General features: G+C 65.1%; 90 protein-coding genes and 2 pseudogenes (1 of these 92 running past the window's edge). 45 read left to right on the top strand and 47 right to left on the bottom strand.

The features are described from left to right. The 7 genes from ACIA48_RS23370 to rpmF all read right to left on the bottom strand — a co-directional run. Positions 1-478, bottom strand: partial view of an MspA family porin gene (locus tag ACIA48_RS23370; protein ID WP_396737124.1) — the 5' portion only. It extends 170 nt beyond the left edge of the window; 478 of the gene's 648 nt are visible here — the first part of the coding sequence; the start codon lies at positions 476-478; the stop codon falls past the left edge of the window. A 373-nt stretch (positions 479-851) separates the two neighbouring features. Next, entirely contained in the window at positions 852-1037 is a 186-nt protein-coding gene (locus tag ACIA48_RS23365; protein WP_396737121.1) for a hypothetical protein, read from the bottom strand. 28 nt (positions 1038-1065) lie between these two features. Then, a complete protein-coding gene (locus ACIA48_RS23360) occupies positions 1066-1611 on the bottom strand; it encodes a molybdenum cofactor biosynthesis protein B (protein WP_216713050.1) in 546 nt (181 codons plus the stop codon). A gap of 29 nt (positions 1612-1640) precedes the next feature. Then, complete coding sequence (locus tag ACIA48_RS23355) at positions 1641-3017, bottom strand: S1C family serine protease (protein WP_396737118.1); 1377 nt, start codon at positions 3015-3017, stop codon at positions 1641-1643. A gap of 143 nt (positions 3018-3160) precedes the next feature. Next, complete coding sequence (locus tag ACIA48_RS23350; protein WP_396737115.1) at positions 3161-4648, bottom strand: ATP-binding protein; 1488 nt, start codon at positions 4646-4648, stop codon at positions 3161-3163. After that, a complete protein-coding gene (locus ACIA48_RS23345; protein WP_396737112.1) occupies positions 4648-5334 on the bottom strand; it encodes a response regulator transcription factor in 687 nt (228 codons plus the stop codon). Before ACIA48_RS23345 ends, ACIA48_RS23350 begins: the two co-directional genes overlap by 1 nt. A 200-nt stretch (positions 5335-5534) precedes the next feature. Next, positions 5535-5708 carry a 50S ribosomal protein L32 gene (rpmF, locus tag ACIA48_RS23340; protein WP_396737109.1) on the bottom strand — a complete coding sequence of 58 codons (174 nt, stop codon included), beginning with the start codon at positions 5706-5708 and terminating at the stop codon, positions 5535-5537. A gap of 186 nt (positions 5709-5894) precedes the next feature. Between rpmF and ACIA48_RS23335 the strand changes: the two genes are divergently transcribed. The 8 genes from ACIA48_RS23335 (at position 5895) to ACIA48_RS23300 (ending at position 15748) form a co-directional block, all read left to right on the top strand. Beyond that, positions 5895-7601: an acyclic terpene utilization AtuA family protein gene (locus ACIA48_RS23335; RefSeq protein WP_396737107.1), complete on the top strand. Its 1707-nt coding sequence runs from the start codon at positions 5895-5897 to the stop codon at positions 7599-7601. Beyond that, entirely contained in the window at positions 7598-8746 is a 1149-nt protein-coding gene (locus ACIA48_RS23330; RefSeq protein WP_396737104.1) for an acyl-CoA dehydrogenase family protein, read from the top strand. Before ACIA48_RS23335 ends, ACIA48_RS23330 begins: the two co-directional genes overlap by 4 nt. Continuing rightward, positions 8743-10338 (top strand): acyl-CoA carboxylase subunit beta, encoded by a 1596-nt coding sequence (locus ACIA48_RS23325; RefSeq protein ID WP_396737101.1) that lies wholly within the window; start codon positions 8743-8745, stop codon positions 10336-10338. The genes ACIA48_RS23330 and ACIA48_RS23325 overlap by 4 nt, the downstream gene beginning before the upstream one ends. 40 nt (positions 10339-10378) lie before the next feature. After that, on the top strand, positions 10379-12301 hold the full coding sequence (locus ACIA48_RS23320; protein WP_396738436.1) for an acetyl/propionyl/methylcrotonyl-CoA carboxylase subunit alpha: 1923 nt from the start codon (positions 10379-10381) through the stop codon (positions 12299-12301). A gap of 8 nt (positions 12302-12309) precedes the next feature. Continuing rightward, a complete protein-coding gene (locus tag ACIA48_RS23315) occupies positions 12310-13479 on the top strand; it encodes an acyl-CoA dehydrogenase family protein (RefSeq protein ID WP_396737098.1) in 1170 nt (389 codons plus the stop codon). Further along, positions 13479-14246, top strand: coding sequence for an enoyl-CoA hydratase family protein (locus ACIA48_RS23310; RefSeq protein ID WP_396737095.1), 768 nt, complete (start codon positions 13479-13481; stop codon positions 14244-14246). Before ACIA48_RS23315 ends, ACIA48_RS23310 begins: the two co-directional genes overlap by 1 nt. Beyond that, positions 14247-15008, top strand: coding sequence for an SDR family oxidoreductase (locus ACIA48_RS23305; RefSeq protein ID WP_396737092.1), 762 nt, complete (start codon positions 14247-14249; stop codon positions 15006-15008). A gap of 158 nt (positions 15009-15166) precedes the next feature. Next, a complete protein-coding gene (locus ACIA48_RS23300; RefSeq protein WP_396737089.1) occupies positions 15167-15748 on the top strand; it encodes a DUF1707 domain-containing protein in 582 nt (193 codons plus the stop codon). On the opposite strand, the gene ACIA48_RS23295 is transcribed toward ACIA48_RS23300, so the two are convergent. Genes ACIA48_RS23295 through ACIA48_RS23285 form a run of 3 tightly spaced genes read right to left on the bottom strand, consistent with a single transcriptional unit; the run spans position 15749 to position 19616 of the window. After that, positions 15749-16228 carry a hypothetical protein gene (locus ACIA48_RS23295; RefSeq protein ID WP_396737086.1) on the bottom strand — a complete coding sequence of 160 codons (480 nt, stop codon included), beginning with the start codon at positions 16226-16228 and terminating at the stop codon, positions 15749-15751. Positions 16229-16270: 42 nt separating this feature from the next. Then, positions 16271-18241: a VWA domain-containing protein gene (locus ACIA48_RS23290; protein ID WP_396737084.1), complete on the bottom strand. Its 1971-nt coding sequence runs from the start codon at positions 18239-18241 to the stop codon at positions 16271-16273. After that, positions 18234-19616: a sigma 54-interacting transcriptional regulator gene (locus tag ACIA48_RS23285; RefSeq protein WP_396737081.1), complete on the bottom strand. Its 1383-nt coding sequence runs from the start codon at positions 19614-19616 to the stop codon at positions 18234-18236. Before ACIA48_RS23285 ends, ACIA48_RS23290 begins: the two co-directional genes overlap by 8 nt. A gap of 147 nt (positions 19617-19763) precedes the next feature. Between ACIA48_RS23285 and ACIA48_RS23280 the strand changes: the two genes are divergently transcribed. Then, the gene (locus tag ACIA48_RS23280; RefSeq protein ID WP_396737079.1) at positions 19764-20021 is read left to right on the top strand and encodes a Rho termination factor; all 258 of its coding nucleotides are present in this window, start codon (positions 19764-19766) and stop codon (positions 20019-20021) included. A gap of 72 nt (positions 20022-20093) precedes the next feature. Here ACIA48_RS23280 and purH read toward each other — a convergent pair whose 3' ends face one another. The 5 genes from purH to sfnG all read right to left on the bottom strand — a co-directional run bounded on the left by purH (position 20094) and on the right by sfnG (position 25953). Then, a complete protein-coding gene (purH, locus tag ACIA48_RS23275; protein ID WP_396737076.1) occupies positions 20094-21662 on the bottom strand; it encodes a bifunctional phosphoribosylaminoimidazolecarboxamide formyltransferase/IMP cyclohydrolase in 1569 nt (522 codons plus the stop codon). Next, on the bottom strand, positions 21659-22288 hold the full coding sequence (gene purN, locus ACIA48_RS23270) for a phosphoribosylglycinamide formyltransferase (RefSeq protein WP_396737073.1): 630 nt from the start codon (positions 22286-22288) through the stop codon (positions 21659-21661). Before purN ends, purH begins: the two co-directional genes overlap by 4 nt. Positions 22289-22298: 10 nt before the next feature. Next, positions 22299-23840, bottom strand: coding sequence for a DUF6350 family protein (locus ACIA48_RS23265; protein WP_396737070.1), 1542 nt, complete (start codon positions 23838-23840; stop codon positions 22299-22301). Between the two features lie 66 nt (positions 23841-23906). Next, complete coding sequence (locus ACIA48_RS23260) at positions 23907-24761, bottom strand: DUF5336 domain-containing protein (RefSeq protein ID WP_396737068.1); 855 nt, start codon at positions 24759-24761, stop codon at positions 23907-23909. A gap of 49 nt (positions 24762-24810) precedes the next feature. Further along, on the bottom strand, positions 24811-25953 hold the full coding sequence (gene sfnG, locus ACIA48_RS23255; RefSeq protein WP_396737065.1) for a dimethylsulfone monooxygenase SfnG: 1143 nt from the start codon (positions 25951-25953) through the stop codon (positions 24811-24813). A gap of 119 nt (positions 25954-26072) precedes the next feature. Between sfnG and ACIA48_RS23250 the strand changes: the two genes are divergently transcribed. Next, positions 26073-26921 (top strand): LLM class F420-dependent oxidoreductase, encoded by an 849-nt coding sequence (locus tag ACIA48_RS23250; RefSeq protein ID WP_396737063.1) that lies wholly within the window; start codon positions 26073-26075, stop codon positions 26919-26921. 80 nt (positions 26922-27001) lie between these two features. On the opposite strand, the gene ACIA48_RS23245 is transcribed toward ACIA48_RS23250, so the two are convergent. The 3 genes from ACIA48_RS23245 to sucC all read right to left on the bottom strand — a co-directional run bounded on the left by ACIA48_RS23245 (position 27002) and on the right by sucC (position 30766). Then, positions 27002-28534: an acetyl-CoA acetyltransferase gene (locus tag ACIA48_RS23245; protein WP_396737060.1), complete on the bottom strand. Its 1533-nt coding sequence runs from the start codon at positions 28532-28534 to the stop codon at positions 27002-27004. A 153-nt stretch (positions 28535-28687) separates the two neighbouring features. Then, a complete protein-coding gene (sucD, locus tag ACIA48_RS23240) occupies positions 28688-29590 on the bottom strand; it encodes a succinate--CoA ligase subunit alpha (RefSeq protein WP_396737057.1) in 903 nt (300 codons plus the stop codon). 12 nt (positions 29591-29602) lie between these two features. Beyond that, the gene (sucC, locus tag ACIA48_RS23235; RefSeq protein ID WP_396737054.1) at positions 29603-30766 is read right to left on the bottom strand and encodes an ADP-forming succinate--CoA ligase subunit beta; all 1164 of its coding nucleotides are present in this window, start codon (positions 30764-30766) and stop codon (positions 29603-29605) included. A 276-nt stretch (positions 30767-31042) separates the two neighbouring features. On the opposite strand from sucC, the gene ACIA48_RS23230 reads away from it, so the two are divergent. Next, positions 31043-32116, top strand: a complete 1074-nt coding sequence (locus tag ACIA48_RS23230; RefSeq protein WP_396737051.1) for a M23 family metallopeptidase — start codon at positions 31043-31045, stop codon at positions 32114-32116. Between the two features lie 75 nt (positions 32117-32191). Then, on the top strand, positions 32192-32743 hold the full coding sequence (locus ACIA48_RS23225) for a hypothetical protein (RefSeq protein WP_396738434.1): 552 nt from the start codon (positions 32192-32194) through the stop codon (positions 32741-32743). On the opposite strand, the gene pcrA is transcribed toward ACIA48_RS23225, so the two are convergent. After that, a complete protein-coding gene (gene pcrA / locus ACIA48_RS23220; protein WP_396737048.1) occupies positions 32740-35061 on the bottom strand; it encodes a DNA helicase PcrA in 2322 nt (773 codons plus the stop codon). The genes ACIA48_RS23225 and pcrA overlap by 4 nt on opposite strands. A gap of 179 nt (positions 35062-35240) precedes the next feature. Here pcrA and ACIA48_RS23215 point away from each other — a divergent pair, with 179 nt between their 5' ends. Continuing rightward, the gene (locus ACIA48_RS23215) at positions 35241-35576 is read left to right on the top strand and encodes a chorismate mutase (protein WP_396737045.1); all 336 of its coding nucleotides are present in this window, start codon (positions 35241-35243) and stop codon (positions 35574-35576) included. 10 nt (positions 35577-35586) lie between these two features. On the opposite strand, the gene ACIA48_RS23210 is transcribed toward ACIA48_RS23215, so the two are convergent. Then, entirely contained in the window at positions 35587-37563 is a 1977-nt protein-coding gene (locus ACIA48_RS23210; protein ID WP_396737042.1) for an acyltransferase family protein, read from the bottom strand. Positions 37564-37602: 39 nt separating this feature from the next. Beyond that, positions 37603-39051, bottom strand: coding sequence for an NAD-dependent succinate-semialdehyde dehydrogenase (locus tag ACIA48_RS23205; RefSeq protein WP_396737040.1), 1449 nt, complete (start codon positions 39049-39051; stop codon positions 37603-37605). Between the two features lie 48 nt (positions 39052-39099). Here ACIA48_RS23205 and pgi point away from each other — a divergent pair, with 48 nt between their 5' ends. Next, entirely contained in the window at positions 39100-40767 is a 1668-nt protein-coding gene (gene pgi / locus ACIA48_RS23200; protein ID WP_396737038.1) for a glucose-6-phosphate isomerase, read from the top strand. 144 nt (positions 40768-40911) lie between these two features. Here pgi and ACIA48_RS23195 read toward each other — a convergent pair whose 3' ends face one another. Then, positions 40912-41328, bottom strand: coding sequence for a hypothetical protein (locus ACIA48_RS23195; RefSeq protein WP_396737035.1), 417 nt, complete (start codon positions 41326-41328; stop codon positions 40912-40914). Positions 41329-41374: 46 nt separating this feature from the next. Then, positions 41375-42124: an SDR family oxidoreductase gene (locus ACIA48_RS23190; protein WP_396737033.1), complete on the bottom strand. Its 750-nt coding sequence runs from the start codon at positions 42122-42124 to the stop codon at positions 41375-41377. Positions 42125-42135: 11 nt separating this feature from the next. Here ACIA48_RS23190 and ACIA48_RS23185 point away from each other — a divergent pair, with 11 nt between their 5' ends. Then, positions 42136-42723: a chorismate mutase gene (locus ACIA48_RS23185; protein WP_396737030.1), complete on the top strand. Its 588-nt coding sequence runs from the start codon at positions 42136-42138 to the stop codon at positions 42721-42723. Here ACIA48_RS23185 and ACIA48_RS23180 read toward each other — a convergent pair. The 4 genes and pseudogenes from ACIA48_RS23180 to cobF all read right to left on the bottom strand — a co-directional run bounded on the left by ACIA48_RS23180 (position 42716) and on the right by cobF (position 44765). Next, on the bottom strand, positions 42716-43183 hold the full coding sequence (locus tag ACIA48_RS23180) for a zinc finger domain-containing protein (RefSeq protein ID WP_396738432.1): 468 nt from the start codon (positions 43181-43183) through the stop codon (positions 42716-42718). The two genes, ACIA48_RS23185 and ACIA48_RS23180, sit on opposite strands and share 8 nt — an antisense overlap. A 153-nt stretch (positions 43184-43336) precedes the next feature. Further along, positions 43337-43579, bottom strand: a pseudogene (locus ACIA48_RS23175) (DNA-formamidopyrimidine glycosylase family protein); the annotation flags it as partial. 15 nt (positions 43580-43594) lie between these two features. Further along, complete coding sequence (locus ACIA48_RS23170; protein ID WP_396737027.1) at positions 43595-43996, bottom strand: phage holin family protein; 402 nt, start codon at positions 43994-43996, stop codon at positions 43595-43597. A gap of 25 nt (positions 43997-44021) precedes the next feature. Beyond that, positions 44022-44765 (bottom strand): precorrin-6A synthase (deacetylating), encoded by a 744-nt coding sequence (cobF, locus tag ACIA48_RS23165; RefSeq protein WP_396737025.1) that lies wholly within the window; start codon positions 44763-44765, stop codon positions 44022-44024. Between the two features lie 127 nt (positions 44766-44892). Between cobF and ACIA48_RS23160 the strand changes: the two genes are divergently transcribed. Together ACIA48_RS23160 and ACIA48_RS23155 are read left to right on the top strand one after the other, a co-directional pair. Then, positions 44893-45783 (top strand): diiron oxygenase, encoded by an 891-nt coding sequence (locus ACIA48_RS23160; protein ID WP_396737023.1) that lies wholly within the window; start codon positions 44893-44895, stop codon positions 45781-45783. Continuing rightward, a complete protein-coding gene (locus tag ACIA48_RS23155) occupies positions 45780-46067 on the top strand; it encodes a DUF4873 domain-containing protein (protein WP_396737020.1) in 288 nt (95 codons plus the stop codon). Before ACIA48_RS23160 ends, ACIA48_RS23155 begins: the two co-directional genes overlap by 4 nt. Here the strand turns inward: ACIA48_RS23155 and ACIA48_RS23150 are convergent. Together ACIA48_RS23150 and ACIA48_RS23145 are read right to left on the bottom strand one after the other, a co-directional pair. Next, positions 46007-47221, bottom strand: a complete 1215-nt coding sequence (locus ACIA48_RS23150) for an MFS transporter (RefSeq protein WP_396737017.1) — start codon at positions 47219-47221, stop codon at positions 46007-46009. The two genes, ACIA48_RS23155 and ACIA48_RS23150, sit on opposite strands and share 61 nt — an antisense overlap. A 27-nt stretch (positions 47222-47248) precedes the next feature. Continuing rightward, positions 47249-47515: a DUF4235 domain-containing protein gene (locus ACIA48_RS23145; protein WP_396737014.1), complete on the bottom strand. Its 267-nt coding sequence runs from the start codon at positions 47513-47515 to the stop codon at positions 47249-47251. A gap of 65 nt (positions 47516-47580) precedes the next feature. On the opposite strand from ACIA48_RS23145, the gene ACIA48_RS23140 reads away from it, so the two are divergent. After that, complete coding sequence (locus ACIA48_RS23140) at positions 47581-48456, top strand: TIGR03619 family F420-dependent LLM class oxidoreductase (RefSeq protein ID WP_396737011.1); 876 nt, start codon at positions 47581-47583, stop codon at positions 48454-48456. On the opposite strand, the gene ACIA48_RS23135 is transcribed toward ACIA48_RS23140, so the two are convergent. Then, entirely contained in the window at positions 48453-49418 is a 966-nt protein-coding gene (locus tag ACIA48_RS23135) for a linear amide C-N hydrolase (RefSeq protein WP_396737008.1), read from the bottom strand. The two genes, ACIA48_RS23140 and ACIA48_RS23135, sit on opposite strands and share 4 nt — an antisense overlap. A 223-nt stretch (positions 49419-49641) precedes the next feature. On the opposite strand from ACIA48_RS23135, the gene ACIA48_RS23130 reads away from it, so the two are divergent. Together ACIA48_RS23130 and ACIA48_RS23125 are read left to right on the top strand one after the other, a co-directional pair. Next, positions 49642-50655 (top strand): hypothetical protein, encoded by a 1014-nt coding sequence (locus ACIA48_RS23130; protein ID WP_396737005.1) that lies wholly within the window; start codon positions 49642-49644, stop codon positions 50653-50655. A gap of 105 nt (positions 50656-50760) precedes the next feature. Further along, entirely contained in the window at positions 50761-51375 is a 615-nt protein-coding gene (locus ACIA48_RS23125; protein ID WP_396737002.1) for an FHA domain-containing protein, read from the top strand. Here the strand turns inward: ACIA48_RS23125 and ACIA48_RS23120 are convergent. After that, the gene (locus ACIA48_RS23120) at positions 51372-54416 is read right to left on the bottom strand and encodes a kelch repeat-containing protein (RefSeq protein ID WP_396736999.1); all 3045 of its coding nucleotides are present in this window, start codon (positions 54414-54416) and stop codon (positions 51372-51374) included. The two genes, ACIA48_RS23125 and ACIA48_RS23120, sit on opposite strands and share 4 nt — an antisense overlap. Before the next feature lie 182 nt (positions 54417-54598). Between ACIA48_RS23120 and ACIA48_RS23115 the strand changes: the two genes are divergently transcribed. Genes ACIA48_RS23115 through ACIA48_RS23105 form a run of 3 tightly spaced genes read left to right on the top strand, consistent with a single transcriptional unit; the run spans position 54599 to position 58260 of the window. Next, positions 54599-55627 (top strand): chemotaxis protein CheB, encoded by a 1029-nt coding sequence (locus ACIA48_RS23115; RefSeq protein ID WP_396736997.1) that lies wholly within the window; start codon positions 54599-54601, stop codon positions 55625-55627. Between the two features lie 4 nt (positions 55628-55631). Continuing rightward, the gene (locus ACIA48_RS23110) at positions 55632-56372 is read left to right on the top strand and encodes an STAS domain-containing protein (RefSeq protein WP_396736994.1); all 741 of its coding nucleotides are present in this window, start codon (positions 55632-55634) and stop codon (positions 56370-56372) included. Positions 56373-56421: 49 nt separating this feature from the next. Then, positions 56422-58260, top strand: a complete 1839-nt coding sequence (locus tag ACIA48_RS23105) for a CheR family methyltransferase (protein ID WP_396736991.1) — start codon at positions 56422-56424, stop codon at positions 58258-58260. On the opposite strand, the gene ACIA48_RS23100 is transcribed toward ACIA48_RS23105, so the two are convergent. The 3 genes from ACIA48_RS23100 to ACIA48_RS23090 form a co-directional block, all read right to left on the bottom strand. Beyond that, positions 58251-58628, bottom strand: coding sequence for a hypothetical protein (locus ACIA48_RS23100; RefSeq protein ID WP_396736989.1), 378 nt, complete (start codon positions 58626-58628; stop codon positions 58251-58253). The genes ACIA48_RS23105 and ACIA48_RS23100 overlap by 10 nt on opposite strands. Continuing rightward, positions 58603-59331: a GAF and ANTAR domain-containing protein gene (locus tag ACIA48_RS23095; protein WP_396738429.1), complete on the bottom strand. Its 729-nt coding sequence runs from the start codon at positions 59329-59331 to the stop codon at positions 58603-58605. Before ACIA48_RS23095 ends, ACIA48_RS23100 begins: the two co-directional genes overlap by 26 nt. 98 nt (positions 59332-59429) lie before the next feature. Next, positions 59430-61727: an ATP-dependent DNA ligase gene (locus tag ACIA48_RS23090; RefSeq protein ID WP_396736986.1), complete on the bottom strand. Its 2298-nt coding sequence runs from the start codon at positions 61725-61727 to the stop codon at positions 59430-59432. A 31-nt stretch (positions 61728-61758) separates the two neighbouring features. Here ACIA48_RS23090 and ACIA48_RS23085 point away from each other — a divergent pair, with 31 nt between their 5' ends. Beyond that, entirely contained in the window at positions 61759-61989 is a 231-nt protein-coding gene (locus ACIA48_RS23085) for a hypothetical protein (RefSeq protein ID WP_396736983.1), read from the top strand. Between the two features lie 126 nt (positions 61990-62115). Here ACIA48_RS23085 and ACIA48_RS23080 read toward each other — a convergent pair whose 3' ends face one another. Genes ACIA48_RS23080 through ACIA48_RS23055 form a run of 6 tightly spaced genes read right to left on the bottom strand, consistent with a single transcriptional unit; the run spans position 62116 to position 68672 of the window. Further along, the gene (locus tag ACIA48_RS23080) at positions 62116-63375 is read right to left on the bottom strand and encodes a DUF4032 domain-containing protein (protein WP_396736980.1); all 1260 of its coding nucleotides are present in this window, start codon (positions 63373-63375) and stop codon (positions 62116-62118) included. A gap of 2 nt (positions 63376-63377) precedes the next feature. After that, positions 63378-64460: an ABC transporter ATP-binding protein gene (locus tag ACIA48_RS23075; RefSeq protein ID WP_396736978.1), complete on the bottom strand. Its 1083-nt coding sequence runs from the start codon at positions 64458-64460 to the stop codon at positions 63378-63380. A 9-nt stretch (positions 64461-64469) separates the two neighbouring features. Further along, positions 64470-65339 carry a carbohydrate ABC transporter permease gene (locus tag ACIA48_RS23070; RefSeq protein ID WP_396736975.1) on the bottom strand — a complete coding sequence of 290 codons (870 nt, stop codon included), beginning with the start codon at positions 65337-65339 and terminating at the stop codon, positions 64470-64472. Continuing rightward, the gene (locus ACIA48_RS23065) at positions 65339-66313 is read right to left on the bottom strand and encodes a carbohydrate ABC transporter permease (RefSeq protein ID WP_396736972.1); all 975 of its coding nucleotides are present in this window, start codon (positions 66311-66313) and stop codon (positions 65339-65341) included. The genes ACIA48_RS23070 and ACIA48_RS23065 overlap by 1 nt, the downstream gene beginning before the upstream one ends. Next, positions 66313-67677: an ABC transporter substrate-binding protein gene (locus ACIA48_RS23060; protein ID WP_396736970.1), complete on the bottom strand. Its 1365-nt coding sequence runs from the start codon at positions 67675-67677 to the stop codon at positions 66313-66315. Before ACIA48_RS23060 ends, ACIA48_RS23065 begins: the two co-directional genes overlap by 1 nt. Before the next feature lie 11 nt (positions 67678-67688). After that, on the bottom strand, positions 67689-68672 hold the full coding sequence (locus ACIA48_RS23055; protein ID WP_396738426.1) for a sugar-binding transcriptional regulator: 984 nt from the start codon (positions 68670-68672) through the stop codon (positions 67689-67691). A 151-nt stretch (positions 68673-68823) separates the two neighbouring features. Here ACIA48_RS23055 and ACIA48_RS23050 point away from each other — a divergent pair, with 151 nt between their 5' ends. The 19 genes and pseudogenes from ACIA48_RS23050 (at position 68824) to ACIA48_RS22960 (ending at position 91705) form a co-directional block, all read left to right on the top strand. Next, positions 68824-69825, top strand: coding sequence for an NAD(P)-dependent alcohol dehydrogenase (locus ACIA48_RS23050; RefSeq protein ID WP_396738424.1), 1002 nt, complete (start codon positions 68824-68826; stop codon positions 69823-69825). Further along, a complete protein-coding gene (locus tag ACIA48_RS23045; protein WP_396736968.1) occupies positions 69822-71210 on the top strand; it encodes a mannitol dehydrogenase family protein in 1389 nt (462 codons plus the stop codon). The genes ACIA48_RS23050 and ACIA48_RS23045 overlap by 4 nt, the downstream gene beginning before the upstream one ends. Further along, on the top strand, positions 71207-72154 hold the full coding sequence (locus tag ACIA48_RS23040) for a carbohydrate kinase (RefSeq protein WP_396736965.1): 948 nt from the start codon (positions 71207-71209) through the stop codon (positions 72152-72154). The genes ACIA48_RS23045 and ACIA48_RS23040 overlap by 4 nt, the downstream gene beginning before the upstream one ends. A 9-nt stretch (positions 72155-72163) precedes the next feature. Then, positions 72164-73084 carry a Ku protein gene (locus ACIA48_RS23035; RefSeq protein ID WP_396736962.1) on the top strand — a complete coding sequence of 307 codons (921 nt, stop codon included), beginning with the start codon at positions 72164-72166 and terminating at the stop codon, positions 73082-73084. A gap of 409 nt (positions 73085-73493) precedes the next feature. Further along, positions 73494-74300, top strand: coding sequence for an SDR family NAD(P)-dependent oxidoreductase (locus ACIA48_RS23030; protein ID WP_396736959.1), 807 nt, complete (start codon positions 73494-73496; stop codon positions 74298-74300). Positions 74301-75128: 828 nt separating this feature from the next. Next, positions 75129-81416: a sulfolipid-1 biosynthesis phthioceranic/hydroxyphthioceranic acid synthase gene (pks2, locus tag ACIA48_RS23025; protein WP_396736957.1), complete on the top strand. Its 6288-nt coding sequence runs from the start codon at positions 75129-75131 to the stop codon at positions 81414-81416. Between the two features lie 483 nt (positions 81417-81899). Beyond that, positions 81900-82691 (top strand): SDR family oxidoreductase, encoded by a 792-nt coding sequence (locus ACIA48_RS23020; RefSeq protein ID WP_396736954.1) that lies wholly within the window; start codon positions 81900-81902, stop codon positions 82689-82691. Positions 82692-82852: 161 nt separating this feature from the next. Beyond that, positions 82853-82975, top strand: a pseudogene (locus ACIA48_RS23015) (diacylglycerol kinase); the annotation flags it as partial. A 31-nt stretch (positions 82976-83006) separates the two neighbouring features. After that, a complete protein-coding gene (locus tag ACIA48_RS23010) occupies positions 83007-83321 on the top strand; it encodes a hypothetical protein (protein ID WP_396736951.1) in 315 nt (104 codons plus the stop codon). 32 nt (positions 83322-83353) lie between these two features. Then, complete coding sequence (locus ACIA48_RS23005) at positions 83354-83656, top strand: hypothetical protein (RefSeq protein WP_396736948.1); 303 nt, start codon at positions 83354-83356, stop codon at positions 83654-83656. Positions 83657-83772: 116 nt separating this feature from the next. Continuing rightward, entirely contained in the window at positions 83773-83928 is a 156-nt protein-coding gene (locus ACIA48_RS23000; protein WP_396736945.1) for a hypothetical protein, read from the top strand. A 76-nt stretch (positions 83929-84004) separates the two neighbouring features. Next, entirely contained in the window at positions 84005-85231 is a 1227-nt protein-coding gene (locus ACIA48_RS22995; protein WP_396736943.1) for an Nramp family divalent metal transporter, read from the top strand. Beyond that, positions 85231-86295 (top strand): poly-gamma-glutamate hydrolase family protein, encoded by a 1065-nt coding sequence (locus ACIA48_RS22990; RefSeq protein ID WP_396736940.1) that lies wholly within the window; start codon positions 85231-85233, stop codon positions 86293-86295. Before ACIA48_RS22995 ends, ACIA48_RS22990 begins: the two co-directional genes overlap by 1 nt. Before the next feature lie 45 nt (positions 86296-86340). Next, a complete protein-coding gene (locus ACIA48_RS22985; protein ID WP_396736937.1) occupies positions 86341-87633 on the top strand; it encodes an NAD(P)/FAD-dependent oxidoreductase in 1293 nt (430 codons plus the stop codon). Next, the gene (locus ACIA48_RS22980; protein WP_396736934.1) at positions 87627-88367 is read left to right on the top strand and encodes a DUF1365 domain-containing protein; all 741 of its coding nucleotides are present in this window, start codon (positions 87627-87629) and stop codon (positions 88365-88367) included. The genes ACIA48_RS22985 and ACIA48_RS22980 overlap by 7 nt, the downstream gene beginning before the upstream one ends. Then, complete coding sequence (locus ACIA48_RS22975) at positions 88364-89638, top strand: class I SAM-dependent methyltransferase (protein ID WP_396736931.1); 1275 nt, start codon at positions 88364-88366, stop codon at positions 89636-89638. The genes ACIA48_RS22980 and ACIA48_RS22975 overlap by 4 nt, the downstream gene beginning before the upstream one ends. Continuing rightward, positions 89635-90420 (top strand): DUF1295 domain-containing protein, encoded by a 786-nt coding sequence (locus ACIA48_RS22970; RefSeq protein ID WP_396738421.1) that lies wholly within the window; start codon positions 89635-89637, stop codon positions 90418-90420. Before ACIA48_RS22975 ends, ACIA48_RS22970 begins: the two co-directional genes overlap by 4 nt. Continuing rightward, complete coding sequence (locus ACIA48_RS22965) at positions 90417-90998, top strand: sigma-70 family RNA polymerase sigma factor (RefSeq protein WP_396736928.1); 582 nt, start codon at positions 90417-90419, stop codon at positions 90996-90998. Before ACIA48_RS22970 ends, ACIA48_RS22965 begins: the two co-directional genes overlap by 4 nt. Further along, positions 90995-91705 (top strand): anti-sigma factor domain-containing protein, encoded by a 711-nt coding sequence (locus ACIA48_RS22960; protein WP_396736925.1) that lies wholly within the window; start codon positions 90995-90997, stop codon positions 91703-91705. The genes ACIA48_RS22965 and ACIA48_RS22960 overlap by 4 nt, the downstream gene beginning before the upstream one ends. Here the strand turns inward: ACIA48_RS22960 and ACIA48_RS22955 are convergent. After that, positions 91702-92802: a glutamate--cysteine ligase gene (locus tag ACIA48_RS22955; RefSeq protein WP_396736922.1), complete on the bottom strand. Its 1101-nt coding sequence runs from the start codon at positions 92800-92802 to the stop codon at positions 91702-91704. The genes ACIA48_RS22960 and ACIA48_RS22955 overlap by 4 nt on opposite strands. A 179-nt stretch (positions 92803-92981) precedes the next feature. Between ACIA48_RS22955 and ACIA48_RS22950 the strand changes: the two genes are divergently transcribed. After that, positions 92982-93803 carry a TIGR03621 family F420-dependent LLM class oxidoreductase gene (locus tag ACIA48_RS22950; RefSeq protein WP_396736919.1) on the top strand — a complete coding sequence of 274 codons (822 nt, stop codon included), beginning with the start codon at positions 92982-92984 and terminating at the stop codon, positions 93801-93803. A 6-nt stretch (positions 93804-93809) separates the two neighbouring features. Here ACIA48_RS22950 and ACIA48_RS22945 read toward each other — a convergent pair whose 3' ends face one another. From ACIA48_RS22945 to htpG, 4 genes are all read right to left on the bottom strand, one after another. Beyond that, positions 93810-95546, bottom strand: a complete 1737-nt coding sequence (locus tag ACIA48_RS22945) for an AMP-binding protein (protein WP_396736916.1) — start codon at positions 95544-95546, stop codon at positions 93810-93812. Between the two features lie 6 nt (positions 95547-95552). Further along, positions 95553-96419 carry a class I SAM-dependent methyltransferase gene (locus ACIA48_RS22940; protein WP_396736913.1) on the bottom strand — a complete coding sequence of 289 codons (867 nt, stop codon included), beginning with the start codon at positions 96417-96419 and terminating at the stop codon, positions 95553-95555. Positions 96420-96444: 25 nt separating this feature from the next. After that, positions 96445-98190, bottom strand: coding sequence for an AMP-binding protein (locus tag ACIA48_RS22935; RefSeq protein ID WP_396736910.1), 1746 nt, complete (start codon positions 98188-98190; stop codon positions 96445-96447). A gap of 239 nt (positions 98191-98429) precedes the next feature. Next, positions 98430-100373 (bottom strand): molecular chaperone HtpG, encoded by a 1944-nt coding sequence (gene htpG / locus ACIA48_RS22930; protein WP_396736908.1) that lies wholly within the window; start codon positions 100371-100373, stop codon positions 98430-98432. A gap of 455 nt (positions 100374-100828) precedes the next feature. Here htpG and pks2 (ACIA48_RS22925) point away from each other — a divergent pair, with 455 nt between their 5' ends. Then, positions 100829-107203, top strand: coding sequence for a sulfolipid-1 biosynthesis phthioceranic/hydroxyphthioceranic acid synthase (gene pks2 / locus ACIA48_RS22925; RefSeq protein WP_396736906.1), 6375 nt, complete (start codon positions 100829-100831; stop codon positions 107201-107203). Between the two features lie 51 nt (positions 107204-107254). Here the strand turns inward: pks2 (ACIA48_RS22925) and ACIA48_RS22920 are convergent, their stop codons facing one another. Continuing rightward, entirely contained in the window at positions 107255-108829 is a 1575-nt protein-coding gene (locus tag ACIA48_RS22920) for an MFS transporter (RefSeq protein WP_396736903.1), read from the bottom strand. A 46-nt stretch (positions 108830-108875) separates the two neighbouring features. Then, positions 108876-115343: amino acid adenylation domain-containing protein (locus tag ACIA48_RS22915; RefSeq protein WP_396736900.1), on the bottom strand; the 6468-nt coding region annotated here is incomplete at its 5' end.

Below are 115343 nucleotides of genomic sequence, written 5' to 3'. Positions count from 1 at the left end.
CGACTTCCTGAATACCCGGACCATTGCCGAGGTCAGCGCTGATCGACACACCGGGGAACAGGTTCGGCGTGGTGATGAAGTTGGTGTTGCCGGGGTCGAACGCCAAGAGAGGGTTCGCTGGCGCCTGGTCGAACAGGATGTTGGGGGTGGTGTAGCTGAAATTGATGCCCACACCCAGCGACCACGGGAAGCCGATTTGATACCCCAGCTCCAGGGTGCCCTCGAACTCTTCGGCTCCAGGGCCCGCGACGATGTACTTCGCGCGACCGCTGTGGAACCACTCGCGGGTCAGCCGGTTGCGGTCCAACGGGAACACACCATTGAGGAACGTGTCCCATTGCTGAATCGTCAGGGTCCGGTCCTGGCCGTCAACGAGGCTCAGCTCGTTGTCCAGCCCTGCGTGAGAGGTGCCAGTGCTCACAAACAGCGACGCGATGGCGGCAACCATCGCAATCAGCACCCGACTGAATACCTTCATGTTCTCCCTAGCTGTAGACAGTGAGCCGAGGGGACTCACTGTTTCTTTGTTCGTGCCTGGCGCTACCGGTAGGCCACACGACGCGGGAGCTTTATGTGATGGAAATGAGAACCCTCACATGTTGCTCTTACGCCTTGCTCATCGTTGACACGAGGAACATAACGGTCGGGATTCACCCCGGCAACGCGAGAATCGCAATCGATGAAGCCGGCGTTACCCAACCCGCCACTTTGCTCACTTCCATAACACTGCTGACGCCCCCACAGACGCGCGGACACGGTGCACTACAGGGTCCGCAGAAATTTGCTAAAAGTGACAGATCCGTCAAAAATGCGCGAGGTGCGAAACCCCGCCCTTCAACCGAAAGCACAGGTCATTGATGGTGCGGCGGCATATTTTCCCGCAGCCAGCGGTCGTGTTCGGACTCATCAATAGATGAACTATCGCGGTCGTCCGGCGACTGCGGGCGCAGCGCGTCACCAAAGATCTTGTTAACTGCATCGCGCGAACGTTCGGGGCGAGCCGCCATCGCCGCAACCTCCACTGTGACGAAGATCACATTTTCGTTTGAAGCACTCAGCTTGCTCTTAAATCTCGAGACTCGACAGCTGCCCGATGATCTGAGTCGCGAGCGGAGTAAGGGTCGCCATGCCGTCGCGCACCGCGGCGCGCGATCCCGCCAGGTTCACGACCAGCGTGCTCCCAGAGATTCCTGCCAGGCCACGCGAGAGTCCGGCATCGGAGACACCTGCAGACAACCCCGACGCGCGCAGAGCTTCGGCGATACCGAGCAGCTCACGATCGAGCAGATCGACCGTCGCCTCCGGCGTGACGTCGCGAGGGGTGACACCCGTGCCGCCAACCGACACCACCAGGTCGACTCCACCGATCACCGCCGTGTTCAGCGCATTGCGGATCTCGACCTCATCGGCGGACACCACGACCACGCCGTCGACGACGAAGCCCGTTTCACCTAGCAGTTCGGTGACCAACGGACCGCTGTGGTCCTCCTCGTCACCATGCGCAGTGCGGTCATCTACGACGACGACCAGTGCCCGGCCCACCAACTCCCCTGGCTGTTCCATGACGCCAACCGTATATCCGGGGAGCGACAGCGGCGCAGCCACTCTCAGGGTGGTGGCTCCGGAGGTCACCGTGGGCCTCACTGCTGGGCCTTGCCGAGGGTGACCTCCACGGTCTGCGGCTTGCCTGCGTTATCGAGATACGTCAACGTCAGCTTGTCGCCCGGCGCCCTGGACCGGACCGCAGCGACCAGCGCGTCAGCACTGTTGATCACCCGGTCGTCGACCTTGGTGACAACCACACCGCTGGGCAGTCCCGCCGCGGCAGCGGCCCCGCCGCCCGTCACCTCGACGATGCGGGCGCCGTCGACCGTGGCGTCGTTACCGACCTGGACGCCGAGCGACGCGTGCGACGCTGTGCCGTTCTCGATCAGTTCGTCGGCGATGCGCTTGGCCTGGTCGACCGGGATGGCGAAGCCCAACCCGATCGAACCGCCCTGCGCCGCGCCGTCAGCGTCGCCACCCAATGTGGCAATCGCCGAATTGACGCCGACCAGCTCGCCGTTCATGTTGACCAGCGCTCCGCCGGAGTTACCGGGATTGATGGCCGCGTCGGTCTGCACGGCATCCAGGACGGTGTTCTGGTTGCGGATGTCGCCGCCGGCGGCGACGGGCCGATTCAGTGCGCTGATGATGCCGGTGGTGACAGTGCCCTCGAGGCCGAGTGGCGAACCGACCGCTACGACGTCCTGCCCCACCCTCAGGTTCGCCGACGAGCCGATGGTGATTGGTGTCAGGCCCGACACCCCTTGGGCGCGGACCACGGCTATATCGCTACTTGGGTCGGTTCCGACCACGGTGAACGGTGCGCTGCGGCCATCGGCGAAGGTCACCTTGGTCTGCGCGGCGCCCGCACCACTGGGTGCCGCCGGCCCACCTGGACCGCCAGGTTCACCGGCACCGTCCTTGGCAGCGGTGACGACGTGGTTGTTCGTCAAGATGAGGCCGTCCGAGGACAGGATGATCCCGGAGCCCTCCTCGGATTGCCTGCCGAGGTCCACCTCGAGCTTCACCACACTCGGCACGACCTTCGCCGCGACCTGCTCGACCGAGCCGGCGGGCAGACTGGCGACGGGCTGGCCGGGGGCAGCGCCGTTGATGGTCGACGTGGCCGCGGGCCGGTCGGGCTGCGCGAGCAGCGCCACTCCCCCACCTACGCCCGCGGACACAACCGCCACTGCGAGGGCACCAGCGATCAAAGAGCCTGTGCGAGAACGCTTCTGCGGCTGTTGCGACGGAAAAGGAGCCTGCGGGTACCGCGCCGTCGCTGGCTGCGGAGCGCCGCGATACGGGTCGTAGGGGGCGCGAAAAGGCTGCTGCTGCTGTTGAGTCTGATATCGCCAGTCGTACTGCTGCTGCTGGTACGGATCGGGCTGCGCACCGGGGTATCCGGTTGCCGCAGGCTCGGGGCGACGACCCGGCGGGGGTGGCGGCGAATACCTCGGATGGTTGGTCATCTCGCTGCGGTGCTCTTTCCTCTTGTGGGTCCGACATCCAGAACAACGGCGTTCGCACTCTCAAAGTTGCCTAAGCGGGCTGAGAATCCACTTAGAGAACGTTCGAAACATGCACAGACTTGCTTCCCCAAAGCGCGCCCAGGCTAATCATTGTCGGCGCTGACCACGGGCAAGTCCACGCCTGCGACCGCGTGTCGCGCGGACTCCCCGGGCATCGTTCTCCCGGGCAACACTATATGAATCGCCGTGCCCGGCGGCTGTCCTCCGGGCACCGCGTACTCGACACGCAAGGCGCCGCCGTGTTTGAGGACAACCTGTTTCACAATTGCCAGGCCCAGCCCAGAACCGGGCATCGCGCGTGCGGAGGCCGAACGGAAGAACCGCTCGAACACGAACCGTCGTTCCTGCGGCGGGATGCCAGGGCCTTGATCGGTGACCACCAGCTCGGCGTTCTTCGAGTCGACCTGTGACAACCGCACGCCAACCCGACCGCCGGGCGGACTCCATTTCGCGGCGTTGTCGAGCACGTTGAGCACCGCGCGGCCCAAGCCGCTGCCGTCACCGTAGACCTGCCATGGCACCAGGTTCACGTCGAACTCAATGTCGTTGCGGCGACGGCGAACTCGTTCCAGGGAGCGATCAACGATCTCGGTCATGTCGACGGGTTCGTGAATGACGACGCCGGCCTCGTCGCGGGTCAGGTCGACCAGATCGCCGACGAGTGTGGACAGCTCTTCGATCTGAGCGATCACGTCCTCGCGCAGACCCTCCATCTCCTCCTCGGGCAGACGTGGTGCGCCGGGGGCCATCGATGCCATCAGCAGCTCGACGTTGGTGCGCAACGACGTCAGCGGCGTGCGCAGCTCGTGGCCGGCATCTGTGACGAGTCGCGTTTGCCGCTCGCGCGATTCGGCCAATGCGCGCAGCATCATGTTGAAAGCTTCGGTGAGACGGGCGAGTTCGTCGCTGCCGTAGACCGGAATCGGTCTCAGATCGTCGGTACGCGCGACCCGCTCGGCCGCCGACGTGAGCCGAGCCACCGGCCGCAGGCCCGCACGGGCGACGGCACCACCAGCCATCGCGGCGACCACCACGCCGACCCCGCCGACGATGAGCAGCACAGTGCCCAATCGTTTGAGCAGTTGATCGGTCGGCACCAGGCTTTTGGAGATCAGCAATGTGCTCCCGTTGGACAGATGCAGGGCCAGCACCCGCTGTTGATCGACCGACCGCTTCGACATCCACAGTTCGCCACGGATGACCGCCTTCTCAGGGTCACCGAGCGGAAGCGTCTGCCCCTGCTGATTTGCGGTGTAGATCGACCGGCCGGGGTTAACCAACATAGCGTTCACATCGGAGTAGGCGGTGCCCTCGATGGCCTTACCGGGATCGGTGGTCAGCGAGCCACTTTCGATCAGAAGGCTGGCACGGCTGTGTAGCTGATTGTCCATGTCGTCGTAGAGCGCACGCGAGACGACGGCGTACACGGCGACGGCCATCAAGACCACCACCATTGCCACCATCGACATCGCGAGCAGCATCACCCGCCAGCGCAGCGACAACGAACTGGCCGTCGACTGCGCCGTCAGTGCATACGGCCCGGGCCGAGGCGAGAAATTCTGGGTTGACATCAGGGAGGGGTCTCGCGCAGCACATAACCCACCCCGCGCACGGTGTGGATCAGTCGCGGCTCTCCTTGCGCCTCGGTCTTACGGCGGAGGTAGCCCACGTACACCTCGAGGGCATTGCCAGAGGTCGGGAAGTCGAAGCCCCACACCTCTTCGAGGATGCGGCTGCGGGTGAGCACCCGCCGCGGGTTCGCGATGAGCATCTCCAGGAGGGCGAACTCGGTGCGTGTCAGGCTGATCGAACGCTGACCCCGAGTGACCTCCCGAGTGACCGGGTCCAGCGACAGGTCCGAGAACGTCATTGCGGGCGTTTCCATGCCGTCATCGGGCGACGTGCGCCGCAACAGCGCGCGCATCCGGGCCAGCAGCTCTTCGAGCGCGAACGGCTTCGGCAGGTAATCGTCGGCCCCCGCGTCCAGGCCCGCGACACGTTCGGAAACCGAGTCGCGTGCGGTCAGCACGAGTATCGGCAGGTCGTCGCCAGTGCTGCGGAGCTGACGGCACACCTCGAGTCCATCCAGCCGCGGCATCATCACATCGAGCACCACGGCGTCCGGACGGTCGCTGGCGATCAGCTCGAGAGCTTCGAGACCGTCCTGCGCCAGGTCGACTGAATAACCGTTGAAGGAGAGCGATCGACGCAGCGATTCGCGCACAGCGCGGTCATCGTCGACGACAAGTATTCGCACAGCCACAGTGTCAACCCGCTATCTGAGAGCGGCCTGAGAGGCGCGCCGATCTTGTTCGAAGAGAAGGCCCCGCTGCGGCTGTTCTGAATCCGGCAGCCGTCCGGCAAGGCGGATCGCTCGCCGCTGGTGTAACCACAGGGCGGAGATTCGGCCCGAATCGCGCCACGCCGTTACAACGGACGGAATGGCGCGCCAGTCGTTTAGCGGCGGTCGAGATCGATCAGGCCGAGGCGCGCAGCCTTGAGCAGACGGCGCGGCACCTTGTGCTGCTGGCCCGCCACCGTCACGCCGACGAGCTCGGTGCGCGTGGCCTTCCACTGCGAACGCCGGCTACGGGTATTCGCGCGCGACATCCTCCGCTTGGGCACAGCCATGATCGAAAATCTCCTAGTCGAGGGTCTATCGGTAATGAAGTATGTGCCGCGCAACGTCTCAGGCATCGGCAATTGCTCTTCAGGATAGCCGGTGACCTGCGTAGCCTCCAAAACAGCGAAGTGGCTTGGCGCGATACCACCGGTACCGCTAACCTACCGGTTGGTTGATACGTCGCAAGGAGGCGCGTGGCTACTACTTCAGCAGCGGTCCGCATTGGCAACTACTCGGGCTTCTACGGTGACCGGCTCGCGGCCATGCGGGAGATGCTCACCGGCGGCGATTTGGACTACCTGACCGGCGATTACCTCGCCGAACTCACGATGCTGATCCTGGCGCGCGATCGCGCCAAGTCGCCTGACCGCGGCTATGCCAAGACCTTTCTGATCCAGCTCGAGGAGTGCCTCGGCACCGCGCTGGACCGCGGGGTGCGGATCGTTGCGAACGCGGGCGGACTGAACCCCGCCGGTTTGGCGCAGGCCGTGCGGAGCCTGGCGGACCGCCTCGGGCTGAGCGTCCGGGTGGCCCACGTCGAGGGCGACGATCTGCTGCCGAGGGCCGAGGAGCTGGGTTTGGACGCGCCACTGGCGGCCAACGCCTACCTCGGAGCGTGGGGCATCGTCGACTGCCTGAACTCGGGCGCGGACGTCGTCGTCACCGGGCGCGTCACCGACGCGTCGGTAATCGTCGGACCCGCGGCCGCGCATCACGGATGGGGACGCACCGACTATGACCAGCTCGCCGGCGCAATCGCAGCGGGCCACGTCATCGAATGCGGTGCGCAGGCCACCGGCGGCAACTACTCCTTCTTCACCGAGATCGCCGACCTCACGTATCCGGGCTTTCCGCTGGCGGAGATCCATTCCGACGGTTCGTCGGTGATCACCAAACATCCGGGCACCGGCGGCGCCGTCACCGTCGACACCGTCACCGCGCAACTGCTCTACGAGATCACCGGAGCTCGGTACGCCAATCCCGATGCGACGCTTCGGGTCGACACCATCGAACTCTCCGACGACGGCGACGACCGCGTCCGGATCAGCGGGGTGACGGGCGAAGCGCCGCCCCCGACGTTGAAGGTCTCGCTCAACAGCGTCGGCGGATTCCGCAACGAGATGACGTTGGTGCTCACGGGATTGGACATCGAGGCCAAGGCCGCGCTGGTGCGCAAACAACTCGACAGCACCCTGACGGTCAAGCCCGCCGAGATGCAGTGGACGCTCGCGCGCACCGACCACGCCGACGCCGACACCGAGGAGGCGGCCAGCGCGCTCCTGCGCTGCGTGGTGCGCGATCCCGATCCCGCCAATGTCGGCCGCCGATTCTCCTCGGCGGCAGTCGAACTCGCATTGGCCAGCTATCCGGGTTTCACCAGCACGGCGCCGCCGGGCGACGGCCAGATCTACGGCGTGTTCCGGCCCGCCTTCGTGCCCGCCACCGAGGTCGCCCACGTCGCGGTGCACGCCGACGGCAGCCGGGTGGAGGTCGCACCCGCGTCGGAGACCAAGGAACTAGTCGACGTGCCGTCGCCCGCATTACCCGAACCACTTCCCGCCGGTGACACCCGACGGGTCCCACTGGGACGGATCGCGGGTGCGCGCAGCGGCGACAAGGGTGGCGGCGCCAACGTCGGGTTGTGGGTGCGCCGCGACGATCACTGGCAGTGGCTGGCGCACACCATGACCGTCGACAAGCTTCGCGAGTTGCTTCCTGAGACAGCGGATCTGGTCGTCACGCGGCATCTGCTGCCGCACCTGCGGGCGGTGAACTTCGTGATCGAGGGCATCCTCGGCGAAGGGGTTGCCTATCAAGCCCGCTTCGATCCGCAGGCCAAAGGTCTTGGTGAATGGCTGCGCAGCCGCCATGTCGACATCCCTGAGGAGTTGTTGTTTTGAGCATCTGGCATACCCCTGAGCGGGAACAACTGCGAAAGACGGTGCGGGCGTTCGCGGAACGCGAGATCCTGCCCAACGTCGATGAGTGGGAGCGCACCGGCGACCTACCGCGCGAACTGCACCGCAAGGCAGGCGACGCGGGCTTGTTGGGCGCGGGCATGCCCGAAGCGGTCGGCGGCGGCGGTGGTGACGGGGCGGACGCCGTCGTCATCTGCGAGGAGATGCACTACTCCGGCGCACCCGGCGGCGTGTTCGCCTCGCTGTTCACGTGCGGAATCTCCGTGCCGCACATGATCGCGTCGGGCGACCAGCGGTTGATCGACACCTACGTGCGGCCGACACTGCGCGGCGACGTGATCGGCAGTCTCGCCATCACCGAACCGGGCGGCGGTTCAGACGTCGGGCACCTGACCACGCGCGCCGTCCGCGATGGCGACGACTACGTCATCAACGGCGCGAAAACCTACATCACCTCCGGTGTGCGGGCCGACTACGTGGTGACCGCCGCACGCACGGGAGGACCTGGCGCGGCCGGTGTTTCGCTGATCGTCGTCGATAAGGACACCGCCGGTTTCGAAGTGACCCGAAAGCTGGACAAGATGGGCTGGCGGTCCAGCGACACCGCTGAGCTCTCCTATACCGATGTGCGGGTACCCGCCGCCAACCTCATCGGCGGCGAGAACACCGGATTCATCCAGATCGCAGGTGCATTCGTCGCCGAGCGCGTCGGTCTCGCCGCGCAGGCGTACGCGAGCGCGCAGCGGTGCCTCGACCTGACGGTCGAGTGGTGCCGCAACCGCGAGACGTTCGGCAAGCCGCTGATCACGCGGCAATCCGTCCAGAACACGCTCGCTGAGATGGCGCGACGGGTCGACGTGGCGCGTGTGTACACCCACACCATCGTTGAACGGCAACTCGCGGGCGAGACCAACCTCATCACCGAGGTGTGCTTCGCCAAGAACACCGCCGTCGAAGCCGGCGAGTGGGTGGCCAACCAGGCGGTGCAGTTGTTCGGCGGGATGGGATACATGAGCGAATCCGAAGTGGAGCGGCAGTACCGCGATATGCGCATCCTCGGCATCGGCGGTGGTACGACGGAGATTCTCACCAGCCTCGCCGCGAAAACGCTTGGCTACCAGTCATGACCACGCTGAAGTCGACGATCGACAAGAGGTCGAAGGCGTTCTCCGACGCCGCGGACGTGATGACCGGCAAGCTCGCCGAACTCGATGCCGAACACGCCAAGGCGTTGGCGGGCGGCGGTGAGAAGTACGTCAAACGCCACCACGACCGCGGCAAGATGACCGCGCGCGAGCGCATCGAGATGCTGCTCGACCCCGATTCGCCGTTCCTGGAACTCAGTCCACTCGCCGCCTGGGGCACCGACTTCACCGTCGGCGCCAGCGTCGTGACGGGTATCGGCGCGATCGAGGGCGTCGAGTGCCTCATCGTGTCGAACGACCCAACGGTCAAGGGCGGCACCAGCAATCCGTGGACATTGAAGAAGATCCTGCGTGCCAACCAGATCGCGCTGCAGAACCGGCTGCCGGTGGTGTCGCTGGTGGAGTCCGGCGGTGCCGACCTGCCGACGCAGAAAGAGATCTTCATCCCCGGCGGGCAGATGTTCCGGGACCTCACCCGGCTTTCGGCAGCGGGGATCCCGACCATCGCGCTGGTCTTCGGCAATTCGACGGCGGGCGGCGCCTACATCCCCGGCATGTCCGACCACGTGGTGATGATCAAAGAACGCTCCAAGGTCTTCTTGGCCGGGCCGCCGCTGGTGAAGATGGCGACCGGCGAGGAATCCGACGACGAGTCGCTCGGTGGCGCCGAGATGCATGCGCGCACTTCAGGACTCGGTGATTACTTCGCGGTCGACGAGCTCGACGCGATCCGCATCGGCCGTCGCATCGTGGCCAGGCTGAACTGGCACAAGCAGGGACCGCCGCCGGGTCCGGTCACCGAGCCACTGTTCGACCCCGACGAGCTGGTTGGCATCGTCCCCGCCGACCTGCGCATCCCGTTCGATCCGCGTGACGTCATCGCCCGCATCGTCGACGGCTCGGACTTCGACGAGTTCAAGCCGCTCTACGGTGGCTCGTTGGTGACCGGCTGGGCCACCTTGTACGGCTATCCGATCGGCATCCTGGCCAACCACCGCGGGGTGTTGTTCTCCGAGGAGTCGCAGAAGGCCACCCAGTTCATCCAGCTGGCCAACCGCGCCGACACGCCACTGTTGTTCCTGCACAACACGACCGGCTACATGGTCGGCAAGAAATACGAGGAAGGCGGGATGATCAAGCACGGCTCGATGATGATCAACGCCGTCTCGAACTCGACCGTGCCCCACATTTCCCTGCTGATCGGCGCCTCGTACGGTGCGGGCCACTACGGCATGTGCGGCCGCGCCTACGATCCCCGCTTCCTCTTCGCCTGGCCCAGTTCCAAGTCCGCGGTCATGGGCGGCACCCAGTTGGCGGGCGTGCTGTCGATCGTCAGTCGCGCCGCCGCCGAGGCCCGCGGCCAACAGGTCGACGAGGACGCCGATGCCGCGCTACGTGCCGCAGTGGAAGCGCAGATCGAGGCGGAGTCGCTGCCGATGTTCCTGTCCGGCCGGCTCTACGACGACGGCGTGATCGACCCGCGGGACACCCGCACCGTACTGGGAATGTGTCTGTCCGCCATCGCGAATGGCCCGATCAAGGGGACGTCGAACTTCGGCGTCTTCAGGATGTAGGGGGCCGGCCGATGAGCGCTTGCGCGAAGAGGAGAAAACACTGATCACTCGAGTGCTGGTTGCCAATCGCGGCGAGATCGCCCGCCGCGTCTTCGCCACGTGCCGCAAGCTCGGCATCGGCACGGTGGCCGTATACACCGATCCCGACGCCGCGTCTCCGCACGTCGCGGAGGCTGACGCCCGGGTGCGCCTGGAAGGCACCAGGGGCTACCTTGATGCGGCGCAGCTCATCGCCGCCGCGACAGCCGCCGATGCCGATGCGATCCACCCCGGATACGGATTCCTCTCCGAGAACGCTGAATTCGCCGACGCGGTGGCCGATGCCGGGCTGACGTGGATCGGTCCGCCGGTGGCCGCGGTCGCCGCGATGGGCTCCAAGATCGAGGCGAAGAAGATGATGTCGGCCGCGGGCGTCCCGGTGCTCGAGGAACTCGACCCCGACACCGTCACCGCCGACCAGCTGCCTGTGCTGATCAAAGCCTCGGCGGGCGGCGGCGGCCGCGGTATGCGCGTGGTCGACGAATTGTCCGCGCTGTCCGGGCAAGTGGAGGCCGCACGCCGTGAAGCGCAGTCGGCCTTCGGCGATCCGACGGTCTTCTGCGAGCGCTACCTCGCCACCGGTCATCACGTCGAGGTCCAGGTGATGGCCGATCAGCACGGCACCGTCTGGGCGGTCGGCGAACGCGAATGCTCGATCCAGCGACGCCACCAGAAGATCATCGAGGAAGCACCCTCGCCGCTGGTCGAACGCACAGAAGGCATGCGCGCCAAGCTGTTCGACGCTGCGCGGCTGGCGGCCGAAGCCATCGGCTACGCCGGCGCGGGCACCGTCGAGTTCATGGCCGATGACGAGGGAGATTTCTTCTTCCTCGAGATGAACACCCGCCTGCAGGTCGAACATCCCGTCACCGAGGCCACCACCGGTCTGGACCTCGTGGAGTTGCAGTTGCTCGTGGCCGACGGCGGACGGCTCGACCCCGAACCCCCGCCGTCGCGCGGGTCCTCCATCGAGGCACGGCTCTACGCCGAAGATCCGGCGAAGAACTGGCAGCCGCAGGCAGGCACCGTGCATCACTTCGAGGTGCCCCAGACGGTGCGCGTCGACACGGGCGTGGAGGACGGCTCGGAGGTGTCGATCTTCTATGACCCCATGCTGGCCAAGGTCATCTCCTACGCCCCGACGCGGCGTCAGGCGGCTGCCGTCCTCGCCGATGCGTTGACGCGCACCCGGCTGCACGGGATCAGGACCAACCGCGATCTGCTGGTCAACGTGCTGCGGCACCCGGCGTTTCTCGACGGCGCCACGGATACGGCGTTCTTCGACACCCATGGCCTCGACCGGCTGTCCGCCCCACTGGGCGACGAGCGCGCCGTCGCGCAGTCAGCGGTCGCGGCGGCGCTCGCCGACGCCGCGCAGAACCGTGACAGCGCAACGGTGTTCGCCGCTGCACCAAGCGGCTGGCGCAACCTGGGCTCGGGATTCCAGACCAAGTCCTACGGCGACGCCGCGGGCGGCGAGCATCCGGTGCGCTACCGCCACACCCGCACCGGTGTGCGCCTCCCCGACCACGACGACGTCGCCCTGGTGTCGGCCACCGCGAATCGCGTCGTGCTGTCCATCGGCGGCGTGGAGCGTGCGTTCGATATCGCGAGGTACGCCGCCGACGTGTACGTCGACTCGCCCCTTGGGCCCGTGCATCTGATTGCGTTGCCGCGCTTCGGTGATCCGGACGCCGCCGTCGCGCAAGGGTCGCTATTGGCGCCCATGCCAGGTTCGGTGCTGCGCATCGGCGCCGCGGTGGGCGACTCGGTGACCGCCGGACAGCCGCTGGTGTGGCTGGAGGCCATGAAGATGGAGCACACCGTGACCTCACCGGGCGACGGCGTGCTCGCAGAACTCAACGTCGAGGTCGGCCAGCAGGTCGACGTCGGTGCCGTACTCGCCCGAGTCGACAACCCCTAAGGAATCACATGAGCAGCTTTGTCGAAACCGAAGAACAGCAGGCGCTGCGCAAAGCCGTCGCCGCGATGGCCGCCAACTACGGTGAGAAGTACTACCTGGAGAAGTCCCGCAAAGGTGAGCACACCACCGAGTTATGGAGCGAGGCAGGCAAACTCGGATTCATTGGGGTGAACTTGCCCGAGGAGTACGGCGGCGGCGGTGCGGGGATGTACGAACTGTCGTTGGTCATGGAGGAAATGGCCGCCGCCGGCTCGGCGCTGCTGCTGATGGTCGTTTCCCCCGCCATCAACGGCACCATCATTTCCAAGTTCGGCACCGAGGAACAAAAGAAGCGCTGGATCCCCGGTATCGCCGACGGTTCGATCACGATGGCATTCGCGATCACCGAACCTGACGCCGGTTCGAACAGCCACCGGATCACCACCACCGCCCGCCGCGATGGCAGCGACTGGATCCTGTCCGGCCAGAAGGTGTACATCTCCGGCGTCGACCAGGCACAGGCGGTGCTCGTCGTCGGTCGCGCCTACAAAGAAGGGGCCCACAAGTCCGAATCTCTTCGTCCGGCGCTGTTCGTGGTGCCCACCGACACACCCGGCATGACGTGGACCAAGATCGACATGGAGATCGTCAGCCCCGAGAACCAGTTCCAGCTGTTCCTCGACGAGGTGCGACTGCCCGCCGATGCACTCGTCGGCTCCGAAGACGCTGCGATCGCGCAGCTGTTCGCCGGGCTCAACCCCGAACGCATCATGGGTGCCGCCAGCGCGGTGGGCATGGGCCGCTTCGCGATCAACAAGGCCACCGATTACGTCAAGACCCGGCAGGTCTGGAAGACGCCGATCGGTGCGCACCAGGGGATCGCACATCCGTTGGCGCAGAACCACATCGAGATCGAGCTGGCGAAGCTGATGATGCAGAAGGCCGCGTCGCTGTACGACCTCGGTGACGATGTCGGCGCCGCCGAGGCTGCCAACATGGCCAAATACGCCGCCGGTGAGGCATCGGTGCGGGCCGTCGACCAGGCCGTGCAGAGCCTCGGCGGAAACGGTCTGACGAAGGAGTACGGCATCGCATCGGTTCTTACGGCATCGAGGTTGGCGCGCATCGCGCCCGTGAGCCGGGAGATGATCCTCAACTTCGTCGCGCAGACGTCGTTGGGTCTGCCCAGGTCGTACTGATGAGTGCGCTCGTCCGCTATAGCGTCGACGGTAGCGTCGCGCGGCTGACGCTGGACTCGCCGGAGAACCGCAACGCACTGTCAACCGCGCTGGTCGATCAGTTGCACCAGGGGCTCACCGACGCGACGGAGAACCCCGGGGTCCGTGCCGTGGTACTTGGCCATACCGGCGGAACCTTCTGCGCGGGAGCCGATCTCGCGCAGGCCTCCGGTGGCGACCCCGCCGATATCGCGGCCGACCGCGCGCGCGAACTGACCCGGCTGCTGCGCCGGATTCTCGAACTGCCGATGCCCGTGATCGGCGCGATCGACGGGCACGTCCGGGCCGGCGGGCTGGGTTTGGTCGGCGCGTGCGACATCGCGGTGGCGGGCCAGGCAAGCACGTTCGCGCTGACCGAAGCCCGCATTGGTGTTGCGCCGTCGATCATTTCGCTGACCCTGCTGCCGAAGATGACCACCCGTGCCGCGGGCCGGTACTTCGTGACGGGTGAGAAGTTCGGCGCCGCCGAGGCCGCCGACATCGGCTTGATCACCATGGCCGCCGACGACGTCGAAGCAACTGTGGCGACTCTGGCCGACGCGATCGGCAAGGCCTCCCCGCAGGGCCTGGCCGCCTCCAAGGCGCTGACGACCGCAGCGCTGCTGGCGGCGTTCGACCGCGACGCCGAGGGGTTGACCCGACAGTCGGCCGAGTTGTTCGTCTCCGAGGAGGCCAGGGAAGGCATGCTGGCGTTCCTGCAGAAGCGCCCGCCGAATTGGGGCCGTTAGATGCCACGCGAAATTCTTGTCACCGGAGCAACGGGCACGCTCGGCAGCCAGGTGATGGCTGCCGCGCTCGCGGACGGGCATCGGGTGCGCGCCCTGAGCCGACGCGATCGCAACGACGGCTCGCCAGTGCACTGGCTCCGCGGCGATCTGCTCGCAGACGAGGCCATAGATGCCGCGGTCGACGGTGTGGACGTGATCGTCAACTGCGCCACACAGCCGACCCGCGACCAAGACGTCACCTCGATGCAGAACCTCGCGTCCGCGGTGCGGCGAGCCGGTGTCGGCCACCTCGTACACGTGTCGATCGTCGGCATTGATCGAATCCCGCTGCCGTACTACCGAACCAAGCTTCGCGTCGAACAGGTGCTGGAAGCCTCCGGCGTGGGCTACACAGTGCTGCGCGCCACCCAGTTCCACGACCTGATCACCACCTCTTTCGCGATCCAGCGGTACTCCCCCGTGATGTGGGCCCTGCGCGGCGTGCGGTTTCAGCCGATCGACACGCGAGACGTCGCAGGCCGCCTCGTCGAGCTGGTCGACTCTGAGCCGTCGGGCCGGGTGCCCGACATCGGCGGGCCGCGCGTGCACACGCACTCGGAGTTGGGGCGGATATACCTAACGGTGCGCGGGGGCCGCCGCAAGGTGGTGGCCGTCCCGGTGCCCGGACGCATCATCGCCGCCTACCGCTCGGGCGCGAACCTCGTGCCCGAGAACCCGGCCGGCTCTATCGAGTTTGCCGACTACGTGGCCACCTTGAAATGAAGTTTGCTCATCTATCTGATTCGCCGGCGTCGATGAGTGCACAGTTTGGCCAACGGCCTTGCATGTGCCAGCGTTCGTCGTAGGCTCGTCGGTGATGAGCGGTTCCGCGAAGAACAGATGGTAGTGATGAGCGCCTGCGCAAAGAACAGATGGCCGGGATGAGCACTCCAGCGTCGCGGAACGGCTCGATGCGCGCTGGAGACACCGATCGTATCCATATGGCGCAGCTGCTCACCGATGCCGCCGCTCAGGGCCGACTGCCGCTGAACGAATACGAAGCGCGTCTGACCAGGGCCTACGCCGCGCAGACGTACGACGAACTCGACCGGCTGTCCGCCGATCTGCCCGGTGCGTTCACGCGCGGCCCCAGCGGCGGTCCCGTGCGACCCGCGCCGTCGACGATGCTGCTGGCAATCATGAGCGGCTTCGAGCGTCGCGGCCGCTGGAACGTACCGAAGCGACTGACCACGTTTGCTCTGTTCGGTGGCGGCGTCGTGGATTTGCGGTACGCCGACTTCACGTCGCCGGACGTCGAGATCCACTCGTACTCGATCTTCGGCGGCCAGACCATACTGGTCCCGCCCGAGGTGAATGTGGACCTGCGCGGTGTCGGGGTGATGGGGTCCTTCGACCACAGCGTGAGCGGCGACGGCTCGCCGGGCGCGCCGTGTGTGCGCATCCGCGGCTTCTCGTTGTGGGGCAGTGTCGGCGTCAAGCGTAAGAAGCGCAAGAGCGCTTAGCTACGCGCCGAAGACGAAACTTCCCGCCGGGCTTAGAACGAAACCGGTCTGATCGGCACTGTTCGTACACGTGGTCGTGACTCCGTCCGTACCGCAGCTCACCGTGCGGAAGGACAACCGGGTGTTGGGCGGAAGCGGCTTGGCAGCGTCGGTCACGCCGTACAACGGGCGGTCGGAATTCGCGAAGCCCGGCCCGCCGACGGGGCCCGCACTCACCATGTTGGCTCCGCCAGGCGCCGCGGGTATCGGCCCGCTGCACCCGTACCCACCCGACTGACGGTCCAGCACGCAGGTCAAACCGTTGGGGACGCTGAAGGCGTACCACGCACCGTCGTTCACCGAATACTCGGACGGCTTGGCCGGCGCGTACCCGTTAACGTTGGGAGGGCCGGGGGCGGGCTCAGCCGACGCGATCCCCGGGACACCAATTGTCGTGATGACGCCCGCTGTCCCGAGGGTCGTCAGCAGTCTGCTCAGCACCCCGAAACCCTACACGGGCCGACCTGGGGGCGCCGAGCCTGCTCAGCGGCGACGCCGTGAACGCAGGTAATCGCCGACGACGGCGGCGCCCAACCCGTCGAGATCGGGTACCACCACGCGACCCTCGACGCGGCGCGCGACCTGATCGATGAACTTGGCCAGTCCGGGATCGCTGCCCAGCCGGAAGATCGTCACCTGTGCACCCAGGCCCGCCATGTCGTCAAATCCCTTGACCGTGTGGGCGATCGTGCGAGGGTGGGGCGGGTAGTCGAAGAAGACTGACGAGCCCTCGCCGTCGAAGTCCTCCAAGTGTGCGGTGGGTTCACCGTCGGTTACCACCAGCAGCACCGGTTGGGCGTTGGGATGGCGCCGCAGATGCCTGCCTGCCAGCGCCAGCGCATGGTGCAGGTTGGTGCCTTGCTCGTAGACACCTTCCAGACCGGTCAGCTCGGCGGTGGTCACGGTGCGCGCATAACGGCCGAAAGCAATGATCTGCAACGCATCCGAGCGAAACCGCGTACTGACGAGGTGGCTCAGCGCCAGCGCCGTGCGCTTCATCGGCAGCCACCGGTTCTCCATCACCATCGAGAAGGAGGTATCGACCAGCAGCGCCACCGCGGCCTGCGTGCGCGTCTCCGTCTCGGAGATCTCCACGTCTTCGACGGTGAACTTCAACGGCATGTCGACGCCGCCGGTGCCGGCCTGACGCAGCACTGTGTTCGTCAAGGTGCGGGTGACGTTCCAGGGTTCGGTGTCGCCGAACGCCCATGGCCGCGTCGCGCCGGTCAGCTCACCGGCCGCACCTGCCCGACGGGTGTCGCGTTCGCCGTGTCGTCCTGAAAGCTGTTGCGCCACATCACGTAGCGCGGCCTGACCAAGCTGGCGCATCGCTTTGGGCGACAGCCGCCACTGCCCGTCGGAACCGCGGTCCAGGAACCCCTGGTCCATCAGCGCCTTCTCGAGCTCGGCCAACGTCTTGGCGTCCACAGCGGCTTCGTCACCCAATTGGCGGGCGAGCATGTCCAGGTCGACGTCCTCCATGGTGGCGCCTGCGTAGCTCTGCGAGAGCGCCTCGGCCAGCTCCTCAAGTTCGGCGATGTCGGCCATCGCCTGGGTGCCTTCGCCCATGCCCATCGGGTTGTCACCGGAGAACCGCGACGAACCGTCCCAGTCCTCACCGGGCCGCGCAGCCTGTAGGTGGCTGTCGAGCCGGTTGAGCGCGTTCATCAGCGACGGTGAGCCGAATGCCTGCTGTGCCAACGCATCCAGCTCGGCACGCTGATCAGGGGACAGGCTGTTGCGGAAGCGCTGCGCGGCGGCGGCGCGCTTGGCCAGAGAATCCAGCAACTCCTCGACATTACGCGGGTTCTCGGGGAAGAACTCGCCGTGTTTGTCCATGAAGTTCTGGAAGTCTTCTTGCGAATCCTCACCCTTGGCGTGCTTGTCGAGCAGGTCGTTGAGATCGTCGAGCATCTCGTTGACACGTTGGCGGTCTTCATCGGTGGCGTTCTCCATCGCCTGCTTCATGCCGGCGAATCGCTGGTCGAGCATCTCGCGTCCGAGGAGATCCTTGATCTGGTCGTATTTTTCGCGCGCCTCTTCACTGCGCCAGTCGTAGTCGGAGAGTTCTTGCACGGCCTTGGCCGGTGAGGGCGGCAACGACTCGATACGCATCTCGTTGAACCGTGCGTCGTCGTCGAGCGCTCTGGCCAGCTCCTTGCGCTCGGCGAGCACCGCTTCGTCGAGCAGTTTCTTTACTTCTTGCAGCGTGCCGTCGAGGTTGTTGCGCTGCAACAGTTCCCGGCGACGACGGTTGGCTTCGGCGGCGAGCTTGTCGGCGCCCCGCATGTTCTGCGTGCCACGCCGCATCAGCTCCGACAGTGCGCGCCGCGGCGAACTGCCCTCCATCACGTCTTGCCCGATCTGTTCGAGCGCCTCGCGCAGGTCGACCGGCGGCGCCAGCGGGTCGGGCCCGCCGGTGTATCGCGAATACCGCGAAGTGCGTTTAGCCATAGACGGTTTCGCCTTCTGAAGACACCTTGTCGATCCGCTTCGCCAGATACAGCGCCTCGAGCGCCAGTTCGACCGCAGCCGCGCGCTGCCCGTCCGTCGTCGCGTCGAGCCGCTTCTGGATCTCCGCGATCGCCGGAACCTCGGGCACCGCGGCCAGCACGTCACGGGAGGACACGCGCTCACCGGTGGTAACCGCAGAACCGTTCTCGATCGCGACCACCAGCGGACCGACGTCGATGCCGCCGAGCAGCTTCTGCGCGGTGTCCGCGGTGGCGCGGCGCAGTAGGTGTTCGAGCACCGCTTGCTCGCGGCCCTCCTCACCGGATTCGAATTCCAGCTTGCCGCGCAGCACGTCGATCACCGTCGACAGGTCAACAACCCGTGCGACCGGGTCCGCCTCGCCGAGGATCGCCGAGCGGTGACGCGCCGACGCGGCGACTGTTTCGGCGGCCGCGATCGCGAAGCGCGCCGACACACCGGAACGCTGGTCGATGGACCGCGACTCGCGCAGGTAGCGGGCAAACCGCGCGAGCGCCTGCACCAGATACTCGGGCACCTCCGCCGCCAGATGCGCTTCCTGCCGGATGACACCGACCTCAGCGTCGAGCTCATACGGGTAGTGGGTGCGGATCTCGGCGCCGAAGCGGTCCTTCAGCGGCGTGATGATGCGGCCACGGTTGGTGTAGTCCTCGGGGTTGGCGCTGGCGACGACGACCACGTCCAGCGGCAGCCGCAGCGTGTAGCCGCGCACCTGGATGTCGCGCTCCTCCATCACGTTCAGCATCGACACCTGTATGCGCTCGGCGAGGTCGGGCAGCTCGTTGATCGCGACGATGCCTCGGTGCGCTCGAGGGATGAGGCCGTAGGCGATGGTCTCCGGGTCACCGAGGCTGCGGCCCTCGGCCACCTTGATCGGGTCGATGTCGCCGACGAGGTCGGCCACGCTGGTGTCCGGGGTTGCGAGCTTCTCGGTGTAGCGCTCGCTGCGGTGCCGCCACTCGATAGGCAGGTCATCGCCGGAGTCCGCGGCCCGGCGGATCGACTCGGGGGTGATCGGCGAGTACGGATGCTCATTGAGTTCGGAGCCGGCGATCACAGGCGTCCACTCGTCGAGCAGGCCGGTCAGCGCGCGCAGCAGCCGCGTCTTACCCTGGCCGCGTTCACCCAGCAGGACCACGTCGTGCCCGGCGATCAGGGCACGCTCGAGCTGCGGAATCACGGTGTCCTCGAAGCCCAGGATCCCTGGCCAAGCGTCGCGTCCCTCGGCCAGTGCGGCCAGCAGGTTCTCGCGGATTTCGGCCTTGACGCCCCGCTCGACGTGACCGGAGGCCCTCAGCTCTCCGACGGTTCGAGGCAAATCGTTAGGTGATGTCACCACTCCACGCTACGACGTGTCCTGCGAGCGTGCGTGTCCCCGGTCGACACGCCGCCAAAACGTCAGATTTCGCGCACGCTCAGGACGTGCATAGATGCGTTGACAGTGGGCACTCTCCGATGAGTAGTCCGAAGAGGAGATACCGCGATGCCAAACCCGTCGATCAAGAACGAGAAGCTGTACGAGGACCTGCGCGACCAAGGCAACTCGAGGCAGAAATCCGCCAGGATCGCCAATGCGGCCGCGGCCCGCGGCACGTCCGCCGTCGGTCGCAAGGGCGGGAAGTCCGGCTCGTACGACGACTGGACGGTTACGGACTTGAAGAAACGCGCAAAGGAAATCGGCTTGTCGGGCTACTCCTCGCTGACCAAGTCCAAGCTGATCGACAAGATTCGCAACTCCTAGCGCGAACGTGGGTTACCCACGCACGCTTTCGCCCCAGCGGCGTGCGGGTAACCCACGTTCGGCGGTGACGACTCAGTGCGCGAAGTGGCGTGCTCCGGTGAGGTAGAGCGTGATGCCCGCCTTGGCGGCTGCCGCGGTGACCTCGTCATCACGCACGGAACCTCCCGGGTGCACGATCGCCTTCACACCGGCAACCGTGAGCACCTCAAGACCGTCGGGGAACGGGAAGAAGGCATCTGACGCCGCGACGGCACCCTGCACGCGATCGCCTGCCCGCTGTACGGCCAGCTTGGCCGCGTCGACCCGGTTGACCTGACCCATGCCGACCCCGACGGTGGCGCCGTCCGCGGCGACGACGATCGCGTTCGATTTCACCGCACGGCACGCCAGCCACGCGAACTTCAGGTCGGCCAGCGTCGCCGGGTCGGCGGGTGAGCCGGTGGCCAGTTCCCAGTTCGCGGAATCGTCGCCCGGCGCGGTGAACTCGTCGCGCTGCTGGATCAGCAGGCCGCCGCTGATCTGGCGGAACTCGGTGCCGCCCTGCTGCGGTTCGGACGCCAGGAGCACCCGGATGTTCCTCTTGCGCGCAAGCACTTCCACGGCACCCGACTCGTAGGCGGGCGCGATGATCACCTCGGTGAAGATGTCGGCCACCGTCTCGGCCATCTCGACGGTCACTTCGGTGTTGGCCGCGATCACTCCACCGAACGCCGACAGCGGATCGCATTCGTGGGCCTTGCGGTGCGCATCGGCCACCGACACCGACGAGATCGCGATTCCGCACGGGTTGGCGTGCTTGATGATCGCCACGCAGATCTCTTCGTGGTCGAAGGCGGCGCGCCAGGCGGCATCGGCATCGGTGTAGTTGTTGTAGGACATCTCTTTTCCGTGCAGCTGCTGCGCCTGGGCCAAACCCGGCCAACCCGAGTCGTAGCGATACAGCGCGGCCTGCTGGTGCGGATTCTCGCCGTACCTCAGCACGGCTTCGCGGCGATACGTCGCACCGGTCCACAAGGCTAGCGACGGCGGGGCCGCATCACCTTCGGACGCGAGCACCGACGACATCCACGCCGCGACCGCGACGTCGTACTCGGCGGTGTGCCGAAATGCCAAAGAGGCCAGCTTCTTCCGCTCCTCCAGCGTGAATCCACCGGAGCGGACTGCGGCGAGCACACCGTCGTAGCCCAGCGGATCGACGACCACGGCGACGCTGGGGTGGTTCTTGGCGGCGGCGCGCACCATCGACGGACCGCCGATGTCGATCTGCTCGACGCATTCGTCCTCGCCCGCGCCGGAGTCGACAGTCTGGGTGAAGGGATAGAGGTTGACGACGACCAGCTCGAACGGCGCGACACCGAGTCCGGCGAGCGCTGAAACATGTTCGGGCTTGCGCTGATCGGCGAGCAGCCCGGCGTGCACGTGCGGGTGCAGAGTCTTGACCCTGCCGTCGAGCACCTCGGGAAACCCGGTGACCTGTTCGACGGATGTGACCGGAACACCGGCGCCGGCAATAGTTTTCGCTGTCGAGCCAGTAGAGACGAGTTCGACGCCCGCCTCGTGCAGGCCGCGCGCGAGATCGGCGAGACCGGTCTTGTCGTACACGCTGATCAATGCGCGCCGGATAGCCCTACGGTCAGTCATCCTATGGTCGCCTTTCGTCCGTTCCAGGTCACGCCACGGGTTGCCACCGCGGCCAGCACGTCCACCAGCAGTCGCCGTTCGACGACCTTGATCCGCTCGTGCAGGGAGGCTTCGTCGTCGTCGTCGAGCACCGTTACGGCCTCTTGGGCCAGCAACGGACCGGTGTCGGTGCCCGCGTCGACGAGGTGCACGCTGCACCCCGTCACCTTTACTCCGTACTCCAATGCGTCGGGTACTGCGTGCGCCCCCGGAAACGAGGGCAATAGCGCCGGATGGGTGTTGATGATCCGGCCCATGAAGCGCGAAAGAAAATGAGGCCCAAGAATTTTCATGAATCCGGCGGCGACGATCAGGTCGGGCTCCTGGGCCGCCGTCGCCTCGGTGATCGCGGCGTCCCAGGCCTCGCGGTCAGGGTGGTCGCGCAGCCGCACGCTATAGCTGGGCACCGAGGCCGCGGCGGCGATGTCGACGGCCGGGCAGTCGCGGTCCACACCGACGGCGACGATGTCGGCCGGATAGTCGCCGCCGGTCGCGTCGAGCAGAGATCGCAACAGCGAACCGGTGCCCGAAGCCAGCACCACAACACGTGCCGGCACCTTCGGGGGCACACGAAGCGGTTGCTGCACGCCTGGCAGCCTAATCGTCGCGGTTGGGCGCTCGGTCCGTGGTCGTGCCCGGCGTGCCTTGATCGTCTGGAAAGTCGTCGACAACGAAGTGGTCCTCGGGGTCTCCGAAGTCCTCCCTGGGCTCGCGCCGGGTCAGCGGAGCGGCGTCCGCGGGCTCGTCATAGGGGTCATCGTCGGCGTGCGGTTCGATGTCGTCGACGGCCGGCTCGGGCGCGAAAGCGGGCTCGAACTCGCTATCTGGCTCGGCGTCGAAAGCGGGCTCGAACTCGGGCTCACCCTCGGTTTCGGCCTCGTCCTCGATTTCAGACTCACCCTCGGTTTCGAGCTCGCCCTCGGTCTCGAGCTCAGCCTCGGTTTCCGACTCACCCTCGGTCTCGAGCTCAGCCTCGGTCTCAGGTTCCGGTTTGGGTTTCGGCACCCGGACCCGCCGCGCGATGCCACCCGTCATCGCCACGGTCAGCGCCCCGATGCCGACGAACCACAGGAACACCGCGGGCCCGAACGTGGCCTGGTCGACGCCGACGTCGCCGAAGTTGCCGAGCCGGCCGCTACCGGCGTAGCCGAGCACCACCATGATCAGCGCCGCGATCGCGGCCGCGACGACGAGCTTCGCGATCGCCGGCAACAATGGCAGCGGCCGTCGCGCCGCCTGTTGGCCCAGCGCCACCCCAGACACCGCGCCGACGATCAGCAGCGCCACCCATATCGGGCCCAGCGGTGGGGTTGGCACAGCGGCCAGCACCGGCAGCGCAGGGATGTCGCCACCGAACACGGTGAACGAGCTGAACGTCGCCAGCCCGATGTGTGCGCTGGACCCGACGGCGACCGCAGCCGTCCCGACCAGCACGTTGGGGATGTACAGCACGGACAGCAGCGTTAGGCTGAACTGCCCGAACACGGAGTCGGTGATCCCATACAGATCGTGCATCGTCGCCCAGTGCACGATCATCGAGCCGGTCATCACGACACCGGAGAGCCCCAGCAGCGCCAGCACCCCTGCGCTGGCGGCGCGAAATGCGTCGGGCAACCACGCGGGCAGGGGCGAGTCAGCCAGGACTCGCCGTCCGACGCGCGATCCGACCCCGATTGCCGCGCCGGCCGCGTGCACCGCCGCCACGCTGCCGAATGCGCGCAGGGCGTCCGGCGTCTGAAGCTGGGAGAGCACCGAAGCCGCATCGTGCACGATCGCCAGCGAGATTGCCGCGATCAGCAGCGGGCCGCCGAGAGCCGATGCGACGACCCATCGCGTCACGAACCAGGAACCCTGCGGCGACGTGGCGCCTGCAGTCGTACGTGCGGTTCCCCACACCATCGCGAGCATGGGCAGCAACGGCATCACGCCGAGCTCGCTGCCACCGATCGAGATCGGCACCATGTGCACGGCGAGCCACATGCTGGTGATCGCGCCGAGGGCGCCGGTCATGTCGCTGTTGGCGATCAGAAGCTGCAGCAGGACCACTGCGGCGATGACGCCCAGCGCCACGATGGACGGCCCGAACGCGACCCGAAGCAGCTCACGCGCCTGGCGTGTGCCGACTGGCCGGTTTTCCACTAAGGCCGCTCCTCGCAGACGCCCACCACCTCACGCGCGCGAAGTTTGACGCACGCGCGGCTCAGACTACGACGGTGGGGGGCCCGACTGCGTGGAAGACGCTCCCGATTGCGGAGGCATCTGTGCCTGAGTGGTCGGTGCCGAGCCTGACGGCGGCTGCCCGAAGGTCGGGAATCCGGTCGGAGGGGTCGGCGGCCCGCTCTGCTGGCCACCGGGTTGGCCGCTGGAGTATCCCCCGGTCGCCGGGCCGCCACCGGAGTAGCCGCCGTATTGCGACGGATAACCGGGACGCTGCGACAGACCCTGCTGGTGCTGCTGCGGCGGGCCTCCGTGCTGTTGCTGCTGTCCGTAGTACGGCGCGCTCGGGCCGCCGTACTGGCCGTACTGCTGGTCATACCGGGGTGCCTGCGGCGCAGGCGGGGTGATGATGCCGGCATCGAACAACAGCACCGCCACGGCCACAATCGCCTGGAACATGCTGAACGCGATGATTAGGTAGAGGCCCCAATCAATGGACACCCCTTCTGGCGCAGTCAGCACGATCGCTATCACCAGGAGGAACGCCAGCACCGACAGCACCGCGATCGCTGCGGGCAGCAACTTCTGCTTCGGCAGCAGCGAGACACCCGCGATCAGCGCGGCCGCGATGGCCGCGACGACACCGAGATCCAGCAGCGTCGGCGTGAAGTAGTCCGCGCCTGCCGTGAACAACGGTCCGAAGCTCGACAGGTACACGCCCAGGCCGAGGACCGCGACGGCGATGGTCAAGTACATCGGCAGCTGGCTCGGACCCGCGGGGCCGGCAGCTGGACCGGGCTCGGGCGCCCTGCCGAACTGTTGCGTCGGCGCCGCAAATTGCGTAGTCGGTTGCTGGGCGGGCGGGTATCCGGGATTGCCGGACGGACCTTGGGGGTACGACATGACCTCTCCTGTGCTGGACGGCTTCGGACCCACGCTAGCGCACTCCCGGTCACAGCGACGCCAGCAAGGGTTCCGCTGCCGGGCCCTCCCCTGCATGCCTTTCTGTCAGCTCGATTTCACGAACCAACGGCAGGACGTGCGAACCGAAGTATTCGATCTCCTCCTGGAAGTGCAGGAAGCCACCGAGAATCAAGTCGACGCCGCGTTTGCGGTATGCCGCAATACGTTCCGCGATCTGTTCCGGTGTGCCGATCAACTGCGTGCGGAATCCGTCGTTGTACTGGACCAAGTCCTCGAACGTCGAGTCTGCCCACATGCCGCGACGGTCGGACGTCGAGTTGCCCGCCTGCTGCACGGCGGCGTGGAATCCCTCCACCGCCGGACGATTCGCCTTCGCGATGATTTCCTTCAGCGTCTCTTTTGCTTCTTTCTCGGTGTCCCGCGCGATGATGAAGCCGTTGAGTCCTACGCGGACCTCGCGGCCCACGTCGCGGGCGTGGTCGCGCACCTCGACGACCTGCTCGGTCAACCCGTCGAAGTCCTTGCCGTTCGAGAAGTACCAGTCGGAGTAGCGGCCGCCGTTGCGTCGTGCGGCCGTCGAATTGCCGCCCTGGAAGATCTCGGGATTCGGTCGCTCCGCGGTGTTGACGGGTTTGGGCTTCAGGGTGAAGTCGTGAATGCGGTAGAAGTCGCCGCGGAAGTCAACGTCGTCTTCGGTCCAGATCTTGCGCAGTACCTGCAGGAACTCCGCGCTGCGACGGTAGCGTTCGTCGTGTTCGAGCCACGGCTCGCCCAAGTGGGTGAACTCGTCCTTGAACCAGCCCGACACCACGTTGACGGCGAAGCGGCCGCCGGAGAGCTGGTCGGCGGTCGCCCCGAGTTTGGCCAGCACACCGGGCTGCCACAGACCGGGATGGACGGCGGCGATGACCTTGAGTCGCTGCGTGGCCAACAGCAACGCGAGCGAGAAGCTGGTTGATTCGTGCTGATACTCCGCGCCGTAGCTAGCTTCATAGCGGACCTGGGACAGCGCGTACTCGAAGCCGTTGTTCTCGGCGGTCTGCGCGAGCTTCGCGTTGTACTCGTAGTTCCAGTCGGTGCGCTGCTCGATATCGCTGGTGACCAGGCCACCGCTGACGTTGGGCACCCAATAGGCGAACTTGATCTGATCGGCGATGCGTTCTGTCGTCATGCTGACCCATCCCATCGCCGAGTCGACGTGAGGTCATCGGTATGGATCGTGATGAAGGAAAGGAAGGGGTTTTCGACCCCGGCGTTGCCCTTCGCACTAGAACACGTTCTAATTCTGGTATGGACTACGGGCTCGTACTTTTCACCAGCGACCGGGGCATCGACCCCGCATCGGCCGCCAAACTCGCCGACGAACACGGCTTCACCACGTTCTACGTGCCCGAACACACGCACATCCCGATCAAGCGCGAGGCCGCCCATCCCACCACAGGTGACGAGTCACTGCCCGACGATCGCTACATGCGCACCCTCGATCCGTGGGTGTCGCTGGGCGCTGCCTGCGCGGTCACCTCTCGCGTGCGGCTGTCGACGGCTGTCGCGTTGCCGGTCGAACACGACCCGATCACGCTGGCGAAGTCGATCGCCACGCTGGACCATCTCTCCGGCGGCCGCGTGTCACTCGGTGTCGGATTCGGCTGGAACACAGACGAATTGGCCGACCACAACGTTCCCCCGGGCCGGCGCCGGACCATGTTGCGCGAATACCTGGAGGCCATGCGCAGCCTGTGGACCGAGGAGGAAGCGTCCTACGAGGGCGAGTTCGTGAACTTCGGCCCCAGCTGGGCCTGGCCGAAGCCCGTGCAGTCGCATATCCCGGTGCTGGTCGGCGCGGCGGGCACCGAGAAGAACTTCAAGTGGATCGCGCGCTCGGCCGACGGCTGGATCACGACTCCGCGTGACTTCGACATCGACGCCCCGGTCAAGCTGCTGCAGGACACCTGGGCGGCGGCCGGACGTGACGGGGCGCCCCAAATCGTGGCGCTGGACTTCAAGCCCGACCCCGACAAGCTGGCCCGCTGGGCCGACCTCGGGGTCACCGAGGTGCTGTTCGGCCTGCCGGACAAAGGCGAGGCCGAGGTGGCGGCGTACGTCGAGCGTCTCGCGGGAAAGCTCGCAGCACTCGTCTAGGGGTCGCATCCAACGTGCGTCCATTGCGAAAACTCACCGACACTTTCGCAGTGAGCGCACGTTCGGTGCACGCCTAAGGGCTAGGCCGGCGTGGCGGTGTTCTTCTTGCCGTCCGACGTCACCGAAATGGCCGTGCCGATCGGATCGCCGTCGGTCATCAACGCCACCAGTGCCTCGTCCTCGGTCAGCGCCATGAACCGGCTGCCGTCGGCGTCGAGGCGTCCGATGATGACACCGGTCGTGACAGGCCAGTCGTAGCGCACCGAGTAGGTCTCGATCGTGCCGCGCCCCTCGGCGTTGCGGGTGACCGCGACCGTGGGCAGCGCGGCGATGTCCTCCTGAAGTGCCTTGCTGCGGTCGGCGACCCAGTCGGCGGGCTCGGTGGAGTAAACGCCGACCGAGTACTTGCTCATCACTCCGCCGTTGGCCCCGACGAGACCGAATGCACCTGGCTTGGCACGCATTTCAGCAACCGTCTCGGCGATACCGTGCAGCGAGTAGCTGTTCCCCGGACCGCCGAAGTACGGCAGGCCGCCGGTGAGCGTGAAGCCACGCGGATCGTCGGGCGCGAGGCCGAAGTCATCGAGCACCGTGAAGACGGGAAAGGGGAAGCAACTGTAGAGGTCGAAGGTCGCCACGTCGTCGATGCCGATTCCGGCCACCCGAAGCGCTTCTGCCACAGCCTGTTTCGCCGAGTAGCTCACGCTGACGTCGACACGGTCGAGCAGATCCTGCTCGGTCTGGTCGGCGTGGCCGCGCACGTACACCCACTTGTTCTCGGCCACACCGAGGCGACGGGCGGCGTCCACCGACATCAGCACTGCGGCTGCACCCTGGTTCACCTGATCACGGGCGACCATCAGGCGAGGGTAGGGATCGCAGATCATCCGGTTGTCGTCAGTGACGGTGATCAACTCGTCGACGGTGCGTTCGGTCGGCGAGGACGAAAACGGATTCTTGGCAGCAACTTTGGAGAACGGTGAGAACAGTTCCGCCATCTTGCGGCGGTAGTCGTCGACACTGATGCCCAGCCGGGCGCGGCGAGCGTTGTCCAGCAGACCGTACTGAACGGGTGCGCCGGTCAACCCGTGCGTCGCGGTGTATTCGCTCATGTACTGCTCGAAGCCGTACCCGCGGTCCTCGAGCTGACCGCCGACGGTCTCACTGTGGTTCGGCTTGTCGTCGCGACGCGCGAACGTCCGCAACGTGGATCCGTTCTCCGAGCCGACGATGAGCGCTGTCTCGATCTCGCCCGCGGCGATCGCTGCGGCGAACTCGTTCACCAGCTTCTGCGGGCCGTTGCCGCCGATAGGCTCGAGCACCGCGCGAGCGGGGTCGGCGCCGATGCGCTGCGCCACCGAGCGCAGGTAATTGTCGGAACAGCCGAGCGGCGGCTTCTCGAACGGCGTGCAGATCTCGAACTGCCGCAGTCCGACGAACACCTCGATGGCCTTGGCCACGGCGTCGGCGTCAACACCCGTGTCAGCCAGGGCGGCCTGCGCCGCCTCCGTCGCCAGCTCCACCGCCGACATGCCGCGGTAGGAGGGGTCGTCGATGCGCTCGGTGAACTGGCCGACGCCGACCAAGACCGGCGTGCGCGGATCCACGGTCATTACAGACCTCCTGACGAGTGTTAATTCGTCAGGCTAATCGACTTCTAGAACGTGTTCCAAATTTTGCGGCGCACGTCACCCGCCGAAAACGAAACTGCGGACAGGTCGCGGATTCGAGCCGAATCGCGATCTGTCCGCAGTTTCGTTTGAAAACTAGAGGCTTTGCAGGATCTCCCTGGCCAGGCGTGCGGTCTCCGAGGGAGTCTTGCCCACCTTCACGCCTGCGGCCTCGAGGGCCTCCTTCTTGGCCTGCGCGGTGCCCGACGAACCCGACACGATGGCGCCGGCGTGGCCCATGGTCTTGCCTTCGGGTGCCGTGAAGCCCGCGACGTAGCCGACGACCGGCTTGGAGACGTTGGCCTTGATGTAGTCGGCGGCGCGCTCCTCAGCGTCGCCGCCGATCTCACCGATCATCACGATGACCTTGGTGGCGGGGTCCTTCTCGAACGCCTCGATCGCGTCGATGTGGGTGGTGCCGATGACGGGGTCGCCGCCGATACCGATGGCGGTCGAGAAGCCGAAGTCACGCAGCTCGAACATCATCTGGTAGGTCAGCGTGCCGGACTTCGACACGAGACCGACCGGACCGGTGCCGGTGATGTTGGCGGGCGTGATGCCTGCCAGTGCCTCACCCGGCGTGATGATGCCCGGGCAGTTGGGGCCGATGATGCGGGTCTTCTGACCCTTCTCGACGTTGTAGGCCCACGCATAAGCGCTGTCCTGCACCGGAATTCCCTCGGTGATGACGACCAACAGCGGGATCTCGGCGTCGATGGCCTCGATGATCGCGTCCTTCGCGAACTTCGGCGGCACGAAGACGACGGACACGTCGGCGCCCGTCTCCTTCATCGCATCGGCGACCGTGCCGAACACCGGCAGCTCGACGTCGTTGCCGTCTTTGTCCTTGTGCGACACCGTCGTTCCGGCCTTGCGTGCGTTGACGCCGCCGACCAGCTGGGTGCCCGCCTTGAGCATCAGCGCGGTGTGCTTGGTGCCCTCGCCACCGGTGATGCCCTGGACGATGACCTTGGAGTCCTTGTTCAGAAAAATCGACATTTCAAGCGTCCCTTACTTGTTCGCCAGCTCGGCGGCTTTGTCAGCGCCGGCGTCCATGGTGTCGGCCTGGATGACCAGCGGGTGATTGGCCTCGGCGAGGATGCGGCGGCCCTCTTCGACATTGTTTCCGTCGAGACGGACGACCAGCGGCTTGTTGGCCTCGTCACCGAGAATCTTCAGCGCGTTGACGATGCCGTTGGCCACGGCGTCGCAGGAGGTGATGCCACCAAACACGTTCACGAAGACGCTCTTGACCTGAGAGTCGTTGAGAATGACGTCCAGACCCGCGGCCATCACCTCAGCCGACGCGCCGCCACCGATGTCGAGGAAGTTGGCCGGCTTGACGCCGCCGTGCTTCTCCCCCGCGTAGGCGGTGACGTCCAGCGTCGACATGACGAGCCCGGCGCCGTTACCGATGATGCCGACCGAACCGTCGAGCTTGACGTAGTTGAGATCGTGCTCCTTGGCCTTGAGCTCCAGCGGGTCGGTCGCGTCCTTGTCTTCGAACTCCACGTGACCGGGCTGCCGGAAGTCGGCGTTCGCGTCGAGGGTGACCTTGCCGTCGAGGGCGAGGATCTGGTCGTCGGGGGTACGCACGAGCGGGTTGACCTCGACCAGGGTGGCGTCCTCGGCGACGAACACCTCCCACAGCTTCTGGATGGTGACTGCGGCCGCGTCGAGCACCTCGGCGGGCAGATGGCCCTGCTCGGCGATCGAACGGGCGGTGGCGAGGTCGACACCCTTGACGGCATCAACGGGCACCTTGGCGAGCCGCTCAGGCTTGGTCGCCGCGACCTCTTCGATCTCCATGCCGCCCTCGACCGAGCACATCGCCAGGTAGGTGCGGTTGGCGCGGTCGAGCAGGAAGGAGATGTAGTACTCCTCGGCGATGTCGCTGGCCTCGGCGACCAGCAGCTTCTTGACGACGTGGCCCTTGATGTCGAGCCCGAGGATGTTCTGCGCGTGCGTGAACGCGTCCTCGGCAGTGGCGGCGTACTTCACGCCGCCGGCTTTACCGCGTCCGCCGACCTTCACCTGCGCCTTGACCATGACCGGCTTGCCGATTTCCTCGGCGATCGCCTTGGCGTCCTCGGCGGACGTGGTCACCCGGCCTGGCGTGGTGGGCACGTTGTGTTTCGCGAACAACTCTTTGGCTTGGTATTCGAAAAGATCCATGGGCTCTGAAACATCCCTTGTCTGTGAAGCGTGTCTGTTTGAGCATTGAAGTCGAAGGTTTGGGCCTCACGGGCTCGGGGGAACTTTATCCACACGAGGTTGAGACCTCAGAACCGCCCACCTGTCATGTGGTGGATCTCACCGCCGTGCACTAGTGAGACATGTCACATTCCGCGGCGGAATACCTCCTCGGGTTGCCACCAACATTGGGATTTGGTTAACGTGCCTTTGGTCCGCGTTGGTAACGAATAGATCACAGGCAAAGGGACTTTCAGGTTGGCTCAGCACCGTTCGTCACGATCTCCGGCAGGAGTGTCGACGAATCGGCAAATCATCGGGCGAGCCCACGAACGACCCGCAGAAGTCACGGACATCATTCCGTTCAACGAATTCGGCGACTTACCTGATCTCGGGGCTGAGCTGGACTTCAATCAAAACAGCGCCTTCGATCGCGAAGCACAGATCATTCACGCTCCCGAGCTCGACGATCTGCACGACACCGACGATCAGCTACCACAACGACTGGCCGTTCCTTCCGAATTCCGCCGCAATCCGCGCGACGAACGGCGTTCATCTCACGCTTACCGCGACAGCCACACCGACGTCAGCGACGGCGCCGCCGCGACCGACATCATCGCGATCGCCCGTGGCGGCGCACACCGCAAGCAGGAAGTACCCGTCAGGGGCCGCTTGATGGTCGCAGCGATGGCGGTCGGCGCCACCGCTGCCGGCGCGTACACGATGGCCAACGCATCCGATGCCACGTCCGCCACCGTCCTGGCGGCAGACCAGGATGTCCTCGCCGGCGGCACGATCACCGGTTCGACCGACGGCATGCAGATCGTGTCCGTCTCCTCGACGTTCGATTCGGCCGTGCATGCCGAGGAGGTCACCAAGGCCTCTGCATTCGCGCAGGAGCGCGCCGAGCGCGAGGCCCGCCTGCAGCGCCCGATGTTCGTGATGCCCACCAAGGGCGCGTGGACGTCCGGCTTCGGTTACCGCTGGGGCGTGCTGCATGGCGGCATCGATATCGCCAATTCCATCGGCACTCCCATCCTCGCGGCCTCCGACGGCGTCGTCATCGATGCCGGGCCCACGGGCGGCTACGGAAACTGGGTCAAGCTGCGGCACTCCGATGGCACCGTGACGCTCTACGGTCACCTCAGCGCGTGGAACGTCGAGATCGGGCAGCGCGTCTGGGCAGGTGACCAGATCGCCAAGATGGGCAACACCGGCAATTCGACCGGGCCGCACCTGCACTTCGAGGTTCTTCTCAATGGGACCGACCGCGTCGACCCCGTCGGCTGGCTGTCGAAGCGCGGACTCTCCCCGTCCGCTTACTCTGGCTAAGTGGCCAGTGGCAGTGAAAGTGACAGTGACGCACCAAGCTCTGCAGGCATAATCCGTCGCCATCCCACCGGCGAAATGCCCGTCAGTGCGGATCCGCAGACATCCATCATTCGTCGCCACCCCACCGGGGAGTTTCCCGCCGCACCTGCCGGCTCCGACCCGCAGACGACCCACATCCAGCCCGACGGCGCAGATCCGCAGACCAGTCTTATCCCGCGCGCCAGGCCCTCGGCGGTGACGCCGAAGAACCCGTGGCCCGATCCGCGGCCCGCGATCGCGACGGCCATCTTCGCCATCGTCAGCGGCTGGGCGACGGCAGTCATCGCCACCGACCTGATCACCGGGTGGTGGGAAACCGACCTGCTGTTCTGCGTTGCCATCGCGTTTCTGACAGCCATCTCCGCAGCGGCCCTCATCGCGGGGCTGATCGGACTGCTGCTACGCCGACGGGCGAGCCGCCTGCTGATCATCGTCGGCGCCGTCGTCGCGCTGCTGATCTTCTCGAGCCTGTTCGTCGCAGGCGCCCGACTACCGACGATCGTCTACGCAATTCCGGCGCTGCCGCTGGCCACGATCGCGTTCGCGTTGCTACCGGCGACGGCGCGGTGGGGGCGCAGCAGCGGTTAGAGCTTCGACACCGGCGCGTGGTTGTGCATCAGCTTCACCCGGCCCGAACTGCCGAAGTCGATCAGCGACATCGCCGATTCGCCGACGCCGGACACCTCCTCCACGCGACCGAGGCCGTACTTGTCGTGGTTGACCCGATCGCCGGGCTCGAGCACGAGCAGCGGCCGCTTGCCCGCGCCGGACCGCGTGGGCGACGGCCTTCTCATTTCGGGTGTCCCGAACCGACCCGCCCCACTGACCGGTGCGGGCATCGACGGGCCCGGGTCAGTACGCCGCCAGTCGATCAGGTGCTGCGGAATCTCTTTCAGGAAGCGGGATTCCGGGTTGAGCATCGGCTGACCCCACGACGACCGGATCTTGGCCCGGCTGAGGTAGAGCCGCTGACGGGCGCGGGTGATGCCGACATAGGCCAGCCGTCGCTCCTCGGACAGCTCGGTCGGATCGCCCAGCGCCCGCATGTGCGGGAACATGCCGTCCTCCCAACCCGTCACGAATACCACGGGAAATTCCAGGCCCTTGGCGGTGTGCAGCGTCATCATCGTCACCACACCCGCACCGTGCTCGGGTAGCTCGTCGGCGTCGGCGACCAGCGACACCCTTTCCAGGAATTTGGCGAGCACCCCGGTGTCGGGAATATCCTCGTCCTCGGGCTCGTCGAGCGCCTCGGCGTTGGCCAGGTCAGTACTGAATTCGTGTGCGACGCTGACCAATTCGTTGAGATTGTCGAGCCTGGCGAGGTCCTGCGGGTCACTCGACGATTCGAGCTCGGTGCGGTAGCCGGTGCGATCGAGCACGGCCTCGACGAGCTCGCCGAGTTCACCGTCGAGGCGTCCACGCAATTCATCCATCATCTCGACGAAGCTCGCGATGCACTTCTCCGAGCGGGTGTTCAGCATCGGAACCCTGCCCTCGGCGGCGGCCTGCAGCGCGTCGTTGAAGCTGCCTCCGGTGTTCTCTGCGTACACCGCGACGCACGCTTCGGCACGGTCACCGATACCGCGCCGCGGCGTGTTCAGAATGCGCCGCATGCTGACCGAGTCGCCGGGGTTGTCCAGCACCCGCAGGTACGCGACGATGTCACGGATCTCCCTGCGTTCGTAAAAGCGAACGCCGCCAACGACTTTGTAGGGAATACCGGCCCGGATGAACACTTCTTCCAGGGCGCGCGAGGAGTTGTTGGTGCGGTAGAACACCGCGACATCGTTGTAGGAGATGTCGCCGCGATCGGCCAGCGCGTCGATCTCCCCGGCGACAAACCGCGCCTCGTCGTGCTCGTTGTCGGCGACGTAACCGACGATCAGCTCGCCCTCGCCGGAGTCGGTCCAGAGTCGCTTCTCCCGGCGACCGGCATTACGCGAGATGACAGAGTTGGCCGCGGACAGGATGTTCTGCGTCGAGCGGTAGTTCTGCTCCAGCAAAATCGTTGTCGCGTTGGGGAAGTCGCGTTCGAAGTCCTCGATGTTTCGAATGGTGGCGCCGCGGAAGGCGTAGATGGACTGGTCGGCGTCGCCGACGACGCACAGTTCGGCGGGTGCGACGCCGTCTTCGGTTTCTCGGCCGACCAGCTCACGCACCAGGACGTACTGGGCGTGGTTGGTGTCCTGGTACTCGTCGACCAGGATGTGCCGGAACCGCCGCCGGTAGTACTGCGCGATCTGCGGAAAGGCTTGCAGCACAGCGACTGTCTCGCCGATGAGGTCGTCGAAGTCGAGTGCGTTGGCGGCCCGCAGGCGCCGTTGGTACTCGCCGAAGACCTCGGCGATGATGCGTGGCAGCTCCTCGCCGGCCTCCGACGCCTCGGCCGCCGCCTGTTCGGGGCCGATCAGCTCGTTCTTGTGGTTGGAGATGCCGTTGGCCAGCAGCCGCGGCGAGTACCGCTTGGTGTCCAGCCCCATGTCCTTACCGATCATCATCAGCAGCCGACGCGAGTCGTCGGAGTCGTAGATCGAGAAGTTCGAGTTGAGCCCGGGCAGCAGCGAGGCCTGGTTGCGCAGGATCCGCACACACGAGGAATGGAAGGTGGAAATCCACATGTTTCTGGCCCGGGGACCCACCAACGACACCACCCGCTCACGCATCTCGGCGGCTGCCTTGTTGGTGAACGTGATGGCCAGCACCTGCCCGACGCCGACTTCACGCGCGGCGAGCAGGTAGGCGATGCGGCGGGTCAGCACGGCGGTCTTACCGGACCCGGCACCAGCGACGATCAGCAGAGGCGTGCCCTCGTGGAGCACCGCCTGACGCTGCTGGGGGTTGAGCCCGTCGAGGAGTTCGTCGGCCTCGGAGGCTATCGAGGAGGGGCTAGAAGATGGAGACATATCACCCCCGAACTTACCGCTGTCCAGCGACATCTTTGCGTCGGCGCGGCCCTAGATGGCACACTCCATACGTGCTCATGCAGCAAGGACGATTTTTCTACGGGTACCGCCCTGAGGTGCCCGTGGTCTAGCTGCTTCATAGAGCCCCGCGGTCCGCTTCTGGATCCGGGGCTCGTCTCTTGTGTGAGGCCCGAAACCGGACGGATCAGTCCCCACACCAAAGAGAATGCGGAGAACACCCCATGACAATTCAGCCGATCGAAGTCGAACAGTTGCCAGACATAGACGACCTGCGTCAGGAAATCGACCAGTTGGACGCAACCATCCTGGAAGCGGTGAAACGCCGCACCGAGGTGTCCAAGCTCATCGGTAAGGCCCGGATGGCCTCAGGCGGCACCCGCCTGGTGCACAGTCGCGAGATGAAGGTCATCGAGCGCTACAGCGAACTCGGACCCGACGGCAAGGACCTGGCGATGCTGCTGCTGCGCTTGGGCCGCGGCCGCCTCGGCCACTAGTCCATCCGGGCTACCGCAACGCGTCGGTCAGCCACGGCGTCAACCACTTCACCGCTTGCGGTGTCGGGTGCACTCCGTCGCTGCGCATCCGGATGCCGTCGACCCAGTTGGTGTAGTAGCCGTTGGGTCCGAGCTTGTCATTCAGATCGAGCAATTCGACGTTCTTGCGTGTCTTGACGACGCTGCGCACCAACGCGTTCCACTCGTCGACGCGATCCGGATCGTCCTCGGGATACAAGCTGCCGTCCGGCTTCTCGGCGCGACGGTTGTACGGCTCGGTGGTGACGACCACGCGCGCACCGGTCGAACCCAGAATGTCGAGCGCACGGTTGAGCTCACCGCGCAGATAGTCCTCGTATCCCTCTTCACCGATGTTGGTCCAGACGCCCTCGTTCATCCGGTCGACGACCTCCCAGCGGCCGACCATCAACAGCACCACATCGGGGCGGTCGTGGTTGATGCGCTGTGACCACCGGCTGGGCCAGGCATCGCATTCGGGCTTCTGGTTCAGCGTCTGGCCGACGTACCGGTAGGGGCCGCCGCGGGCGATACCGCACCCGATCGTCGTGTAGTTGGTGAACGCAAGCCCAGGCGTCGGTGGCAGATACCGCATCATCGTCCACGCGATCGAGTCGCCGAACACCGCAACGGTGCGCGTCCCGGGATCGTGTGCGGTCGGTTTACGGACCTCGACGGGCACTTCCGGCCCGACCAACGCCAGCGCGGCGGAATCGATCGCCGGGCCCAGCGGCGACTCCTCGGTTTTCACACCGACCGGCAGCACCGTCATCGTCACCACCGCGGCGGTCGCGGCCGTCGCACCCGCCAGCGGCAGCATCGGCACGAACATCGGACGCCACCGCCGGATCGGCTGTTCCAGGAGCCACCACGACGCCGCGGCAAGCGCGACCGTCACCGCGCAGCGCAGTGCGAACAGCGGCCAGCCCGAAAGGCCCGTGCGTTCGCCGTTGAGCGCCAGAAAGATCGGCCAGTGCCACAGGTAGACGCCGTAGGAGATCGCACCCAGCGCTACCAGCGGACGCCACGCCAACGCGCGGGCGACGGGCCCCTCCTGCTCTAGCGCCACCGGTGCGACGACGAGTACAGACGCGATCGCCACGACGATCAACAGGCCGCTGCGGAAATCGCTGACGCTGCCGGTCGCATAGTGCGCCGCCGCGGCCAGCACCGCCAGACCGATGAACGGCAGAATTCGCGCGACGATGTGGCCCCAGCGCGTCCGGATCAGCGTGCCGCCGTCGTTGAGCACCGACCAGTCCCGCACGAGCAGCGCGGCCGCGGCGGCGCCGACCAACAACGCCTGCGCGCGGCTGTCGGTGCCGAAATAGATCCGGTTCAGAGTCGAGTCGGTGGTGAGCACCATCGCCGCAGTCGCTGATGCGATGACGCCGACGGTCGAGAGCACGAAGACCGCCAGCCGCAGGCGCGCCCAGAACAGCGCGGCAACCGCAATGAGCAGCAGTGGCCACAGCAGGTAGTACTGCTCCTCGACCCCGAGCGACCACGTGTGCTGCAGCGGCGACGGCGGTGCGCCCTGCGAGAAGTAGTCGGCGCGCTGCGCGACGAAGGCCCAGTTGGACACCCAGAAAAACGAGGCCACGGCGTCGTCGCGCAGCGATGCCGTGGATTCGGGCGAGAACAAATCGCGAAACGCCACGACCGCGAGCACCATCACCAGCAGCGCGGGCAGCAGCCGGCGGGCACGCCGGATCCAGAAGTCACCGAGGCGGATCTGCGCGGTGCGCCGGTGTTCGTCGAGTAGCAGCGACGTGATCAGAAATCCACTGAGCACGAAGAACACGTCGACACCGAGGAAGCCGCCCGACAGCCCTGGAATGCCGCCGTGGTCGGCCAGCACGAGCGCGACCGCCACCGCACGAATGCCGTCCAACGCGGGAATTCCGCGATGGCGTTGGACGGCTTTCACTGCCGCGATTTTTCCTGCGCGAGCAGACGCGAAAGTCACCGACACGCCGTGGCGTTGGGACCTATTGCGTGGCTTGAGTTACTTCGTTAAAGCGATGTACTTGACGTCGAGGTATTCGTCGATTCCTTCAGACCCGCCCTCGCGTCCGAATCCGGATTCTTTGACGCCGCCGAACGGCGCGGCCGGGTCCGAGATCACGCCACGGTTGATACCGACCATGCCGGCCTGGATGCCTTCGGAGACACGCAGCGCGCGGTCGAGCGACTGGGTGTAGATGTAGGCCGCAAGCCCGTACTCGGTGTCGTTGGCGGCGGCGATGCCCTCCTCTTCGGTGTCGAAGCCGGTGATCGGCGCGACGGGCCCGAACACCTCCTCCTTGAGGATGCGCGCATCGGCGGGAACGTCGGCCAGCACGGTCGCCGGGTAGAAGTTGCCCGGCCCGCCGGGGGCCACCCCGCCGACCGCGACGGTCGCGCCGCGCGACACCGCGTCGGACACCAGGTCCTCGACGGTGGCGACCTGCTTGGCGTTGATCAGCGGGCCGAGCGTCGACGACTCGTCGGTGCCCTTGCCGAGCGTGAACTCGCTCATCCGCTTGACCAGTTTGTCGGTGAACTCGTCGCGGACCGAGTTCGCGACGTGGAAGCGGTTGGCCGCAGTGCACGCCTCGCCGCCGTTGCGCATCTTGGCCAGGATCGCGCCGTCGACGGCCGCGTCCACATCGGCGTCGTCGAACACGATGAACGGCGCATTGCCACCCAATTCCATCGAGGTGCGCAGCAGCTTGTCAGCCGACTGCTTCACCAGTGCCTTCCCGACGCCCGTCGATCCCGTGAACGTCAGCTTGCGCAGGCGGCCGTCGTTGATCAGGGCCTCGGTGACCGGGCCGGGACTACTGGTCGGCAGCACCGACAGGACGCCCTTCGGTAGGCCCGCCTCGTCCATCAGCTTGGCGAGCAGCAGCATCGTCAGCGGCGTCTCCTGGGCAGGCTTGACGATCATGGTGCAGCCGGCCGCGAACGCCGGTCCGATCTTGCGAGTGCCCATGGCCAGCGGGAAGTTCCACGGTGTGATCGCGTAACACGGCCCGACCGGCTGCTTGGTGACCAGGATCCGGCCGGTGCCCGCCGGGCTCGGCGTGAAGCGCCCCGCGATGCGCACCGCCTCCTCGGCGAACCAGCGAAAGAACTCCGAACCGTATTTGACCTCGCCCATGCTCTCGGGAAGCACCTTGCCCATCTCGAGGGTCATCAGGGTCGCGAGGTCTTCGGCGCGATCGGTGATCGTCTCGAACACCGAGCGCAGGATTTCGCCACGCTCGCGGGCCGGGGTAGCCGCCCAGTCACCCTGCACTGCGCATGCGGCGTCCAGCGCGGCGATGGCGTCCTCGGCCGTAGCGTTGGCAACCGAGATCAGCACCTTGTCATCTGACGGGTCGAGTACGTCGAACGTCGAGGAGCCCTTGCGCTCCTCACCGCCGATCCACAAACCGGTGGGGACAGACGCGAGCAGCTTCTCGGTATTCATAACTCTTGATTACACCTTTGGACATTTCGCCGCATTAATGTCGGTTACATGACCGCCAACACTGTGCAGATATCCGACATCACCACGACCGAAGCGTGGCAGGCGTTGCAGCGGCACCATGATCAGATCGGCCAGGAGCATCTGCGGAAGTTCTTCGACGACGACCCGGCCCGCGGGACCGAACTGGCTCTGACGGTCGGCGATCTCTACATCGACTACAGCAAGCACCGCGTCACCCGCGAGACCCTCAAGCTGCTGGTCGACCTCGCGCGTGCGGCGGGTCTCGAACAGCGCCGCGATGCGATGTTCTCCGGCGTGCACATCAACACCTCCGAGGACCGCGCCGTGCTGCACACCGCGCTGCGGTTGCCGAGCGGAGCCGAGTTGTCCGTCGACGGGCAGGATGTCGTCTCCGATGTGCACGAAGTGCTGGACAAGATGGGCGACTTCACCGACCGGCTGCGCAGTGGTGAGTGGACCGGCGCGACGGGCGAGCGCATCACGACGGTCGTCAACATCGGCATCGGTGGTTCGGATCTGGGTCCTGCGATGGTCACGCTCGGCCTGCGTCACTACGCCGACGCCGGCATCTCGGCCCGCTTCGTTTCCAACGTCGACCCCGCCGACCTGGTGGCCAAGCTCGACGGACTCGACCCGGCCACAACGCTTTTCATCATTGCGTCCAAGACGTTCTCGACCCTGGAGACACTGACCAATGCGACGGCTGCGCGTCGCTGGCTCACCGACGCGCTCGGCGACGCCGCCGTCTCGAAGCACTTCGTGGCGGTGTCGACGAACAAGACGCTGGTCGACGATTTCGGCATCAACACCGACAATATGTTCGGCTTCTGGGACTGGGTCGGCGGACGGTATTCGGTGGACTCCGCCATCGGCTTGTCGGTCATGGCGGTCATCGGTCGCGAGCGGTTCGCGGAGTTCCTTTCCGGCTTCCACATCGTCGACGAGCACTTCCGCACGGCACCGCTGGAGGCCAACGCGCCGGCGCTGCTCGGTTTGATCGGGCTCTGGTACAGCGAGTTCTTCGGCGCGGAAACCCGTGCGGTACTGCCGTATTCGAACGATCTGTCACGGTTCGCGGCGTACCTACAACAGCTGACCATGGAATCCAACGGCAAGTCAGTGCGCGCCGACGGCACCCCGGTGACGACGGGCACCGGCGAAATCTTCTGGGGCGAACCGGGAACCAACGGCCAGCATGCGTTCTACCAACTGCTCCATCAGGGCACCCGGCTGGTGCCCGCCGACTTCCTCGGGTTCTCGCAGCCGACAGACGATCTCGCGACGGCCGACGGCACGGGCAGCATGCACGATCTGTTGATGAGCAACTTCTTCGCGCAGACGCAGGTCCTGGCGTTCGGCAAGACGGCCGAGGAGATCGCCGCCGAGGGCACGCCGGCCGATGTCGTCCCGCACAAGGTGATGCCGGGCAACCGGCCGAGCACCTCGATCCTGGCCACGAAGCTGACGCCGTCGGCGCTCGGCCAGTTGATCGCCCTCTACGAGCATCAGGTGTTCACCGAGGGTGTCGTCTTCGGTATCGACTCGTTCGACCAGTGGGGTGTGGAGCTGGGCAAGACGCAGGCCAAGGCACTGCTGCCGGTGATCACCGCCGACGACGCCCCCGCGCAGCAGTCGGACTCCTCGACCGACGCACTCGTGCGGCATTACCGTGCGGAGCGCGGTAGATCGTCGTAGCTACTTCGCGCGAGTGACCGTGTTTGTACACGAAACGCCGTTGACGAACGTACAAAAGCGGTCGCTCGCGCGTAGTCCGACGACAGACAACGCGGCGCACGTCCACGAGGGACGTACGCCGCGCTGCGGTTGAACTATGTGCGGTTAGCCCGCGGGGATGGTGGCACAACCCACGTTCGGGATGCAGCCAGTAGCGCCGCCCGGGCCCGCGGTGCCGCTCGGGCCGCCGGGAATAGCGCCCGTGGCGCCCTCAGGTCCAGCCGCACCGCCGGGACCACCAGGGATCACGCCGCTTGCGCCCTCGGGCCCGGCGGTACCGCCAGGTCCGCCGGGGATCACGCCGCTGGCACCACCAGCATCGGCCTGACCTGCGGGTCCACCGGGAATTGCGCCAGCGGCGCCGCCGGGACCTGCAGTTCCGATGCTGGAGCAGGCGGTGCCGTCAGCATTCACGCACGGCGGAGGCGCCGGCTGTGCACTGGCGATGGGCGCAGCGGCGATCGCAGCGGCCGCGGCACCCGCGAACAGGAAAGGCGTCATCTTCGTCAGTTTTACATTCATAAGGGTGGGCTACCACGGGCACCTCACCGCTAAACATCAAGCGCTTCTAAGCAAACCGTTTGGCCAGGCGAGGCGGCAGCATCCGCATCACCTGTACCAGCGGACCCCACGGCCACCACGGAACCGCTGCGCGGCCCGTCTCGCGCTCCATCGCGTCGACCATTGCCTTGACGCCGGTCTCGTTGTCCACCATCAACAACGTCGACGCGGACTTGGCCGTCATCTCGGATTCGATGTAGCCGGGCTCCAGCGTGGTCACCTTGATTGGGCCGCTGAGGTATTCAGCGCGCAGCGACTCTCCCAGCGATGACACACCGGCCTTGCTCGCCGCATACGCGGCCTTTACCCCGGGCACGCCCTTGTTGCCGAGCACCGAGGAGATGAGCACCAGATGGCCGCTGCCGGACGCCTTGAACATCTCGAGTGCGGTCTCGATCTGGACAAGTGCCGCAATGAGATTCGTCTCGAGCGTGGCCTTGTTCGCCCACAGCTTGCCCGATCCGAGCGGAGCGCCCTTGCCGATACCCGCATTGACGATGACGCGGTCGATACCGCCCAACTCGTCGGAGAGTTCGGCGAACACCTTGGGCACCTGGTCGTGGTCGTTGACGTCGAGCGCGGCGACGGCCACCGTGATGCCGGGATGACTCGCGAGCAGTTCCGCCTTCAATTCGTCGAGCCGGTCGACGCGGCGGGCGCACAACGCGAGGTCGCGGCCCTTGGCGGCGAACGCCCTGGCCATGCCTTCTCCGAGCCCTGAGCTGGCGCCGGTGATCAAGATCTTCTGCCGAGTCACGCGGTCAGCTTATGCATGATGGTGGTGTGATCCCGAATCGAAGTTCACTTTTGCTGGCGTCTGCCCTGCTCGCGGGCCCGCTCGCCTTGGCGCCGGTCGCCGCGGCCCAGCCCGTCCTCCCCTTCTATCAACTGGTCGACGCGGCGGCCCAGCGCCTGGCGACCGCCGATCCGGTGGCGGCCACCAAGTGGATCAACGGCGGCCCCATCACCGACCCGGCGAGGGCGAACCAGGTCCTGGACACGGTGGCCGCCGACGCGACGGCCCACGGCATCGACCCGGCGTACGTGCGCACTGTCTTCACCGATCAGATCGCCGCCAACGAAGGAATCCAGTACACCCGCTTCGGTCAGTGGAAGTTCGATCCGGGAACCGCGCCGGCGAGTGCACCGGATCTGGCCGAATCACGCACGCAGATCAACGGCTTGAACAAGACCTTGGTAGATGAGATTGCGCTGCACTGGAATTCGTTGCACAGCCAGGGATGCGCGAAGGACTTGGCGGATGCGACAGGCGCGGTGGTCGCGGACCGAAAACTCGACGGGCTCTATCAGCATGCACTGACGTCAGCCACCCGTTCGTACTGCCAACCTATTTGAGCAGCCGCGACATTCGCCGGTCCGCCAGGACCTTTCCGCCCGTCTGACAGGTCGCGCAGTACTGGAACGACTTGTCGGCGAACGACACCTCGCGCACGGTATCGCCACACACGGGGCAGGGCAGCCCGGTCCGCGCATGTACACGCAGCCCGGATCGCTTCTCCCCCTTCAGCGTTGCGGCCCCCTGGCCGACGGATCGACTGACGGCATCGGTGAGGACGGACATCATCGCGTCGTGGAGGGCGCCCAGCTGGGCCTCGGTGAGCTTGCCCGCCGTCGCGAACGGAGAGATCTTCGCGACGTGCAGGATTTCGTCGCTGTAGGCGTTACCGATACCGGCGATCACCTTCTGGTCGGTGATGACGGTCTTGATCCGGCCGCTGTTTCCGGCGAGCACGTCGGCCAGGTCCTGCGGTCCCAGCGACAGCGCGTCGGGGCCGAGCCCGGCGATGCCCGGCACCGTGGCGGGGTCGTCGACCAGCCAGACGGCCAGTCGCTTTTGGGTGCCGGCCTCGGTGAGGTCGAAACCCGGTGCGTCACCGGGCGGCCCTAGGTGGACGCGCAGCGCGATCGGCCCCTTGCCGGGCTTCAGCGGCGCCGCTGCGAGCTTGTCCGACCACCGCAGCCAGCCGGCCCGCGACAGGTGGGTGATCAAATGCAGCTCGCCGGCTTGCAGGCCGAGGTACTTGCCCCACCTGTTGGCACCGGTGACCGTCTGGCCATGCAGCACCGAAATCGCCGGGTCGAACGTTTTGAGCACCGAGAACGCCGACACGTCGATGCGTCCGATGCTCAACCCGACGGCGTTGCGGCGCAGATGATCGGCGAGCGCTTCGACCTCGGGCAGTTCGGGCATGTTTCCAGTGTGCCGCTAACGGTCTGCGGCACGTTCACCCGAGCCGATGACCAGCGACAAGAGCCAGCTCACGATCGACAGCACGATCGCGGCCCAGATCGCCGTCCACCAGAACTCGTCGATGACCAAACCCCAGTGGGTCGTGTTCTCGGTGATCCACGACGTGATCCACAGCATCAGGGCATTGATCACGATGTGGATCAGCCCGAGCGTCAGGATGTACAGCGGGATCGAGATGAATTGCACGATCGGTTTGATGATGGCGTTGACCAGACCGAAAATGACCGCGACAACGAAGATGATCCCGATTTCCTGCAACGTCGAATCCGCGCCGACGAAGGTGATTCCGGGAACGATCAGTGTGACGACCCACAGCGCAAAACCCGTCAATGCTGCACGCAGCAGGAAGGATCCCATGCCGGTGATCCTCCCATGGCGAGACCTATTCCGGGCTGCGCAGCAGATAGGTATCCATGATCCAGCCATGTTCGGCGCGGGCATCGGAGCGCGCCGCGACGATCCGCGCCCCGATATCACCGACTGTGCCGGCGAATAGCAACTCGTCGGGCGTGCCCAGGTAGGCGCCCCACCAGATGCGGGTGTCGGATGGACAACCCTGGAACGAGCAGTCCGCGTCGAGCATCACCACCGCACTGCCGGACAGCCCGTTCTCGCGCAGCTGCCGTCCGGTCGTGACGAGCACGGGCTCGCCAACGTCGTTGAGCGGTATGCGATGTCGCGCCGTCAGCGCCTGGATCGCGGTGATACCGGGGATGACGTCGTAGTCGATGTCGACGTGCTCAGCAACCCGATCCAGTATCCGCAGCGTGCTGTCGTAGAGCGACGGGTCGCCCCACGCGAGAAATGCACCTGTGTCATCAGGCCCGAGTTCTGAGGCGATCGCGTCGGCCCACAGCCGCGCACGCTCAGCGTGCCAGTCCGCGACGGCCTGCCGGTAGTCACCGTCTTTGGCTCGTGGCGGATCGGGCATCTCGTGAAACCGATAGCCCGGTTCGCGGATGAACCGTGCGCAGATCAGCCGCCGCAACGCGACCAGGTCGTCCTTGGTGTCGCCCTTGTCCATCGCGAAGAACACCTGGGTGTCGTTGAGCGCGGCCACCGCCTGCGCCGTCACGTAGTCGGGGTCGCCCGCGCCGATGCCGATGACGTGGATGCGACGAGTCACGCGCCGAGACTACGTCATGAGCTGGGGATACCGTAGGTATGCGATACCAGGGGTATTGACATGTTCGCGCCAAGCTCCGTACCTTTTCAAACAACATCCACGACACCGCCGTCGGAGGGATCAACACATGACCGCACCCACTCGTGAAGAGTTCGCCGAACGTCTACTGAAGGGTTCCGTCAAGAAATCCTTCGCGCCGGTCGTCGATATCGACTGGGACGCACCACTGGATCCCGACAAGTTCTATCTGCCTCCGAAGTGCGTCTCGCTGTACGGCACGCCGATATGGGACGGGATGACGCGTGAACAGCAGATCGAGCTGTCGCGGCAGGAACTCGTCAACACGCTGTCGGCCGGTATCTGGTTCGAGAACATCCTCAACCAGGCGCTGCTGCGCAAGATGATGCATCAGGACCCCACGGCCAGCGCCACGCACTACGAGCTCACCGAGCTCGGCGACGAAACCCGCCACATGGTGATGTTCGGGAAGGCGATCGAGCGCGTCGGCGCAGACCCGGTGCGGCCCAGGTACTACCAACGCTTCATCATCAACCTGCTGCCCTTCGCCTTTCAAGGACCGGTGCTGTGGGTGGCGGCGCTGCTGGGCGAGGAGATCTTCGACTCGCTGCAACGCCAGATGATGGACGACGATGAGCTGCAGCCGATCATCCAGCGCCTCATGCGTATTCACGTCACCGAGGAGGCGCGCCATATCCAGTTCGCGCGCGACGGGCTACGCAAGCGCACCCCGACCATGCGGCGGCTGCCGAAGTTCTTCATCGCGAACATCAACGGTGTCGGCGGCTATTTCTTCCGCTTCTTGTTCACCAACAAGGTTCAGTACCGCCGCGTCGGCCTCGACGCACGCGAGGCGCGCCGGATGGCACGCGCCAGCGCGCACCGGCACGAAACACATGTCATCGGGTTTGCACCACTGGCGGCGTTCCTGGAGGAGGTCGGGCTGATGGGGACGATCGCGCGGCGCATGTGGCGGCGAAGCGGATTCCTGCCGAGGTGAGCGACATCTACGACGGGCCAGCCACCGTGCGCATCGGCGACGACGAGCGCACCGTTCGTGTGCGCCTGGCCGGCCACGTCGACCCGATCGATGGCCGATACCACTGGCAGGGAACGGTTTTCAACGAACTGCCCTACGGCACAAAGCTGCCGCAGCAGGTCACCGTCTCGATCGGTGAGAACGACGCGCCAGCGCGCATCGTCGAGCGGCCCCCACAGGGCGGTTATTCGGTCGCCGGAGTCGGCGCCCCACCCTTCGGGATGGAGCCGGTCGAGGTTCGGTAGCGACCGCCGATCCCGATCGCGAGCACCACGACCGCGACCACTCCACCCGCGATTCCCGAAATCAGCAGCGGGAGTTGACCGTCGGCACCCCACAGGAATCCCGCCCACAAGCCGGCCGCCAGCACCGCGAAACCGCTGAGCCCCTGGAACACCCCCTGCGCGCTGCCCTGTACGTCGTCGGCGACGAGTGACGAGACCCACGCCTTGCCCACCCCGTCGGTGCATGCGGTGAACAGCCCGTAGACACCGATCAGCAGCCACGCCGCCAATGCGTCGGTCGTCATGCCGAGGCCGGTGTACCCGACGGCGAAGAACACCAGCCCGATTCCGAACACCACCGGTTTGCCGACCCGGTCGGCGAGCAGGCCGGCAGGGAAACTCGCCAACGCATAGACCGCGTTGTAACCGACGTAGGCCAGAATCACCTCGGTCACCGAGAAGCCGATCTCGTTGAGCCGCAACAACAGCAACGCGTCAGGGAAGTTCACCAACCCGAACGCGACAACGATGGCCGTCACCCGCCAGTAGCGACGCGGCAGGTCCTTCACCCTGGAGAACACCGCGCGTCGAACGGCCTTGTTCGGCAGCGGTGAACGCTCGCGCACTGCGAACACCAGTGCCACGCTCAACACTGCGGGCACCACCGCGACCCACAACAGCGGTGCGATCTGCTCGTCCAGCAGCTGGTAGCCCGCCAAGCCCAGCAGCGGCCCGACCACAGCGCCCAAAGTGTCCATCGCACGGTGGAATCCGAACACCCGGCCGCGCGCGGCGACGTCGATGTCGACGACCAGCAGCGCGTCACGGGGGGCACCGCGAATGCCCTTGCCGAGCCGATCCACCACCCGACCCGCCAGCACACCCGTCCACCCCGAGGCCGCGGCCACCATCACCTTGCCAAGCGCCGCCATGCCGTATCCGGTGGCGATCAGCGGGCGGCGCGCGAAACGGTCACCGAGTGGACCGGCGGCCAGCTTCGTCAGCGAGGCCGCACCTTCGGCCGCCCCCTCGACGGCGCCGACGACGGCGGCGGGCGCCCCGAGCACCGACGTCAGGTAGATGGGCAACAGCGGATAGAGCAGTTCACTCGCCGCGTCCTGCAGGAACGACACGGCCGCGAGCACCCGCACATTGCGGGTCAGCCAACTGCGCACCTAGGCCATGATGCCCGGTCGGGCTGGCTAGCTCAGGTCCTCGTCGGTGATGGCCGCGAATCCTTTGGCTTGCCCACGGGCCAGCGCGGCACGAACCACGCCGACGATCAACCCCTGGACGGCGGCGGCAATCATGACCTCCCGCAACGAGCGACTCAGATCCTTCGGATCCGGTTCCTCGTCGTCGGGGTTCGCGCGCTGCCAGATTTCGGTGAAGATCTTGCCCGCGATCAGGCCGCCCATCACGCTGCTGACGATCGACAGAGGCTTGTACAAAGTCTTGGCCGTACTCATGAGCCAGCAATTCCCTGCGACCCGTTCCTCAAACCTGAGACTAGAACACGTTCTAATATCGGCTCGTGCGCTTCACCTATGCGGAATCACTGACACATCCGAAGTACTACATCCCGCTCGCCCGGGCGGCCGAGGCCGCGGGCTTCGATGCGATGACGATCGCCGACAGCGTTGCCTACCCGTACGAATCGGATTCGAAGTATCCGTACACCCCCGACGGGAACCGCGAGTTTCTCGACGGCAAGGAGATAGTCGAGACGTTCGTTCTCGCCAGCGCTCTGGCCGCGGTCACGACCACGCTGCGCTTTGACGTCTACGTCCTCAAGCTGCCGATCCGTCCGCCGGCGTTGACTGCAAAGCAGGCCGGCTCGCTGGCCGCGCTGTCCGACAACCGGCTAGCGCTCGGAGTGGGTACCAGCCCGTGGCCCGAGGACTACGAATTGATGGACGTTCCTTTTGCGCGGCGCGGTAAACGGATGGACGAGTGCATCGACATCGTCAAGGGCCTGACGACCGGTGATTACTTCGAGTACCACGGCGAGTTCTACGACATCCCGAAGACCAAGATGTCACCGGCGCCCACCAAGCCGATCCCGATCCTCATCGGCGGGCACGCTGAGGCCGCTCTTCGTCGGGCGGCGCGCAACGACGGGTGGATGCACGGTGGTGGCGATCTCGGCGATCCCGAGGCTCTTGACCGTTACATCAAGCGGCTCAACGAGCTTCGTGAGGAAGAGGGCCGCACGGGCCCGTTCGAGATCCACGCCCAGTCGCTCGACGCGTACAAACCCGATGGCATCAAGCGGCTCGAGGGCCGGGGCGTCACCAACATCATGGTCGGCTTCCGGATGCCGTACGCCGTCGGACCAGATCCGGAACCGCTCGAGAACAAGCTGCGCGCCATCGAGAAGTACGGCGAGAAGGTCATCTCGAAGGTCTAGAACGGCACCGGGTGCGCCTGGAATCGGGACGTGACGTCCCCGACCAGCGTGGTGTCGTATGGGTCGATCTCCAGCGGCTGATCGTCGAGCTTCAGCGCGTCGAAGTCGATCCAGATCACGTTGGGACTCGTGGACAGTTCGAAGAAGTACAGCTTCTCGGTCAGGTCGATGACGGTCCGGTATTCGGTGTTGTAGACACCGAAGTCCTGGTACGGCGCACCGAAGGGCACCGAGACGTTGCGCATGATCGCCATCACGCTCGCCACTGCCGCACGCCGATCGGCGGGCGGCATCAGGAGGGAAGAATAGTAGGCCGCGCGCTGGAAGCGATCCCTCGGGTTCACGTTGCCGGGTAGCGGGGTGTCGCTGCTCGGGTGCGAAAAGTCTTGCTTTGCAAGTAGATCCAGCTGCTCGTCATAGGTGGGATCGTTGGTCATGATGGTGAACTCGCGGCCGTGGTGGATGACGGGCTCACCGCCCGCGAACTCGACGATCGCCGAGTCCCCGCCGACGTCTTCGAGTGCGAAATGGATGGTGGCCTGGCGGCCGTGTGCCTCCACCATCACGGGCTGGAACGTGTCGAGCAGATCGAGGGCTTCAGCGACGGACCCGGCTTGGTCGAGCAGGTACTGCCCGAACAGTCCCATCTGCAGACCCGGCCGGCTCGGATCGCGGGCTCCGACGTCCGTGGATCTGAGGAACAGGGCGTGGATTCCGAGACCCGCCTCGTTGAATCCGTCGACGGTGCCGATCCCGTAGACGGTGGTCACCAGGCTCGCGTAGCGCGTGGTCCAGCGCAGTGGGTTGTCGGGCACGGCGACGATGTCGCCGACTTTGCCGCCGTCACGCTCACGGCCCCTGGGAAAGGCGACGATGGTCGGTTGAGTGGACTCGGGCCAGTCCATCGTGCGGCCGGCCATCACGTAATTGCCGTTGGCATTCCATAGCACCCGCGTGCACATCGACCTCGCCACCTCCCGTTGGAATCGGCGTTCAGCCTGCCATGACAGTCCACGGATTCGGGGCGGGACTTGCCTGGCGGTTAGGAAAACCTATCCCCCGATGAACCGAAATCTGACTTCGCGGTGATTACGCGGCCCTGCCTTCGAAAACCATCATGAATGTCGTCAAGAACGACTGAAAACGAACCATCGCAGTCATCACAACCACGAAATAGGAAATCCGATGTTTACGACAGCTCCGACCGGAACCACCCCGCCGGCTCCTGAACAGACGGTACGGCTGCGCCCCGGCGACCTGCCGACCAAGCTGATCACGCAAGCCGCACCTCCTCCGAAGGCCAGCGCCGTCAGCGAGCCGATGACCGTGCGGCTCAAGGCGTTGCCGAAGGCGATCAGCAACTTCGACTCCAATACCGTCCGGCTGCGTCCGCTCGTGGACATCCCCGTTGTCGGGAAGGTCACCAACACGATCCGGCAGCGCTACCTCGACCTGAACAAGGCGGAGGTGAAGCCGCCGAGCAAGTGGGAGTACGCGCGTATCGCCCTGGTGATGCTGCTGGCGTCGATGCCGATCCTCGCGATCTCCGGCGAGGTGTTCGGTCTGGTATCACAGGCCACCGTCACCATGGTGACCATCACGCTGGTCGCAGTGCTCGCGACGCTCATCGCATTTGCGCCACACCGGATCGACATGATCGTCGGACGTGGCCTGATCGCAGGCATGGTCGCCTGCATCGTGTACGACGCAGCCAGGTTGTTCGCCGTGCACGTGCTGGGACTGATGGGCGATTTCATCCCCGTCATGGGCTCGTTCGTCACCGGTGAGCCGGACACGGCGGGCGCTGCCGCGATCGGTTACGTCTACCGGTACCTCGGCGATGCCGGCGGGCTGGGTGTGGCCTTCTTCGTTGTCGCCTACGCGATCGGCATCGACCGGTGGAAGAACGTCTACGCGGTGCTCGCTGCGATTGCCTTCGGGGTCTTTCCCACGTGGGCCGGCCTGATGGCGACCGTCGCATTGTCACCGCACGGTGAGGAGCGGATGTTCCCACTGAACACCGCCACGGTGATCATCACCCTGCTTGGGCACGTGATCTTCGGCCTGTTCCTCGGCCTGGCGTTCCTCAAGGCGCCGCGCGGGGACAACACCGGATGGCCGTGGCCGCCGCTGTCGGAGTCGGCGTTGGCCAAACGGGCCATCCGCTTCAAAAAGAAAGTCACCAATTCGCCGCATTGAGCAGGTGAACCGCGGGCCGTCGGAGAGTTCTCCGGCGGCCCGCGGCGCGTTCGCAGACCACGAACCCATGCCGTAGGTGAAGATTGCCTGTAATAGGAGGTCTGCATGTCTTCCCACTTGGAAGTCTTCAAGCCGACGGGACGAGAGCTGGTCCCGTTGACCGGCGAACGGGTGACCCTCGGCAAGGCGTCGACCAATGTGGTCGCACTCGATCACGACCCCACCGTTTCTCGACTGCACGCCATCCTGGAGAACCATGGGTCGGCATGGTCGATCCGCGATCTGGGCAGCCGCAACGGCACGTTCGTCAACGGTGAGAAGATCACCGCCGAACAGGTGCTGCGATCCGGTGACGAGGTGCGCATCGGGAAATCCCGGCTGGTGTATCTGCAGGCGCGACAGTCGGGCGAACCGGTCGAGGAAGCGACGATCGTGCCCGATGCCGGCCAGCTGCCGCCGCGGCTGACGCGGCGCGAGGTGGACGTCCTCATGGTTTTGTGCCGGCCGCTGGTATCCGACGACCCGTTTCCGGAACCGGCGTCGGTTCGTCGAATGGCGGGCGAGCTGTACGTCACCGAGGCCGCAGTCAAACAACACCTGCAGAACCTCTACGACAAGTTCGCCATCCCCACCGAGGGCGACCGCAGGGTCCGGCTGGCCAACGAGGCGCTTCGGCGGGGCGCCGTCACGATCGCGCAGCTGCGCGACAGCGGGGGCTAGTTGAAGTCCAGCGCTTCGACGACCGCCACCGGACCTTCGTGGCTGGGTCGGTCCGCGCCGCCGATGCAGAACAGCGTCGTGTCGACGGCCGCCACCGCCTGACCGTGCACCGGTGTGTTGATCGGCGCCTGCGTCGTCCACTTGCCCGTGGAGATGTCATACATCTCGACGGTCGCGAGCACCCGTGTCGGTTCCTCCCCACCGACGGCGATGATCCGGCCGTCGATGAGCGCGGCGCCGTAGCTGCCCCGCGGAGTGGGCATGTCCGCGAGCTTTTCCCAGCTACCGGACTCCGGATCGAAGCGTTCGAAGGCGGCCGAGTTCTCGTCGGCACTGAGCGACCGACCTCCGACGGCGTACACGTAGACGCCGTCCGATACCGCAGCCAAATGTTCACGCGGCGTTGGCATCTCGGCTGCCGCAGTCCAGGACTCGCCGTCGAAGACCTCGGTCTGGGTGACTAGCTTCTTGTCGTCCTGCCCGCCGAGGACCACGATCTTGTCGTCGACCACCGCGGCCGACGGGGCGGCCCGGGCGTGCTGGAGGCTCGGCAGCTCTTCCCATTTCCCGTTGCGGAAGGCGAAGACCTTGTTGGACGCCTCGGCGACGGTTTCGCTGGCGCCGCCGATGACGACGACCTCACCGCGATACCCCGCGGCCGTCGCGTGATGCAGCGGAATGGGTAGCGGAGGAAGCGTCTCCCAGTTTCCGGTCTTCGGGTCATAGCTCTCGAACGTGTCGAGCGTCTCGGCGTGACCCAACATGCCCCCGGCGACGTAGATCTTCCCGTCGAGCACGGTCGAAGCCATCATGAGTCTCGCGGTCGGCGCGTCCGGTAACGTCCGCCATTCCGCCGCCGGTTGTGGTTTGCGCGGTGCGAGTTTCAGCGATTCGGCGGACGCGGTGATCTGACTACCGGCATCCGTCGACCCGCCGATCGCGTAGACGGTCTTGCCCACGGCTGCGACCGCCACGCCGTGCCGCGCGGTCCCCAAATCCGGTAGCGCCGTCCAGGTTGACGTGGTGAGGTCGAGCGCCGCCACACTCTTGAGAACCTCGCCGTCGGACACTCCGCCGACGGCCACCAACCGGGCGTCGGCGATTGCCACCCCAAAGTCGCTGCGCCCCTCCGGAAGTGCGGGCATGGCCGTCCATTTGTCCGCAACGGGGTCATAGGCCTCGACCGCCGTGGAGTCAGAGGAGCCGTTGGTGCCGCCGATCGCGTATACCAGCTTTCCGTCGGACGCCGCACCGGGCATCTGCCGTGGCGTCGGCATAGGGGCACCGAGCCGCCACCCGGTACCGTCGTAGATCTCGGTGGTGTTCAACAGCTTTCCGCTGGCGTCCACACCGCCGGTGACGACGAGTTGGTCGCCGACGACGCCGGCCGCTGCGGCCGCCCGTGGCTGCAGCAGTGGAGGCAACTCCACCCAGCGGCTGTTGACGACCCGCCAGACCTTGTCCGTCGCCACCTCCTCATTGGTGCCGTCGGTGCGCCACCCGCCGAGAACGACCGGGGTGTCCTCCCACGTCACCGCCATCGCGCGCTGCACCGGAACGGGCAGGTTCTCGCCGCCCTTCCAGCTGTCGAGCGCGGGGTCGTAACCTTCGTGGGCCCCGCTCACCTGGTTGCCTGCTCCCATGCCGCCGAACACCCAGATGGTGCCGTCGGCTTCGGTGGCGGCCACCGCATCGCGCGCGACGCGGGCGTCGGCGATCGGAGCCCATTCGGGTTGCGCCTCGACGGTGGGCCGAGGCGGGGCGGCCTGCTGCTGTTCCTCGCCCTTGTCGTCGCGCGAGGTGAATACGTAGATGACGCTGATCACCAGGAGCAGCGCAACGGCGGCGGCGCCGACGGTGATGAGGAGCCGCTTCGGGTCTTTCTTCTCCGATCGAGCTCCCGGCTCGGGGTCGGGCTGCGGGGTCGCATCGGACGGGGGCGCCGGAGGCGGCGATGCGGGCGGGATCGGCGGCACCTGCCAGGGCAGATTCCCCTGGCTGACGGACGATGTGTGGGCGAACATGTTGGGATCCAGCGGCGGCGCCGAGCTTTCCGCGCTGACGGGTAGGACCGGCGCGGATTCAGATACTGCGGTGCGGATCTGAGACGCCTCGGGGGGCGCCCCGGTGAGCGGCAATGCCTGGGTGCCGCCCGTCGGCTCGGGTTCACCGCCGGGCCCACTGAGCGCCATCGGATCCGCCGTCAACCCGTTGTGGCGTTGCGCCAGCTGCAACTCGTGGCCGAACTCGGCCACCGATACCTGGCGATCTCCAGGCTCGCGAGACATCGCCTTCTCGATCGCCGCGCAGACATCGGTCGGGATTCCGTGCGGCCGCAGATCCGGTACCGGCGTCGATGTGATGCGTAGATAGTGCGCGATCAGATCCTCGTCGGCCTTGCGCTCGTGTGGCGGTCCACCGGCGATCAGCGCGTACACCGTGGCACCGAGAGAATACACGTCGGCCGCAACCGTCGGCGGGTTACCCGCAAGGACCTCAGGTGCGGTGTAGGAGAGGGTGCCGGTGAAGAAACCCGTCACCGTCTTGTAGCCACCGGCAATTCGCGCGGTGCCGAAGTCGCTGAGTTGCGGTTCGCCGTAGTCGTTGAAGAGAACGTTCGCCGGTTTGATGTCGCGATGCAAAGTGCCTGCCCGGTGGGCGGTCTCGAGCGCACCACACAATTTCACGGCCATACGCAGTGCCTCGGGCCACGCGATCCGGCCCTCGCGGCGCAGCCGCTCGGCGAGGGAACCGACTGAGTGATAAGGCATCACGATGAACGGCCGGCTGTTCTCGGTGACACCGACCTGGAGGATGTTCACGATATTCGGGTGGCCGGAGAGCCCTCCCATCGCAAAGCCCTCGCGCAGAAAACGCTCGCGATCCGTGTCGTCGAGATCAGACGCCAGCACCTTGACGGCAACACTTCGTCCCAGCGACTTCTGGGAGCAGCGATAGACGACGCCGCTGCCACCCCGGCCAACCTCGACGGCGTCTTCGAACCCGGCAGCTGCCAGTTCGGACGCAATACCGCTCGCCATCTGCCTATCGTCCTCCGCGAAACACGAAAATTTCGCTAAACGTACCTAGCAAAGGCACCGCAGGCGCAGCATTTGCGCTTCGCAGTGCGCCGGTATCGATGAGGAACGCTTATCAGGCTCGACGGGGCGTAAGGTCACCGGCAGGAAGGATTACCTAACGACCTCGCGGGTAACCGAAACCAATGGCTGCAGTGGATGCGCGAACCCATGGCGCCGCGAGGGGCGTCGTCGCGGTGGGCGCCTCGGCGGGCGGCGTCGAAGCCTTGAGCGAATTCGCTGCCGGCCTTCCGTCAGATCTGACATATGCGGTCCTGGTGGTTCTACATATGCCGCCGGAAGCGCCGAGCGTGCTCGCCAAGATCATGGACCGCAGCGGACCCCTGCCCGCGGTCTCGGCCACGAACGGCACACCATTGGAGCCAGGGCGGATCTATGTGGCGGTGCCCGACCGCCACCTATTGGTTCGTGACAACAGGATCGTCCTCTCGGAAGGCCCGACCGAGAACGGTCACCGGCCAGCAATCAATGCATTATTCCGTTCCGTCGCACTGAATTTCGGGCGACACGCGGTTGGCGTATTGATGTCGGGCGTGCTCGATGACGGAATCCTCGGTGCTGCAGCCATCCAATCCCGTGGCGGCGAAACCGTCGTCCAGCATCCCGACGACGCGATGTTCGCGGCCATGCCACTGAACGCGTTGCGCGCCGGGGTGATCCACCACCAGGTAGCGGCCGCCAAAGCCGGCGTTCTGCTCTCCCAACTCGCCGACCGGATTATCGAGGAGCGAGAGATGGAGCGGGACACCGGAATGGAATTGGAGAACCGCATCGCGATGGCGCGGCGATTTTCCACTGTTTTCGACTCGGAAGAGCTGGGTCCACCGTCCGGATATACCTGCCCGGATTGCAACGGCTCGTTGATGACAGTCGGCGAGAGCAACTATCGATGCCATGTGGGCCACGCCTGGACGCCTGAGTCGCTGTTGAGGGCGCGCGATGACGAGGTGGAAGGCGCGCTTTGGATCGCCCTGCGAAGCCTGCAGGAGAAGGCCAAGTTGTCGCGTCGGCTAGCCGCCAATGTCGGCTCCGGCATGATGGCCAAGCGGTATACAGAGCTCGCGGAGGAAGCGGAGCACGCCATGGGCGTCCTCGGCCGACGATTGTCGGAAGCACCGTCAGCGACGGGTGCTCACGGTGGCAGCGGATCGTGAATCGATGTTGACAGTCTCACCCCGCGCGGTCGAGGACGCGTTGGCGCTCACCGTCTGCGGGACCTTGGACACCAGCACGTATCGCCAGTTGCGCGACGAAATCATCAAGGCGGCGCTCGACGAACCTAGCGCGGTCATCATCGATGTCTGCAGCCTGGAGGTCCCCGCCTCGTCAGCCTGGTCTGTCTTCACCAGCGCACGCTGGCACGTCCGCACCTGGCCGGAGATCATGATCGCTCTGGTGTGCGACGACGCCGCTGTGCGCAAAACAATCGCCCACAACGGCATCCAACGCTACGTGCCGGTGTTCCCGACGCTCGAGACCGCCACCGACGCCGTCTCGCACGCGGACCTTCCCCGGTGGCGACGGCGCGCCCGAGCCGACCTGCCGGCGACGGAGGAAAGCTTGAACGCGTCCCGAGGATTGGTCGAGGAGTGGCTGACGACGTGGTCGCAGACTGAGCTGATTCCGGTCAGCAAAGTGGTCGTCACGGCTCTGGTCGAAAACGTGTTGCAGCACACCGACAGCCGGCCCAATGTTCGGCTGGAGACCGACGGGGTGAAAGTCACGGTTGCCGTATCGGACGGCAGCTCGTTGCCCGCGAACTTTCGTGAGGCGGGCACGAGCGGCAAACTGCCGACGGGTCTGTGGATCGTGTCCTCGCTGTGCCGCGCGTGGGGCAACGCGCCGACACCTACAGGAAAGACGATCTGGGCCGTCGTCGGCCCAGAGAACCGCCTGTAGCTTTAGCTTTGTCGGAAGTGCCATTCTCGGCGGTGGAACGGGACACAAGTTGACCGATCAGACAGCGGAGTCGTTCGAAGCCCTTCTGCGCTACATGCGTGACTCCCGGGGCTTCGACTTCACCGGCTACAAGCGCACCTCGTTGATGCGGCGGGTGCGGCACCGGATGGAGCAGGCTGGTTACGAAACCTTCGAGGAGTACCTCGACGCGTTGCAGGCCGGCAGCGACGAGTTCGCGGCCCTGTTCAACACGATATTGATCAATGTCACCGCCTTCTTCCGCGATCCGGCCGCGTGGGATTACCTCCGGGACGAGGTCATTCCAGGCATTCTCGCCACGCGAGGCCCGAATGATCCCGTGCGGGTGTGGAGTGCGGGGTGCGCATCCGGTCAGGAGGCGTACTCGTTGGCGATGCTGCTCGCCGAAGCTCTCGGACCGGACGCCTACCGGCAGCGGGTGAAGATCTATGCGACCGACGTCGACGAGGACGCACTTGCCGAGGCGCGCGCGGCGACCTACGACGCGAGAGCGGTGGAGTCGGTCCCAGACGAGTTGCGGGAACGATACTTCGATCATGTGAACGGCCGATACGCCTTTCGCAAAGACCTTCGCCGGGCGGTGATCTTCGGCCGCAACGATCTCGTCAGGGATGCACCCATCTCACGGGTCGATCTGTTGGTGTGCCGGAATACTCTGATGTACCTCAATGCGGACACCCAGCGAAACGTGTTGAGCCGTCTGCATTTTGCACTTGCACCACAGGGCGCTCTCTTCCTGGGGCACGCCGAGATGCTATTGAGTCACGGCGATCGCTTCAGCCCGCTCGACCTCGCGCACCGCATCTTCCGCAAAGCGGCGGGCTCGCACAGCGGCATCGAGCGGTACGACAACGCGACGGCCGCAGGTGAACGCCAGACCGATCTGCACGGGTTGGCGCCGGTCCGCGACCTGGCGTTTCGCGCAAGCCCGGTCGCCCAGATCGTGGTGACCGGAGACGACACCGTAGCCATGGTCAACCAGCAGGCCGAGCTGACATTCGGCCTGTCGGCACGTGACATCGGTCGGCTGTTGCGAGACCTGGAAGTCTCTTTCCGGCCTGTCGAACTGCGCGCCTATATCGAGCAGGCGAAGGTCGATCGCCGATCGGCGCTCATCCAGGATGTCCATTGGGAGCGGCAGGGTTTCGACACGATCTGGTTCGAGATCCACATCAATCCACTCGTCGACACAGAGAACGGCCTGCTGGGGGTCTCGATTGTGTTCTTCGACGTGACCGCCACCAAGGCGTTGGTCGACAAAGTCGTGCAGACCAACCGCCAGCTTGAAAGCGCCTACGAGGAGTTGCAGTCGACCAACGAGGAGTTGGAGACGACCAACGAGGAATTGCAGTCGACGGTCGAGGAACTCGAAACCACAAACGAAGAACTGCAGTCCACGAATGAAGAGCTCGAAACGATGAACGAGGAGTTGCAGTCCACCAACGACGAACTGCACACCATCAACGACACCCTTCGCGAGCGAAGTATCGAGCTGGACCAAACCAGGAATTTGCTTGGCTCGCTGGTCGACTCGGTGCGCGTCGGAATGGTGGTGGTGGACCGCGAGATGCGGGTTCTGGTGTGGAACCGAGCCGCAGAGGAGCTATGGGGCCTGCGAGCTGAGGAAACCACTGGGGCGCCGTTGAGTTCGCTCGACTTCGGACTTCCGATCGACGAAGTGAAGACCATGATCGGCCGGGTCTTCGTCGACGCAGACGCATCGGATGAAGCCATCATCGAGGCGGTGACCCGCCGTGGCCGTACGGCCCGAGTGAAGGTCACGACGTCGTCGTTCCGTGCATCTGATGCGGCGAATGGCGCTCTGCTGATGATGGAGATTCAGCCCTGAGCCATATCCGCGGCCGCGGCAGTTCCGTGTTTCAGTGCTGCGTCGCGGTGACGTTCAGCCGCGTCCTGATGGACAGCGCCTTCGCGATCTGAAGCCAACAGCGCCGCCTGCTCGTGTAGCGCAGCGGCTCGAAGGTGCACCTGCTCGGCGTTGGCATGCCGGCCACCAGCCGCCCGGTGCGCACGTTTCGCCCGTTCGAGCGCCTGCTCGGCCCGGCGTTGGGCGAGCGTCGCCGATTCGAGTGTCGGTGAAAAGCCCTGAGCCAGCTCCACCCGCCGTTGCCGAAGTTCGTTCGCCCGTTCGTTCGCCGCATTTCCCCGGAATTCGGGAGAGTTATCGGAGTTACTTGGGCCTTCGTCGACCTTCATCGTGACCACCGTCCAAAACTTTGGTGGTGACGAGTCGCTCCGCCACCTCGACGAGCGGAATGTTCGACGATTGCGACAACCGCGTGAGCAGGTCAAAGGCATGTCCCGCGTCAACGTCGAACCGTTCCATGATGATGCCTTTGGCCTGACCAATGATATCCCTGGAAGCCAGTGCGCTGCGAAACTGCGCGTCACGCATCAGGATGTTCCAGGCGATGGCCATGTGCGTCGCATACACGAGACCAACCTCAATTGAATTCCCGTCGAAGGCATTGGCGGACTCCGAGTAATAGTTGAGGGCACGCAGTTTTTTCTTCGCTGTGAACAATTCGAAGGACAGAATCGACCTGATCGGTGTCCGGTCGATCACTTCCCGACGGTAATCGGGCCACCTGTCGTCGGCGGCGAGATCGCTGACGTGCATGGTGTGCTGCTCCCAAGCAGCCGTCACGCAGGGGCCTTGGCGATGGGTGTGCTGGATGTCGTCGAGCAGTCTGGCGTACGGGTGTGTGGCGGCGACTGATTCGACCGTCCCTTTCGGTCCGATGACCGTTATGCCGGCGTATTCCGCGCCGGGCACCGCGTCGACTGCGCGCTCTGCTAGCTCGCGAAGCGCGGATGACGGCTCCGCGTGCGGCTCATTCTGCAGCCGGCGGATCAACTCCACGGCCTCGCGATTCGCTGACTCGGGACGTACAGGCATTTCCCAACCTCCGACAGTTGGCCAGCTCTCGTAGAAGATAGCCACCTTGACCGATGGGCAAACCCGAGCTTCCCGCGCGTAGTGAGCACCGATCACCATCAATACGATTCCCAGACGACCTCTGACGGTTGCTTATCCGTACGCAGGCCCCGCCAGCTCGGTTGCCGTAACCGGTCGTCGGAGGTCCGTTCGCTGTAGCGCACTTCGCCGACGAGTTCGGGCTTCACGAAGGTGACGCCCCTGGCGTCGAGTTTGGAAAGACGCGCATTGAATGGTGATTCGTCGGTCTCCAGTGGCTTCAGAATGCCTTTGAGTTTGGCTAGTTCCTTCTCCGTGAAACCGGTGCCGACCCGCCCCACGAACTGCAAGCCGTCGTCGGCGGGGATACCCAGCATCAGCGCTCCGATGCCGCTGGACCGGCCGCCCTCCCCTTTGCGCCAGCCGCCGATCACCACTTCCTGGGTGTTCCAGATCTTGTCCTTGATCCACGACGACGACCGCCGTCCCGGTTGGTAGGTCGCGTCTTTCCTCTTCGCGACGACGCCCTCCCAGCGCTTCTTGCGGGCATGCTCCAGCGCTTCGGGACCGTTGCCCGGCAGCAGGTCCGGGACGATCAGACCGCCTCCTTCGGCCAAGGCTTCCAGCAGACGGCGACGGTCGGAGTATTTGGCCTTGAGGAGCGAGCGGCCGTCGAGGTAGAGAATGTCGAACGCCCAGTACTCGAGCCGGGTGGACCGTGCGCGGTTCTGCATCTGACCGAAACTGGGTACTCCCGACTCGTCGAGCGCGACCGCCTCACCGTCGAGGATCACGTGGTGATCGGCGAGATCGGCTGCAAGAGCGGCGAATTGCGGATACTCGTCGGTGACGTCGCGGCCACGGCGGGACCGCAGGTTGAGACGGCCGTGGTTCGCGTCAACCAGGACGCGGTAGCCGTCCCACTTGCCCTCGAAAGCCCACTGCGCTGAGGTCATCTTCGCGATCGAGCCTTCTGTCGCGAGCATCGGGGCCAGATCGCTGGCCTGTGGGTTGGCCTGCTCCTTCATGCGATGCGCCAGCCAGTTCTTGCCGTTCGTCTGAATCAACGCGTAACGACCGTCGATCTTCTTGCCGTGCAACGTGATTATGACTTCGCCGCCCTTTTCGGGACCATCCGGAGAGTGATCGCGAAACTTCTCAGTCTCGTAAGTACCGGTGTCCCACAGGATCACCTTGCCGCCGCCGTACTCACCCTTCGGGATTTCGCCTTCGAAGGTGCCGTACTCGAACGGGTGGTCCTCGGTATGCACGGCAAGGTGGTTGACCGACGGAGTGTCAGGCAGGTTTTTCGGAACAGCCCAGCTGACGAGGACACCGTTACGCTCCAAGCGGAAGTCGTAGTGCAGCCGACGGGCGTGGTGTTCCTGGATGACGAAGAAGTCGTCGTTGCCCGCGGTCGGCGCGGAGCTGGGGACCGGCTCGGGTGTCTTGCCGGCATCGCGCATGCTGCGGTACGTGGTGAGCGCGTCGGCCACCGGTGCGTCGACGTCCATCTCGGCCAGCAGGTCACCGTCGGTGTCCAACCGCTCGAGCACCTCGTCGTAGCGAAGGTGTCGCAGATCGGGATCCTCGATCTCGTCCCAGGTGCGCGGTGCGGCTACGGTCGGCTCATCGCGTCCGCGCAGCGAATACGGCGCGATTGTTGTCTTGTTGCCGTTGTTCTGGCTCCAGTCGACGAACACCTTGCCGCTGCGAACGCTCTTGGTCATGGTGGCGGTCACCCGCTTGGGCATGGTCTTCTCGAGCTGCATCGCGATGCGCCGGGCGAGCACCGAGGCGCCATGCGAACTGATTGGCTTTTCCAGCGGCACATACAGATGCAAACCCTTGCTGCCGCTGGTCAGCGGAAAGGTGTCCAGACCGATGCCGGTGATGAGCTCGCGCACCTCGTGAGCGACCTCGCACAATTGCCGGAACGTGACACCCTCGCCCGGATCGAGGTCGAACACCACCCGAGTGGCCAGGCCGGGCGTCAGCTCGGCACCTTCATCTCTGGTCCACGTGCTGACGAATCGCCATTGCGGCACGTGCACCTCCAACGACGCCTGCTGCGCAATCCACGCCAGCCCCTCGGCGCTGTTGATGATCGGATACGTGGTGGTGCCGGACTTATGCGTGATCGACCCTCGCTCGAGCCAGTCCGGGGCGGACGACGCGAGCTGCTTCTCGAAGAACGCGGGCTCGTCGACGCCGTTGGGCCAGCGCTTTCGGGTGACGGCCCGGCCGGCGATATGCGGAAGCATCGCCTCGGCGATGTTGACGTAGTAGTCGAACACCTCGGCTTTGGTGGTCCCCGTGGCGGGGTAAAGCACCTTGTCGGGATTGGTCAGTTTCACCCGACCGAACTGATCCACCACACCACGGTATTACGCCGGGTAGCGTGCGACTATGACGAGAATCTTCGCGGCGTGCCTGCTCGCGGCCGCAGCCATCGTCGTCTCGGCGCCGCAGGCAGGCGCCGACCCCGAGGATCTGCTGCCCTACTGCTCGGGCGATCAAACGCCGATGGACAACAACTGCCGGCCGATGGCCCACCAGGAAGCCACCCACGGCGGGAGTGGTCTAAGCCCGAACCTGCCGAGCGGTCTGGACCCCGGCAACCCTGCCGTCGTCGGCTGACAAGTTCGGCGACGCTAGCGTCCCACTCGCCTCACACATGCGCTTTTCGCTGCGATCTACTCGCACTTCCTCTGCAAAAGGTGGAACGGTGAGACGGCGGTGACCTGGCCCGAAGCCGAACCACGTCTATTCATCGGCGAGCGACAGCACCTCGAACGGCTCGGTCGGCGTCTCCGCGATGGCCACCTTCGCCGCAGAGTCAGTGGGGACGACGCCACCGTGCAGTGCGGCGAGGGCGGCATTGGTGCCCACGTCGCGACCGGCCTGCTCACTCAGCAGCCAACGAACTTCGAGTAGATCGCAGTAGGCCTGAATCGGAGTGCCCTTTTTGCCGACGACGTCGTGGGCCAACCGCTCGTACGGTGTCAAGACCTCGATGACCCATAACCTGGCGGCGGTGCGCTCGTCGACATCGTGCCCCTCTTCCCGACACAGCTGCGCCTGATACGCGATCAAGTCCCCCAGCAGTATCTGGGCCTGCCCCTCTCCGACGGCCAAACCGGTCAGGTCCTGCAATCGCTGAGCGTGGTAGCGCCGATCACCAACGGCAACATGAAGTTTGAGCTCACCCGACTCGACGGGCTGCAGCACGACCTCGTCGACAGCGAAGCCGAGGTCGTTCAGTTTGCGCACGGTCCCTTCGACGCGGTAGCGGTCGGTGAAGCCGAACACGGGCTCGGCGTGCAGAGCATCCCACAGCATGTCGTAGCGGGCCCTGGTGTCCTGAACCTCGGAGATCAGCACGTCCTCCAGCGCCGTCCGTCCCAGCCGCTCGGCAAGGTCGACCATCCCCATCGCGACGTTCTCAACCATGATGTCGAGGTCGTGCTCGCGTTGCCCTCGGCTCAGAGTCGGATGCACTTCCGACGTCTCGGCGTCGACCAGCCACGCCTGCAGCAGCTGACCATCGCGGGAAAACAGCGTGTTGGCCAGCGAGCAGTCGCCCCAGAACACCCCGTGTCGATGCAGCTCCACCAACAAGCCGGCCATCCCGTCGAGGAGCCGAGCGCGGTGCTTCGGCTGGTCTGGCGGCAACCGCATGAACAACCTGCGGTACTGCCACGACCCTTCGAGGTAGCGGGTGACCAGAACCGCGGTGTCGAACTCGGGCTGCAGCACCACGCCTGCGGGACGGACCGCGGGCAGACCCATCTCCTCCAGCTGTCGAAGCACGTCGTACTCCTTGGCCGCTATCCGCGGCGGCATGTCCTTCACCGCCCAAAGGGCGCCGTCGGCGTCCACGAACTTCACCAGGTGCCGGCTGGGGCCCACCGCGATGTCCCGCAACGGGACATCCGGCACCGTCCAATCGCGCAGGGGCCGGTCCCACGGCAACGCCAGGAGACCCGGAGTCGTTGTCCGGAGCCGGAACTCCGGCGCGCGCATACTCAGTTGATGCGGTCGCCGGTCTCCGGATGGAACAGGTGGACCTTGCCCTCCGGCTTCATCCGCAACTCGACGGTGTCCGCGAGCTTCACCGGCGTGCGCGACAGCGACCGCGCCACCAACTGCACATCGGGATGCGCGTGGGTGTAGAGGTAGGTCTCGCTGCCCAGGTCTTCGACGAGGTCGATCACCACATCGATGCCGCCGCCCGGCGACACCTCAAGATCCTCGGGACGAATGCCGAGCGTGACGGTGTCGACGCCAGCGTCGGCCAGCTTCGTCAGGTGCTCGCGTTCCAGTGGCAACGTGGAGTCCTCGCTGATGCGTACACCATCAGAAACGACGCGGCCCGTCAGCAGATTCATCGCGGGTGAACCTATGAAGCCGGCGACGAAAGCGTTGGCCGGCTTGTCGTAAAGGTCGGTGGGAGAGGCGAACTGCTGCAGTTTCCCGAAGCGCAGCACGGCCACCCGATCGCCCATCGTCATCGCCTCGACCTGATCGTGCGTGACGTAGACGGTGGTGGTGCCGAGACGCCTTTGCAGCGCCGCGATCTGGGTACGCGTCTGCACGCGGAGCTTGGCGTCGAGGTTCGACAGCGGCTCGTCCATGCAGAACACCTGAGGCTCACGGACGATGGCGCGGCCCATCGCGACGCGCTGCCGCTGGCCGCCGGATAGCTTGGCCGGCTTACGGTCGAGGAACTCGGTCAGGTCGAGGATCTTGGCGGCCTCTTCGACCTTTTTCCGTCGTTCCTCGGCCGAAACACCACGCAGCTTCAATGCGAAACCCATGTTCTCCGCGACGGTTTTGTTCGGATAGAGCGCGTAGTTCTGGAAAACCATTGCGATGTCCCGGTCTTTGGATGGCACGCCGACCATGTTCTTGCCGCCGATCTCGATGCTGCCCTCGTCGATGTCTTCGAGGCCCGCCAGCATCCGCAGTGCGGTGCTCTTGCCGGATCCGGACGGTCCCACCAGGACGACGAATTCACCGTCTTGGATGTCAAGGTTGAGCGAGTCGACGGCGAGCTTGTCCGAGCCCTCGTAGATGCAGGTGGCGTTGGTGTAGGTGATGGATGCCATTGGTTGCTCCTATTTGATTGCGCCGAAGGAAAGACCACGAACGAGCTTGTTCTGTGCGAACCACCCGCAGAGGATCACGGGGAGTGCGGCCATGGTTGCGGCCGCCGACAGCACGGCCCAGTACTGACCCTCACCGGCAATGAAGCCGACGAGGTACACCGGCATGGTCTGAGCGTTCACCGCGGTCAGGTTGACCGCGAAGAAGAACTCGTTCCACGCGAAGATCACGCAAATCAGCGCGGTCGCCGCGATGCCGGGCGACACCAGCGGCAGGATCACCTCACGCACCGACCGCCACAGGCTTGCGCCGTCCAGGCTGGCCGCCTCGAGCAACTCGCCCGGCACTTCGAGGAAGAACGACCGCATCATCCATACCGCGATCGGCAGGTTCATCGAGGTGTAGAGGATGACCAGTGCCCAGATATTATCCAGCAGGCCGATATTGGACACGATCACGTACAGCGGCAGGATCGCCGCGACGATCGGCAGCATCTTGGTGCTCATGAAGAAGAACAGCGCATCCTGCGTCTTGCGCACCGGCCGTAACGACAATGCGAATGCGGCAGGAACCCCGAGGATCAGCACGAGGAGCGTCGAAATGCCCGTGGCCCAAACGGAGTTCAGCATGGCGGGCCCGATGCCTTGATCGAACACCTTGGTGTACTGATCCAGCGTCGGTGTAAAGAAGAGCGTCGGCGGGCTGGTCGCGGCGTCAGCTTCCTGTTTGAAGGACGTCAAGACCATCCAGAACACGGGGAAGAAGAATCCGAGCCCCACCAGCCAGGCCACCGCTCCCCACGCGTCGAACTTGCGCGCCTTCTTCTTGGGCGCAACCGCCGAATCCTTGACCGCAGTCGACTTTTCCGCTGTTGTCGTCATCAGGCCGCCTCTTCCTTGCCAGAGAATGATTTGAAGATCAACCGGAGTGCGAAGCTCGCGACGAACATCGTGAAGATCACGACCACCACACCCATTGCCGCGGCCTGGCCCATGTCAAAACCGAGGAACGCCCGCTGGTAGATGTAGAAGGGCAGGTTCGCACTCGCGATGCCCGGCCCGCCCTGCGTCATCATGTAGATGGCGTCGAACGTATTCACCAGGTAGACCGCGCCGAGCACGACGCCCAATTCGATGAAGCGCCGAAGGTGAGGCAGCGTCAACTCACGGAAGAGTTGAAACGCGCCCGCGCCGTCGACTCGACCGGCCTCCAGGATGTCGCGAGGCATCGACTGGAGGCCGGCGAGGATCAGCAGCATCATGAACGGTGTCCACTGCCAGATCAGTTCGACCATCACCATGGGCAACGGGAACTGACCGATCCAGTCAACCGGACCGATGCCGACCAACGACAAAACCCAGTTGAGGATGCCGTTGTTCGGATCGAGGATCGTGGTCTTCCAGATCAGCGCCGCTGCAACGGGTGTGACGAGAAACGGAGTGATCAACAAAGTCCTGACGACGCCGCGGCCCAGGAACGCTCTATCGAGCAGCAGCGCCAGCAGCAGGCCGAGGAATGCGGAGATCAGCACGACACCGACGATGAGGACCACGGTGTTCAGCCCCACGCGCCAGAACTGGCTGTCCTTGGCAACCGCGATGTAGTTGTTCAGCCCGACGAACTGACGTGAGCCCGGCCGCACCAGGTTCCAGGACAGCGTCGAATAGAAGAGCGTGAACAGGAACGGGATCTGGGTGACGACGATCATGAAGATCAGCGCGGGCAACAGCGGACCACGCCTACGCCAACCTTCGGCGCGACTCACCCCGGCCCCTTGGGCCTCCCGGATTTTGCGGACCCGTTCGGCGACGGCGCCCTGACCGGCGTCCGCCTGAGTTTCAGCAGTAACCGTCATCACTTCTCCTGATATGTGCGGCCGACGACCTCGGCGTATTCCTGTGCTTGCGAGAGCGCCTGATCCACTGTCTTCTGTCCGGCGATCGCAGCGCTGATCTGCTGGCTCACCCGCGTCCCGAGATCCTGGAACTCCGGGATTCCGACGAACTGCACACCGGTGTACGGAACCGGCTGCACCGTCGGCCTATTAGGAGTCGCGTTCTCGATCGACTGAAGCGTCAACGGCCCGTACGACTCCGATATCGCCTCGTACTCAGGCAAATCGGTGTACGTCGACGTCCGACTGCCCGGTGGCACGCGGGCCCAGCCCAGCTTTTCGCCGACCAGCTTCATGTAGTCCTTGCTGGTCATCCACGAGATGAACTTCCATGCGCCGTCGGGGTTCTTGGCGTGCTTCGGAATTCCCAGCGCCCACGTGTAGAGCCAGCCTGAGTCCGGCTTCTCCGCTATCGGCGCGGGCAGGTAGCCGATTTTGCCGACGAGGTCAGGGTAGGTCTTGGGGTCCTCCAGCACCGCGACGGCCGACGTCGCGTCGTACCACATGGCCGTCTGCCCTTGACCGAAAAGGTTGGCGCACTCCTGGAATCCCGTCGACGAGGCGCCGATCTCGCCGGCCTCGTTGATGAGGTCGACGTAGAAGTTGACGGCCCTGCTCACCTCGGGGCTGTTGAGTTGGGCGTTCCACTGCTCGTCGAACCAACGCCCTCCGAACGTGTTGATGACGGTGTCCAGCGGCGCCAGCACCTCACCCCAACCCGGCTTGCCGCGCAGGCAGATTCCCGCCATGTCGTCGGTCTTCAATTTCTTCGCCCAGTCCGCGACCTCTTGCCACTGAGGCTGATAGTTCGGATCCTGGTTGACCTTGATGCCGGCCTGCTCGAAAAGGTCTTTGCGGTACATCAGGAATGATGATTCGCCGTAGAACGGCACCGCATACATGTTGCCCTCATACGACAGCGACTCACGCAGCGAGGGTATGAAGTCGTTCTCGTCGTAGCCCGGCGTACTGTTCGCGAGCTCCGAAAGATTGATCAGCCAGCCGTCTTTGGCCCATTGCGGGGTCTCGAAATTGCTGATCATCACGACGTCGAACTCGCTGCCGCCCATCGCGGTCGACATGGTGATTTTTGCCCGTGCCTGGTTCTCCGACAGCGTGATGAACTTCAGCTTGGTGCCGGGGTTCTCCTGCTCGAACTCCGTCGACAACTTCTGCGCGTCCACCATCTGTGAGTTGGACACCAGCGCAATCGTCACCTGATTATCAGACGCTCCAAGGCTGCCCGCACCGGAACATCCCACAGCCGTGAGCGTCAGGCATGCCACGGCCGCCAACGCGGACCATCGCTTGAGTGCTTTCACCATCACGTCACCTTTCACTGGGCCAGTAGCCAACGGGCACAATCGATGTCACAAACCAACAGCCGGGCTAGGTTCCCGCGCAGCGCGCCGAGCGTGGCGGGATACTTGGTGGCACCGCTGGAGATCAGCAGCGTCTTCTGACAGCTACGGATGTCTTCGAGTGGAACTGAAACCGCGCGCTGCTGAAGTTCGGTGTCGACGGCGGCGCCGTCGGCGTCGAAGAAGCGCCCGCCGATCTCGCCCACCGCGCCCAGCGAGATCAACTCGTCGAGCATGCGGATGTCGAGATAGCTGCCTTCGAACAGCGTCGTGGAGGTCGAGACCGCGCCGACACCGAACAGCATGACGTCGGCACGCCTGCCCGCCTCGAGTGTCCGCGAGATCACCGAGTCGCTGCGCATAGATGCGACCGTCGATGGGTCGGCGTAGAGCGGGGCGGGCAGCCGGATCGCGTTGGCGCGCAGTACGTCTGCGCAGCGGCCGAGAATCAGCTCCGTGCCGGTCTGGTAAGCCGCGGTGGACATGGCGCCGTCCAGCTGCACCACAGCTCGGCAGCTGGCCATGCCGGGCGTCAATGCCGTCGCCACCGCTACCTGTTCGGGGCCCCACGTGAATCCGAGGACGTCGTCCGGTGCGAGCCGACGCATCAGCAGTGCAGCTGCGGCACGACCCACGCTTGCGAACGCGGCCGGCCGTCCGGGCGAACCGACGTCGACGCCATGTCCGGCCACCACCGCCTCGGTCAGGCCGAACCGTCGTTCGAGTTCGCGCTCCTCGTCGGCGTGCAGATCGTCGCGCAAGTCCGGAGGCACGACGACTTCGATGCGCACCAGCCCTTTGGCCTTGGCCCTGGCCACCAAGCGGCCCGCGGTCGGACGGGAGACGCCGAGGCGGTTCGCGATCTCGGCCTGTGTCAGGCCGTCGAGGTAGTAGAGGGTCGCGGCGCGCAGTGCCAGCCGAAGGTCTTCGGGTGTGCCAGCCCGACTCTGCGTCGGCATGCCGGCCACCTCGCCGTTCGACGTCGATGCGGTCACGAAGTCCGCCCCACTTTCCCTCTGCCGTGTGAGCATTTGCTCAGGGGTGCGAGTAGATGCTCATAACGCTAACATGTCGGGTGTGACGCAGACAACACTTTCCCCAGATACCCAGATGCGCGCGGCCGTACTCGTCGAGCCGGGACGCATCGAAATGGAGCAGCGGCCGGTACCAGCGGCACAGGCCGGCGACGTGCTGATACGGGTGTCGTCGGTCGGGGTATGCGGGTCGGATACGCATTACTACCGGCATGGCAGGGTGGGTGGCTTCGTGGTGACAGCTCCACTGATCCTCGGGCACGAAGCGGCGGGAACGATCGTCGGCGTCGGCGATTCGGTCGACCCGTCGCGCATCGGTCAGCGGGTGTCGATCGAACCGCAGCGGCCCGATCCCGACAGCGACGAAACGCGGCGCGGCCACTACAACCTCTGCCCGCATATGCGGTTCTTCGCCACCCCACCCATCGACGGCGCACTCTGCGACTACGTGACGATCGGTGCGGAATTCGCGCACCCGGTACCGGACTCGATGTCCGACGACGCCGCGGCACTGTGTGAACCGCTGTCGGTCGGCATCGCCGCGATCCGCAAGGCTGAACTCGACGGCCGATCGCGGGTCCTCATTGCGGGGGCCGGTCCCATCGGCATCGTGATGACTCAGCTCGCCAAGGCCTACGGCGCGACGGAGATCATCGTGAGCGATCCCGACCCCACCCGACGCGACCGTGCCGTGGCGTTCGGCGCCACCACGGCGACCGATCCCGCACGAGAGGGCACCGACGATCTTGCGGTCGACGCGTTCATCGACGCCTCCGGTGCCGCCGCGGCCGTCGCCGGCGGTATCCGCGCGGTGCGACCGGCGGGCAGGGTGGTCCTCGTCGGCTCGGGCGCCGAGTCGATGGAGTTGCCGACGCAACTGATTCAGAACCGTGAGCTCGTGCTGACGGGTGTGTTCCGGTATGCCAACACCTGGCCGACGGCGATCGCGCTGGTCGAATCCGGACGCGTCGACCTCGACGCCATGGTGACGGCCCGATTCCCGCTGGAAAAAGCCGCCGAGGCACTGGACTCCGATCGGATCCCGGGTAGCGTCAAGTCGGTGGTGACCGTGTCATGACAGTCAGCAGGCCTGGCTACGATCGCGACGAGATCAGCGTCGGCATAGTGCATTTCGGTGTCGGCGGCTTCCATCGCGCCCATCAGGCGATGTACATCGACCGCCTCCTGGAGAAGGGCCTGGCGAAAGACTGGGGCATCTGCGGTGTCGGTGTCCTGGCGTCCGACCGCAAGATGGCCGACGTGATGGCTGCCCAGGACGGCCTCTACACGCTGCTGCTCGAGAATCCGGACGGCACCCGTGACGCGCGGGTCATCGGTTCAATCGTCGACTATCGCTATGCACCCGACGATCCCGAATCGGTGATCGAACTGCTGGCCGCGCCGAGCACCCGCATCGTCTCGCTCACCATCACCGAGGGCGGCTACCACATCGACAGCGCCGGACCCGAGAGTGTGTTCGGTCTCGTCGCCGAAGCGCTGGCACGTCGACGCGACCGCGGCGTCGCCTCACCTACGATCGTGTCCTGCGACAACATCGAGGGCAATGGGGACGTCGCCCGGCACGCCTTCACGACCTACGCCGAACGCGTCCACCCCGGCCTCGGCGACTGGATGACCGCGCACACCAAGTTCCCCAACTCAATGGTCGACCGCATCACGCCGGTCACCACGCCCGACGTGATCGGCGTCGTCAAGGATGAATTCGGTGTCGACGACCAGTGGCCCGTCGCAGCGGAACCGTTCACGTCGTGGGTGCTCGAGGACGATTTCTCCGATGGCCGCCCACCCTTGGAGAAGGTCGACGTGCTGATGGTCGACGACGTCACACCGTACGAGTTGATGAAGCTGCGGTTGCTCAACGCCGGGCACCAGAGTCTTTGCTATTTCGCATATCTGGCGGGCTATCGGCTCGTGCACGACGCGGCCGGCGACCCGCTGTTCGCCGAGTTCCTGATGTCCTACATGGATGACGAGGCCACCCCGACACTCAAACCGGTGCCGGGCATCGACCTGCCGGACTACAAGCGCACCCTGATCGAGCGGTTCGCCAATCCCGGTGTCAGGGATACGATTACGCGGCTGTGCTTCGGGTCGTCGGACCGCATCCCGAAGTGGCTGCTCCCGGTGATCAGAGAGAACATGAGAACCGGCGCACCGATACGACTGTCCGCCGCAACCGTGGCCAGTTGGGCGCGGTACGCCGAGGGTGTCGACGAGCAGGGTGAGCCGATCGATGTGCAGGACCAGTTGGCCGACACCCTTGTCCCGCTGGCGAAGTCGCAACGAGAGAATCCGACCGCGTTCATCGAGAACAGCGAGGTGTTCGGCGACCTCGCAAACGATTCACGCTTCGTCGACGCCTATGTCTGGGCGCTGGAATCGCTGCATCGCGACGGCGCGCGGGTGACGCTCGAGACGTTGCTTCGCAAGGACTCACCATGAGAGCACTGGTGATCGGCGAAGCGCTGATCGACATCGTCGAGCGAGGTCACGAGGTCACTGGCGAGCATGTCGGTGGCAGCCCGCTCAACGTGGCGGTGGGCTTGGCGCGACTGGACCGGGGAGTCGACTTCCTCACCCACATCAGTGACGATGCTCGCGGCAGGCGCATCGTCGAGTACGTCGAAAGCTCAGGAGTGCAATTGGTTTCGGGCAGCATGTCCGCCAACCGCACCCCGACCGCGGTCGCCAAGCTCGACGAAAGTGGTTCGGCGCAGTACACATTCGACATCGACTGGGCGCTCGCCGGCACTCCAGAGGTGACGCCGCCGCTCGTCGCTCACACAGGGTCGATCGCGGCATGGTTCGAGCCGGGCTGCCGGGCTACCGCCGCACTGCTGGATACGTACCACCCGTCAGCGACAATCACGTTCGACCCGAATGTGCGTCCGGCGCTGATCGAAGACGGAGACGCCACGAGAGGCCGGATCGACCGACTGCTCGAAAGGTGCGACGTGGTCAAGGCCAGCGACGAGGACCTGCGGTGGATCGACCCGAACCGCTCGGCCAAACAGATCGCAAGGACATGGCTCAGCCTCGGCCCGTCGATCGTCGCGGTGACGATGGGCGATCGCGGCGCGTTCGCGATGTGCGAAGCGGGCACGGCGCGGATCGCGGCGCTGCCCGTCAACGTGGTCGACACGGTCGGCGCCGGCGACGCCTTCATGACGGGACTGATCGACGCGCTGTGGGAGCTGAATCTGCTGGGTGCGGCGCGACGTCCCGACCTGCGCGGCATCGGTCTGGACGCGCTTCACTCGGTGGTTCAGACGGCGGCGCTGTCGTCGGCGCTGACCGTCAGCCGGGCGGGTGCAGACCTGCCCGATCGCGCAACACGGGACGCTGCAGCGGCGGGCTCCGGCCCGCGGTTGTCCCAACCCGGCTAACGTGGGCTTATGCGCTCCATATGGAAGGGTTCAATCGCCTTCGGCCTGGTGAACGTCCCGGTCAAGGTCTACAGCGCGACTGAAGATCACGACGTCAAGTTCCACCAGGTGCACGAGAAGGACAACGGGCGCATCCGGTACAAGCGGGTTTGCGAGGTGTGCGGCGAGGTCGTCGAGTTACGCGACATCGCCAAGGCCTACGAATCCGACGACGGGCAGACGGTGATCATCACCGACGACGACATCTCGACACTGCCCGAGGAACGCAGCCGTGAGATCGAGGTGCTGGAGTTCGTCCCCGCTAGCGACATCGATCCGATGATGTACGACAGGAGCTACTTCCTCGAGCCAGAGGGCAAGTCGTCCAAGTCGTATGTCTTGCTGGCCAAGACGCTGATGGAGACCGACCGGGTCGCGATCGTGCACTTCGCGCTGCGGAACAAGACGCGACTTGCGGCGCTTCGGGTGCAGGACTTTTCCAAGCGCGATGTCATGGTGATCCAGACGCTGCTGTGGCCCGATGAGATCCGCGACCCCGATTTTCCGTCGCTCGACGCGAAGGTCGACATCAAGCCTGCAGAGCTCAAGATGGCGAGCCAGGTCGTCGAGTCGATGACCGACGACTTCAACCCCGACCGCTACCACGACGACTACCAGGAGCAGCTGCACGAGCTGATCCAGGCGAAACTCGAAGGTGGCGAGGCGTTTACCACCGAGGAGCAGCCTAAGGAGCTCGACGAGACCGAGGACGTCTCCGATCTGCTCGCGAAGCTGGAGGCCAGCGTCAAGGCCCGTCGCGAAGGTGGTTCGGACAAGCCGGCCAAGAAGGCCCCGGCGAAAAAGGCCGCGGCCAAAAAAGCGCCGGCGAAGAAGGCCGCGAAGAAGGCGCCCGCCAAGAAGGCAGCCAAGAAGGCCGCTGCGAAGAAGTAGCCGTCGCGCACCAGTACCGCGCGTATCCGCAGGGGTGCCGCCGCAGCGGGCGGTTTGGTCATCGATTTCCGTGCTTGGGGTCGGCTTTCACATCTGAACGACTGCGCACAGCGGTGGTCGCGCTGCGCATCGCGTCGCACTAGAAGGGGGGATTCGTAATTGTCGGCTGAGCCAGGCTTGGCGTTGGGTTCTTCCTCGGCGATCATTTCAGTGCGTTCGCGGCGTTCGGCGTTGACGGTCGCGGCGGTCCCGGTCACGAGTCTGATTGCGCCGCGGCATCATTGCGCTGCGGTCAGTCTCGGGCGGTTGAAGGCCGGGCGGTTGGTCGAGTTCGCCGGTTGGTTGGGCCATCCTGGCGACCCCGCCCAAAACTCCTGTGGCCTGCCAAGGCGAGCGATACCCTTCCGCAATGGCCCCAAGCGTGTCCGGGAAGATTGCATTCGTTACCGGCGGCGCATCCGGCATCGGCGCGGCGTTGACGACCAAGTTGGTCGACGGGGGTGCCGAGGTTTGGATCGCCGATCGTCAGGTTGGCCAGGCGCAGGAGTTGGCGCAACGCCTCAACAGTAGCGGTGCAAAGGCGCACGCGATCGAGCTCGATGTGCGCAGCTACCCCTCGTTCGAGCGCACCGTCGCCGAGGCACTGCAGCAATCCGGGCGAATCGACTATCTGTTCAACAATGCTGGCATCTCGGCCGGCGGTGAGATGGGCTCATACACGCTCGATGACTGGAACGACGTCTTCGACGTGAACCTGCGCGGTGTAGTTCACGGCATCCAAGCGGTCTATCCGATCATGATCCGGCAGCGCTCCGGCCACATCGTGAATACAGCTTCGATGGCCGGTCTCATCACCACGCCGGGTCTGGGTAGCTACACTGCCACCAAGCACGCCGTGGTCGCGATCTCGAAGGCGTTGCGGCTGGAGGCCGAGCGGCACGGCGTAAAAGTGTCGGTGCTCTGTCCGGGCGCGATCCGGACCCCGATCCTCACCGGCGGTCAGTACGGACGGAAGATGCCCGGCATCAGCGACGAGGAAATCCTCAAATCTTGGGAGCGGTTGCGGCCGATGGCACCCGAAATTTTCGCCGAGCGCGTGCTTCGGGCCGTGTTGCGCGGAAACGCGATCATTGTGGTGCCAGCGTGGTGGAAGACATTTTGGTACTTGGAGCGACTCTCGCCGGCATTGTGGGCGCGAGTGCTCAAACTCGCGTGAATCGCTGAATGCTCGAGCGGTGTCCGGGGTCACGGCAGCTTAGTGCGAAACTCGCGCAGTCGGTAGGCCAGTTTGCTGGGTGTTAGCTCGAAGTCGTTCCACTGTGACGCCTCGATGCGGCGCACTTCCTCGACGAGCCCCGCGCGAACGGCCGTGCCAGATGTCGGTGCGCAGTTTGACCGTGCGCGACCTGTTTTCGTCGGCGGAATCGGCGGCGTCCACCAATTCCTTGCGCGTTCCTTGCGCGCAGCGAGTGCGGCTTTCGGTCAGTAACCGCCGGCGTTGGCGACCGCGACCAGCGGTTCCCACTGGCATATCGGGCTCGGTCCTCCGTGGCCCGTCGATGTGCGCAGCGCCCACGCGGCAGGTGTGCGAGTTTCGGCTCCACAGCAGTCAGACGGTGAGGCCGGGAGCCAAGGCCTTTGACTATTTCGACGATCTGTAACTGGCGGGTACCTGCCTATGACACGCATCAGCGGCAGATACTGCAACGCCGGTCATCATCCGCGCGGAGAACATCGATGACCTTGGCTGTCGCCGGGCCGCAGCTAACATCACGATTGGGTAACAACCCCGACGGTTATCCATGTGATCTTTGCATTGTGCGGAGTACCGTCGTCCCCGCCATCTGGGCCGCTGGCGTGCACCGAAGCGCCTGACGGGGGGACGAAATCTCGGCGTAGATGGAGCGCCCCGGGTAGTTGCCGCGTCTTGGGTTAACCAGCGGACATGGCTATGTAGTCGTTGCTATGAGGAGGCGGAATGGCATTATTCGGGGCGATCGATGATGGTGTGAGTCGCTCAGCTTCAGCGGCTTCTTCGCCCAACATGGGCACTACGCCAGCCACTCCGATTGCCGTCATCGGCATGGCGTGCCGACTTCCCGGGGGCATCAACTCACCGGAAAAGTTGTGGGAAGCGTTGTTGCGCGGCGATGACCTGATTACCGAAATTCCGCCCGACCGCTGGGACATGGAGGAGTACTACGACCCCGAGCCCGGGGTGCCGGGGCGGTCGGTGTCGAAGTGGGGCTCATTCCTCGATGACGTTGCCGGCTTTGATTCCGAGTTCTTCGGAATCAACGACCGGGAGGCGACTGCGATCGACCCGCAGCATCGCTTGTTGCTGGAAACCTCTTGGGAGGCAGTGGAGCACGCGGGTATCAGCCCAACAACTCTGGCCGGCTCGCGGACCAGTGTGTATGTGGGTTTGACGCATGGCGACTACTTATTGGTGGCAGCCGAAGCCCACTCCTTGGAGGGCGCCTACGGATTCTTGGGCAACAGTGACTGTATGGCGTCCGGGCGGATCGCCTACGCCATGGACCTACGCGCTCCGGCGATGACGGTGGATACCGCATGCTCGTCTGGCCTGGTCACTGTGCATATGGCATGTCGCAGCCTGCATGACGGCGAATCCGACCTTGCGCTGGCCGGCGGCGCCACGGTGACGTTGGATCCACGGAAATCCTCCGCGGGATCGGCGGGCGGCATGCTATCTCCGACCGGACACTGCCATGCGTTCGACGACGCCGCGGACGGGTTTGCGTCCGGGGAGGGTGCCGTCATGGTGCTACTCAAGCGGTTACCGGATGCGCTGCGCGACGGTGATCGCATCTTGGCGGTGGTGCGCGGAAGTGCCCTGAACAACGATGGCCGCACGGTGACCATCACCACGCCGTCGCTTCCCCAGCAGGCCGCGGCCTATCGGGCCGCATTGGATGCGGCGGGCGTGGACGCGGCGACCGTCGGCATGGTGGAAGCACACGGCACCGGCACCCCGGTGGGTGACCCGATAGAATATGCCAGCCTGGCCGAGGTTTACGGCATCGAAGGCCCCTGCGCGCTCGCCTCGGCGAAGACCAATTTCGGACATAACCAGTCGACCTCGGGAACAATGGGCTTCGTCAAGGCGGTCCTCGCCGTACAGCATGGTGTGGTTCCCCAGAATCTCCACTTTTCCCGCCTGCCCGATAAGCTCGCCGAAATCCAGACCAATCTCTTTGTGCCGCAGGAAAATACGCCGTGGCCCAGCAACGGTCATCAAGCCCCGCGGCGAGCGGCGGTGTCTGCGTACGGGTTCTCGGGAACAAACGCCCATGCGATTTTGGAGCAAGCTCCCGCGACCCCAGAAACCAACGCGCAACACGAGAGGGAAGCCGAAGCGGCAACGAGGGCACCACTGCTGTTTGCGCTGTCGTCCACCTCGGCCGACGAACTGCGCCGCACCGCCGGCCAGCTGGCCGACTGGGTGCAAGCACATGCCGACGTGGCGTTGCCGGATCTCGCCTACACGCTGGCGCGCCGGCGTGGGCACCGGCCGGTGCGCACGGCGGTCTTCGCCGGCAGTCTCCAGGAGCTGACGGCAGGGTTGCGTGAGGTCACCGAGGGTGACGCGCCCTACCAGGCCGCATCCGGCCAAGACGACTGCGGACCGGTGTGGGTGTTCTCCGGACATGGGTCGCAATGGGCCGGAATGGGTGCTGCCCTGCTGGCCAACGAGCCCGTGTTCGCCGCCACCATCGCTGCTGTCGAGCCGCTGATAGCCGAGGAGTCCGGGTTCTCGGTGACCGAGGCGATGACGGCGCCCGAGGTGGTGACCGGCGTTGACCGCGTGCAGCCAACACTCTTCGCCATGCAGGTTGCGATGGCGGCCACCATGAAGTCCTACGGAGTGCGCCCGGGCGCGGTGATCGGGCACTCCTTGGGAGAGACCGCCGCGGCGGTGGTTGCGGGGGCGCTGTCCCTGGAAGACGGGGTACGTGTCATTTGCCGCCGCTCGCGGCTGATGGCCAGCATCGCCGGTTCCGGGGCGATGGCGTCGGTGGTGTTGCCTGCCCAGCAGGTGCTTTCCGAGCTGATGGCCCGCGGAATCAATGACGTCGTGATCGCGGTGGTGGCCTCCCCGGAGTCCACGGTGATCGGCGGGGCCCCTCAGACCGTGCGCGAGCTGGTCGCTGAGTGGGAGCAGCGCGACGTGATGGCCCGCGAGGTGTCCATCGACATCGCGTCGCATACTCCCCAGGTCGAACCCATCCTGGGTGATTTGTCCGAGGCCCTGGGCGAGCTGACCCCAAGGACACCAGATGTCCCGTTGTACTCGACGAGCCTGTTCGACCCGCGCGAGCAGCCCGTGTGCGATGCCCGCTATTGGGTGGACAATCTGCGGCGCACGGTGCGGTTCGCCGCGGCGGTGCAGGCCGCTCTGGAGGACGGCCACCGCGTCTTCGCCGAGCTGGCACCACATCCGCTGCTCACCCACCCTCTCGAGCAGAACGCCCGCAGCGTCGACGTGCCAATGGCCGCTCTGGCGGGCATGCGTCGCGAGCAAGAACTGCCGCACGGGCTACGTGGCTTCGTGGCGGATCTGCATTGTGCGGGCGCCGCGGTCGACTTCTCCGCGCTCTATCCGAGTGGGCGACTGCTGGACGCGCCGCTGCCGAGCTGGACGCACCGTCAGCTGCTGTTGACCCGCGACGGTGGTCAGGAATCCCCAACACACGGCGCATGCACCGTATCAGTACATCCGTTGCTGGGCTCGCATGTGCGCTTGCAGGAGGAACCGGAGCGTCACGTCTGGCAAGGGGAGGTCGGCACCGCAGCCCAGCCCTGGCTGGGCGATCACCAGGTCCGCAATATGGTTGTGTTCCCAGGAGCGGCTTACTGCGAGATGGCGCTAGCGGCCGCGCACGCAGTGCTGGGCGAGGCTTCTGAGATCCGGGATATCCAATTCGAGCGGGCGCTGTTGCTGGATGAGCAGACCACGATCGGCGCCTCGGCGTCGTTGTCGTCGCCGGGCGTCGTCGATTTCACCGTGGAGACAAATCAGCAGGGCGAACAAACGCGGCAAGCTACCGCGGTCCTACACGCCGCAGAGGACGAGCAGCCTCCTGCGCACAACACAGTCGCGCTACTTGCCGCACACCCGCGTCGCGAGGACGGCGACGAGCTGCGGATGCGCCTGGACCAGCGTGGTCTTCAGTACGGTCCGGCGTTCGCCGGTCTTGGCGCCGTGCACACCGGCGACGGGGCAACCGTACTGGCCGAGGTCGCGCTACCCCGCCAAATCCGCTCACAGCAAGGCGCTTACCGCGTGCATCCCGCACTGTTGGATGCCTGCACTCAGTCCGTTGCGGCCCATCCCGACGTCCAGGCGCTGGGCGAAGCTGTGTTTGGGTTGCCGCTGGGTATGCGTCGCATCCGCTCCTACACTGCTGTCCGCGACGCCCACTACTGCTACACACGAGTGACGAAAGCCGATCCGTCCGGGGTTGAGGCCGACATCGACGTGCTCGACGAGCACGGAGCAGTTCTGCTCGCCGTGCAGGGGCTGCGATTGAGTGCCAGCGCCTCCGAGACCGCCAACAAAGATCGGATACTGGCCGAGCGACTGCTGACCATTGAATGGCGGCAGCGGGAACTGCCCGACGTGGAATACGCAGACCCTGGAACCTGGCTGCTGATCAGCACCACCGCCACCGCGGATGTGGTGGCCACCACGTTGACCGACGCGCTGAAAAACAGTGGCGCGCAATGCACCAACATGTGCTGGCCACAGAATGCCGACTTCGCCTCCAACGCGGAACAGCTTGGAAACCATTTGCGCGCAGGTGGATTCACCGGTGTGGTGATCCTCACGGGACCGAAAAACGGCGACGCCGATGACCAGTCCCCGCTGCTAGGCCGCGAGTATGTGGAGCATCTGGTGCATATCGCCCGCGAGTTGCCAGAGCTCCCTGGCGAGCCCCCTCGCCTCTACGTCCTGACCCGCAATGCTCAGACGGTGCTGGCCGGAGACCGATGCAACCTGCAACAAGCTGGGCTGCGTGGCCTGGTCCGGGTGATCGGCACCGAACATCCGCATCTGCGCGCCACCCAGGTCGATGTGGACGAAGCCATCGAAGCTGAGCAGTTGGCGCAACAACTGCTCAGCGGGTCCGAAGAAGACGAGACCGCCTGGCGAGAGGGCCAGTGGTACGTCGCGCGGTTGTCCCTCAGTGCGCTGGGCCCCGAAGAGCGACGCACCACCGTGGCGAACCATGAGCACGACGGGATGCGCCTGCAAATCCGTACGCCGGGCGATTTGGAGTCGATCGAACTCGTTGCGTCCGACCGAGTTACACCGGGGCCGGGACAGATCGAGGTCGCGGTCAGCGCATCCAGCATCAACTTCGCTGACGTCCTGGTCGCATTCGGCCGCTACCCTGCCTTCGAGGGGCAGCTGCCGCAATTAGGGACCGATTTTGCCGGAGTGGTGACCGCGGTCGGACCAGAGGTGACCGACCACAAGGTGGGCGACCATGTCGGCGGTGTTTCCCCCAACGGCTGCTGGGGTACGTTCATCACCTGCGACGCGCGCCTGGCTGTGCCCCTGCCGGCCGGCCTGACCGACGCTCAGGCCGCCGCGGTGACCACCGCGACAGCCACCGCCTGGTACGGCTTGCACGATTTGGCCCACATCAGTAGCGGCGACAAGGTACTGATCCACTCCGCAACCGGCGGGGTCGGCCAGGCAGCGATCGCGATCGTTCGCGCCGCGGGGGCCGAGATCTTTGCCACCGCCGGCAGTGAGCAGCGTCGGCAACTATTGCGCGACATGGGTATTGAGCATGTCTACGACTCGCGCAGCATCGAGTTCGCCGAGCAGATTCGCCGCGACACCGACGGCTATGGCGTGGACATCGTGCTCAACTCGGTCATCGGCGCCGCCCAGCGCGCGGGCGTCGAATTGCTCACGTTCGGAGGACGATTCGTCGAGATCGGCAAACGCGACATCTACGGCGACACCCGGTTGGGGCTCTTCCCGTTCCGGCGCAACCTGACGTTCTACGCCCTGGACCTGGCGTTGCTGGCATTCAGCCGCCCGGACCGGCTGCGAGATTTGCTGACCACGGTGTACCAGCTCACCGCGGACGGCTCGCTGCCTATGCCGGAGAGCACGCACTACCCGCTGGCCGACGCCGGTACCGCGATTCGGGTGATGAGCGGCGCCCAGCACACGGGCAAACTGATTCTCGACATTCCGCGCGCCGGGCGCAGCAACGTGGTGCTGCCGCCGGAGCAGGCCCCGGTTTTCCGCCGCGACGGCGCCTACCTCATCACCGGCGGGCTCGGGGGGTTGGGGCTGTTCTTGGCCGAGAAGATGGCAGCGGGCGGCTGCGGGCGTATCGTGCTGTCCTCGCGCTCGCAGCCTACTGCCGAGGCACTCGAAACGATCGAGCACATCCGCGCGATCGGTGTCGACGTGGTGGTGGAGTGTGGCGACATCGCCCAACCCGACACTGCGCAGCGGTTGGTGGCCACAGCGACTTCCACTGGGCTTGCGGTGCGCGGTGTGCTGCATGCGGCGGCGGTCATCGAGGACGCCACACTGACCAATATCACCGACGAACTCATCGAGCGTGACTGGGCGGCAAAGGTTTACGGTGCGTGGAACTTACACACTGCCACCGCCGACCAGCCGCTGGACTGGTTCTGCTCGTTCTCGTCGGCGGCCGCGCTGGTGGGCTCGCCCGGGCAGGGCGCCTACGCCGCAGCCAACAGCTGGCTGGACGCCTTCTCTCTGTGGCGCCGGAATAAGGGGCTGCCGACCACCGCGATCGCATGGGGCGCCTGGGGGCAGATCGGGCGCGCCACTGCGTTAGCGGAGAGCGCCGCAGACATGGCTATCGCTCCCGACGACGGCGCTTACGCGTTCGAGACGCTGTTGCGCCACGACCGCGCCTACACCGGATATGCGCCGATCACAGGGACCCCGTGGTTGTCCGCCTTCGCCCAGCACAGCCCCTTCGCTGAAGCGTTCCGCTCCACCGGGCAGAACGCCATGGGCAGCAGCAAACTGCGTGCCGAGCTCAACGAGCTACCCCTAGACGAGTGGCCTACTCGGCTGCGGCGTTTTATCTCCGACCAAGTCAGCCTGATCCTGCGTCGCAGCGTCGATCCCGACCGTGGGCTCGCTGAGTACGGCATGGACTCGTTGGGCGCCCTCGAACTGCGCACCCGCATCGAGACCGAAACAGGAATACGCATCAACGCCTCCGACCTCGTCGCATCTGGCAGCGTTCGCGGTTTGGCGGGGCTCCTGAGCGAAAAGCTGGCGCCCGCTGAGGCCGGTTAAGAGCGATGCGTCAGCTTTAGCCTGCACCCATGGATGGGCCGGTGACTTGATCGGCGTGTGACGCCGACATGCCTCGTGAACTAGGACCATACGAGGGCAGATACCGATGTTGTCGAAATTCGAAGCGTTTGCGACGTTTGACGAGCACGCGGTGTATCCCCCGTGGGTCCAGGTACCCCGATGTGACTGGTCCGATCTTCCCGACCGATCTGCCCTAAAGCGCGTCCAATCAGGGCCGCTCTCAACGGATCACGTCCACATGCGCCGGATCGAGCAGGGATGCCGGCGGATATGCAGAAGGGGGAAGCGCGTGGACAGATCGTGAAGTTCAACAGTTCGGCGCGGGGATGACGCGCGACTGACGCGGCAAACGCTTAGCGCTGCCCGACCGGCCGCGCCGAAATTAGAACGTGTTTCAGAAACTGCTCACCCGGTGCTGCCTAGTATTGCTAAGGTTCGCCGGGGCGACGGAAGGAAACGATCGTGATTCTGGACAGATTTCGGCTGGACGACCACGTCGCGGTCGTCACCGGCGCAGGCCGTGGCCTCGGGGCTGCGATGGCGCTGGCCTTCGCGGAAGCCGGTGCTGACGTGGTCATTGCCGCCCGCACGCAGTCGCAACTCGAAGAGGTGGCCGAACAGATCAAGGGTGTCGGCCGCAAAGCTCACGTCGTGGTCGCCGACCTCGCCCACCCCGAGGACACCGCCAAGCTGGCGGCGGAGGCCATCGAGGCCTTCGGCAAACTAGACATCGTCGTGAACAACGTCGGCGGCACCATGCCCAACACGCTGCTGACCACGTCCACCAAGGACCTTCGCGACGCCTTCACGTTCAACGTCGCCACCGCGCACGCACTCACCACCGCCGCCGTCCCGCTGATGCTCGAGCATTCCGGCGGCGGCAGCATCATCAACATCACGTCGACGATGGGCCGCGAAGCCGGCCGCGGTTTCGCCGCTTACGGCACCGCGAAGGCCGCGCTCGCGCACTACACCCGCCTCACCGCGTTGGACCTGTGCCCCAAGATTCGCGTCAACGCGATCGCCCCCGGATCGATCCTCACCTCGGCGCTCGACGTGGTCGCCTCCAACGACGAACTGCGTCAACCGATGGAAAAGGCCACGCCCATGCGCAGATTGGGTGATCCCGAGGACATCGCCGCGGCCGCGGTGTACCTGGCCTCCCCCGCCGGGTCCTACCTGACCGGTAAGACGCTCGAGGTCGACGGCGGCCTCACCTTTCCGAACCTCGACCTGCCCATCCCGGATCTGTGAGGAACTGCATGCCCATCACAGTCGCCGCCATCGGCACCGGCAACGTCGGACGCCACGCACTGACCTAGCTGCTCGACGCCGTGCTGACCGGCGTGAGGGTGTCCTCGGATTCCAAGGCCGGTAAGGGCGCCGGAGAGCTTGCCGGGCTTGACGTCTCGACGGGGGTCGCAACGGCCGCCCGCATCGTCAACGCGATCCCCGCGGTGGTCGCCGCTCCGGCCGGCATCAGGACCACACTTGACCTTCCGCTGATCACCGGAAAAGGGTTGTACTCTGTGCACTAAGCCGGGGAACACTTAAGAAGGGCGCGCGCCTATGCGGACCACACTTCGATTCCTAACTCCGCCGTTTGCCGCTGCCGGAGCAGCGGCCGCAATCTTGGCCGCCCCCGCGGCCAGCGCCCAACCGGCGCCCGAACCTGCGCCTGCGCCTGCCCCTATACAGGAGCAGCGTCCACAGGCGTCGGGTCTCCCACAATGCGTCAACGAGGGCGGATCCGCAGCCCTCGGCGGCTCCGCGACCGAGTGCGCAACGCCGGGCAACGTGCAGATCAATGACACGCCCGCCCAGCAGGAGTACGTCGGCCCGTGGGGCGACATGTGGGGCGAGCCCGGCTTGTTCTTTCCCTGATCGGGGTCTTGGTTACGGCCTAGGAGCCACCCTTGCGAATTGACATTCGCTACCTAGCAACGCTTTTCGTAGGCATCTGCGCAAGTACGGCTATCGCCGCGCCCATCGCAGGCGCCCAAACCGGTTCGACGGTGCCCCAATGCGTCAACACCGGTGGAGCTGAGGCCATCGGCGGCTCGACGACCGAATGCGCGACCCCGGGCAATGTCTCCATCAATGCCACCCCCGCCCAACCGACATATCTGTATCCGTGGGACGACGAGTTCTACGGCCCCGCTCTGATCATGGGCGGTGGCGGTTACCACGGCGGTGGCGGCGGCCACGGCGGCCGCTGATCACCCAATACCGCGGCCCAAGGAGGCCCACAATGCGGTCCAGGATTCGTTATACCGCAACACTTTTCGCATTGACAGGCGCATGCGCTGTCGCCCTCGCGCCGGCAGCTGCTGCAATGCCCGAATGCACCAACACCGCTCCGTACACGACACAGTGTCAGACCAACGGCAGCTCTCAGATCGTCACCTCGCCTCAGCCGATCAACGACTGGGGCGGTTGGGGGCCGTGGGGCGGCGGTCTCGTCATCGGGATCGGCGGCTGGGACTGGTGACACCCCACTAGTTTCACGTCGGAGGTTTCGGCTAACCTAACTTTTCTATTCGTTGTTCCGATAGAAAGGTGGGTTGGTGGCGCAGGGCGTTGACGTGCGGGTGCAGCCGAAATGGCTGCTGCTCGGACCGGCGTTCGTCGCCGCGATCGCCTACGTCGACCCCGGCAACGTCGCTGCCAATGTCAGCGCCGGCGCGCAATTCGGTTTTCTACTGGTGTGGGTTATCGTCGCGGCCAACGCGATGGCCTGTCTGGTGCAATATCTATCGGCGAAGCTCGGTCTGGTCAGCGGGCAGTCGCTGCCCGAAGCCGTCGGCAACAGAATGCGACGCCCAACCCGGCTGGCCTACTGGCTGCAGGCCGAATTGGTCGCGATGGCAACGGATCTCGCCGAGGTGGTGGGCGGCGCTATCGCGCTGTACCTGCTCTTCGATCTGCCACTTCTCACCGGCGGCGTGATCACCGGCGCCGTGTCGCTGTTGCTGCTGGTGGTCAAGGACCGCCGCGGTCAGCAGATGTTCGAGCGGGTCATCACCGGCCTCCTGCTGGTCATCGCGATCGGATTCTTCACGAGCCTGTTCGTCGCACCGCCACCGGCGGATGAGGCCGCCGCCGGTCTCGTGCCGATGTTCGCGGGCCCCGAGAGCGTCCTGATCGCCGCGGCGATGCTCGGCGCGACCGTGATGCCGCACGCGGTGTACCTGCACTCCGGTCTCGCCCGCGACCGCCACGGGCATCCCGAACCGGGCCCCACGCGCCGCATGCTGCTGCGCGTCACCCGCTGGGATGTCGGCATCGCCATGGTTGTCGCGGGTGCGGTCAACCTGTCGATGCTGCTGGTGGCGGCGACGAACCTGCAGGGCCGCGACAACACGGACTCGATCGAGGGCGCCCACGCCGCGGTCAGCGACACGTTGGGCCCGACAGTCGCTCTGTTGTTCGCGATCGGATTGCTCGCTTCGGGTCTCGCGTCGTCGTCGGTGGGCGCCTACGCAGGCGCGATGATCATGCAGGGCTTGCTGCACGTGTCCATTTCGATGGTGGCGCGCCGGCTCATCACCCTCGTGCCCGCGCTGGTGATCCTCGCAATCGGCGTCGATCCGAGCCGCGCGCTGGTCTTGTCCCAGGTGGTGCTGTCTTTCGGAATCCCGTTCGCGCTGATCCCCTTGGTACGTCTGACCAGCGATCGCGCGCTGATGGGCGACGACACCAACCACGGCGTGACGACAGCTCTCGGGTGGCTTGTCGCTGCATTGATTACTGTGCTGAATGTGGTGCTCATCTATCTCACCGTCAAGGGCTGATGCGACACACGTACTTCGCCTACGGGTCGAACGTGTGCGTTCGGCAGATGGCGCAGCGGTGCCCCGGCGCGGTCGACCCGCGGCCGGCGACGCTGGCCGACCACGACTGGCTGATCAACGAGCGCGGCGTGGCGACCGTCGAACAGTTCGACGGCTCGCAGGTACACGGTGTCATGTGGCAGCTGACCGACAACGATCTCGCCACCCTCGACAGCGCAGAAGGCGTGCCGGTTCGGTATCGCCGGGACCGGCTCACGGTGCACACCGACGACGGCTCGCACCAGGCGTGGGTCTACATCGATCATCGCGTCGAACCGGGACCGCCGCGAGAGGGCTACCTTGAACGCATCATCGACGGCGCCCTGCACCACGGCCTACCCCAGCGATGGGTGGACTTCCTCAAGCGGTGGGATCCCACCCAGTGGCCCGGCAGCACTGCTAAGCCGAATTCGCCCCCACCACAGACACTTTCGGAACTACTCGCGGACCCGGGCGTCACCGAGGAACTCACGCTGCGGTCGCGGTTCGGATTCATGGCCATCCACGGCGGCGGCCTTGAGCAGATGACCGACGTCATCGCCGAGCGCGCCGCCGATGCCGCGCACGCTTCGCTGTATGTCGTGCGCCATCCCGACCACTACCCACACCACCTGTCGTCGGCGCGGTATCACGCTGCGGAGTCCGAACGACTCGCCGAGTTCCTCGACCACGTCGACGTCGCGGTGTCGCTCCACGGGTACGGGCGAATCGGCCGCAGCACTCACCTGCTGGCCGGCGGACGCAACCGCCCGCTGGCCGAACATCTCGCGCAGCACGTCACCGTCCCGGGGTATCAGATGATCACCGACATCGATTCGATCCCCCGTGAGCTGCGGGGCCTACACCCCGACAACCCGGTGAACCGCGTGCGCGGGGGCGGCGCACAGCTCGAACTCACGCCGCGGGTTCGGGGCATCAGTCCGCGCAGCCAGTTGCCCGGAGACGACGGCATCTCCCCGGCGACCTCGACTTTGGTGCAGGGGCTGGCCGCGGCCGCGCGTTCTTGGGAACTTCCCCCCGGTTAGAGCCATCCGGTCTTTCCCCGGCTCCGAATACGGGATGTGGCTTTCATGCATCCCGACGAGCGCACCGTCGCCGTCATCGGCAGCGGAGTGTCAGGCCTGGTCGCCGCCTATGTTCTGGCGCAGCGCAACCGCGTGACCCTCTACGAGGCCGACTCCCGGCTGGGCGGCCATGCCCACACCCACCAGATTGCCCTTGGGCAGGACGACGGCCGCACCACCGGCGTCGACTCGGCGTTCCTCGTACACAACGACCGCACGTACCCCACGCTGTGCCGGCTGTTCGACGAACTCGGCATCGCCACCCGCGACACCGACATGTCGATGTCAGTTCGCGACGACGCGAGCGGGCTCGAGTACGCGGGCGCCCGCGGGATCGGCGGGCTGTTCCCGTCGTTGTCGTCGCTGACCCGCCCGCGCTACCTCTACATGCTGGCTGAGGTCAAGCGATTCCACCGGGCGGCGCAGCGCCTGCTCGAGAGCGACGCGGACGAGGCGACCGTCGGCGAATTCCTGGACCGCCACGGCTTCTCCCAGTTCTTCGTCGACCACTTCATGACGCCGCTCATCGCCGCGGTGTGGTCGGCGCCGCCGGGCCAGTCGCTGAACTATCCGGCGCGGTATTTGTTCGTGTTCCTGGAGCACCACGGCATGCTGTCCGTCTTCAACTCGCCCACCTGGCGGACGGTGGTCGGCGGTTCCGCCACATACGTCGACGCGGTGGCCCAAGTCATCGACGAGGTGCGTATCGGCGCGGCGGTGCGCTCGGTGCGACGGCGGCCCGACGGCGTCGAGGTGTCAGACGGGATCAGCACGCCTCGAAGCTACGACGCCGTCGTCATCGCCACACATCCCGACCAGGCGTTGCAGATGCTTGCCGAACCGACATCGGCGCAGCGGTCGATACTCGGCGCCATTGAGTACAGCACAAACCACGCGCAACTCCACACCGACGAATCGGTGCTCCCCAGGCACCGCCGCGCCCGCGCGTCCTGGAACTACCTGGCCACGTCCGGCGACGCACCGGTGATGGTCACCTACGACGTGAGCCGGCTGATGCGCCTCGATGACGCCCCGCGGATTCTGGTGACGCTCGGCGGACAGGACCGTGTCGACCCTGCCAGTGTGCTCACCGAGATGACGTACAGCCACCCGATGTACACGCCGACCTCTGTTGCCGCTCAACAGCTTTTACCGACGTTGAACGACGACCGCATGGTGTTCGCCGGCGCCTACCACGGCTGGGGATTCCATGAAGACGGTGCGGTTTCCGGAGTGCGGGCGGCCCAGCACCTCGGAGTCGATTGGCCCGCCACTGCTCGCGAGGCGGTGACATGCTGAATTCGGCCATCTATCGCACGCGGATCACCCATCTGCGCCGCGCACCAGTGCACCACTACTTCGAGCATCGCGGGTACAGCTGGTACGTCGACATTGACAACTTGCCGAAGCTGCCCGGATGGCTGCGGCCATTCGCTCGGTTCGAGGCCAGCGATCACTTCAGTGCGGTCGACGGACCGAATGCCACACTGCGGCAACGTGTCGACGCGTTCCTCGCCGAACGCGGCATCGACTTGAACGGTGGCCGCGTCACCGCGCTGCTGCAGGCCCGGGTCCTCGGATACGTGTTCAATCCGCTCAGCATCTACTGGTGTCACGACGCAGACGGGACGCTGCGCCACGTCATCGCCGAGGTGCACAACACCTACGGCGGTCGCCACGCCTACCTGCTTCCGCCCGACAGTGACCATCCCACGATCGTGATGAAGAAGCTGTACGTCTCGCCGTTCAACGCGGTGGATGGTTACTACCTGGTGAACGCCCCTCGGCCCGATGAGCAGCTCGACGTGCGAATCTCGTTGCACCGTGAGAATCAGCCGGCCTTCGTCGTCACCATGCGCGGAAAGCGCAGGCACGCAAGCATTGCGGAGATCCTGCGACTGCAGCTGGTGGCGCCGGTGGCTCCCTTGATGGGCTCGATCGGTATCCGAATACAGGGCATCACGCTCTGGCTGCGACGAGTTCCCGTCGTGCCTCGTAAGTCCAACGAAAAGGAAAGAGTCCACCAGTCGTGACGATCGATCTGACGTCAGTCTCCTCGGCCACAATCGATTCCGACAGATGGCCGGCTGTGGCGCGGGTGCCGGACGGTCCAGTCAGCGTCGCAACGGGTGCGATCGCCGATCGGTTGTTCCGCCGCGCGGCGTCGCGGTTGCCGATCCGCGTCGTCTACCCCGACGGCACGGTCGTCGGTGCAGCGGACCCCACCCTGCCTACTATGGTCGTGCACCGGCCCGAGGCGATGGTGCGCCGCGTCGGCCGTTACGGCCTCATCGGTTTCGGCGAGTCGTATATGGCCGGCGACTGGAGCTCCACGGACATCGCGGGTCTGCTCACCGAGTTCGGCAAGCGGCTGACGGAGCTGATTCCCCCTGTTCTGCAGCGGTTCCGGCCGCTCGCCGTCGTACGTCCGCCGCGGTCGCAGTACAACAGCCGTCGACAGGCCCGTCGCAACATCGCCGACCACTACGATCTATCGAACATTATGTTCGCCGAGTTCCTCGACGAAACCATGACGTACTCGAGTGCGCTCTTCGAATCCCTGCCCGCCCATGAGTCGGGCCTCGCCGACGCGCAACGGCGGAAGATCGACCGCCTCCTCGACGCCGCGGGCGTCGGACCGAACAGCCAGGTACTCGAGATAGGCACCGGCTGGGGTGAACTATGCATCCGCGCCGCGAGGCGTGGCGCACACATCCGTTCGGTCACCCTGTCGGCCGAGCAACAACGACTGGCGCAGCGGCGGGTGGCCGACGCGGGATTTTCCGACCTGGTCGAGATCGACCTGAGCGACTACCGCGACGTCGAAGGCTCCTACGACGCCGTCGTCTCGATCGAGATGGTCGAAGCGGTCGGATACCCGTTCTGGCCCACGTACTTTCAGACGCTCGACCGCCTGGTGGCGCCCGACGGGCGGGTCGCGATCCAGGCCATCACCATGCCGCACGACCGGATGCTGGCCAGTCGCAACACCTACACCTGGATCCAGAAGTACATCTTCCCCGGCGGTCTGCTGCCGTCGACCGAGGCGATCCTAGGCATCACCGGGTCCACAACCCGACTGCGCACCGTCGACATGTACTCCCTGCAACCGCACTACGCCGAGACGCTACGGTTGTGGCGGGAGCGCTTTGTCGAGCGCCGGGACACCCTGGCGGAGTTGGGTTTCGACGACGTGTTCCACCGGATGTGGGAGCTCTACCTCGCCTACTCCGAGGCCGGCTTCCGATCGGGATATCTCGACATCTATCAATGGACATTCGCACCGTCGGGACATCAGAGATGAATCTCTTCGTCGTCTCCGCGGCGTCGCTGGCGATCCTGGTCGTCGTCCACACCACCACGTTCCTGATCGGCCGTCGGATCGGCCGCTACAACGTCGTCGACACCGCCTGGGGTGTGGGTTTCGTCGCGGTCGCCGCTGTCGCCGCCGTAGCCGGCACAGGTGACGCGTTCAGACGATTCCTGCTGCTGATCCTTGTCGCGGTATGGGGACTGCGACTCGCGTGGCACATGACCCTCAAATCGGCCGGCAAGGGCGAAGATCCGCGCTATCGGGATCTGCTGCGCGGCGATTTCTCGGCGGGTCATGTGATCCGCAAGGTGTTCCTGATCCAGGCGGCGGCGACATGGTTTGTCTCACTGCCGCTGCAACTTTCGGCTGTTCTCGGCCCGACGCCTGCGATTCTGCGTCCGGTGCTGATCGCCGGCGTGGCCGTATGGGCGGTCGGCCTGCTCTTCGAGGCCGTCGGAGACCACCAGTTGCGCCAGTTCAAGGCTGACCCGGCCAACAAGGGCGTCATCATGGACCGCGGTCTGTGGGCGTGGACACGGCATCCCAACTACTTCGGCGACGCATGCGTGTGGTGGGGGCTGTGGCTGGCCAGTATCGCGGGCGCAGTTTCGCTCGTCACTGTGCTGTCGCCGGTGGTCATGACGTATTTCCTGGTGTATGCCACCGGCGCGCGACTCACCGAGAAGTACATGGCGAATCGCGACGGCTTCCATGAATATCGTTCGCGTACTTCATTTTTCGTACCGCGACCGCCTAGATCGCGAATAACGTGACGCTGATTGCACCGGTCGATAGGCTACGGCTTGTGACCAGGGACCTCGACGAACTGTTGCGCCAAGTGGCCCGACAGGACGTCGACGCGTTCGCGGAGTTCTACGACCAGACCCGGGCGCGGGTATTCGGCCTGGTCACCCGGGTTCTGCGCGATCCCGGCTACAGCGAGGAAACCACCCAGGACATCTATCTGCAGGTGTGGCGCACTGCGGATGCCTACAATCCCGCGGCGGGGTCCCCGTTGTCGTGGCTGATGACGCTCGCGCATCGCCGGGCCGTGGACCGGGTGCGTTCCGAGCAGGCCGCAAGCCAGCGCGAATCCCGCTATGGCGCTGCCAACGTCGAGCCGCCGTCGGACCAGGTCGCCGAGTCGGTGATTCTGAGTGACGAGCGGCGTCAGGTGACCGACTGTCTCGGCTCACTGACCGATACCCAGCGAGAGGCCATTCACCTCGCCTATTACGACGGCCTGACCTACGTGCAGGTGTCCGAGCGGCTGTCGGCCAACCTCGCGACGATCAAATCGCGGATGCGTGACGCCATCCGCGGCCTACGCAGGTGTTTGGGACTGACATGACTCAACCAATAGACGATCTGACCGGACTCGCGACGCCGTATGCGCTGCATGCGATGCCCGAGGCCGAGCGCGCCGACATCGACCGGCGTCTCGCCGACGCACCAGCCGACGTCGCGCGGGCCTTCGACGACGAGGTTCGTGCGGTGCGCGAGACCATGGCGGTGATCTCGGCCGCCACTGCCGTCGAGCCGCCGTACGAACTCCGCGACCGCGTCCTCGCCGAGATCAACGCGGCGCCGGTCGTGCCGTTGCGACGCAAGCCCAGGCCTTGGCGGGCGACGATTCTGGCTGCCGCGGCGGCGGTCATCATCGGACTCGGTGCACTCGGCGTCGGTTATGCGCTGCGGCCCGCACCGACGGTGTCGACGGCGGAGCAGATTTTCGCCGCGCCAGATGTGCGTACCGTGTCCGGCGAAATTCCCGGCGGCGGAACAGCGACCGTCGTGTTCTCCCGCGAGAAGAACGCCGGCGTGCTGGTGATGAACAACGTGGCGCCTCCGGAGACCGGCACCGTCTACCAAATGTGGTTGATCAACGACGAGGGGCCGCATTCGGCGGGCACCATGGACGCGCAGGCCGTTGCGCCATCGACCACCGCAGTGCTGCCGGATCTCGACGGGTCGGGCACGCTGGCCTTCACCATCGAGCCGACCGGCGGTTCACTGATGCCGACCACGGAGCCATTCGCGGCACTGCCGCTGGCCTAGATTCCCTCGAGGGTGGCCGCGGCGGCCTCGGCGATCACATCGGCGACGTCGTGACCGCGCTGCCACGCCCGCCGTTGTCGCGTCGCCCCGTTGCCGTGTTCGGCGACGCGGTCCAGTCCGCTGGTGACGAGGTCGTAGTCGCCGACCGCCTCGAGCGCGGGCCGCAGGTGCTCGACCATGCGGCGCAACAACATTGGCGCGGGCGCGCACTCGTGGCCCTCGGTCAGGTCCAGCGCTTCGCCATCGAGGCCGTCGCGGGCAGACTTCCAGTAGGCGGCCCGCAGCGCATGTGCTGTCAACGGGGGCACCGGTTGTCGCTGCCGCTCGTCGTCCAGCGCCGTCATGACCGCGGCGCGTACCAACGCCCCTAGCAGCACCGTATCGGCCACCGTAGCCGGCACGTCGGCGACGCGGACCTCGACGGTCGGGAAGTTCGCCGAGGGCCGAACGTCCCAATAAACCATGCCATCGTCCAGCGCGGCGCCCGCCCGGATCATCATCTGTACGACGGCGTCGTACTCGTCGACGGAGTCGAACTGAGGCGGCGGCCCGGCACTGGGCCAACGCGCCCACAGCACACTGCGCCAGCTGGCGTATCCGGTGTCGGTGTTGCGGTAGATCGCCGAGTTCGCGGACAGCGCAAGCAACAGCGGAAGCCAGGGCCGCAGCCGGTTGCTCACCCGGATCGCGACCTCCCGGCTGGGCACGGCGACGTGCACATGGGCGCCGCAGATGCCCTGTTCGTGGGCGATCATTCCGTGCGCTTCGGCAATCCTGCGATAGCGCGGGGTGTCGGTGATCGGGAACTCGTGCGGCACGGTGGGCGGCAGCCCGACGGCCAACAGCCGGGCACCGGCAGCCTCGGCTGCCTCCGCGGTGATGCGGCGCAGCCTGAGCAGCTGGTCGGTCAGTTCGCGGGTGCCGCCGACCACGTCGGTGGCGGTCTCGACCTGACAGCTGGTCAGCTCGAGCTGCAACTCCACCCCGCGGTCGGCGGCGTGACCGGCGACCGTCTTGTTGACGGCAACGGGCTCACCTGATGCGGGATCGGCGAGCAGGAATTCCTCCTCGACGCCGATCGTGGGATGAGTGGCCATGGTCTGAAAATTGATCCAGTCTGAAAATTGATCCGGTCCGTCGGAGGCAGGCTCACGACGGACCGGATCGGGGTGACAAGTCCTGAGTTGGGCGACTCCGGGGTACGAAGTCGGCGGCAGAGTCATGCCCGTTACCGACTCCGGCTAAACCTCGGCCTGCGAACTCCTACGATCAGCGGATGGCCAAAGATTTCCGGTTCGGTGTGGGGCTGCAGGCGGCACGTCGGCAAAAGTCGGTCCAGGACTGGGCGCGCCGCGCGGAGGACATGGGCTACGACATCATCCACATGGCCGACCACCTCTATACGACGGCGCCGTTCCCGATGATGACGGCGATGGCGATGGCGACCGAAAAGCTGCGGGTCGGCACGTTCGTGCTGAATGCCGGCTTCTACCGGCCCGCGCTACTGGCGCGGGACGTCACGTCGCTGCGCGACCTCAGTGGCGGCCGTTTCGATCTCGGCCTTGGCGCGGGGTACGTCAAGGAGGAGTTCGAGCAGGCCGAGTTGCCGTACCCGACTGCGGGTGAACGCGTCGCGTGGCTGCGTCACGTCACCGAGCACATGAACGAGCACGCGGCGGATGTGCCGATCCTCATCGCAGGCAACGGCGACAAGCTGCTTACCCTCGCCGCACAGAGAGCCGACATCATCGGGCTGACGGGTGGGCACCCCATCATCGGCGGGAAGGATCCACTTTCCGATCGCATCGCCTTCGTGCGGGAGGCCGCCGGTGACCGGTTCGATGAGCTGGAACTCAATCTGTCCGTGATCGCACTGCCCACCGACAACTCGGGGGTTCCCGACTTGTCGCTCGTGCGACGGTTCCTGCCGGACCTGAACGAGGAAGAGATGCTGGCCACCCCCGCCGTCTTCTCGGGCACGCCGCGCGACATCGCCGACACAATCCGCGACCTACGCGACACCTACGGCATCACCTACATCACCGTGCAGCAGCAGCACGGCGAGGAGTTCGCGAAGGTGATCGCTGAACTGCGCTGAAAGTGCCTAGGCGTCGACTCGGGAGAATTGGTTCTGCCGGTAATGCTCGACACATGTTGCGCGCCTGACCTTGCCGCTCGTGGTGATCGGTATTGCACCGGGCGACACCATGACCAGATCCGAAATGGCGAGACCGTGCGAGTTGGAGATCGCTGAGGTCACTTCCCGCTTGACGACGGTCAGCTTGTCGGCAGCCTCCTGCTCGGAAGCACCTCGCTTCTTGACCTCGGCGATGACGACGAGCTTCTCCGTGTGACCGTCCGGGACCGCGATCGCAGCACACCGGCCCGCTGTAATCTCCTGGATCGTCGCCTCAATGTCGTCGGGAGAGTGGTTGCGCCCGTACACAATTAGCAGATCCTTGATCCGGCCGATGACGAACAGCTCGTCGTCGAAGAAGAAGCCCTGATCTCCGGTGCGCAACCACGGACCTTCGGGTGTGCCCGCAGACGGCGCGACAACGGTTGCCTTGAAGGTGTTTTCGCTCTCTTCCGGCCTCTGCCAATAGCCCAGGGCGACGTTGTCGCCGTATACCCAGATCTCACCCGTCATCCCCGCCGGGCACTCGGTCCTGGTATCGGGATCAACGACCCGAACTGTCGGCGAATGCGGCACACCGTAACTCACCAGCGGTGTACCACCGCTCTCACAGCGCTCTGCTCGGCCAGCGGTCAGCTTGTCCGAATCGAAACGCACGATCTTCGGGAGCTGATTCGGCCGACCGGTCGCCGCGTACACGGTCGCTTCGGCCAGCCCATACCCGGGTCGCAACGCCGTATCGCGAAGGTTGAAGCGGGCGAACCGGTCAGTGAAGCGCTTGATGGTGGCGGGATGAATCCGCTCGCTGCCACTGCCGATGCCGCGCACCTCCCCGAGGTCCAGCCCGGCCATGTCGTCGTCGGATGTCTTTTTCGCCGCGATTTCGAAAGCGAAGTTGGGCGCCGACGAGAACGCATGGCGATTGCTTGCCATCAACTGCATCCACCGAGCCGGCCGCTGCAGGAACGCGAACGGGCTCATTAGGACAGCGTGAAGTCCCGCCAGGATGGGCACGAAGACCCCCACCATAAGACCCATGTCGTGATAGAACGGCAGCCACGACACGATCGTGGTGTCAGGCGGTGGGACATTACCGTCGTCGGCGAACAGGTCGGCCATGAGCTGCCCGTAATTGGTCATCAGGTTCTTGTTCGACACCATGACCCCCGCAGGCGTGCGGGTCGACCCGGAGGTGTACTGCAGAAACGCAATCTCCGGGCGATCCGCGAACCCGGCTACGGATCCCGGCGGCGCATCCAAATCGAGCAGATCGACAGCGACTACTGCTGTTGCGGATTCGCTATTCTGCGTTTTCAAGGCCTCTTTGACGAGTCCGGCGACAGCGGACGTTGTGAGAACGACAGCTGGCGACGAATCACCGAGTACCGAATTCACGCGTTCATCGGTGACGCCGCCCAGTGGAACCGACAGCGGGACAGCGATCAAACCCGCCTGTAGGGCTCCGTAAAAGGCGACGATGTAGTCCAGTCCCTGGGGTGCCGATATCACGGCTCGATCGCCAGGCGACGCATGGCGTTTGAGTTCGTGGGCGACGTTCGTCGTTCGCCGGTACACCTGCGACCACGTCAGGCTTTCGGCGACACCGTTCCAATCCTGCTCGTAATCGATGAACGTGAACGCGGTGTCGTTGGGCTGAAAGCCTGCACGCTCGCGCAGGATATCGGCGGGGGAAGACTCGATCACAGCGGCTTACACCCTCCTGAGGGAGATGCGGTAGAGATTTGCGTGCTCAAGCCGGAACTGCCGCACCGATGCTTCGAGATATCGCTCGTAGACCGAGACCTTTTCGTCGCCAACGATTTCGACCGCCCCGGCCCGATTGCTGCGCAGCCTTTTCAGCCACGCTCCGCAGGTACGTGCGTAGTGCTCCCGGTGGTTCACCACCGACCGTATCTCGAACAGCTTCTCGGCGGCGTGAGCTATTTCGGCAAGCCTCGGCGGATCCGATTCAGGAAATATGTGTTGGACGATGAACAAACAATCTTGCAGCCCCAGTTCGTCCATCGGAACGTTGCCCTTGCCGATGGTCTGCAGTGCCAAACCAGCTCCGGGATTCAGACACTCGTGGCACTTTTCGAAGAATCGCCGGTACGCCGCGACTCGATCCGAGCGGCTCCAACCGAATTTCACGAAATGCTCCATGGCACCGATCGAGATGGCTGCGTCGTAGCGTTCACCCGGCAGGAAATCGGCCCAGTCCCGGAGCAGCACCTCCACCCGAGGGTTGGCTGCGGCCTTGACGTGGTGAGCCTGTGCTTCGCTGAGAGTCAGACCCGTGACGTGCTGCACGCCATGCACGTCAACGAGCCGCTGCATTCCCGAACCCCAGCCGCAGCCGATGTCCAACACACGGTCACGCCCCGATGCATCTGCCCCGGCCACGAGATAGTCGAGCTTGCGCATCTGCGCAGTCGCAAGGTCGTCGTCTTCGCCGTCCCATAACGCGCACGAGTACGTCATCGACTCGTCGAGCCACAGTGAGTAGAACTTGTTGCTTATGTCGTAATGGTGCTGGATGGACTCAGGTGATGCACCGCGCTCACTAGTGGTTGTCATTTCCTCCCCTTCACGTTGTCCCCCGCTATGCGTCGAGGCGAGCGAATTGGTTGTGCCGGTACTGCTCAACACATGCCGCACGCCGGACCTTGCCGCTCGTGGTAATTGGTATAGACCCAGGTGACACGAGAACGAGATCCGCCACGCTAAGACCATGCGAGTTCGAGATCGCCGAGGTCACTTCACGTTTGACGAGAGTGAGCGTTTCTGCCACATCCTCGACAGTCTCGCCCCGCTTCTTGACTTCGATCAACACCACCAGCTTCTCGGCGTGCGTATCCGACACCGCGATCGCCGCGCACCTACCCGCCGTGATCTCCTGGACGGTCGCCTCGATGTCATCCGGAGAGTGGTTGCGCCCGTAGACGATCAACAGATCCTTGATACGGCCCATGACGAACAGCTCGTCATCGAAAAAGAAGCCCTGATCCCCGGTCCGCAGCCACGGCCCCTCCGGCGTGCCGGCCGACGGAGCGACGAGCCTTCCCTGGAACGTGGCTTCGGTCTCGTCAGGTTTCTGCCAATAACCCAGCGCGACGTTGTCGCCGTTCACCCAGATCTCACCCGTCATTCCCGCAGGACACTCGGTCATGGTGTCGGGATCAACGATCCGAACCGTAGGTGATTGCGGCACACCGTAACTGACCAGCGGTGTGCCACCACCATTCTCACAACGCTCCGCCTTGCCGGCGGCCAGCTTCTCCGAGTCGAACCGCACGATGGCCGGCGGTTGCGCCCCTCCGCGGGTCGCCACATAGACCGTCGCTTCCGCAAGTCCGTACGAAGGTCGGATCACCGTGTCACGCAGATTGAAACTGGCAAATCGCTGTGTGAACCGCCGCAGTGTCGCCGGGTGTACCCGTTCGCTGCCAGTGGCGACGACGAGGACGTCCGAAAGGTCGAACCCGGCCATGTCCTCGTCGGATGTCTTCTTCGCCGCCAACTCGAACGCGAAATTGGGTGCCGCTGTGTACGCTTTGCTGTTGCTACCCAGCAATTGCATCCACCGGGCGGGCCGCTGCAGAAACGCGAACGGGCTCATCAGCACAGCGTGCAGACCTGTGAGAATTGGCCCGCAGACTCCCAAATACAAGCCCATGTCGTGATAGAAGGGCAGCCAAGAGACAATCGTTGTGTCAGGTGGCGGGACGTTTCCGGAGTCCGCGAAGTAATCCGCCGTGACTTGCCCGAAATTGGCCAATACATTTCTGTGCGACATCATGACGCCCGCCGGCGCACGGGTAGACCCTGATGTGTATTGCAAATACGCAGTACTCGGGCGGTCCTTGATATGCGCTCCGGACCCTGCCGGCGCGTTGAAATCGAGCAGGTCAACTGCGACGACTGTAGGTACGGCTGCTTCCGAATGCGATTTGACGTACTGCCCTACCACGTCGGCGGCTGCGGACGTGGTGAGAGCGACCGAGGGCGACGCGTCGCGCAACACCGAATCAACACGCTCATCGCTGACGCCGCCTAGCGGCACCGAAAGCGGCACTGCAATCCGGCCTGCCTGCAGTGCGCCGAGAAACGCAACGATGTAGTCAAGGCCCTGCGGTGCCAATATGACGGCACGGTCGCCGGGCGAACCGTGACGTTCGAGCTCACACGCAAGGGTCATTGTTCGTCGATACAGCTTTGACCACGTCAACGTTTCGGCAGCACCATTGAGGTCCTGCTCGTAATCAATGAAGGTGAATGCCGTGTCGTTCGGCTGCAAACTGGCGCGCTCGCGCAGCACGTCCACAAGGGTGGTCTCGATCACGCGCATCAGGTTACCGTGGTCGGTCTCATTTCACTTGCGAAAGAGACGTTTGCTGGGCACAGAACCAATTGTCGTTACCGTCAAGGCGGTGGCGGGCGGTACGAACTGCTGTTTTGCGTCAAGATCAGTCCCTCTTGCCGCCGAGCCCGCCCGCGTACGTGTTTGCCGACGACGCGCGCTCAAGCGACTGATCGCGCGTGAGGACACCAACCAGTGCTGCGCACAGGCGGGCTGCGCGCACAGCGTTACACGGTGCGAGCCAGACGCTCCGCGAGCAGTCCGGCGAACTTTGCCGGATCCTCGGGTATGTCGCCTTCGGCGAGCAGGGCTGTGCCGTACAGCAACTCGGCGGTCTCAACCAGTTCATTTAGGGAGGCGTCGTCGTCCCGCTCTTTCAACGCCAGTCGCAGTCCGGTGACGAGCGGGTGTGTCGGGTTGAGTTCGAGGATGCGTTTCGAGACCGGGACCGCCTGTCCGGACGCCCGGTACATGCGCGCGAGCGCGGGTGAAATGCCGAAGGTGGGGGTGATCAGGCAGGCCGGCGACTCGGTCAGGCGCGTGGACAGTCGCACTTCTGCGACATGTTCACTCAAATTCTCCTTCAACCAGGCGAGCAATTCGGCAAATTCCTTCTCCTTCTCCTCGCGCTCTGCCTCGCTCTTCTCTTCCTCGGAGTCGAGATCGACCTCACCCTTGGCGACCGATTGCAACGGCTTACCGTCGAACTCGGGCACCGAGCCCACCCAGATCTCATCGACCGGGTCGGTGAGCAGCAATACTTCGTAGCCCTTCGCGCGGAAAGCCTCCAGATGCGGCGACTTCAGCAGTTGGTCTCGTGACTGTCCGGTTGCGTAGAAGATCTGATCCTGACCGTCTTTCATACGCTCGATGTACTCGACGAGAGTGGTGGATTCCTCATCACTGTGCGTCGAGGCAAACGACGCAATACGCAGCAGGGTGTCCCGGTTATCAACGTCGGACATCAGGCCCTCTTTGAGCGCTGATCCGAACTGCGTCCAAAGCGTGCGGTAGTCCTCCGGGCGCTGCGACTGCAGATCTTGGATTGTCGTCAGGACCTTCTTGGTCAGCCGACGGCGGATCGCGGTGACCTGTCGATCCTGCTGCAAGATTTCGCGAGAGACGTTGAGCGACATGTCCTGGGCATCGACGACACCCTTGACGAAGCGCAGATACCTGGGCATGAGCTCGTCACAGTCGCCCATGATGAAAACGCGTCTTACGTAGAGCTGTATCCCGACCTTGGCATCGCGGCTGAACAGGTCGAACGGCGCCTGTGACGGTATGAACAGCAGTGCCTGGTATTCGAAGGTGCCCTCGGCTTTCATCGCGATCACCTCGAGCGGGTCATCCCAGGCGTGCGCGATGTGCTTGTAAAACTCCTTGTACTCCTCCTCGGAGACCTCGTCTTTCGACTTGGCCCACACCGCCTTCATCGAGTTGAGGGTCTGCGTTTCGATGGTGACGGTTTCAGGCCCGGTTTCGCCCCCCTCCTCAGTCTGCGGGGTGCGCCGTTCGACTTGCATCCGGATGGGCCATGAGATGAAGTCGGAGTACTTCTTGACCAGCTCTCGGATCTTCCACTCCACGGTGTAATCGTGTAGCTGGTCCTCGGAGTCTTCGGGCTTGAGATGCAGAGTCACAGCCGTCCCTTGCGGGGCATCCTCAACGGCTTCGATGGTGTAAGTGGCATCGCCGCTCGATACCCACCGGGTGGCCTCACTTTCGCCGGCCTTTCGAGTGAGCAGCTCGACCTTGTCAGCCACCATGAACGTCGAGTAGAAACCTATGCCGAACTGACCGATAAGCTCCTCGGAGGCCGCGGCGTTCTTGGCTTCGCGCAATTGCTGGCGCAACTGACCGGTCCCGGATTTGGCCAACGTGCCAATCAGGTCGATGACTTCGTCGTGCGTCATCCCGATGCCGTTGTCGCGCACAGTCAGCGTGCGCGCACCCTTGTCGACGTCGATCTCGATGTGCAAATCGGATGCGTCGACTACGAGGTCCTTGTTGCGCAAGGTCTCTAGTCGCAATTTGTCCAACGCATCGGAGGCGTTCGAGATCAACTCGCGTAGAAAGGAGTCCTTGTTGGAGTACACCGAGTGGATAAGCAAATCCAGTAGTTGGCGCGCCTCCGCCTGGAATTCCAACTGTTCGATGTGTGCAGTCATGTGCTTCCGTTCGATGCCAGAACCTTCAGTACGGGACAGATGATAGCGAGCGTCTACTGGCCAGCCGCCCGGAGCGTTGACTGGACGCGCCCGACGGCTCGTAAGCTCGGCTGCGGTTGCCGACTAAGGGGGTCCGACGTCCGTCTACGACCGGTCACGCAAACATCGCGAACGTCAATAACCGGGCACTTCCGCAACGACACACTCGCTTACCAGCCACGAAGTGCGCCAATGTCTTCGCTAGTGTTGCACCCAGGACGGATTGCTCGGATTTCAAGACAAAAACCATGTGTGAAATTAGCGTTGTCGATTGTGACCGCCTGCCAAGGCAAACCAATGCCATCGAGGAAGCGCATCAAGGCGCCGTCGTCGCTGTCCTGCTGACCTCATAGATGCACGGTGTCGAGCCGTGCGGCGGCCGGAGGCCACAGCAACCATTGCTATGCGGAGGGGAAATGACGTCATTCAGGACCGGGGGTAACTCGCTTTCGGCCTCAGAATCAGCCGAGGCTTCGTCCACCAAGGACACGAAAACAGTCACTCCGATTGCCGTAGTCGGCATGGCCTGCCGGCTACCCGGGGGCATCGACTCCCCGGAGCAGCTGTGGGACGCGCTGCTGCGGGGTGATGACCTGATCACCGAAATCCCGCCCGATCGCTGGGACGCCGAGGAGTACTACGACCCGGAGCCCGGGGTGCCTGGTCGATCGGTGTCGAAGTGGGGCGCTTTCCTTGATGACTTCGGGGGCTTCGATTCCGACTTCTTCGGGATCGGTGAGCGTGAGGCCACGGCGGTCGACCCGCAGCATCGTCTATTACTCGAAACGTCTTGGGAGGCAGTGGAACACGCCGGCCTCAGCCCGGCAAGCCTGGCTGGCTCGAGGACCGGCGTGTACGTGGGATTGACCCATGGCGACTACATATTGGTTGCAGCCGACGCCCACGCCCTGGAGGGGCCGTACGGCTTCCTGGGCAACAACTACAGCATGGCGTCCGGACGAATCGCCTATGCCATGGATCTGCACGGTCCGGCGATAACGGTGGATACCGCCTGCTCGTCAGGCCTCGTCACCGTGCATATGGCATGTCGCAGCCTGCACGACGACGAATGCGACGTCGCGCTCGCCGGCGGCGCCACGCTTCTGCTTGATCCGCGCAAGTCCTCCGCAGGATCGGCCGGCGGCATGCTGTCGGCGACTGGACACTGCCATGCGTTCGACGCCAACGCGGACGGGTTCGCCTCTGGGGAGGGTGCCGTAATGGTGCTCCTCAAGCGGTTGCCCGATGCGCTGCGCGATGGTGACCGGATCTTGGCCGTCGTGCGCGGTACGGCCCTGAACAACGATGGCCGTACGGTGAACATCACCACACCGTCGAAGCCTCTGCAGGTCGCTGCCTATCGCTCCGCCTTGGCCGCGTCAGGCGTGGATGCGAAAACCGTCGGCATGGTGGAAGCACACGGCACCGGCACCCCCACCGGCGATCCCATCGAATTCAGCGGCTTGGCAGAGGTTTACGGCGTCGACGGGCCGTGCGCGCTGGCGGCGTCGAAGACGAACTTCGGGCACACCCAGTCCGCCTCGGGAACTTTGGGGTTGATGAAGGCGGTTCTTGCCGTGCAGCACGGTGTTGTCCCACAGAATCTGCATTTCACCGGCTTGCCCGACGATCTCGCTCGAATCAACTCCAATCTCTTTGTGCCGCAGGAGAACACGACCTGGCCGAAGAATGGCCACGGACCCCGACGAGCCGCAGTTTCAGCCTACGGGTTCTCGGGAACCAACGCCCACGCCATCGTGGAACAAGCGCCCGGAAGCCTCACAGCGGACGCGCCCCGCAACGGGAGCGCCGGCCTGGCGACGAAGGGTCCCCAGCTGTTCCCGCTGTCGTCGACCTCTGCCGATGAACTGCGCCGAACTGCCGCACGGCTGGCTGACTGGGTGCACGCACACGAGGACGTGGCGTTGCCGGATCTGGCCTACACCCTCGCGCGCCGGCGTGGACACCGTCCAGTGCGTACGGCGCTCATTGCCGAGAACCCCGAGGAACTGATCGCAGCATTACGCGAGGTTGGCGAGGGTGACAGTCCGTATCAGGCAGCGGCCGGGCAAGACGACCGCGGCCCGGTGTGGGTGTTCTCCGGGCATGGGTCGCAGTGGGCGGGAATGGGCGCTGACCTGCTGGCCAGCGAACCGGTGTTCGCCGCGACAGTGGCCGCTATCGAGCCGCTGATCGCAGCGGAGTCGGGGTTCTCGGTGACCGAGGCGATGACTGCACCCGAGGTGGTGACCGGCGTTGACCGCGTGCAGCCGACCCTTTTCGCGATGCAGGTCGCGTTCGCCGCCACCATGAAGTCTTACGGTGTGCAGCCGGGTGCGGTGATCGGGCACTCCCTTGGGGAAACCGCCGCGGCAGTAGTCGCGGGAGCGTTGTCAGTCGAAGACGGGGTACGCGTAATTTGTCGCCGCTCGCGGCTGATGGCCCGCATCGCCGGGTCCGGAGCGATGGCGAACGTGGTATTGCCCGCTCAGCAGGTGCTCTCCGAATTGATGGCCCGCGGGATCAACGACGTCGTGATCTCCGTGGTGGCATCCCCGGAATCCACCGTGATCGGCGGAGCGCCTCAGACGGTGCGCGAACTGGTCGCCGAATGGGAGCAACGCGAGATCATGGCCCGCGAGGTGGCCATCGACGTTGCATCACATACTCCGCAGGTCGAACCCATCCTCAGCGAGCTTTCGGAGGCGCTCGCCGAGCTGGCTCCGAAGACACCAGAAGTTCCTTTCTACTCGACAAGCCTCTTCGATCCGCGTGAACGTCCGCTGTGCGATGCCAACTACTGGGTGGGCAATTTGCGGCGAACGGTTCGGTTCGCCGCGGCGGTGCAGGCCGCGATGGAAGACGGCTACCGGGTGTTCGCGGAGCTGGCACCGCATCCTCTGCTGACCCATCCGCTCGAGCAGAACGCCCGCAGCCTCGACATCACGTTGGCGGCCCTGGCCAGCACGCGCCGCGAGCAGGAACTGCCGCATGGCTTGCGTGGATTCGTGGCCGATCTGCACTGTGCTGGTGCCGCGGTGGATTTCTCCGTGCTCTATCCGAGTGGCCAGCTGGTGGATGCCCCGCTGCCGACATGGACGCACCGGCAGCTCCGGTTGAACCGCGACGGTCAGGACTCCTCCCCCACGCACGGCGGATGCACCATTTCAGTGCATCCCCTGCTGGGTCCGCACGTGCGACTGCAGGAGGAGCCGGAACGCCACGTTTGGCAAGGGAACCTCGGCACCGCCGAGCAACCTTGGCTGGCCGATCACCAGATCCGCAATGTAGCCGTGCTTCCGGGCGCTGCCTATTGCGAAATGGCGTTAGCGGCGGCGCATGCTGTGCTGGGCGAATCCTCCGAAGTACTCGACATCCGCTTCGAGCAGGCAATGTTGCTGGACGAGCAGACCACTATCGGCGCCTCCGCGTCGTTGTCGTCGCCGGGGGTCTTCGAGTTCGCCGTGGAGACGAATCAGGGCGGCGAGCAGACCCGTCATGCTGCCGCAGTTCTACAGATCGCAGAAGACGCGCAGCCACCGGCGCACGACATCCCGATACTTCTTGAGGCGCATTCGGCTCGCGAAGATGGCGACGATGTGCGCAGGCGCATGGACCAGCGTGGTGTTCAGTACGGCTCGGCGTTCGCTGGTCTCGGTGCGGTGCACACTGGTGGGGACACGGACGACACCGTGCTCGCCGAGGTCGCCCTGCCACGCGAGATCCGTTCGCAGCAGGATGCGTACGGCGTGCATCCGGCGCTGCTGGATGCTTGTTTCCAGGCCGTAGAAGCTCATCCGGACGTACAGCGTCTGGGCGAGGGTGCACTCGGGTTGCCCTTGGGTGTCCGTCGACTACGCGTATACAGCCCAGCCCGCAATGTTCGTTACTGCTATACGCGGGTGACGAAAGCCGATACTTCGGGCGTCGAGGCAAACATCGACGTGCTCGACGAGCACGGGACCATCTTGGTCACCGTGGAGGGCTTGCGGTTGGGCGCAGGCGCATCCGAAGCCGATCAGAGAGCTCGGGTGTTGGCTGAGCGCCTGCTGACCATCGAATGGCGACAACGAGAATTGCCCGAAGTGGAATACGCCGATCCGGGATCCTGGTTGCTGATCAGCACCACGGACTCCGACGCGGCTGCCGGCGCGTTGACCGACGCGCTCAAAAACCTTGGGGGGCAGTGCACCACGATGTGCTGGCCCCAGGCTGCCGATGTGAGTGAGAATACGGAACTGCTCGAAAGCCAGCTGCGCGGCGTTGCATTCACCGGCGTAGTGATCGTTGAGGGATCGAGAAGCGGGAACGGTGACGATCAGTCTCCGCTATTAGGCCGCGAGCATGTGCAGCATCTGGTGCGCATCGCGCGTCAGTTGCCCGATATCGCCGGCGAGCCACCCCGACTGTACGTCGTCACCCGTTCTGCGCAAACGGTTCTGGTCGGCGACCGGCCCAATCTCGAACAGGCTGGACTGCGTGGTCTGATGCGGGTGATCGGCACCGAGCAACCACATCTGCGCGCCACCCAGATCGATCTGGACGACCTCACCGCTGCTGAGCAGGTGGCGCAGCAACTACTCAGCGGATCCGAGGAAGACGAGACTGCGTGGCGGGACGGCCGGTGGTACGTCGCGCGGTTGACCCCAGGTGCGCTGGCCCCCGAAGAGCGTCAGACCACCGTGGTCAGTCATGAGCACGACGGGATGCGCCTACACATCCGGACCCCGGGTGATCTGGAGTCGATGGAACTTGTTGCCTGCCAGCGGATTACGCCGGGACCGGGACAGATCGAGGTCGCGGTCACCGCGTCGAGCATCAACTTTGCCGATGTGCTGGTCGCCTTCGGCCGCTACCCTGCCATCGAGGGGCGTCTGCCTCAGCTGGGCACCGATTTCGCTGGAGTGGTGACCGCGGTCGGGCCCGATGTCACCGACCACCAGGTCGGCGACCATGTCGGCGGACTGTCCGGCAACGGGTGCTGGAGCACGTTTGTGACCTGTGATGCCCGCATGGCCGTCACGCTGCCATCCGGGTTGACGGACGCCCAAGCCGCCGCGGTGACAACTGCGCACGCCACCGCTTGGTACGGCCTCAACGATCTGGCCCGAATCAGAGCCGGCGACAAGGTGCTCATCCACTCCGCCACCGGCGGGGTCGGTCAAGCAGCCATCGCGATCGCCCGTGCCGCCGGCGCGGAGATCTTCGCCACAGCCGGTAGCGAGCAACGTCGACAACTACTGCGAGACATGGGAATTCACCACGTATACGACTCACGCAGTGTCGCCTTCGCTGACGAGATTCGCCGTGACACCGACGGCTATGGCGTTGACATCGTGCTCAACTCGGTGATCGGCGCCGCGCAAGTCGCCGGGTTGAAGCTGCTGGCGTTGGGCGGGCGGTTCGTCGAAATCGGCAAGCGCGACATCTATGGCGATACCAAGCTGGGCTTGTTCCCCTTCCGTCGCAATCTCGCGTTCTACGGCGTCGACCTCGGGTTGATGTCGGTCAGCCACCCCGACCAAGTACGAGACCTGCTTAACACCGTGTACCAACTCACCGCCGACGGCGTGCTTCCGATGCCTGAGAGCACGCACTATCCACTTGCCGACGCCGCCACCGCCATTCGGGTGATGAGCGGTGCCCAGCACACCGGCAAACTGGTGCTCGATGTGCCGCACAGCGGCTCAAGCCACGTAACGGTGCCCCCTGAGCAGGTTCAGGTCTTCCGCCCCGACAGCTCCTACATCATCACCGGCGGTCTGGGCGGGCTGGGCTTGTTCCTCGCCGAGAAGATGGCCGCGGCCGGGTGCGGACGCATTGTGCTGACATCTCGCTCGCAGCCAAATCAAGCCACTCTGGAGACCATCGAGTGCATCCGGGCGATCGGCGCCGACGTAGTAGTCGAATGCGGCGACATCTCCGAGCGCGAGACGGCCGACCGGGTGGTGGCGACCGCGACGGCCACCGGGTTGCCGGTGCGCGGTGTGCTGCACGCGGCAGCGGTGATCGAGGATGCCACGCTGACAAATATCACCGACGAGCTCATCACGCGTGACTGGGCGGCCAAGGTGTTCGGTGCGTGGAACATGCACGCCGCCACCGCTGCCCAGCCACTGGACTGGTTCTGCGTGTTCTCCTCGGCGGCCGCGCTGGTCGGGTCGCCGGGGCAGGGCGCCTACGCCGCGGCCAACAGTTGGCTCGATGCGTTCACCGCGTGGCGACGGGCCCAAGGACTGCCGGGCACCGCAATCGCGTGGGGTGCGTGGGGCCAGATCGGTCGTGGTACGGCGCTTGCAGAGGGCGCCGGCATGGCCATTGCGCCCGACGAAGGCGCATACTCCTTTGAAATGCTGCTGCGCCACGACCGCGGCTACAGCGGGTATGCGCCGATCATGGGAACCCCGTGGTTGACTGCCTTCGCCCAGCACAGCCCGTTTGCTGAGGCTTTCCGCTCCCTCGGTCAAAATGCAAGCGGCACAAGCAAACTGCGTGCCGAGCTCGAAGAGTTGCCGGTCGAGGAATGGCCGGTCCGACTGCGGCGCCTGATCTCCGACCAGGTTGGTCTGATCCTGCGTCGAAATGTCGACCCGGACCGGCCGCTGTCGGAGTACGGTATGGACTCCCTGGGCGCCCTCGAACTACGCACTCGCATAGAAACGGAAACCGGAGTGCGCATCAACGCGAGCGACCTCACCAACATCGGCACAGTGCGCGGCTTAGCGGGGCTGCTGAACGAAAAGCTGTCTCCAGCGCAGGCGAGGGACGCCAGCCCCAAGGTGAATGCCTAACGGGTGAGGCGGCAGCACGATCGGCTTTGCGCCGGTGATTCTCGCGCCGTCTTACGCGGCGTCGAGGGCTTTCTGGGATTCCTGAGCGTGGGCCACATCCGCTGCGGTGTAGCGGATCAGCAACGCCACAACGCCGAGCACGATGACCACACCAGCGAGCCATAGCAGACCGTAGGTGTATCCGTGGTCCAGCGCGTCCAACTGGGCGGCGTTCATCAACTTCACCGGTCCGCTCGCACCGCCGAGGTGCACAGTACGCGACGTGATGACGGCCTGAATGACCGCGAGTACCAGCGGGCCGCCGAGGCTCTGCAGCATCACTGCAATGGCCGAGGTGGGCCCGAGCCGGTCTATTCCGACGCTGGCGATCAGCGAAAGTCCGAGCGGGACATTCATCACGCCAATAGCGATGCCGCCGAGGACGATGGGCAGCACCAGATTCGGGAAGTAATGGACGTCGCGGTTCAGCGTGGAGCCATACAGCAATGCACCAAGCATCAGAAACGTTCCGAGGACCACGACGACACGCGGCGGAAGCCATGCCACCAGCCGCGATGACACACCCATTCCCATCGCCACCGCGATCGCGAACGGAATGAAGGCGATGGCGGCGCGCAGCGGGCTGTATCCCATCAGATTCTGCACATAAACAGTGACGAGCAGGACCAAGGTGAACATCACCCCGCCGGCAAGGAACAAGGTGGCGAACGTGGCGAGCCGGTCGCGGTCGAAGAAGATGCTGAACGGCATGATGGGGTTCTCTGCGGTGCGCTCAACCACCGCGAACGCCGCGGCACCTATGACAGCAACCACGGCTGAACCGATCGTGGTGACGGACAACCAGCCGCTTTCGGCCCCCATCGAAAATCCGAACACCGCAGCGCCACAGGTCACCGTGGCCAGCACGGCGCCGGCGACATCGAGCTTCATGAGCTCCTTGTCGGTTTCCTTCAGCGTGGTACGGGCCAGGAACAGCACCAGCAGCCCGATAGGGACGGTCACCGCAAATGCGAGCCGCCATGACACCTGCGTGAGTGCCCCGCCGGCTGCCAGGCCCACCACTCCGCCGAACCCGGCCATCGCGCCCAACAGCGCCATCGCAGCGTTGCGTATGGGGCCCTTCGGGAACGTGGTCGCGACCAGCGCTACACAAGTCGGTGCCATGATCGCGGCCGCCGCGCCTTTCAGCAACTGGGCCACGATGAGAGTGCCAATATTCCAGGCGAGCGCGCTCATGGCCGAAGCGACGGTAAACAGCGCGACTCCAATTATGAAGGCCCGCTTGCGGCCAATGGTGTCACCGACGCGGCCGCCCAACAGCATCAGTCCACCGAAGGTCAATAGATTTGCGGTGATCACCCAGCTTCGCCCGGCATCCGACAGGCCGAGCTCGTCCTGAATACTGGGGAGCGCGAATATTGCGACGGGACCGTGCATCATCGCCATCAGCTGCACCCCGCCAATCGCAATGACCGCGGCGGTGTACTGGCGAACTGGCCGCCAACCGCGGAACAGCTTCCCCGTCTGGTCCGGTGTGGTCTGTTCGACGTGTATCGAGGTCGCTCGTTCGGCGCGCTCTGTTGTGGGGGGACGCGGTGCCCGCTCCCCCTCGTTGCGGGCCGCCATAGCGGGCAACCCTAGAGCAAAGGCGTTGTGCGCGTGTCCTTTCACGTCAGAGCAGTCCGCGCAGTTGCAGGTTGGTGACATATTTGATGATGACCGGCGGAGAGACGTGCGGGATGTCGTTGTCCGGGCCAATGCGTGCTTCTCGCACCGCAGCCCGGAATCGGTCGACATGTGCGACGGAGCGCTCCGGTTCTGATGGCTGCAAGTCATTCGAATCGGTTGACGGCAACAGCTGCCAGACCGTGTGTTGACGCTGTCGATCTGGCATCGCACGCAGGGCCGTCTGGAACTTCTGCCACCATTCCCCAAAGTCACCGATGCGCCGGATCGGATAGCCGGCCTCGATGAGCCAGTCGACGTACTCGTCGACTCCTATGCCGTCGTCGTGCGGATTCATCACATGGTAGGTCTGCAGTTCATCGGTCATCAGATTCCCGAGCGTCGCGATCGCTTCTGCGACGAACTCCACAGGCAGACCGTCGAAATGCGTCCGTTGTCGGTCCCCTTCGGCGTCGAGAAGGTAGAAGGAGGCGGGCGCAATCCCGGTCGCGAGCACGCTCAGCACCATCCGGGTGAACAGGTCGGACATGTTGAGCTGACCAACGTAGGTTGTGTCCGCAAGGATTATGTCGCAGCGGAACACTGCGACCGGAAGTCCGCATAGGTCATTGGCCTCGCGCAGCAGCACCTCGCCGGCCCACTTGCTATTCGCGTATCCGTTGCCATAGCTGTCGTCGATGGTGCGGGTGGCGCTGATGGCCCGAATATCAGCATCTTCGGTGAATGCCGATGGCTCGACCTGACTGCCCACGTCGGCGGTCGACACATAGCTGAAGGCCTTGAGCTTCGTGGTCAGCGCCAACCGAATCAGCTCTGCGGTGCCGACGACGTTCGGCCCGAACAGCTCGCGGTAGGGCAGCACGCCGTTGACCACCGCTGCTGAATCGACGATCAGATCGACTGTATCGGCCAGCCGGTGCCAGGTCTGCTGATCCAGACCCAGGTCAGCTTCGCCCTTATCGCCGGCGATAACCTCCAGATGATCAGCGGCCAGCTCCTGGAAGTGTGCGAGAAGGTGCGGGTCACCGCTGTCAAAAGTCTGGTCTAGGCGGCGTCGCGCAGCGTCGTCGGATTCGGCTCGCACCAGACAGACCAGCGTGCCGTCGATCGATTTCATCCGCTCCAGCCATTCCAAGGCCAGATAACGCCCAAGGAAACCCGTCGCCCCGGTCAGAAGGACCGTCCGTACCTCGCTGCTCGGACCTGGCAGCGCCGGGGCGGCGTCGAGCGTCGTCACATCGATGAATTTGTCTAGCGTGAGTTCGGCCGCGTGTACCTCTGTCGCGTGCCGGCCGTGCACGGACACGAACGCGTCTGCGCCGTCGACTTCGCTCAACGCCTGACCCAGGCGCGTCACCGAGGGCGCCTTGAGCAGCGCCTGCACCGAGAGGTCGGCGTTCAAGCTGGAGTTGACCGCGGCGATCAAGCGCATCGCCGACAGCGAATCGCCGCCGAGTTCGAAGAAGGAGTCGTCAACCCCGACCCGCTCCAATCCCAATACTTGGGCGTAGATTCCGGCCAGAATCTCCTCGATGGGCGTGCTCGGCGCGCGGTACGTATCGGCGCCCCGGTAGTCCGGTGCCGGCAGGGCGCGTGTGTCCAGCTTGCCATTGGGGGTCAGCGGCAGCGCGTCGAGTAACACCACCGCCGCGGGCACCATATAACCCGGCAGCCGCTCACCCAGTTGCGCACGGATATCGGCCGGATCGGCGGTACCGGTGACGTACCCGATCAGGCGCTTATCGCCGGGGCGGTCCTCACGCGCGATCACCACCGCCGAATCGATTCCCTCCAGCGCGCTCAACGCAGCCTGGATCTCCCCCAACTCGATGCGATACCCGCGGATCTTGACCTGCTCATCAGCACGCCCGAAATACTGCAACTGCCCATCAGCACCCCAGGCCACCAGATCCCCGGTGCGATACATCCGTTGACCGGCCACCCCGAACGGACACGCCACAAACCGCGACCCCGTCAACCCCGCCCGACGCCAATAACCCACACCCACACCAGAACCAGCCACATACAACTCACCCACCACCCCCACCGGGGCGGGACGCAACCAGCCATCCAGCACGAACAACGCCGCCCCGGCCACCGGCGACCCGATCGGCACCACATCCGCCCCCGGACTCAGCGGTGCACTGATCGCCGCATACACCGTCGCCTCCGTCGGACCGTAGGCGTTGATCATGGTGCGTCCCGGCGCCCACCGATCCACCAACTCACCCGGGCACGCCTCACCGGCCACGATCAACACCGCCGACTCCAACCCCACCGGCGAGAGCATCCCCGCCGCCGACGGCGTCTGACTCACCACATCGACTTGCTCGCCGACCAGCAGGGCGTGCAACTCTTCCGGTGAGCGCGCCACATCCTCAGGCACCACCACCAACCGGCCCCCACCCAGCAGCGCCCCAAAGATCTCGCCCACCGACACGTCAAAGCTCAACGAATGCCACTGCGACCACACCTGATTCGCACCGGTCGGCACCACCGCACCCACCCCGGCCACCAACCTCGCCACGTTGGCATGCGTGACCGCCACCCCCTTCGGGACTCCGGTGGTTCCGGACGTGTACATCACATACGCGATGTCCTCCGGCGACGGCGCCGCAAGCGCGGAGACAGGTTGGGCATCGATCGCGGGATCCTCGACATCGATCACCACCAACGTGTCGTGCCCGGCCACACGCGAGCCCAGACCCGCCGTGGTCAACACCGCGACCGGGGCGGCATCAGCGAGCATGAACTCGATCCGCGCATCGGGATGCGCCGGATCAACAGGCACATACGCCGCCCCACACTTGAGCACCCCCAGCATCGCGACGATCGCGCCAGCGGAGCGCGGCACCAACAACGCCACCCGCTGCCCCGGCCCAGCACCATGGCCAACCAGCAGATGCGCCAATCGATTCGACGCCTCATCCACCTCGCGGTACGTCCACAAGTCGCCGTCACAGCTGATCGCCACAGCCTCCGGCGTGCGCGCCACCTGCGCCGCGAACGATATTGGAACCGATACCGCAGTGGACGCCGGCCGCGTCAACACCAGCTGATGCGACCACGCCGCTAGCCGGGCACGCTCATCCTCATCGACCACACCGATCGACGACACCGGCCGCAACGGATCCCCCGCCATACCCTCCAACACCCGCGCCAACCGCTCGATCAGCGTCTCGATGCTGGCCGCATCGAACACATCGGTGTCGAATTCCACCCGCAGCCCGAGTTCATGGCCCGGGATCGCTTGCACCGCAAGCGGGTAGTGGTTGTACTCGCGAGCATTGAACTCGGCTATGGACAATTCGTGCTCGCCGGCCCCAGATTCGGTGGCGGTGTCGATCGGATAGTTCTCATAGACGAACAAGGTGTCGAATAGTTGGTGTTGACCGGCAAGGCGATTGATCTCCGGTAGCGCCAGATATTGATGCTCGAGGGTGCGGTGCTGAGCGATGTGTAGCTGCTCGAGCAGTTCGAGGGTACTGGTCGTGGCGTTGAGGGTCGCGCGCACCGGCACCGTGTTGATCAACAATCCGACCATCGACTCCGCACCGGCCAGATCGGCTGGGCGACCCGAGACCACCGCACCGAAGGCCACATCGTGCTGGCCGGTCAACGAACACAGCAGTTGCGCGAACGCGGCCTGCAGCACCGTACTGATCGTGGTGTGGTGTGCTCGCGCCAGTTCGCCCAGCGCCCTGGTGTTTTCCGTGGAGAGTTGGTGCCTGATCACGCCTCGTGCGCCAAGTGCCAGCCGATCGGAAGGACCCACCAGGGTGGGGGTCTCGAATCCGGCCAGCACCTCGCTCCAGGCCGAGCGGGCCGCGTGGAGGTCGCGATCCGCAAGCCAATTGACAAACCGGCGATAGGGGACCGCCGGGGGCAGCGGCTGACGATGGTAGCCCGCGAAGATCTCGCCGAGCAGAATCGGCATCGACCAACCATCGACCACGATGTGATGATTGGTCAACACGAACCGGTGCCGATCTACCGCGGCGCGGATCAACGCTGCGCGAAATGCCGGTTGCCCGCCCAGATCGCACACAGCCGCGCGCTCTTCGGCGCACACACTCCGGATCTGCTCTTCGAGATCGACGTCGTCAGCACTCAAATCGACGTAGCGCCAAGGGATTATCGGTTCGGCGGGGATAAGCTGAACCGGCTCGTCGAACTGTGCACAGAAGCGGGCCAACAGATGCGGATGCCGACGGACGACGTTGTCTACCGCGTCACGCAGACGGTCTGCGTCCAGCAGACCGGTGATGGTGACATCCAGCTGCACCGCATACACGTCGTCGCTGTTGTTCTGCGTGGTGCCGGCGTGAAACAGCAGCCCCTGCTGCAGCGGCGTCAGCGGCAGCACATCCGATATAGCGGACTGCTGTTCGAACTCGTCAAGCTGAGCCTGGCTCAACCTGGCCGGCACGATATCCGATGGCGTCAACCCACCCCCGCCGGCACGCACGTACGCACAGATCCCGCTCAGTACCTCAAACCACAGCCGGCTCAACCGATCTACCTGCGAGCGATCGAGCGCCGACGGAGCCCAGGTCCAGTTCGCGTGTAGCCGTGGGCCTGTATCACTGTCAGCGGTGGCCGCGTTGAGTTCCACGGTGTGGGCCAAGGCCATTGGCGCGGTCGCGGCTGCACCGGTCGTCGACAATCCCTCCGGCGAGATCCGCCAGAGGTCTTCGGAGACCTCGCCGGCGGCGGCGCCCAACCGGCCCAGATAGTTGAACCCGATCACCGGATCCGAGGCACCCATCTCGACGTGGGGGTTCAGATACCGCAATAACCCGTACGTCAGGCCGTCTGGGTGGGCGCGCAATTGTTCCTTAACGCCCTTAACCGCCGCGCCCAGCACCGGATCACCGGCGGCCACCCGCGCCCAGTCGAGCGGCCCGACCGTGAGGGCAACCGGGTATTTAGTGGTGAACCAGCCCACCGTGCGCGTCAGGTCCACATCGTCGGCCAGCTCCTCATTGCGACCGTGGCCCTCCACATCGATACAGACTGGCGCTTCTGAGGTCCCGAGGAATTCTGCGCACGCCAACCCGAAGGCGATCAACAAGACGTCGTGAATTCCGGCATGAAACGCCGCAGGCACCTCCGCGAGCAATATCCGAGTGGTCTCGGTGTCCATCTCCAAAGACAACTGCCCAGCGCTCGCATAGGTGTCCACGGCTGGTTGTACCGCCGGCAGAGCGACTGGAGTGGCGGCCACCTGCCGCCACGACTCGGCATGGCCGACAACGTCACGGGTGTGTGCGTGCTCGGCCAGCAGTGCCGACCACCGGGCAAACGAGGTTCCCGGTGATGGCAGCGTAATCGGTTGCCGGTTGTGATGTTGCACCCAAGCAATATTCAAGTCTTCCAACAGGATTCGCCACGACACTCCATCAACGGCCAGATGATGAACCATCAACAACAGCTGATGCGTCGCGCTGGCCCACAGTGCGCTGAGCATCGCCCCGGCGGCTGGGTTCAACCGCGAACGCGCAGCCGCGACCACCTCGTCATCGAGCGCCTCCACCGTGCGCAGGCATTCAAGCGCCTGCGCCGAGCCGGCTTCGGGCACATATAACGACCATTCACCGGCGGCGTCTTCGTCGACGCGAAGCCGCAACATGGCATGCCGATCCAGCAGCGCCTGCAACACCACCACCACATCGGCTTCGCTTGCCTCGGCTGGGGCCTGCAAGACCATGGTCTGGTTGAACTGATCAACCGGGCCCTGCATACCGGCCAACCAGCTCATGATCGGCGTCGGGGCCATCGCACCGATGCCCTCGTCGACGACAGTGGCTGCGCCGTCAGATATTTCGACAACCCGAGCCAGGCGGGCCACGGTCTGTTCGACGAAAAGATCGCGCGGGCGACACAACAGACCCGCGGCTCGGGCCCGGGCCACCACCTGCATCGACAAAATACTGTCTCCGCCGAGTTCGAAGAAGGAGTCGTCGATGCCGACGCGTTCGACTGCCAGGACTTGGGCGTAGATCCCGGCCAGGATGTCTTCGACCACGGTTTCAGGCGCCCGATACCGCTGGGTGCCGGCGTATTCCGGTGCCGGCAACGCCCGGGTGTCCAGCTTGCCGTTGGCCGTCACCGGCAACGCCTCGAGCACCACCACCGCAGCCGGCACCATATAGGCGGGCAACCGCTGCCCAAGATCAGCGCGCAGCACCGCCGGATCGGCAGTACCGGTCACATAACCGACCAGACGCTTATCCCCGGGGCGGTCCTCACGGGCGATCACCACCGCCTGATCCACCCCATCCAGGGCGCTCAGCGCGACTTGGATTTCCCCCAACTCGATGCGATACCCGCGGATCTTGACCTGCTCATCGGCCCGGCCCACATACCGCAACTGCCCATCCGGGCCCCAGGACACCAAATCCCCGCTGCGATACATCCGGGTTCCCACACCACCAAACGGACACGCCACAAA

Origin of the sequence: Mycobacterium sp. NPDC051804 (genome assembly GCF_044452905.1) — a bacterium.
GTDB lineage: Bacteria > Actinomycetota > Actinomycetes > Mycobacteriales > Mycobacteriaceae > Mycobacterium.
This window is presented reverse-complemented; position numbering and strand designations above follow the sequence as displayed.

Excerpts from the sequence above, each read along its gene's own strand:
- sucC (WP_396737054.1), bottom strand. The coding sequence starts at position 30,766 with ATGGATCTTTTCGAATACCAAGCCAAAGAGTTGTTCGCGAAACACAAC.
- ACIA48_RS23205 (WP_396737040.1), bottom strand. The coding sequence starts at position 39,051 with ATGAATACCGAGAAGCTGCTCGCGTCTGTCCCCACCGGTTTGTGGATC.
- ACIA48_RS23195 (WP_396737035.1), bottom strand. The coding sequence starts at position 41,328 with ATGAATGTAAAACTGACGAAGATGACGCCTTTCCTGTTCGCGGGTGCC.
- ACIA48_RS23130 (WP_396737005.1), top strand. The coding sequence starts at position 49,642 with ATGTTTACGACAGCTCCGACCGGAACCACCCCGCCGGCTCCTGAACAG.
- ACIA48_RS23280 (WP_396737079.1), top strand. The coding sequence starts at position 19,764 with ATGCCAAACCCGTCGATCAAGAACGAGAAGCTGTACGAGGACCTGCGC.
- ACIA48_RS23070 (WP_396736975.1), bottom strand. The coding sequence starts at position 65,339 with ATGACGACAACAGCGGAAAAGTCGACTGCGGTCAAGGATTCGGCGGTT.
- ACIA48_RS23245 (WP_396737060.1), bottom strand. The coding sequence starts at position 28,534 with ATGACCGTGGATCCGCGCACGCCGGTCTTGGTCGGCGTCGGCCAGTTC.
- ACIA48_RS23085 (WP_396736983.1), top strand. The coding sequence starts at position 61,759 with ATGACGAGAATCTTCGCGGCGTGCCTGCTCGCGGCCGCAGCCATCGTC.
- ACIA48_RS23045 (WP_396736968.1), top strand. The coding sequence starts at position 69,822 with ATGACAGTCAGCAGGCCTGGCTACGATCGCGACGAGATCAGCGTCGGC.
- rpmF (WP_396737109.1), bottom strand. The coding sequence starts at position 5,708 with ATGGCTGTGCCCAAGCGGAGGATGTCGCGCGCGAATACCCGTAGCCGG.
- ACIA48_RS23110 (WP_396736994.1), top strand. The coding sequence starts at position 55,632 with ATGTTGACAGTCTCACCCCGCGCGGTCGAGGACGCGTTGGCGCTCACC.
- ACIA48_RS23290 (WP_396737084.1), bottom strand. The coding sequence starts at position 18,241 with ATGGCTAAACGCACTTCGCGGTATTCGCGATACACCGGCGGGCCCGAC.
- pks2 (WP_396736957.1), top strand. The coding sequence starts at position 75,129 with ATGGGCACTACGCCAGCCACTCCGATTGCCGTCATCGGCATGGCGTGC.
- ACIA48_RS23120 (WP_396736999.1), bottom strand. The coding sequence starts at position 54,416 with ATGGCGAGCGGTATTGCGTCCGAACTGGCAGCTGCCGGGTTCGAAGAC.
- ACIA48_RS23010 (WP_396736951.1), top strand. The coding sequence starts at position 83,007 with ATGCGGACCACACTTCGATTCCTAACTCCGCCGTTTGCCGCTGCCGGA.
- ACIA48_RS23055 (WP_396738426.1), bottom strand. The coding sequence starts at position 68,672 with ATGCCGACGCAGAGTCGGGCTGGCACACCCGAAGACCTTCGGCTGGCA.
- pks2 (WP_396736906.1), top strand. The coding sequence starts at position 100,829 with ATGACGTCATTCAGGACCGGGGGTAACTCGCTTTCGGCCTCAGAATCA.
- ACIA48_RS23315 (WP_396737098.1), top strand. The coding sequence starts at position 12,310 with ATGAGCAGCTTTGTCGAAACCGAAGAACAGCAGGCGCTGCGCAAAGCC.
- ACIA48_RS23000 (WP_396736945.1), top strand. The coding sequence starts at position 83,773 with ATGCCCGAATGCACCAACACCGCTCCGTACACGACACAGTGTCAGACC.
- ACIA48_RS23185 (WP_396737030.1), top strand. The coding sequence starts at position 42,136 with ATGCATGATGGTGGTGTGATCCCGAATCGAAGTTCACTTTTGCTGGCG.
- ACIA48_RS23325 (WP_396737101.1), top strand. The coding sequence starts at position 8,743 with ATGACCACGCTGAAGTCGACGATCGACAAGAGGTCGAAGGCGTTCTCC.
- ACIA48_RS23355 (WP_396737118.1), bottom strand. The coding sequence starts at position 3,017 with ATGACCAACCATCCGAGGTATTCGCCGCCACCCCCGCCGGGTCGTCGC.
- ACIA48_RS22920 (WP_396736903.1), bottom strand. The coding sequence starts at position 108,829 with ATGGCGGCCCGCAACGAGGGGGAGCGGGCACCGCGTCCCCCCACAACA.
- ACIA48_RS23260 (WP_396737068.1), bottom strand. The coding sequence starts at position 24,761 with ATGTCGTACCCCCAAGGTCCGTCCGGCAATCCCGGATACCCGCCCGCC.
- pgi (WP_396737038.1), top strand. The coding sequence starts at position 39,100 with ATGACCGCCAACACTGTGCAGATATCCGACATCACCACGACCGAAGCG.
- ACIA48_RS22950 (WP_396736919.1), top strand. The coding sequence starts at position 92,982 with ATGGCCAAAGATTTCCGGTTCGGTGTGGGGCTGCAGGCGGCACGTCGG.
- sucD (WP_396737057.1), bottom strand. The coding sequence starts at position 29,590 with ATGTCGATTTTTCTGAACAAGGACTCCAAGGTCATCGTCCAGGGCATC.
- ACIA48_RS22960 (WP_396736925.1), top strand. The coding sequence starts at position 90,995 with ATGACTCAACCAATAGACGATCTGACCGGACTCGCGACGCCGTATGCG.
- sfnG (WP_396737065.1), bottom strand. The coding sequence starts at position 25,953 with ATGACGACAGAACGCATCGCCGATCAGATCAAGTTCGCCTATTGGGTG.
- ACIA48_RS23170 (WP_396737027.1), bottom strand. The coding sequence starts at position 43,996 with ATGGGATCCTTCCTGCTGCGTGCAGCATTGACGGGTTTTGCGCTGTGG.
- ACIA48_RS23040 (WP_396736965.1), top strand. The coding sequence starts at position 71,207 with ATGAGAGCACTGGTGATCGGCGAAGCGCTGATCGACATCGTCGAGCGA.
- ACIA48_RS23080 (WP_396736980.1), bottom strand. The coding sequence starts at position 63,375 with ATGCGCGCGCCGGAGTTCCGGCTCCGGACAACGACTCCGGGTCTCCTG.
- purH (WP_396737076.1), bottom strand. The coding sequence starts at position 21,662 with ATGACTGACCGTAGGGCTATCCGGCGCGCATTGATCAGCGTGTACGAC.
- ACIA48_RS22980 (WP_396736934.1), top strand. The coding sequence starts at position 87,627 with ATGCTGAATTCGGCCATCTATCGCACGCGGATCACCCATCTGCGCCGC.
- ACIA48_RS23160 (WP_396737023.1), top strand. The coding sequence starts at position 44,893 with ATGACCGCACCCACTCGTGAAGAGTTCGCCGAACGTCTACTGAAGGGT.
- ACIA48_RS23050 (WP_396738424.1), top strand. The coding sequence starts at position 68,824 with ATGCGCGCGGCCGTACTCGTCGAGCCGGGACGCATCGAAATGGAGCAG.
- ACIA48_RS22935 (WP_396736910.1), bottom strand. The coding sequence starts at position 98,190 with ATGCGCGTGATCGAGACCACCCTTGTGGACGTGCTGCGCGAGCGCGCC.
- pcrA (WP_396737048.1), bottom strand. The coding sequence starts at position 35,061 with ATGTCTCCATCTTCTAGCCCCTCCTCGATAGCCTCCGAGGCCGACGAA.
- ACIA48_RS23225 (WP_396738434.1), top strand. The coding sequence starts at position 32,192 with ATGCCCGTCAGTGCGGATCCGCAGACATCCATCATTCGTCGCCACCCC.
- ACIA48_RS23075 (WP_396736978.1), bottom strand. The coding sequence starts at position 64,460 with ATGGCATCCATCACCTACACCAACGCCACCTGCATCTACGAGGGCTCG.
- htpG (WP_396736908.1), bottom strand. The coding sequence starts at position 100,373 with ATGACTGCACACATCGAACAGTTGGAATTCCAGGCGGAGGCGCGCCAA.
- ACIA48_RS23135 (WP_396737008.1), bottom strand. The coding sequence starts at position 49,418 with ATGTGCACGCGGGTGCTATGGAATGCCAACGGCAATTACGTGATGGCC.
- ACIA48_RS22940 (WP_396736913.1), bottom strand. The coding sequence starts at position 96,419 with ATGACAACCACTAGTGAGCGCGGTGCATCACCTGAGTCCATCCAGCAC.
- ACIA48_RS23115 (WP_396736997.1), top strand. The coding sequence starts at position 54,599 with ATGGCTGCAGTGGATGCGCGAACCCATGGCGCCGCGAGGGGCGTCGTC.
- ACIA48_RS23095 (WP_396738429.1), bottom strand. The coding sequence starts at position 59,331 with ATGCCTGTACGTCCCGAGTCAGCGAATCGCGAGGCCGTGGAGTTGATC.
- ACIA48_RS22990 (WP_396736940.1), top strand. The coding sequence starts at position 85,231 with ATGCGACACACGTACTTCGCCTACGGGTCGAACGTGTGCGTTCGGCAG.
- ACIA48_RS23305 (WP_396737092.1), top strand. The coding sequence starts at position 14,247 with ATGCCACGCGAAATTCTTGTCACCGGAGCAACGGGCACGCTCGGCAGC.
- ACIA48_RS23030 (WP_396736959.1), top strand. The coding sequence starts at position 73,494 with ATGGCCCCAAGCGTGTCCGGGAAGATTGCATTCGTTACCGGCGGCGCA.
- ACIA48_RS23350 (WP_396737115.1), bottom strand. The coding sequence starts at position 4,648 with ATGTCAACCCAGAATTTCTCGCCTCGGCCCGGGCCGTATGCACTGACG.
- ACIA48_RS23310 (WP_396737095.1), top strand. The coding sequence starts at position 13,479 with ATGAGTGCGCTCGTCCGCTATAGCGTCGACGGTAGCGTCGCGCGGCTG.
- ACIA48_RS23300 (WP_396737089.1), top strand. The coding sequence starts at position 15,167 with ATGAGCACTCCAGCGTCGCGGAACGGCTCGATGCGCGCTGGAGACACC.
- ACIA48_RS23060 (WP_396736970.1), bottom strand. The coding sequence starts at position 67,677 with ATGGTGAAAGCACTCAAGCGATGGTCCGCGTTGGCGGCCGTGGCATGC.
- ACIA48_RS23100 (WP_396736989.1), bottom strand. The coding sequence starts at position 58,628 with ATGAAGGTCGACGAAGGCCCAAGTAACTCCGATAACTCTCCCGAATTC.
- ACIA48_RS23125 (WP_396737002.1), top strand. The coding sequence starts at position 50,761 with ATGTCTTCCCACTTGGAAGTCTTCAAGCCGACGGGACGAGAGCTGGTC.
- ACIA48_RS23065 (WP_396736972.1), bottom strand. The coding sequence starts at position 66,313 with ATGACGGTTACTGCTGAAACTCAGGCGGACGCCGGTCAGGGCGCCGTC.
- ACIA48_RS22955 (WP_396736922.1), bottom strand. The coding sequence starts at position 92,802 with ATGGCCACTCATCCCACGATCGGCGTCGAGGAGGAATTCCTGCTCGCC.
- ACIA48_RS22985 (WP_396736937.1), top strand. The coding sequence starts at position 86,341 with ATGCATCCCGACGAGCGCACCGTCGCCGTCATCGGCAGCGGAGTGTCA.
- ACIA48_RS23145 (WP_396737014.1), bottom strand. The coding sequence starts at position 47,515 with ATGAGTACGGCCAAGACTTTGTACAAGCCTCTGTCGATCGTCAGCAGC.
- ACIA48_RS22970 (WP_396738421.1), top strand. The coding sequence starts at position 89,635 with ATGAATCTCTTCGTCGTCTCCGCGGCGTCGCTGGCGATCCTGGTCGTC.
- ACIA48_RS23250 (WP_396737063.1), top strand. The coding sequence starts at position 26,073 with ATGGACTACGGGCTCGTACTTTTCACCAGCGACCGGGGCATCGACCCC.
- ACIA48_RS23035 (WP_396736962.1), top strand. The coding sequence starts at position 72,164 with ATGCGCTCCATATGGAAGGGTTCAATCGCCTTCGGCCTGGTGAACGTC.